110 protein-coding genes, 3 tRNA genes and 2 pseudogenes (2 of these 115 only partly in view) are annotated in these 115,343 nt (G+C 39.5%); 74 read left to right on the plus strand and 41 right to left on the minus strand.

Translation table 11 applies throughout. The features are described from left to right. Together asnB and IPK31_08725 are read right to left on the minus strand one after the other, a co-directional pair. On the minus strand, nt 1–1,169 hold the 5' portion of the coding sequence (asnB, locus tag IPK31_08720) for an asparagine synthase (glutamine-hydrolyzing) (GenBank protein ID MBK8088009.1). Its footprint begins 709 nt before the window's first position; 1,169 of the gene's 1,878 nt are visible here — the first part of the coding sequence; it begins with the start codon at nt 1,167–1,169; its stop codon lies off the left edge, out of view. A gap of 186 nt (nt 1,170–1,355) precedes the next feature. Continuing rightward, entirely contained in the window at nt 1,356–1,928 is a 573-nt protein-coding gene (locus tag IPK31_08725) for a DUF2911 domain-containing protein (protein ID MBK8088010.1), read from the minus strand. Between the two features lie 128 nt (nt 1,929–2,056). On the opposite strand from IPK31_08725, the gene IPK31_08730 reads away from it, so the two are divergent. Next, nucleotides 2,057–3,367: an acetyl-CoA hydrolase/transferase family protein gene (locus tag IPK31_08730; protein MBK8088011.1), complete on the plus strand. Its 1,311-nt coding sequence runs from the start codon at nt 2,057–2,059 to the stop codon at nt 3,365–3,367. A 139-nt stretch (nt 3,368–3,506) separates the two neighbouring features. On the opposite strand, the gene IPK31_08735 is transcribed toward IPK31_08730, so the two are convergent. After that, nucleotides 3,507–4,100 (minus strand): DUF479 domain-containing protein, encoded by a 594-nt coding sequence (locus tag IPK31_08735; protein MBK8088012.1) that lies wholly within the window; start codon nt 4,098–4,100, stop codon nt 3,507–3,509. Nucleotides 4,101–4,175: 75 nt separating this feature from the next. Between IPK31_08735 and IPK31_08740 the strand changes: the two genes are divergently transcribed. The 11 genes from IPK31_08740 to IPK31_08790 all read left to right on the plus strand — a co-directional run bounded on the left by IPK31_08740 (nt 4,176) and on the right by IPK31_08790 (nt 18,020). After that, nucleotides 4,176–4,550, plus strand: coding sequence for a hypothetical protein (locus tag IPK31_08740; protein MBK8088013.1), 375 nt, complete (start codon nt 4,176–4,178; stop codon nt 4,548–4,550). Between the two features lie 153 nt (nt 4,551–4,703). Next, nucleotides 4,704–4,955, plus strand: coding sequence for a hypothetical protein (locus tag IPK31_08745; protein MBK8088014.1), 252 nt, complete (start codon nt 4,704–4,706; stop codon nt 4,953–4,955). Nucleotides 4,956–5,131: 176 nt separating this feature from the next. Next, nucleotides 5,132–5,470, plus strand: a complete 339-nt coding sequence (locus tag IPK31_08750) for a hypothetical protein (GenBank protein ID MBK8088015.1) — start codon at nt 5,132–5,134, stop codon at nt 5,468–5,470. Continuing rightward, a complete protein-coding gene (locus IPK31_08755) occupies nt 5,448–6,014 on the plus strand; it encodes a hypothetical protein (protein ID MBK8088016.1) in 567 nt (188 codons plus the stop codon). The genes IPK31_08750 and IPK31_08755 overlap by 23 nt, the downstream gene beginning before the upstream one ends. A gap of 396 nt (nt 6,015–6,410) precedes the next feature. After that, the gene (gene uvrB, locus IPK31_08760; protein MBK8088017.1) at nt 6,411–8,450 is read left to right on the plus strand and encodes an excinuclease ABC subunit UvrB; all 2,040 of its coding nucleotides are present in this window, start codon (nt 6,411–6,413) and stop codon (nt 8,448–8,450) included. Nucleotides 8,451–8,503: 53 nt separating this feature from the next. Further along, complete coding sequence (locus IPK31_08765) at nt 8,504–12,001, plus strand: caspase family protein (protein MBK8088018.1); 3,498 nt, start codon at nt 8,504–8,506, stop codon at nt 11,999–12,001. A 51-nt stretch (nt 12,002–12,052) separates the two neighbouring features. After that, nucleotides 12,053–12,793, plus strand: a complete 741-nt coding sequence (locus IPK31_08770; protein ID MBK8088019.1) for a ParA family protein — start codon at nt 12,053–12,055, stop codon at nt 12,791–12,793. A gap of 138 nt (nt 12,794–12,931) precedes the next feature. After that, entirely contained in the window at nt 12,932–13,150 is a 219-nt protein-coding gene (locus IPK31_08775; protein MBK8088020.1) for a hypothetical protein, read from the plus strand. Between the two features lie 189 nt (nt 13,151–13,339). Further along, nucleotides 13,340–16,258 (plus strand): DNA polymerase I, encoded by a 2,919-nt coding sequence (polA, locus tag IPK31_08780; GenBank protein ID MBK8088021.1) that lies wholly within the window; start codon nt 13,340–13,342, stop codon nt 16,256–16,258. Nucleotides 16,259–16,424: 166 nt separating this feature from the next. After that, nucleotides 16,425–17,087, plus strand: a complete 663-nt coding sequence (locus IPK31_08785; protein MBK8088022.1) for a DsbA family protein — start codon at nt 16,425–16,427, stop codon at nt 17,085–17,087. A gap of 12 nt (nt 17,088–17,099) precedes the next feature. After that, on the plus strand, nt 17,100–18,020 hold the full coding sequence (locus IPK31_08790; protein ID MBK8088023.1) for a 1-phosphofructokinase family hexose kinase: 921 nt from the start codon (nt 17,100–17,102) through the stop codon (nt 18,018–18,020). A 66-nt stretch (nt 18,021–18,086) separates the two neighbouring features. Here the strand turns inward: IPK31_08790 and IPK31_08795 are convergent. The 12 genes and pseudogenes from IPK31_08795 to IPK31_08850 all read right to left on the minus strand — a co-directional run bounded on the left by IPK31_08795 (nt 18,087) and on the right by IPK31_08850 (nt 28,069). Beyond that, nucleotides 18,087–21,352, minus strand: a pseudogene (locus tag IPK31_08795) (glycosyl hydrolase). 96 nt (nt 21,353–21,448) lie between these two features. Continuing rightward, nucleotides 21,449–22,384: a hypothetical protein gene (locus IPK31_08800; protein ID MBK8088024.1), complete on the minus strand. Its 936-nt coding sequence runs from the start codon at nt 22,382–22,384 to the stop codon at nt 21,449–21,451. A 3-nt stretch (nt 22,385–22,387) separates the two neighbouring features. Further along, complete coding sequence (locus tag IPK31_08805; protein MBK8088025.1) at nt 22,388–23,158, minus strand: ankyrin repeat domain-containing protein; 771 nt, start codon at nt 23,156–23,158, stop codon at nt 22,388–22,390. After that, nucleotides 23,142–23,696, minus strand: coding sequence for a DUF4287 domain-containing protein (locus tag IPK31_08810; GenBank protein ID MBK8088026.1), 555 nt, complete (start codon nt 23,694–23,696; stop codon nt 23,142–23,144). Before IPK31_08810 ends, IPK31_08805 begins: the two co-directional genes overlap by 17 nt. 54 nt (nt 23,697–23,750) lie before the next feature. Then, on the minus strand, nt 23,751–24,206 hold the full coding sequence (locus tag IPK31_08815; GenBank protein ID MBK8088027.1) for a DUF1801 domain-containing protein: 456 nt from the start codon (nt 24,204–24,206) through the stop codon (nt 23,751–23,753). Nucleotides 24,207–24,229: 23 nt separating this feature from the next. Then, nucleotides 24,230–24,574 (minus strand): TfoX/Sxy family protein, encoded by a 345-nt coding sequence (locus IPK31_08820; protein MBK8088028.1) that lies wholly within the window; start codon nt 24,572–24,574, stop codon nt 24,230–24,232. Nucleotides 24,575–24,583: 9 nt separating this feature from the next. Further along, nucleotides 24,584–25,084 carry an SRPBCC domain-containing protein gene (locus IPK31_08825; GenBank protein ID MBK8088029.1) on the minus strand — a complete coding sequence of 167 codons (501 nt, stop codon included), beginning with the start codon at nt 25,082–25,084 and terminating at the stop codon, nt 24,584–24,586. 3 nt (nt 25,085–25,087) lie between these two features. After that, nucleotides 25,088–25,576 carry a hypothetical protein gene (locus IPK31_08830; protein MBK8088030.1) on the minus strand — a complete coding sequence of 163 codons (489 nt, stop codon included), beginning with the start codon at nt 25,574–25,576 and terminating at the stop codon, nt 25,088–25,090. Next, nucleotides 25,573–25,968 (minus strand): VOC family protein, encoded by a 396-nt coding sequence (locus tag IPK31_08835; GenBank protein MBK8088031.1) that lies wholly within the window; start codon nt 25,966–25,968, stop codon nt 25,573–25,575. Before IPK31_08835 ends, IPK31_08830 begins: the two co-directional genes overlap by 4 nt. A 98-nt stretch (nt 25,969–26,066) precedes the next feature. Continuing rightward, nucleotides 26,067–26,960: a PD40 domain-containing protein gene (locus IPK31_08840; protein ID MBK8088032.1), complete on the minus strand. Its 894-nt coding sequence runs from the start codon at nt 26,958–26,960 to the stop codon at nt 26,067–26,069. A gap of 14 nt (nt 26,961–26,974) precedes the next feature. Further along, nucleotides 26,975–27,376 carry an ankyrin repeat domain-containing protein gene (locus IPK31_08845; protein ID MBK8088033.1) on the minus strand — a complete coding sequence of 134 codons (402 nt, stop codon included), beginning with the start codon at nt 27,374–27,376 and terminating at the stop codon, nt 26,975–26,977. Between the two features lie 168 nt (nt 27,377–27,544). Next, on the minus strand, nt 27,545–28,069 hold the full coding sequence (locus IPK31_08850) for a hypothetical protein (protein ID MBK8088034.1): 525 nt from the start codon (nt 28,067–28,069) through the stop codon (nt 27,545–27,547). 137 nt (nt 28,070–28,206) lie between these two features. On the opposite strand from IPK31_08850, the gene IPK31_08855 reads away from it, so the two are divergent. From IPK31_08855 to IPK31_08875, 5 genes and pseudogenes are all read left to right on the plus strand, one after another. Next, entirely contained in the window at nt 28,207–28,560 is a 354-nt protein-coding gene (locus IPK31_08855; protein MBK8088035.1) for a hypothetical protein, read from the plus strand. 74 nt (nt 28,561–28,634) lie between these two features. Continuing rightward, nucleotides 28,635–29,240, plus strand: a complete 606-nt coding sequence (locus IPK31_08860; GenBank protein MBK8088036.1) for a DinB family protein — start codon at nt 28,635–28,637, stop codon at nt 29,238–29,240. A 137-nt stretch (nt 29,241–29,377) separates the two neighbouring features. Continuing rightward, nucleotides 29,378–30,646, plus strand: a complete 1,269-nt coding sequence (locus IPK31_08865; protein MBK8088037.1) for a sigma-70 family RNA polymerase sigma factor — start codon at nt 29,378–29,380, stop codon at nt 30,644–30,646. A gap of 50 nt (nt 30,647–30,696) precedes the next feature. After that, nucleotides 30,697–30,924, plus strand: a complete 228-nt coding sequence (locus IPK31_08870) for a hypothetical protein (protein MBK8088038.1) — start codon at nt 30,697–30,699, stop codon at nt 30,922–30,924. Between the two features lie 68 nt (nt 30,925–30,992). Then, a pseudogene (locus tag IPK31_08875) lies at nt 30,993–33,423 on the plus strand (zinc-dependent metalloprotease). 219 nt (nt 33,424–33,642) lie between these two features. On the opposite strand, the gene meaB reads toward IPK31_08875, so the two are convergent. Then, nucleotides 33,643–34,542 (minus strand): methylmalonyl Co-A mutase-associated GTPase MeaB, encoded by a 900-nt coding sequence (gene meaB / locus IPK31_08880; GenBank protein MBK8088039.1) that lies wholly within the window; start codon nt 34,540–34,542, stop codon nt 33,643–33,645. A 54-nt stretch (nt 34,543–34,596) separates the two neighbouring features. Between meaB and IPK31_08885 the strand changes: the two genes are divergently transcribed. From IPK31_08885 to IPK31_08895, 3 genes are all read left to right on the plus strand, one after another. Then, nucleotides 34,597–35,829 carry a hypothetical protein gene (locus IPK31_08885; protein ID MBK8088040.1) on the plus strand — a complete coding sequence of 411 codons (1,233 nt, stop codon included), beginning with the start codon at nt 34,597–34,599 and terminating at the stop codon, nt 35,827–35,829. 1 nt (nt 35,830) lies between these two features. Further along, a complete protein-coding gene (locus IPK31_08890; protein ID MBK8088041.1) occupies nt 35,831–36,595 on the plus strand; it encodes a glycosyltransferase family 2 protein in 765 nt (254 codons plus the stop codon). Nucleotides 36,596–36,736: 141 nt separating this feature from the next. Next, a complete protein-coding gene (locus IPK31_08895; protein ID MBK8088042.1) occupies nt 36,737–37,378 on the plus strand; it encodes an LON peptidase substrate-binding domain-containing protein in 642 nt (213 codons plus the stop codon). A 10-nt stretch (nt 37,379–37,388) separates the two neighbouring features. On the opposite strand, the gene IPK31_08900 is transcribed toward IPK31_08895, so the two are convergent. After that, the gene (locus tag IPK31_08900; GenBank protein ID MBK8088043.1) at nt 37,389–37,913 is read right to left on the minus strand and encodes a hypothetical protein; all 525 of its coding nucleotides are present in this window, start codon (nt 37,911–37,913) and stop codon (nt 37,389–37,391) included. A gap of 149 nt (nt 37,914–38,062) precedes the next feature. On the opposite strand from IPK31_08900, the gene IPK31_08905 reads away from it, so the two are divergent. The 6 genes from IPK31_08905 to IPK31_08930 all read left to right on the plus strand — a co-directional run bounded on the left by IPK31_08905 (nt 38,063) and on the right by IPK31_08930 (nt 43,211). After that, nucleotides 38,063–38,788, plus strand: a complete 726-nt coding sequence (locus tag IPK31_08905) for a type III pantothenate kinase (protein MBK8088044.1) — start codon at nt 38,063–38,065, stop codon at nt 38,786–38,788. Then, complete coding sequence (locus IPK31_08910) at nt 38,763–40,121, plus strand: hypothetical protein (protein MBK8088045.1); 1,359 nt, start codon at nt 38,763–38,765, stop codon at nt 40,119–40,121. Before IPK31_08905 ends, IPK31_08910 begins: the two co-directional genes overlap by 26 nt. After that, nucleotides 40,114–40,689, plus strand: a complete 576-nt coding sequence (gene lptC / locus IPK31_08915; protein ID MBK8088046.1) for an LPS export ABC transporter periplasmic protein LptC — start codon at nt 40,114–40,116, stop codon at nt 40,687–40,689. The genes IPK31_08910 and lptC overlap by 8 nt, the downstream gene beginning before the upstream one ends. A gap of 85 nt (nt 40,690–40,774) precedes the next feature. After that, nucleotides 40,775–41,230: a MarR family transcriptional regulator gene (locus tag IPK31_08920; protein ID MBK8088047.1), complete on the plus strand. Its 456-nt coding sequence runs from the start codon at nt 40,775–40,777 to the stop codon at nt 41,228–41,230. Continuing rightward, complete coding sequence (locus IPK31_08925) at nt 41,208–42,440, plus strand: family 10 glycosylhydrolase (GenBank protein ID MBK8088048.1); 1,233 nt, start codon at nt 41,208–41,210, stop codon at nt 42,438–42,440. Before IPK31_08920 ends, IPK31_08925 begins: the two co-directional genes overlap by 23 nt. 33 nt (nt 42,441–42,473) lie before the next feature. Next, the gene (locus IPK31_08930; protein ID MBK8088049.1) at nt 42,474–43,211 is read left to right on the plus strand and encodes a TIGR00730 family Rossman fold protein; all 738 of its coding nucleotides are present in this window, start codon (nt 42,474–42,476) and stop codon (nt 43,209–43,211) included. Here IPK31_08930 and IPK31_08935 read toward each other — a convergent pair. Together IPK31_08935 and IPK31_08940 are read right to left on the minus strand one after the other, a co-directional pair. Continuing rightward, nucleotides 43,208–44,008, minus strand: coding sequence for a hypothetical protein (locus IPK31_08935; protein ID MBK8088050.1), 801 nt, complete (start codon nt 44,006–44,008; stop codon nt 43,208–43,210). The two genes, IPK31_08930 and IPK31_08935, sit on opposite strands and share 4 nt — an antisense overlap. Next, nucleotides 43,989–44,240, minus strand: a complete 252-nt coding sequence (locus tag IPK31_08940; GenBank protein ID MBK8088051.1) for a hypothetical protein — start codon at nt 44,238–44,240, stop codon at nt 43,989–43,991. Before IPK31_08940 ends, IPK31_08935 begins: the two co-directional genes overlap by 20 nt. 203 nt (nt 44,241–44,443) lie before the next feature. Between IPK31_08940 and IPK31_08945 the strand changes: the two genes are divergently transcribed. Both IPK31_08945 and IPK31_08950 read left to right on the plus strand, forming a co-directional pair. Further along, on the plus strand, nt 44,444–44,599 hold the full coding sequence (locus IPK31_08945) for a hypothetical protein (GenBank protein ID MBK8088052.1): 156 nt from the start codon (nt 44,444–44,446) through the stop codon (nt 44,597–44,599). 76 nt (nt 44,600–44,675) lie between these two features. Beyond that, nucleotides 44,676–44,927, plus strand: a complete 252-nt coding sequence (locus tag IPK31_08950; GenBank protein MBK8088053.1) for a hypothetical protein — start codon at nt 44,676–44,678, stop codon at nt 44,925–44,927. Nucleotides 44,928–45,054: 127 nt separating this feature from the next. Here IPK31_08950 and IPK31_08955 read toward each other — a convergent pair whose 3' ends face one another. Together IPK31_08955 and IPK31_08960 are read right to left on the minus strand one after the other, a co-directional pair. Continuing rightward, a complete protein-coding gene (locus IPK31_08955; GenBank protein ID MBK8088054.1) occupies nt 45,055–46,137 on the minus strand; it encodes a mannose-1-phosphate guanylyltransferase in 1,083 nt (360 codons plus the stop codon). A 26-nt stretch (nt 46,138–46,163) separates the two neighbouring features. After that, nucleotides 46,164–47,135 (minus strand): KpsF/GutQ family sugar-phosphate isomerase, encoded by a 972-nt coding sequence (locus IPK31_08960; GenBank protein ID MBK8088055.1) that lies wholly within the window; start codon nt 47,133–47,135, stop codon nt 46,164–46,166. Nucleotides 47,136–47,395: 260 nt separating this feature from the next. Between IPK31_08960 and recQ the strand changes: the two genes are divergently transcribed. The 13 genes from recQ to IPK31_09025 all read left to right on the plus strand — a co-directional run bounded on the left by recQ (nt 47,396) and on the right by IPK31_09025 (nt 66,525). Then, nucleotides 47,396–49,699 carry a DNA helicase RecQ gene (gene recQ, locus IPK31_08965; GenBank protein MBK8088056.1) on the plus strand — a complete coding sequence of 768 codons (2,304 nt, stop codon included), beginning with the start codon at nt 47,396–47,398 and terminating at the stop codon, nt 49,697–49,699. A gap of 171 nt (nt 49,700–49,870) precedes the next feature. Further along, a tRNA-Phe gene (locus IPK31_08970) sits at nt 49,871–49,943 on the plus strand. 416 nt (nt 49,944–50,359) lie between these two features. Then, a complete protein-coding gene (locus IPK31_08975; GenBank protein ID MBK8088057.1) occupies nt 50,360–50,998 on the plus strand; it encodes an RNA polymerase sigma-70 factor in 639 nt (212 codons plus the stop codon). A 147-nt stretch (nt 50,999–51,145) separates the two neighbouring features. Then, complete coding sequence (locus tag IPK31_08980; GenBank protein ID MBK8088058.1) at nt 51,146–52,039, plus strand: hypothetical protein; 894 nt, start codon at nt 51,146–51,148, stop codon at nt 52,037–52,039. Nucleotides 52,040–52,489: 450 nt separating this feature from the next. Beyond that, complete coding sequence (locus tag IPK31_08985; protein MBK8088059.1) at nt 52,490–53,014, plus strand: hypothetical protein; 525 nt, start codon at nt 52,490–52,492, stop codon at nt 53,012–53,014. A 181-nt stretch (nt 53,015–53,195) separates the two neighbouring features. After that, complete coding sequence (locus IPK31_08990) at nt 53,196–53,453, plus strand: hypothetical protein (protein MBK8088060.1); 258 nt, start codon at nt 53,196–53,198, stop codon at nt 53,451–53,453. Nucleotides 53,454–53,854: 401 nt separating this feature from the next. Continuing rightward, nucleotides 53,855–55,042, plus strand: a complete 1,188-nt coding sequence (locus tag IPK31_08995; GenBank protein MBK8088061.1) for a FecR domain-containing protein — start codon at nt 53,855–53,857, stop codon at nt 55,040–55,042. Between the two features lie 185 nt (nt 55,043–55,227). Then, nucleotides 55,228–58,788, plus strand: a complete 3,561-nt coding sequence (locus tag IPK31_09000; GenBank protein MBK8088062.1) for a SusC/RagA family TonB-linked outer membrane protein — start codon at nt 55,228–55,230, stop codon at nt 58,786–58,788. Between the two features lie 18 nt (nt 58,789–58,806). Beyond that, nucleotides 58,807–60,393: a RagB/SusD family nutrient uptake outer membrane protein gene (locus IPK31_09005; GenBank protein ID MBK8088063.1), complete on the plus strand. Its 1,587-nt coding sequence runs from the start codon at nt 58,807–58,809 to the stop codon at nt 60,391–60,393. Between the two features lie 24 nt (nt 60,394–60,417). Then, complete coding sequence (locus tag IPK31_09010; GenBank protein ID MBK8088064.1) at nt 60,418–61,335, plus strand: hypothetical protein; 918 nt, start codon at nt 60,418–60,420, stop codon at nt 61,333–61,335. 113 nt (nt 61,336–61,448) lie between these two features. Continuing rightward, nucleotides 61,449–61,976: a hypothetical protein gene (locus IPK31_09015; protein ID MBK8088065.1), complete on the plus strand. Its 528-nt coding sequence runs from the start codon at nt 61,449–61,451 to the stop codon at nt 61,974–61,976. A gap of 83 nt (nt 61,977–62,059) precedes the next feature. Continuing rightward, nucleotides 62,060–64,525 carry a zinc-dependent metalloprotease gene (locus IPK31_09020; protein ID MBK8088066.1) on the plus strand — a complete coding sequence of 822 codons (2,466 nt, stop codon included), beginning with the start codon at nt 62,060–62,062 and terminating at the stop codon, nt 64,523–64,525. Between the two features lie 476 nt (nt 64,526–65,001). Beyond that, the gene (locus IPK31_09025) at nt 65,002–66,525 is read left to right on the plus strand and encodes a serine hydrolase (protein MBK8088067.1); all 1,524 of its coding nucleotides are present in this window, start codon (nt 65,002–65,004) and stop codon (nt 66,523–66,525) included. A gap of 9 nt (nt 66,526–66,534) precedes the next feature. On the opposite strand, the gene IPK31_09030 is transcribed toward IPK31_09025, so the two are convergent. After that, complete coding sequence (locus tag IPK31_09030) at nt 66,535–67,578, minus strand: Gfo/Idh/MocA family oxidoreductase (GenBank protein MBK8088068.1); 1,044 nt, start codon at nt 67,576–67,578, stop codon at nt 66,535–66,537. 24 nt (nt 67,579–67,602) lie between these two features. After that, nucleotides 67,603–67,980 carry a hypothetical protein gene (locus tag IPK31_09035; GenBank protein MBK8088069.1) on the minus strand — a complete coding sequence of 126 codons (378 nt, stop codon included), beginning with the start codon at nt 67,978–67,980 and terminating at the stop codon, nt 67,603–67,605. 191 nt (nt 67,981–68,171) lie between these two features. On the opposite strand from IPK31_09035, the gene IPK31_09040 reads away from it, so the two are divergent. From IPK31_09040 to IPK31_09055, 4 genes are all read left to right on the plus strand, one after another. Next, nucleotides 68,172–68,516 (plus strand): single-stranded DNA-binding protein, encoded by a 345-nt coding sequence (locus tag IPK31_09040; protein ID MBK8088070.1) that lies wholly within the window; start codon nt 68,172–68,174, stop codon nt 68,514–68,516. 99 nt (nt 68,517–68,615) lie between these two features. Continuing rightward, nucleotides 68,616–68,993 carry a GxxExxY protein gene (locus tag IPK31_09045; GenBank protein MBK8088071.1) on the plus strand — a complete coding sequence of 126 codons (378 nt, stop codon included), beginning with the start codon at nt 68,616–68,618 and terminating at the stop codon, nt 68,991–68,993. Between the two features lie 10 nt (nt 68,994–69,003). Next, the gene (locus IPK31_09050; protein ID MBK8088072.1) at nt 69,004–71,526 is read left to right on the plus strand and encodes an AAA family ATPase; all 2,523 of its coding nucleotides are present in this window, start codon (nt 69,004–69,006) and stop codon (nt 71,524–71,526) included. Between the two features lie 105 nt (nt 71,527–71,631). Then, nucleotides 71,632–72,024, plus strand: coding sequence for a hypothetical protein (locus IPK31_09055; protein MBK8088073.1), 393 nt, complete (start codon nt 71,632–71,634; stop codon nt 72,022–72,024). Nucleotides 72,025–72,072: 48 nt separating this feature from the next. On the opposite strand, the gene IPK31_09060 is transcribed toward IPK31_09055, so the two are convergent. Beyond that, nucleotides 72,073–72,276: a hypothetical protein gene (locus tag IPK31_09060; GenBank protein ID MBK8088074.1), complete on the minus strand. Its 204-nt coding sequence runs from the start codon at nt 72,274–72,276 to the stop codon at nt 72,073–72,075. Nucleotides 72,277–72,462: 186 nt separating this feature from the next. Here IPK31_09060 and rpoN point away from each other — a divergent pair, with 186 nt between their 5' ends. Together rpoN and IPK31_09070 are read left to right on the plus strand one after the other, a co-directional pair. Beyond that, entirely contained in the window at nt 72,463–73,959 is a 1,497-nt protein-coding gene (gene rpoN, locus IPK31_09065) for an RNA polymerase factor sigma-54 (GenBank protein ID MBK8088075.1), read from the plus strand. A 3-nt stretch (nt 73,960–73,962) separates the two neighbouring features. After that, the gene (locus IPK31_09070; protein ID MBK8088076.1) at nt 73,963–74,634 is read left to right on the plus strand and encodes a hypothetical protein; all 672 of its coding nucleotides are present in this window, start codon (nt 73,963–73,965) and stop codon (nt 74,632–74,634) included. Between the two features lie 177 nt (nt 74,635–74,811). Here the strand turns inward: IPK31_09070 and IPK31_09075 are convergent, their stop codons facing one another. Further along, complete coding sequence (locus IPK31_09075) at nt 74,812–75,573, minus strand: murein L,D-transpeptidase catalytic domain family protein (protein ID MBK8088077.1); 762 nt, start codon at nt 75,571–75,573, stop codon at nt 74,812–74,814. A gap of 647 nt (nt 75,574–76,220) precedes the next feature. Here IPK31_09075 and IPK31_09080 point away from each other — a divergent pair. Continuing rightward, nucleotides 76,221–76,976, plus strand: a complete 756-nt coding sequence (locus IPK31_09080) for a hypothetical protein (GenBank protein MBK8088078.1) — start codon at nt 76,221–76,223, stop codon at nt 76,974–76,976. Between the two features lie 315 nt (nt 76,977–77,291). Continuing rightward, entirely contained in the window at nt 77,292–77,507 is a 216-nt protein-coding gene (locus IPK31_09085; GenBank protein ID MBK8088079.1) for a hypothetical protein, read from the plus strand. Between the two features lie 22 nt (nt 77,508–77,529). On the opposite strand, the gene IPK31_09090 is transcribed toward IPK31_09085, so the two are convergent. The 3 genes from IPK31_09090 to IPK31_09100 all read right to left on the minus strand — a co-directional run bounded on the left by IPK31_09090 (nt 77,530) and on the right by IPK31_09100 (nt 78,993). Next, complete coding sequence (locus IPK31_09090; protein ID MBK8088080.1) at nt 77,530–77,754, minus strand: hypothetical protein; 225 nt, start codon at nt 77,752–77,754, stop codon at nt 77,530–77,532. Between the two features lie 208 nt (nt 77,755–77,962). Continuing rightward, nucleotides 77,963–78,178 (minus strand): hypothetical protein, encoded by a 216-nt coding sequence (locus tag IPK31_09095; GenBank protein MBK8088081.1) that lies wholly within the window; start codon nt 78,176–78,178, stop codon nt 77,963–77,965. A gap of 248 nt (nt 78,179–78,426) precedes the next feature. Continuing rightward, nucleotides 78,427–78,993 (minus strand): Crp/Fnr family transcriptional regulator, encoded by a 567-nt coding sequence (locus IPK31_09100; GenBank protein MBK8088082.1) that lies wholly within the window; start codon nt 78,991–78,993, stop codon nt 78,427–78,429. 272 nt (nt 78,994–79,265) lie between these two features. On the opposite strand from IPK31_09100, the gene IPK31_09105 reads away from it, so the two are divergent. The 4 genes from IPK31_09105 to IPK31_09120 are packed head-to-tail and all read left to right on the plus strand — an operon-like array spanning nt 79,266 to nt 81,978. Next, nucleotides 79,266–79,733 (plus strand): hypothetical protein, encoded by a 468-nt coding sequence (locus IPK31_09105; protein MBK8088083.1) that lies wholly within the window; start codon nt 79,266–79,268, stop codon nt 79,731–79,733. Then, nucleotides 79,730–80,452, plus strand: a complete 723-nt coding sequence (locus IPK31_09110) for a helix-turn-helix transcriptional regulator (GenBank protein MBK8088084.1) — start codon at nt 79,730–79,732, stop codon at nt 80,450–80,452. The genes IPK31_09105 and IPK31_09110 overlap by 4 nt, the downstream gene beginning before the upstream one ends. Nucleotides 80,453–80,488: 36 nt before the next feature. Then, nucleotides 80,489–81,001, plus strand: a complete 513-nt coding sequence (locus IPK31_09115) for an ImmA/IrrE family metallo-endopeptidase (protein ID MBK8088085.1) — start codon at nt 80,489–80,491, stop codon at nt 80,999–81,001. A gap of 11 nt (nt 81,002–81,012) precedes the next feature. Continuing rightward, complete coding sequence (locus IPK31_09120) at nt 81,013–81,978, plus strand: beta family protein (GenBank protein ID MBK8088086.1); 966 nt, start codon at nt 81,013–81,015, stop codon at nt 81,976–81,978. 71 nt (nt 81,979–82,049) lie between these two features. On the opposite strand, the gene IPK31_09125 is transcribed toward IPK31_09120, so the two are convergent. Next, on the minus strand, nt 82,050–82,634 hold the full coding sequence (locus IPK31_09125; GenBank protein MBK8088087.1) for a sce7726 family protein: 585 nt from the start codon (nt 82,632–82,634) through the stop codon (nt 82,050–82,052). A gap of 275 nt (nt 82,635–82,909) precedes the next feature. Between IPK31_09125 and IPK31_09130 the strand changes: the two genes are divergently transcribed. Next, nucleotides 82,910–83,893 (plus strand): hypothetical protein, encoded by a 984-nt coding sequence (locus IPK31_09130; protein MBK8088088.1) that lies wholly within the window; start codon nt 82,910–82,912, stop codon nt 83,891–83,893. Here the strand turns inward: IPK31_09130 and IPK31_09135 are convergent. From IPK31_09135 to IPK31_09150, 4 genes are all read right to left on the minus strand, one after another. Continuing rightward, entirely contained in the window at nt 83,890–84,273 is a 384-nt protein-coding gene (locus tag IPK31_09135) for a hypothetical protein (protein ID MBK8088089.1), read from the minus strand. The two genes, IPK31_09130 and IPK31_09135, sit on opposite strands and share 4 nt — an antisense overlap. A 68-nt stretch (nt 84,274–84,341) precedes the next feature. Continuing rightward, nucleotides 84,342–85,172, minus strand: a complete 831-nt coding sequence (locus tag IPK31_09140; GenBank protein MBK8088090.1) for a hypothetical protein — start codon at nt 85,170–85,172, stop codon at nt 84,342–84,344. Between the two features lie 127 nt (nt 85,173–85,299). Beyond that, a complete protein-coding gene (locus tag IPK31_09145) occupies nt 85,300–86,259 on the minus strand; it encodes an Abi family protein (GenBank protein MBK8088091.1) in 960 nt (319 codons plus the stop codon). Between the two features lie 269 nt (nt 86,260–86,528). After that, the gene (locus tag IPK31_09150) at nt 86,529–86,771 is read right to left on the minus strand and encodes a helix-turn-helix transcriptional regulator (protein MBK8088092.1); all 243 of its coding nucleotides are present in this window, start codon (nt 86,769–86,771) and stop codon (nt 86,529–86,531) included. A gap of 340 nt (nt 86,772–87,111) precedes the next feature. Here IPK31_09150 and IPK31_09155 point away from each other — a divergent pair, with 340 nt between their 5' ends. The 6 genes from IPK31_09155 (at nt 87,112) to IPK31_09180 (ending at nt 95,471) form a co-directional block, all read left to right on the plus strand. Continuing rightward, on the plus strand, nt 87,112–87,699 hold the full coding sequence (locus tag IPK31_09155) for an RNA polymerase sigma-70 factor (GenBank protein ID MBK8088093.1): 588 nt from the start codon (nt 87,112–87,114) through the stop codon (nt 87,697–87,699). A 368-nt stretch (nt 87,700–88,067) separates the two neighbouring features. Then, entirely contained in the window at nt 88,068–88,799 is a 732-nt protein-coding gene (locus IPK31_09160) for a FecR domain-containing protein (GenBank protein ID MBK8088094.1), read from the plus strand. A 44-nt stretch (nt 88,800–88,843) separates the two neighbouring features. Beyond that, nucleotides 88,844–89,353 (plus strand): DUF4974 domain-containing protein, encoded by a 510-nt coding sequence (locus IPK31_09165; GenBank protein ID MBK8088095.1) that lies wholly within the window; start codon nt 88,844–88,846, stop codon nt 89,351–89,353. 209 nt (nt 89,354–89,562) lie between these two features. Then, complete coding sequence (locus tag IPK31_09170) at nt 89,563–92,766, plus strand: SusC/RagA family TonB-linked outer membrane protein (GenBank protein ID MBK8088096.1); 3,204 nt, start codon at nt 89,563–89,565, stop codon at nt 92,764–92,766. Between the two features lie 9 nt (nt 92,767–92,775). Beyond that, nucleotides 92,776–94,128: a RagB/SusD family nutrient uptake outer membrane protein gene (locus IPK31_09175; protein MBK8088097.1), complete on the plus strand. Its 1,353-nt coding sequence runs from the start codon at nt 92,776–92,778 to the stop codon at nt 94,126–94,128. A gap of 38 nt (nt 94,129–94,166) precedes the next feature. Then, nucleotides 94,167–95,471: a redoxin domain-containing protein gene (locus IPK31_09180; protein MBK8088098.1), complete on the plus strand. Its 1,305-nt coding sequence runs from the start codon at nt 94,167–94,169 to the stop codon at nt 95,469–95,471. 46 nt (nt 95,472–95,517) lie between these two features. Here the strand turns inward: IPK31_09180 and IPK31_09185 are convergent, their stop codons facing one another. Both IPK31_09185 and IPK31_09190 read right to left on the minus strand, forming a co-directional pair. Next, the gene (locus tag IPK31_09185) at nt 95,518–95,805 is read right to left on the minus strand and encodes a hypothetical protein (protein MBK8088099.1); all 288 of its coding nucleotides are present in this window, start codon (nt 95,803–95,805) and stop codon (nt 95,518–95,520) included. A gap of 183 nt (nt 95,806–95,988) precedes the next feature. Beyond that, nucleotides 95,989–96,954 carry a helix-turn-helix transcriptional regulator gene (locus IPK31_09190; protein ID MBK8088100.1) on the minus strand — a complete coding sequence of 322 codons (966 nt, stop codon included), beginning with the start codon at nt 96,952–96,954 and terminating at the stop codon, nt 95,989–95,991. A 185-nt stretch (nt 96,955–97,139) separates the two neighbouring features. Between IPK31_09190 and IPK31_09195 the strand changes: the two genes are divergently transcribed. The 13 genes from IPK31_09195 to IPK31_09255 all read left to right on the plus strand — a co-directional run bounded on the left by IPK31_09195 (nt 97,140) and on the right by IPK31_09255 (nt 111,202). Further along, entirely contained in the window at nt 97,140–97,694 is a 555-nt protein-coding gene (locus IPK31_09195; GenBank protein MBK8088101.1) for a helix-turn-helix transcriptional regulator, read from the plus strand. 69 nt (nt 97,695–97,763) lie between these two features. Next, nucleotides 97,764–98,510 carry a cation transporter gene (locus IPK31_09200; GenBank protein MBK8088102.1) on the plus strand — a complete coding sequence of 249 codons (747 nt, stop codon included), beginning with the start codon at nt 97,764–97,766 and terminating at the stop codon, nt 98,508–98,510. 163 nt (nt 98,511–98,673) lie between these two features. Beyond that, nucleotides 98,674–98,994: a hypothetical protein gene (locus IPK31_09205; GenBank protein ID MBK8088103.1), complete on the plus strand. Its 321-nt coding sequence runs from the start codon at nt 98,674–98,676 to the stop codon at nt 98,992–98,994. Nucleotides 98,995–99,262: 268 nt separating this feature from the next. Continuing rightward, nucleotides 99,263–99,622 (plus strand): hypothetical protein, encoded by a 360-nt coding sequence (locus IPK31_09210; GenBank protein ID MBK8088104.1) that lies wholly within the window; start codon nt 99,263–99,265, stop codon nt 99,620–99,622. 7 nt (nt 99,623–99,629) lie between these two features. After that, nucleotides 99,630–100,262 (plus strand): DUF3347 domain-containing protein, encoded by a 633-nt coding sequence (locus IPK31_09215; GenBank protein ID MBK8088105.1) that lies wholly within the window; start codon nt 99,630–99,632, stop codon nt 100,260–100,262. Nucleotides 100,263–100,341: 79 nt separating this feature from the next. Next, entirely contained in the window at nt 100,342–101,646 is a 1,305-nt protein-coding gene (locus IPK31_09220) for an efflux RND transporter permease subunit (protein ID MBK8088106.1), read from the plus strand. Nucleotides 101,647–101,667: 21 nt separating this feature from the next. Continuing rightward, nucleotides 101,668–103,590, plus strand: a complete 1,923-nt coding sequence (locus IPK31_09225; protein MBK8088107.1) for an efflux RND transporter permease subunit — start codon at nt 101,668–101,670, stop codon at nt 103,588–103,590. A 229-nt stretch (nt 103,591–103,819) separates the two neighbouring features. Then, complete coding sequence (locus IPK31_09230; protein ID MBK8088108.1) at nt 103,820–105,082, plus strand: TolC family protein; 1,263 nt, start codon at nt 103,820–103,822, stop codon at nt 105,080–105,082. 283 nt (nt 105,083–105,365) lie between these two features. Continuing rightward, complete coding sequence (locus IPK31_09235) at nt 105,366–106,490, plus strand: efflux RND transporter periplasmic adaptor subunit (GenBank protein ID MBK8088109.1); 1,125 nt, start codon at nt 105,366–105,368, stop codon at nt 106,488–106,490. Nucleotides 106,491–106,492: 2 nt separating this feature from the next. Next, on the plus strand, nt 106,493–107,689 hold the full coding sequence (locus tag IPK31_09240; GenBank protein MBK8088110.1) for an efflux RND transporter periplasmic adaptor subunit: 1,197 nt from the start codon (nt 106,493–106,495) through the stop codon (nt 107,687–107,689). Between the two features lie 20 nt (nt 107,690–107,709). Then, nucleotides 107,710–108,279, plus strand: coding sequence for a DUF2911 domain-containing protein (locus tag IPK31_09245; GenBank protein ID MBK8088111.1), 570 nt, complete (start codon nt 107,710–107,712; stop codon nt 108,277–108,279). A gap of 42 nt (nt 108,280–108,321) precedes the next feature. Next, nucleotides 108,322–110,400 (plus strand): copper-translocating P-type ATPase, encoded by a 2,079-nt coding sequence (locus tag IPK31_09250; GenBank protein ID MBK8088112.1) that lies wholly within the window; start codon nt 108,322–108,324, stop codon nt 110,398–110,400. Between the two features lie 28 nt (nt 110,401–110,428). After that, nucleotides 110,429–111,202, plus strand: coding sequence for a hypothetical protein (locus tag IPK31_09255; protein MBK8088113.1), 774 nt, complete (start codon nt 110,429–110,431; stop codon nt 111,200–111,202). Between the two features lie 452 nt (nt 111,203–111,654). On the opposite strand, the gene IPK31_09260 is transcribed toward IPK31_09255, so the two are convergent. From IPK31_09260 to IPK31_09280, 5 genes are all read right to left on the minus strand, one after another. After that, nucleotides 111,655–111,728, minus strand: a tRNA-Asn gene (locus tag IPK31_09260). A 57-nt stretch (nt 111,729–111,785) separates the two neighbouring features. Continuing rightward, nucleotides 111,786–112,148: a Rieske 2Fe-2S domain-containing protein gene (locus IPK31_09265; protein MBK8088114.1), complete on the minus strand. Its 363-nt coding sequence runs from the start codon at nt 112,146–112,148 to the stop codon at nt 111,786–111,788. After that, nucleotides 112,148–113,338, minus strand: a complete 1,191-nt coding sequence (gene hflX, locus IPK31_09270) for a GTPase HflX (GenBank protein MBK8088115.1) — start codon at nt 113,336–113,338, stop codon at nt 112,148–112,150. Before hflX ends, IPK31_09265 begins: the two co-directional genes overlap by 1 nt. Before the next feature lie 105 nt (nt 113,339–113,443). Continuing rightward, a complete protein-coding gene (locus IPK31_09275; GenBank protein MBK8088116.1) occupies nt 113,444–114,187 on the minus strand; it encodes an outer membrane beta-barrel protein in 744 nt (247 codons plus the stop codon). 189 nt (nt 114,188–114,376) lie between these two features. Beyond that, nucleotides 114,377–114,450 (minus strand) — tRNA-Ile (locus IPK31_09280). A 159-nt stretch (nt 114,451–114,609) separates the two neighbouring features. On the opposite strand from IPK31_09280, the gene IPK31_09285 reads away from it, so the two are divergent. Next, the gene (locus IPK31_09285; protein MBK8088117.1) at nt 114,610–115,221 is read left to right on the plus strand and encodes an HAD family phosphatase; all 612 of its coding nucleotides are present in this window, start codon (nt 114,610–114,612) and stop codon (nt 115,219–115,221) included. A 6-nt stretch (nt 115,222–115,227) separates the two neighbouring features. Here the strand turns inward: IPK31_09285 and IPK31_09290 are convergent, their stop codons facing one another. Next, nucleotides 115,228–115,343 carry the end of a hypothetical protein gene (locus tag IPK31_09290; GenBank protein ID MBK8088118.1) on the minus strand. 124 nt of this gene lie beyond the right edge of the window, so 116 of the gene's 240 nt are visible here — the last part of the coding sequence; the start codon falls outside the window, past its right edge — the gene reads right to left on this strand; its stop codon occupies nt 115,228–115,230.

Here is a 115,343-nt window from a genome sequence, read left to right on the forward strand (position 1 = left end):
CCCGCCAGTATTTCATCAGCACCCTGTCCATCAAGAATCACTTTTACTCCATGCTGTTTTGCCAGTTCATATACTTTGTATTGTGCATAGATGCTGCTCGATTGAAAAGGTTCTTCCTGGTGATAGATCAATTTCTGAATATCGTTCAACAAAGTTTCTGCAGTGGGTGTAACTGTGAACTGCTGTAACTGAAACTGATCAGCTACCTGTTTGGCATAAGCCGTTTCATCTTTTTCAAAACCGGGAAAGGAAGCGGTGAATACCTGGAATTTGGAATTTGGATTTTGGGTTTTGATGTTTGCAGCAATGGATGCACTGTCTAAGCCACCACTCAAACTTGTACCCACTTCAACATCACTTCTTAATCTTCTTTTAATGGATGTGCTGAATAAAGATTGAAACTGTTCAATGGCTTCTGCTTCGCTGATGGTTGAAACGGTTTCTTTATCAAGGTCCCAGTATTGAGTGATTTCATTCTTACCATCCTTCAAACTTAATTTCAAATAATGCGACTGTGATAAGCAGATAATATTTTTATAAAATGTCTGCGACAGATCAACCGGATTTTTCACCCAGCCCAAACCAATATAATTCAGCAGCATGGAATGATTGATCTCTTTTTTTATTCCTCCTGCCCACAATGCTTTCATTTCACTGGCAAAGACAAACTGCTCGCCATCAAAAAAATAATAGAAAGGCTTTTCGCCAAATCGGTCCCTTGCTGAAAAAACCGTCTGCTCCTGTTCATCCCAGATCGCAAAAGCAAACATTCCATCAAACTGCTGCAGGCATTCTTCTTTCCAGCAATCATAAGCTGCAAGAATAACTTCTGTATCGGATTGTGTACGGAACTGATATCCTTTCTTCAGCAGTTCTTCTTTGAGTTCAATGTAATTGTAGATCTCACCATTGTAGGTAATTGTGTAGCGGGGTTTTCTCCCCTCTCCCGTTGGAGAGGGGTTGGGGGTGAGGTGCATTGGCTGTGCAGCCGCATCACTCAAATCAATAATCGCCAAACGCCTGTGACCAAACCCAGCTGTTTTGTTTTCACTGATCCAGAAACCTTCCCCATCAGGTCCACGATGAGCAATGGCATCTGTCATTGCTTTCAACCTTTCTGTTGAAACAAACTGCTGATTCACTGATATAATTCCTGCAATACCACACATGCTGTAAATATTCAAAATTCAAAACACAATAACCAAAAATGCTGCAATAAAAAAACTCCGCAGGTTTATTTGCGGAGTTCTGATTATTTATCAAACTGCGTAAAGTTTAGTTCACTTCTTACATCCCAACTACGCTAAAGCTTCGTCGGGCAAGCGTACCTCGTACATCTAACACCGTACACATCCTCACCAGCTAATCGGCATCCTCACCAGCACATCATCCCAGTTCATCACCAGGTTGATGCTTTTATCAGTAATCTTTTCAAAGGTCATGGTAAATGATTCAACCATATCTGCTGTTCGAGTAACGGCACATTCTTTACGAACCACATCTTTTGCTGCATCGTATTTAAACGCTCCCCAGATATCCGTTTCTTTATTGATGATGAGTGTCCATTTAACTGGGTTTTCAAGTGCATACATCGTATAACGTCCCTTCTTCACAGTTTTGCCGCCAATTTTTACATCACGGAAAAATTCAATCTCAGTTGCTTCATTGGCTCCAAGCCGCCACACTTTTCCATCTTCCACCAGTTCACCAAACACTTTACGTCCGCTTTTCGAAGGGCGGCTGTACACCACTCTGGCAATCAGCTGTTCTGTTACTTTATTGGGTTGAATGCGGAGAATGGGATAATTTACCGGGTAATAAGCCATGTCCATGGGCGATTTGTCAAGAGGAGGCAACTTAGAACCGTTCTGTGCAGTAACCGTAAATCCAAGAGCTAAAAATAACAGGGAAGAGAGGAGAAATTTCATTAGTCGATTTGTTTGTTTTTCTAAACGCAAATTTAGCTGAAACATTGCTGCCGGAAATCACCACTTATCCTGCTTATGGGCATGATTATCACAACTAACAAGTGTTAATATTGCTTAATTTTAAAGCTATGTACCAGGAACTTACTTACCAATCTGCTGAAGAAGCACTGTCCGTCATTCAAAGTGGCGACCGTGTTTTTGTACAGGGCAGTGCACAGACGCCTTTGTATTTACTGCGTGAACTGGCCAAACAGTCGCATCGTTTGCATAACGTAGAAATGGTTTTTATTACCGTGGCCGGTGATATCACCATCGACAAACCGGAGTACGTCGACAACTTTCATATCAACTGCATGTTTGTAAGCGAAAGTGTGCGCAGGGCAGTGAATGAAGGCCGTGCCGATTTTATTCCTGTGTTCCTCAGCGACATCCCTGACCTTTTCAAAAAAGGCTACCTGCCCATTGATGTGGCACTTGTACAGGTTTCTCCTCCTGATAAACATGGTTACTGTTCTTTGGGTGTAAGTGTTGATATTGCCCGCAGTGCCGTAAACACTGCCAAACATATTATTGCACAAATCAACCCCAATGTACCACGTACTCATGGCGACAGTTTGATCCATACCGACCGTTTTACTTCCGTTGTATATGAAAAAGAAGCTTTACCTGAAGTGGATTATGGTTGTAAAGTGGGGGATGATGAATTGAAAATCGGCCGTTACATTGCTGAAATGATTGATGATGGAAGCACATTGCAAATGGGGATCGGCACCATTCCCGATGCAGTTTTGAAATCACTTCACAATCATAAAAACCTCGGCGTACATACAGAAATGTGCAGCGATGGAATTATTGACCTGGTTGAAAACGACATCATCAACAACACCAAGAAAAACATTCATCCCAATAAATCAGTTACCGGGTTTGCTGTGGGCACAAGAAGATTATATGATTATGTGGATGATAACCCGGCCTTTGCTTTTCTCGATATTGATTATGTCAATAATCCGCATGTCATCCGCCGTAACCCGAAAGTAATTGCCATTAACAGTGCCATTGAAGTGGATATTACCGGGCAGGTTTGTGCCGACAGTATTGGTACAACTCAGTACAGCGGTATTGGCGGGCAAATGGTTTTTATGCGTGGTGCTGCGTTGAGCGAAGGTGGTAAACCCATCATTGCCCTAACCTCACGAACTGCAAAAGGAATGAACAGGATCGTTCCGTTTTTAAAACAGGGAGCCGGCGTTGTTACCACCCGTGGACATATTCATTATGTGGTTACCGAATATGGCGTTGCACATTTGTATGGAAAAAATCTGCGGCAAAGGGCCAAGCTCTTAATTGATATTGCACATCCCGATGACAGGGAAATGCTGGAGCGTGCCTGTGTGGAACGGTTCAAACATTTCCTGGTGTATGATTCTTATATTCACTAATTGGTCTGATATCTGTTCACCCAACGGGTGACCCGATAGCTATCGGGTGTACATCAATTTATCATAAGGTCTGAATAGGTATGCCATACCTGTGATCTCTCTGATTTATTTTAAGTAGTGTTCTTAGGTATGGCATACCTCAACCATTATATTCCTTCAACTTGTTTTGTACAAACGCTAACAGTAAAGGGAAAAATTCATCATAACATTCCTGCAGCTCATCAAAGTTTTCTTCAAACAAACGGAAGGCAGTGGCACTTTCTGTTAAGTAGGTGGAACGACGTACCACTCCATGTAAACTTTTTTCGATTCCCCATCGCTCATGGTAATTGTATAACCAGTTCTGCGTTTTCATGTAAGGAAACATCATGGCAAAACGTTCAGGAAAGAGTCCGTTAAACGGTTCAAGTGTTTGGTAGGTTTCTGTTGCAAATTGATGAAGTGCTGCTGTATTGCTGAAAATGGTTTCATCCGTTGCCAGGTAATGATCATACACCACATCTACAAAAGCGCCTGCATATAAACGATAATGCGGACGGAAAATCTCTTTTGCCCTTTTGGTTATTGCATGATCATCGGTAAACGTATCAATGGCCCGGTGAATCTCCATTCCCTTTTGAATGCCGGCCGGATAATCAAACTTCTTTTTACCCTTTACATAATCACTGATCATATTCCCCACCAGTATTTCGGGATCATGAAAAGAGAGATAGGCGTGGGCGAGGTAGTTCATACAGTTTTTTTACAGGCGGCGTAAGCTTTTTGCAGAACCGCCGTCTAATCCAGTTCAAATCAAATATTATTAGACATGAAAGTACTTCAATTTTTATTGCTTTTTATCTGCGTTGGTGCAATGGCACAGGCACAAACACCTGCAGATACTTCTAAAGGCAGAATGAACCGCCGTGATCTTTACCAGGAACTGAACCTTACCAAGGATCAGCAGGAAAAAGTTAAAGTGATTCAGGACAAACAGCGGGAAGAAGCACAGGCTGTACGTAACAACACTGCACTTACACCCGAGGCGCAAAGAGAACAAATGGGAACCATCCGTAAGAAATACAATGAACAGATCGATTTATTGCTTACTCCCGAACAGAAAGAAAAACTCGCCAAACTGCGCAAAGAGCAGGAGGGGGAAATGCAGAAGAGGCGAAACGGACAGGGTGGAGGAAACAATTAAATTTCAACCGGCTTTGGCCGGTTTTTTTATGGGGTTGAAAAACCGTTACGCCGTTGTTTGTCTGCGCCATTGGAGGTCAGCCCGGGGTCTGGCCTCCGACCCCGGGAGTCAGAATGATTTCATTTGTACTTTCGGGGAACGTAAGAAAGAATTATGAAAAAAGAAGAAATTAAAAAGGTAATTGAGAAGTTTAAAAATTATAGTCTGAATGAGTTTGAACTGATAAGATCTTTTGAATCTATTCGAAATGATATTACTGAAAGTCACTTATATGATTATCGTGAACTGATGTCAAATGTAATTTGCGATTTGGAAATACTATATTTTACAACCGAAGATGACGCAAAACGAAGTTTCTTTTTAGCAAGGATTAAAGAGTTAGAAAGTCAATTGAAGTTATCTTGATGGTCAGCCCGGGGTCTGGCCTCCGACCCCGGGAATCAGAACCCTGCAGATGTTTTAGTACATTTATCTATGCCTGTCCGCTCACAACATGAACAGCAATCGAACAGCATTTACTTTATAACCTTCACCTGTTATAACTGGCTTCCGCTTTTCAACTCACGGATGCATATGATACCGTGTACAAGTGGTTTGATTACTTGTACACACAAAACATACGCACAACAGGCTATGTTATCATGCCTAATCATATACATGCATTGCTGTACTTTCCGCAAATGCCAACATCATTAAATACCATCATCGGAAACGGAAAACGGTTTATGGCATATGAAATAATCAAACGGCTTATTGCTGCTAATGATGAAGCCATGCTCGTCCAATTAGCTGCAGGTGTAAAAGAGAGTGAACGTAAAAAAGGACAATTGGTCAGCCCGGGGTCTGGCCTCCGACCCCGGGAATCAGAACCCTGCAGATGTTTTAGTACATTTATCTATGCCTGTCCGCTCACAACATGAACAGCAATCGAACAGCATTTACTTTATAACCTTCACCTGTTATAACTGGCTTCCGCTTTTTCAACTCACGGATGCATATGATACCGTGTACAAGTGGTTTGATTACTTGTACACACAAAACATACGCACAACAGGCTATGTTATCATGCCTAATCATATACATGCATTGCTGTACTTTCCGCAAATGCCAACATCATTAAATACCATCATCGGAAACGGAAAACGGTTTATGGCATATGAAATAATCAAACGGCTTATTGCTGCTAATGATGAAGCCATGCTCGTCCAATTAGCTGCAGGTGTAAAAGAGAGTGAACGTAAAAAAGGACAATTGCATAAAGTATTTGAAGACAGCTTTGATGCTAAAGAATGTGTATCAACAGAATTTATTTATCAGAAGCTGGATTATATTCATCATAATCCAACAAGTGGTAAATGGATGCTGGCAGCAGATTTCTTACGCTATGAAGATTCAAGCGCAGCATTTTATGAAGATGGTAAAAGCGGATACAGTAAATTGCTGAGGGTTGAAGAGGTGATGTAACTGTTGAAATCCCGGGGTCGGCATGGGCGGCTTCCCGGGTATTGAGATTTTGCAAGCCAGACCCCGGGGCGACGGGAGAATTTTTTGGAATACTAGTCAAACTATTTTTAAGCTTAGGGGCTGTCATTTTAGTACTGTATTTTCTTTACACAACTATTTTTAGATAGTTTTTTATAAAACAAATCTTATTTTATTTCTTTCAGATTCTGTTCACGGAGATGTCTCGTTCCTCGACATGACGGATAATACAGCATGAGTAATAACAGTCATTATAAATTTTCGGAGTGCCGTCATTTCGACGAAGGAGAAATCTCTGCATACGTAAACTGTTTATAATTATTTTAAGTTTAAAAAAAGGAAGCTGTTCAGGATGCAATCTGTTCCTAACTTTACCCCATGCCGTTCAAACTTCATTCACCATACGCACCCGCAGGCGATCAGCCACAGGCCATTCAGCAACTTACCGAAGGAATTCTGAATGGAGAAAAATACCAGACCCTGCTCGGTGTTACCGGCAGCGGTAAAACATTTACCATGGCCAATGTCATTCAGAATGTGCAGAAACCAACACTGGTGCTGACACATAACAAAACACTGGTGGCACAATTGTATGGTGAGTTCAAACAGTTTTTTCCTGATAATGCAGTCGGCTATTTTGTAAGCTATTACGATTACTATCAGCCAGAAGCATATATGCCCGTGAGCGGCACTTACATTGAAAAAGATCTCAGCATTAATGAAGAACTCGATAAACTCAGACTGCAGGCAACAAGTGAGTTGTTAAGCGGTCGAAGAGATATTATAGTAGTAGCCAGCGTAAGTTGCATCTATGGTATGGGTAACCCCATTGATTTTGAAAACGGAATTATCCGCATCGAGAAAAAACAAACACTTTCAAGACAGGGATTTTTACATTCACTGGTTAACAGTTTGTACAACCGTTCGCAGGGTGATTTTACAAGAGGAACATTCAGAGTGAAAGGCGATACGGTTGATATCAATTTGCCGTATGTTGATTTCGGTTACCGCATTACCTTCTTTGGCGATGATATTGAAGAAATTGAAACCATTGATGTAAAGTTGGGCAAGCGCATTTCAAAAGTGGAGAACGCTGCCATCTTTCCTGCCAACTTATACATTGCACCCAAAGACAGGATGCAGGAAATCATTTATGAAATTCAGGATGAAGCAGCGGCACAGGTTGAATATTTTAAGAGCACCGGAAAATATATTGAAGCACAGCGTTTGAAAGAACGCACCGATTATGATTTAGAAATGATCCGTGAGCTGGGTTACTGCAATGGCATTGAAAACTATTCAAGGTTTTTTGATCGCAGATATCCCGGCACCAGACCTTATTGTCTGCTCGATTATTTTCCGAAAGATTATTTGATGATGGTTGATGAAAGTCATCAAACCATTCCGCAGGTGAGTGGTATGTATGGCGGCGACAGAAGCAGGAAACTGATTTTGGTTGATTATGGGTTCCGTTTGCCGAGTGCATTGGATAACCGTCCGCAAAACTTTCATGAGTTTGAAAGCCTCATTAACCAGGTGGTATTTGTAAGTGCCACACCTGATGATTATGAAATGGAAAAGACAGGAGGTGTACTGGTTGAACAGGTTGTACGGCCAACAGGATTATTAGATCCGCCGATTGAAATCCGTCCAAGTGTCAATCAGATTGATGACTTATTGGATGAAATTGATAAACGCATTAAGAAGGGCGATCGTGTACTGGTAACCACACTTACCAAACGGATGGCAGAGGAAATGGATAAATACCTGGCACGCATCAACATCAAATCAAAATACATTCACAGCGAAGTGGATACACTGGAGCGAATTGAAATTCTTCGTCAGCTTCGTTTAGGAACAATTGATGTGCTGGTAGGTGTAAACTTATTACGTGAAGGATTGGATCTGCCTGAAGTTTCATTGGTTGCAATATTGGATGCAGACAAAGAAGGTTTCCTGCGCAATGAAAAAAGCTTAACGCAAACTGCAGGCCGTGCTGCAAGAAATGTGGATGGTCTCGTTATTTTCTATGCCGATAAGATGACGGAAAGCATGCGCCGCACCATTGAAGAAACCAACAGAAGAAGAGAAAAGCAAATTGAGTTTAATATCAAACATGGCATTACACCCAAAACAATCATCAAAAGTGTTGAGCAGGTGATGCAGCAAACTTCTGTGCTTGATATCAAAGGATACGATACATCCAAGCCATACGCTATGGCTCCTGATGGTGAGTTAGTGAGTGCAGCTGCTGAAGAACAGGAACTGTACCAAAGCATTCCGCAGGTGGAGAAAGCCATTGCCCAAACCAAAAAGCAAATGGAGAAGGCAGCCCGTGATCTTGATTTTATGGAAGCAGCAAGGCTGAGAGATGAGATGTTCAGGATGCAGAAAGAGCTTGAAGAGATGAAGAAATAAATTACCTCTTAGTTTGTATTCATTGATGTTGGGAGTAAGCTTATCTTAACGGCATGAAAACTGTTATACTATCCCTGTTATTTATTTGCAAACTCGCAGCAGGATTTACACAGCAACCCGAACTGGTTTTGCCTGTTGGTCATACTGGTAGTTTGACGGGCACTTTAATTACCCCTGATCAAAAATTTATTGTTACAGCATCAGAAGATGGAACAGCCAAAATCTGGAACAATCGAACCGGCAAACTCCGGTTCAACCTTGTACTTCATTCCGGGTCTGTTACAGATATAGCAATGAGTAAAGATGGGAGTTTTATTATACTCGGATCCGGAGATGGCACTTATTCTAAATGGGAGATTGCCACCGGGAAACTTTTGTATCATTCCCTTAAAGCTGCACCCATTGAACAGCTTTTTCTCTTGTCGGGCGATAGTGTTTTGATTTTGCAAAAACCATTAACCCTGGTTCGTTCTTATATGAAAGAAGGTATAGAAGACGAAATTTTTGCGGGCGACAATTCTCAATTCATCAAATTATTTACAGTTAGTCCCGATAAAAAAACAGTTGCTCTTTACAGAGAGTTTGATGGGCTTTGTTTTTATGAAACAGAAAATTTCGAAATGCTTGCTTCTACCGATCGGGTTACTGCGGATAGTGGTTACTATGAGATGTCACTTGTGGTTCCCCGAACCATTTTTTTTCTGAATAATCAAACCGTTGCTTTACTCTGTGAAAAAAAAGTTACTGCCTTTTTTAACGCAGGAAATGCACGTCAACTATATCTCAATGAGCGTGGAATGACAGATGTTGAAAAAACTCCAGATGGCAAATATGCGGTTCTGCTTCATGCAAGAAAGGATTCTGTTACTGTGATTGATTTAATGAAGCAGCAACCGGTAATAGCTGTCCCGCTTTCAAAAGTAGCATGGGTGGTTTATAAGTTTACTGCAACAGATTCTTCATTTATCATTGAAACAGATAAAACACAGGAAGAATATTCTCGAACAGGTGAAGTCGTCGCCACCAGAAACCTAAAAGAAAACCCGGCAGAAGAATCTAATGACATGTTTAAAGGAAAAGTAGAAGCTCTGAAAAAAACATTCATGAGCCAAGACGGGAACTATATTTTTGAGTTGAGGACATCTCAAATTAATTATTGGAAAGTGAAGGTGGGCCGTAGTATACGTTTCCCTACGCAGGAAGGATATAATTCGCTTCAGGATATTTATCTCACCGCCGACCCCGGCAAGGTAATTTTGAGATATTACAGCTCGTTCGGATTATATGATTTGGAAAAAGAACAAATGCTTTATCATCAGGAGTTAGATAAAATTCACGATCTTATTTTAAATCAGGCAAAGACGGAACTTGTTGGATCAGTTAATGAGCGATGGATTGTTAAATGGAATATTTCAACTGGTATGTTGCTGAATCAACTGCAGTTGCCTGTGAAATTAAATACCATTGCTGTTTCAGCCGATGGACAATTGCTGGCTGGTATAAAGGAAGAGCGAAACAATGACAGTATTCAGGTATGGAATTTTGTGAGCGGTGAGCTTGTTACTGCTTTTGAACGGCCTGGTCAGTATATAGAAGGCGGCTGGGTTGTTGTTTATACACCAAACTATAAACCTATCATTGAATTTTCAGAGAATGCAAATTATCTCTTTTACAGTAAGGGGGATCGGGGAGAATTGGGTGCAGTAAAGTTGCCTTTTTGGGAAAAGTACGGAACTGAAGATTCGGCTTACAATCCAGATCCAACGGAACAGTATGTGCCGGATAGCTATTACTCTTCACGCCTAAATATTATTCAACAACCCAACACTCCCGTCATTTTTGTATCCCGTTTTTTGCCTGAATCTCCCGATCAGAAAATAGTTGTTTACGATTATGTTGAGGGAAAAAATAAGTTTGAGCTTGTCTATCCGGATTTTCATCGTGTTCTTACTTACAGCTTATCAAAAAATAGTTTATATACTGCTACGTCAAAAGAATTGCTTGTATGGAATATAAGTTCGGGTAAACTTGTACGCAAATATGCTTTGCCACCCGGATTTGACGCAGTAATGTATTATGAAGAAAGTAATAAGCTGATCATAAAATCCAATGATCGGATTGGTGTAATGGAACCGGGCAGTACAAAGCCTGCGTACTATCTGTCAACACTTACCTCCGGTGATTTTATTGTTTACCGCAGCGACCGTTATTACCTGGTTACTCCTTCAGCTGTTCGTTTGCTGGCCTGGAAATCAGAAAATCAGTTTTATGATTTTGATCAATGGGATATTCAGTATAATCGCCCCGATAAAGTAATTGAATCATTAGACAATCCGAAATCTTTACTGGCAGCAGCTTATTATAAAGCCTATTTAAAGAGACTAAAGAAAACGGGTATCAATGAAAGTATATTTCGTCCGGGGTTAAAAGTTCCGGTAACAACCATTCTTGAACCCGTTGAAGACGGACAGGTTGTGAATACCAGCAGAATTGTTTTAAAAGTAAATTGTAAAGACCTGGAAGCGTCATCAACCATTGTGTCTGTATATGTAACAATTAATGATGTCCCATTGTATGGTAACGGAGGTTTAAAGCCGGCAAAGCCGGCTCCGGAATGGGAACTTTCTGTTCCTGTTTTATTGACCGGCGGTAATAATAAAATTTCAATTTCCTGTTTTAATAATAAAGGAGTTGAATCAATGCATGAGCAGGTATCAGTAATTTATCAACCAAAAGAAACTATTTCAGGCACGGTTCACTTTATCGGCATTGGTATTAATCAATTTAAAGACAGTAAACATAACCTGCAATGGTGTGTAAAAGATATCAGAGATCTGGCATTGAAGTTTAAAGAAAAGTACGGCAGCAGTATCATCATTGATACACTGTTTGATCAAAACGTTACACTCGCCAATGTGCAGTCTCTCAAAGAAAAACTGCTGCAAACAAATATCAACGATAAGGTAATCATTGCCTATTCTGGTCATGGGTTGTTATCAAAACAGTACGATTACTATTTATCCTCCTTTGATGTAAACTTCAGCAAACCGGAAGAAAACGGTATTGCCTATGAAGAAATTGAAAACCTGCTGGACAGTATTCCTGCCAGGAAAAAGTTATTACTGCTCGACGCCTGCCACAGCGGTGAAGTGGATAAGGAAGAAATGCTGGTAATGCAAACAGCAAAAACAAAAGCAGGCAATAAAGGATTAATCATGAACCGTGGCTCGGAAGAGGAAACAACAGAAACAAAAACAGTTGGACTGCAAAACAGCTTTGAGCTGATGCAATCCCTGTTTGTAAATGTTGGTAAAGGAACTGGAACCACTATTATTTCAGCTGCCGGCGGGGTTCAGTTTGCCCAGGAACGCAATGAACTGCGCAATGGAGTTTTCACCTACAGTTTGCTCGAAGCCCTGAGCAAAAACAAAACTATCCGGATATCAGAATTGAAAAAATATGTGGGACTTCGGGTGGAACAGCTCACTGATGGAATGCAAAAACCCACCACCCGTAACGAGTTGAAGGATTTTGACTGGAATGTTTGGTAATAAATCAAGCTCTATTTCATAACTTCAAGACCACTATCAAAACAATCAGCCATGTTCACATTTGCATTATTTAATCTCAAAGGTGGTGTTGGTAAAACAGCCAGCTGTGTAAACTTTGCTTATCTCGCTGCCAAAGACGGATATAAAACATTGTTATGGGATATTGATCCGCAGGGAGCAACATCGTTTTACTACAAAGTAAAACCAAAGCAAAAAGTAGCGATGCTTGACCTGGTGGGGAAAGATGCAACCCTTATTGAAAATATCATGAGTACAGAATATGAGAATCTTGATATTATCCCGGCTGATGTAACTGCAAAAGCACATGATGTAATGATTGGTGAAATGCAGGGATCCAAAAAACGTTTGGCAACCATCATCAAACAACTGAAAAATGAATATGATTTCATCTTCATTGATTGCCCTCCGGGGTTAAGTTCACTGGCAGAAAATATTTTCAACGCATCTGATATTGTGTTGATGCCGATTATTCCAACAACACTTTCTGTACGCACTTATCATATGGTAAAAGATTTCTTTAAAGAAAAAAGTATCGACATCAAAAAGATGACCTGCTTTTTTACCATGACTGATCTGCGCCGCAATATGCACAATGAAGTAATGGAAGAATTGTACAAAGACAAACGCTTCTTCAGCAGTTATATTCCTTACCTGAGTGATGTCGAAAAGATGGGCGTTCATAAGGCACCGTTAGAAGAGTTTGCACGCAGCAGTTATGCCGCTCAATGCTACCGGGATCTGTGGGAAGAGATCAAAGAAGGTGTGCTGTAACCCTTTACAGCACTGCATTTCAGCCTACCGTAAAATTACCAAAGGGCCATTAAGTACTAACCCCCAATTTTGTCAGAAACAACTGTAAACTGTTGTTTAAGTCAATTTCTGTATCTACATTTGAATTGTCCAATTCTTTTGAAAAAACTAAATCCAATAGTCATGAAAAAACCATTGCGTTTCTTCTCGTTCGTATTTTTCCTTTTTGCAATTTATTTAAACGTGTTCTACAAAGAAGATTCTTTCCTTGCAAGAGTTGTTGCAGGTAAGTCTGAAATGTCTAAGCAACAAACAGCACAACAGCCAAAAGAAGCCAAACCACTTGAAAGTGAAATGGCTGAGAACACAGGCAAATAACATTATCAATTTTTTTGTCAAGCAGGTCAATAATCGGCAATCCGTACCCTACCTTTTTTTAGCTGCCGGTGTTGAATTTTCTCATAATGTAAGTTTTGCGGAGGTGGTTTCTACCACCTCCTGTTTTTGTTTATAAATTTTTACCACTTCTTAGTTGTACAGGCTATCTATGCAACTTATCTTAGCGGAATGGCTAATGATAAAAAAGTGTTCCTGCTCGATGCGCTTGCACTCATCTTCCGTGCATATTATGCACTTATACGCAGCCCGAGGATTACATCCAAAGGACGAAATACAAATGCACAGTTTGGTTTTACCAACGCATTGATTGAACTCATCAATAAACAGAAGCCGTCGCATATGGCTGTTTGTTTTGATACACAGGCTCCTACTGAACGTCACACTGATTTTGCGGATTATAAAGCGAACCGCCAGGATGCTCCCGAAGATTTACTAGAAGCGTTGCCCGATATTAAGCGGATCATCAAAGGATTCAACATACCGGTCATTGAAAAAGACGGGTTTGAGGCCGATGATATTATCGGAACACTCAGCAGGAAGGCAGAAGCTGCCGGTTATGAAGTGTTCATGGTTACGCCCGATAAAGATTATGGACAGTTGGTAACTGAAAAAGTAAAAATTTATAAGCCTGCTTACCAGGGTGGTGATGTAGAAATTATGGGTCCGGCTGAAGTGTGTGCCAAATGGAATATCAAAGATGTGAGCCAGGTCATAGATATTTTAGGAATGATGGGTGATGCAGTGGATAATATTCCCGGCATTCCCGGTGTGGGTGAAAAAACGGCGGCTAAATTATTAGCCGAATATGGCACACTGGAAAATGTACTGGAGAATGCAGATAAGATTAAAGGTGCAATGGGTGAAAAAGTGAAGAATGGAAAAGACCTGGCGATCATGAGTAAAAAACTCGCAACAATTATTATGGATGTTCCGGTTGAATTTCATGAGGAAGATTTCAGATTGAAAGACTGGAATAAAGAAGTGCTGAAAGAAGTGTTTACTGAGCTTGAATTTAAAACCATAGGTAAGAGGATTTTGGGCGATGACTTTAATACATTCAATACAGCACCTGTTGGCGTTCAAAAAGATCTGTTCGGGAATGTGGTTGATACAGCTATGGGTGAGGTAAGAAAAGATAAGAAAGCTACTGCCAAAACAAAGAAAACGGAACAGGAAATTGATTTCAGCAGCAACCCTGCTGATGAAACGGGTGAAGCTGCCGAAGAAACTGCTGTTGCAGAAGAACATTATGGCGGCGCATCAAAAAACATCAGCAACACTCCGCATGAATATATTGCTGTAACAACAGAAGCAGATATTAAAAAGCTGGTTGAGGAGTTATCCAAACAAAAAGAAATTTGTTTCGACAGTGAAACAACTGGATTGGATGCAAATGATTGTGAACTGGTAGGATTGAGTTTTTCTTACAAAGCCGGTAAAGCCTGGTATATTCCCTGTCCTGCCGATCAAACAGAAACAAAGAAAATATTGAATCTCTTCAAACCATTATTTGATGATGAATCAAAAATATGGATCGGACAAAATACCAAGTATGATCTGCTGGTGCTGAAGTGGTATAATGTAGAGTTGAAAGGAAATTTATTTGATACCATGCTTGCTCATTATGTGGTAGAACCGGATGGCAAACGCAGCATGGATATTTTAAGTGAACAGTTTCTCAGTTATGAACCGGTGCATATTGAAGAACTGATTGGGAAGAAAGGGAAAGGGCAGGTTCAGGGAACAATGCGTGATGTGGAACTGGAGAAGATCACAGAATATGCAGCTGAAGATGCAGATATTACTTTGCAGCTGAAGGAAGCGCTCTTCCCGATGCTGAAAGAAAAAGAAGTGGAGAGGGTTTTTTATGAAGTGGAGAATCCGTTGGTGAAAGTGTTGATGAATATGGAGTATGAAGGAATCAGGGTTGATGTTGACTTCCTGAATGTATATTCCAAACAACTGGAGAAGGATGCTAAAGAAGCAGAAGAAAAAGTATACAGTTCGTCAGGTTTAAAGTTCAATCTTGCTTCACCAAAACAGTTAGGAGAAGTATTATTCGATCATTTGAAGCTTGATCCCAAAGCAAAGAAAACAAAAACAGGACAGTATGCAACAGGTGAAGATGTGTTGCTGAAGCTGGCACATACAAGCCCGATTGTAGAAGATATCTTAACCTTCCGTGAACTTACAAAATTGAAATCAACTTATGTTGATTCATTGCCGTTGCTGATTAACCGTAAAACAGGAAGGGTACATACAACTTACGGACAAGCCGTTGCTGTAACAGGACGTTTGGCAAGTAACAATCCCAACCTCCAAAACATTCCTGTACGCACTGAGCGTGGAAGAGAAATTCGCAAAGCATTTATTCCGAGAGATGAAAAGCATGTGCTGGTAAGTGCGGATTATTCACAAATTGAATTGCGTATTGTTGCTGCCATCAGTGGTGATCCTGCCATGTGTGAAGCATTCATCCAGGGAAAAGACATTCATACAGCAACAGCAGCGAAAGTGTATAAGATTGATGAGAAAGATGTAACCAAAGAAATGCGTTACAAAGCAAAGAGTGTAAACTTTGGAATTATATATGGGCAAGGTGCATTTGGTTTGGCGGATAATTTAGGCATCAGCAGAACAGAAGCAAAAGAAATCATTGATAATTATAAACGTGAATTCTCCGGCATCCAGAAATACATGGATGATACCATCAACTTTGCCAGAGAGAATGGGTATGTGGAAACACTGATGGGTCGTAAGCGCTGGTTAAGAGATATCAACTCATCCAATTTTACGGTTCGTGGTTTTGCTGAACGAAATGCAATCAACTCACCCATACAGGGAACGGCAGCTGATATGATTAAACTGGCGATGATTAAAACACATGCCGCATTGCAAAACAGTAAATTCAAAAGTAAAATGATATTGCAGGTGCATGATGAATTAGTATTTGATGTACTGAAAGATGAGGTTGATGATATTAAACAACTGCTTCTTGAGTGTATGCAAACGGCAATGCCATTAAAACATGGAGTGCCGGTCATTGCTGAAGCGGGAACAGGTACCAACTGGTTAGAAGCACATTAATAAGTAATAAGGCTTCTGTTAATGAATTGCAGTTACCAAAACCTAATGGCTGTAAGTATTTCTGCATAAATAAAATTAATTACTGATTTCGATTCCGCTGCTTTATGATACCGGTCATTTAGCAGCTGTTCATTCATTTTCATTTATCATCCTACCTTTGCCGCCTATGCAACCCACACTTATTTATTGTTATGATGCTTATTGCGGTTGGTGTTATGGGTTTAGTCCCGTGATTAAAAAAATAGCGGACGTATACAAAGAAAAACTGCATGCAGAAGTATTAAGTGGCGGCATGGTACTGCCTGAACACCCTGTTCACATCAGTGCAACTGCCGGGTATATTAAAGAAGCCTATCACACAGTAGAGGAATATTCGGGAATAAAATTCGGTGAAGATTATTTGTGGCATATCAACAATCCTGATAAGAGTGACTGGTTCCCCTCATCAGAAAAACCAGCTATTGCATTAAGCATTTTTAAAGAAATCTACCCCGAACGACAGATGGAGTTTACTGCTGATTTGCAATACAGCCTGCATTATGAAGGAAGGGATTTAACAGATGATGAAGCGTACCGTCATTTGCTGAAGAAATATGAAATCAATGCAGATGATTTTTACAGCAAACTGAAATCAGAAGAATACAAAGAGAAGGCGTATTACGAATTCCAGTTGTGCAAGCAATTACAGGTAACAGGTTTTCCACAGGTACTGATACAGATAACAGAAACAAAATTCCATTTGCTTGCAAGAGGATATACTGATTACGACACACTGGCAAAACGGATAGAACTGGTATTAACAGAAGTAGAAAATAATTTATTCAATTAATTCAATATTCAAATGATTCTTACAATTACTCTTAACCCATGTATCGATAAAAGTTCTACAGTAGAAAAAATAAAACCCGAAAGCAAGCTGCGTTGCAGTGAAATAGTAGATGAACCGGGCGGTGGCGGTATTAATGTAAGTAAAGCGTTAAAGAAATTAGACACGACATCTGTTGCTTTATTTCCGTCAGGGGGAAATAATGGAAATATGCTTTGTTCTTTGCTGGATGAAGAAAATATTGTTTTCCATGCAGTTGATTCAAAAGTTGAAACAAGAGAAAACTGGATTGTACTGGAAGAGTCAACTGTTAATCAATACAGGTTTACTTTTCCCGGTCGGCAGGTACAGGAAGCAACCATCATAACTCTCATTGATCAGATCAGAAGCTTTTCTCCATCTTTTGTTATTGCCAGTGGCAGTTTGCCCCCGGGCTTACCAGATTATTTTTACGGACTGGTTGTAAAGAATGCAAAATCAGTTGGAGCAAAATGTATTGTTGATACAAGTGGCCCTGCATTGCAGGCATTGCAGGGAAAAGGAGCATATCTCATCAAACCGAATATTGGTGAGTTATGTAAAATGCTGAATGTAGATTGGCTTGATAAAGATGAAGTGGCTGATGCAGCGCACCAGGCGATTATGGATGGTTATGCAGAAATGATTGCAGTAAGTATGGGGCCTGAAGGTGCATGGATTGTAAGTGAGGAAGAACGTTATTTTGCAACTGCACCAAAAGTTGAGAAGAGAAGTACAGTAGGCGCAGGTGACAGTATGGTGGCAGGTATGACTTTTATGCTGGAACAAAACCGTTCATTAAAAGAAGTGATCTCATTTGGTGTTGCCTGCGGAAGTGCAGCTACTATGAATGAAGGAACACAGTTATTTAACAAAGAGGATGCTGAAAGATTATACAGCATTATTTCACAACAATAATACATTCAAAAGAAGCAGTATATTGTAATAAAAGAAGGCCGGAAATTTTTCCGGCCTTCTTATTATTTAAAATCCTCCTTTCCACTCAGGCAATCGGCCCGGTGTATAAGGAGCTCCATTTCTTTCAAGCATGTCTTCAAGTTTTTTTACTTCTTCAGCAATTGCTTTCAATTCATTGTAAACAGGGGTGAATTGCTTAGCAGCAACCTGGTAAGAATTCAGTTGAGTTTGTGTTGGTGCTGCTGTTGTGTTCCATAAAGAACCAATTACATAACCTATGCGTCCACCAATAGATGGAGTAGTTTCAAACTCTCTTCTTGCCAATGTTCCATCGCCATTCAACTGACGGTTAACAGCGTTTAATCTTTTTTCAACCTGCAAAATTGCTTTTGAAATATCAAGTGATTGCTTTGGCGTTTCAATCACTGCCTGTTTCATAAAGCGGAGTTTGTTCACCAGTTCGCCACGGTATTGATCCGCTGCTGCAGTAACACGGCTCAGCTCTGCAATTTTTTTACAGAAATCATCGAGCGCTTTTTTATCTGTTGCAGGAAGCGTAGCTGTATTTAATGCAACGGCTTTGAATGGTTGTGGTGCAATAATTTCTGTATATGCTCCGTCTTCAAATTTGCTGAGCGATACTTGATATGTTCCGGGCAAGGCAAAATATCCCTGGTCGGGAGAACTGAATGCAAATGATTCATCAAACGGAGTAAGATCAATTGGACCAAAAGGAGAAGTACGGAAATCCCACACAATCCTGTTCACACCTTTTTTAACCGGTGCTTTTATGCGGCGGACAACAGTTCCACTTTCATCTGTAACGGTAAACAATAAATGGGGTGCAGGCTGTTCATCTTCCAGTCTTAATGAATCAACAGATTTTTTCTGCTTATGCAGCACGGCGTTTTTCTTTAATGGTCTTAATATCATTCTTCAGATAATACGTAAACACGGCGCCCACTTTTGGATTAGGTGTTGTAAAGAAGCTTTCACCCTGAAAACCTTTTCCTCTTACACCCAATGGCTGCGATTGTATAAACATCCATGCATCTTTAACAGGAAAGATGATGGCTGCTTTATCAAGATCCTCTCTTTTTAAATTTCGTAACGGAGTATAATCATCCAGTATATAAAAACCACGGCCAAATGTTGCAAGAATTAAATCATTTTCTCTTTTCTGAATTTCTAAATCTTTCACAGCAATGGTTGGTAAACCTGATTTTAACTGTACCCATTTATCACCGCCATCAATGCTAACAAACAAACCAAACTCAGTACCAACAAACAGGAGGTCTTTGCTTACATGATCTTCGGCAATGGTATAGGAAGTTCCTCTTTCCGGTAAATTATTAGTAATGGCTTTCCAAGTTTTACCCCCATCACTTGTTTTGTAAACGTAGGGGTGTAAATCGCCATAGCGGTGATGATTGAATGTTACATAAGCAACATTTTTATCATGCTGCGATGTAATGATATGATTCACATAAGTTCTTTCAGGTACACCGGGAAGATTATCAACCTTTGTCCATGTGGCACCAGCATCATTTGTAATTTGAATTAATCCATCATCTGTACCAATATAAACGGTGTTCTCTTCAAACTTTGATTCTGCAATGGTTGTGATGTTACCATAAATATCTGTTGAACCATTTTTTGCAACAGCATCCATGCTCCATACTTTCCCCATTACAGGTAATTTATTCCGATCGATCTGTCTTGTTAAATCGGGGCTGATTACTTTCCATGTGCTGCCACGGTCTTCAGTGCGGAATAATTTATTAGCTCCGTGGTAGAGACGTTTGTTATCATATTTTGAAATCACCAATGGTGCATCCCAGTTCCAGCGGTAGGCTTCACCTTCCGGTTCCTGCGGCTGTATAAATAAAAACTCACCACTTTTTTTATCATACCTCGTTAATGCACCATACTGTGCCTGTGAGTAAACGATATCAGGATTGGTCTGATCAATCTGTGATTCATACCCATCACCAAGACTTGTAAAATACCAGTCAGAATTCATGATGCCGTTGGCACTTAATGTACGTGATGGCCCACCCATACTGAAATTATCCTGCGTACCTCCATGTATATGATAAAACGGAAATGCATTATCAGTTGCTACTTTATAAAACTGTGTTACGGGAAGATTGGCTTTGAAGTTCCAGTTTTCACCGGCATCAAAACTTTCATATACACCACCATCACAACCAACTAAGTATTGGTCTGTGTTTTTGGGATTGATCCAGAGTGAATGGTTATCGATATGTTTGCTTTTTTCACCAAGATTAGAAAATGTTTTTCCTCCATCTTTACTGATAACCATATAAGCGTTGATCACAAAAACTTTGTTGACATCTTTCGGATCGCAGAATATTTTTGATAATAGTTGCCGGAAGAAGTATAACCGCCCTGTTTTTCCCAGCTTGCACCACGATCGGTACTTTTAAATACACCGCCTTTTCCTTCTGTTGCTTCAACAACTGCATACAGTATATCTGGGTTTGCAGGAGAATAATTCAAACCAATTCTTCCAAGGTCACCACCGGGTAATCCACTCATCATCTTATTCCAGGTAGCACCGCCATCAGTACTTTTATACAATGCCGATTCAGGACCACCACCAATATAGGTAAACACTTTCCGCTGGCGCTGATGTGCAGCAGCATAAACAATGTTTGGATGACGTGGATCAAGCATTACTTCATTAAAGCCGGTATGCTCACTTACATTCAACACTTTGTTCCATGTTTTTCCGCCGTCTGTAGTTTTATAAATACCACGATCACCACCTGAATTCCACACAGGTCCGTATGCCGCAACATACACAATGTCGCTGTTGGTTGGATCAATCGCAATACGGCCAATATGTTCTGAATTTTTAAGGCCAACATTTTTCCAGCTCTTACCTGCATCTTCTGATTTGTACAAGCCATCACCATACCCCACAACACGCTGATTATTATTTTCACCACTGCCAACCCAAACAACGTTTGTATTGGTTGGATCAATTGCTAAACATCCAATGGAAAAAGAACCTTCGCCATCAAATACCGGAGAATAGGTAATACCGGCGTTTGTTGTTTTCCAAACACCTCCTGCAGCAGCGGCCACATAATACTCACTGTAATTTTTGGATTTACAGCAATATCAGCAATACGGCCGGAAGTAATTGCCGGTCCTACACTGCGGAACTGCAGGCCATTGAACAGCGATGAGGTTAATACATCTTTTGGTTCTTCCTTTACAGGAACCGTTGTTTTCTTTTGTGCAAATAAAGACGTTGAGCAGATAAAAAGCAGCAGGCTGCTGATAAGTTTGATTGATCTCATAACAGAAGTTTTACCGTAGAAAGGTAATGAATCAGCCGGGAAAATAGCGAATGAATCCATCGACGGTAATGCTAGAAAAACCTGTTATGATTGCTTTTATTTAGTTTTTACAAATACCGGCGCCTGTTCTGTTTTTATATCGTTGGTAAGCCGGGTAATTTTTCCTGTTGCATACTGCATGAGGTAAATGTCAAAATCCTTTCCATCGTTTGTAGACCGATCCATTACCAGCCATTCACCGTCAGGGCTCCAGGCATGATATCCACTGCTTAATTCATCTTTGGTGATCTGCCATTGTTTGCTGCAGTTCAATGTAAATGCATAAATCTGTGTTTGTTTGTTTTGACGGGAGAGATAACTGATGAACTGATATTTGCTGTTCCATTGCGGTGGTCCGGCATGATAATCAAACCAGGCTGTTGTAGTATCAGCAGCTGGAAAAAAAGTAAGCTGGCGAATGGGTTTGCCGTAAATATCAACCATCCATAATTCATCAAATACAGGTTGGCGCAGCTTACGGTCGGGGCGGTAACGCAATACAATTTCATTACCGCTCGGTAAAAAGAGAGGATCGTTTTTGTAAGAAACCGTATCGTAGCTGAGTTGTTTATAACTGCCTGTGCCCAGATTGAGGAGAAATAGTTGGGGTCTTAATTTTTCAATACGTCCTGTCACAATCATTTCGGTTCCTTTTTTTCTGCTGCTCATCGAGCTGTCTTCCAGTTGCAGGTTACTGATCTTACGTACATTATTTCCTTCGGCATCCATTTCGTATAAAAAATAACAACGGTGGCAGGTATCTCTGTCGCTGATGAAATAGACTTTATTTTCATATGCATAGTACACCCATTCCACACCGGGAGTATTACTGATATTTTTTCTGCCGGTACCATCCATGTTCATACTGTAGATATCGTAATTATCTTTTTCCCGGTCTTCCAGTACATTGAATACAACTTTGTAACTGGATTGCTGTGAAAAAGTACCGGTACATAATGCTGCAAGGTTACAGAGAAAGAAAAGTTTCTTCATGATTCAGGAATTGAGATACATGTTTGGAATATTAGATGCTGTATAGTTGATGTTATAAGCATGTTTTAATAAAGTTGAAACTACTTCATTAATTGTGCGTTCATCCCGATGCATTTGCGGAAGCAGACCCATCATTGCATAACTCAATGGATTTACTGCAGGAATAAATGTTTCCCATTGATATCCTTTTCCCCAAATGATCCCTTTTACAGTATAATCAAGCTGAGCTCCATGTTGTAAAAGGAACTGCATCATACCGGCAGATTGATGATTGTTTTGATTCACCGTATGAAAGATTGGAGTTTGTGCACCAAACCCAAACTCATCAGTACCGGCTGCAGCATTTACATCAGCTCCGTGTTTTACTAATAGTTCAGCACAGGATACATGATTAAACTCGGCACATACATGAAGCAATGTTGCATCCTGCAAAGGCGTATAGGCGCAGCGAAGTGAAATTTTTCTGGATACAACAGATGGGTCATTAATGATTTGCTTTTCCAGCATTTCTGCATCATTCAGTAATACCGCCAGTAATGACTTATCTGAAAATTCAAGGCCATAATCAACAAAAGTTTTTACACAGACTTTAAATGCAGGCGACCTGCTGTACTCACTGGTTAATTCATAAAGTAGAGGTTCGTTATTGTAGAACTCATTTGGACTGACCCCGTTTTCAAAACAATTCTTTATACCGGCAACGTTATGTAATTCAATTTGTGTTACCAGTTCCTGCAAGCTATCCGGAGACGAGTTGTTATCCTGCCTGATCATAGGCCTGTTTTATCCAGTTCATTAAATCTTTGTTGATTGTTGTTTGATCTTCCACCCTGATGCGGTGGGTACACATGGCATTCCATTTATTTCCTTCTTCCACATTTCCTGTGGCTGCAACTCCTTTAATATTCAGCCCAACATCGAGCCTGTCTTTTGTTGATGGCTGCAGAATGGCAAACTGTTTTTTTCTGCGCAGGCTAACATAGGCTTTCTTTGGAGATACTTCAATATCATTCCCAAAACCGTTGATCTCTTTCATTATCTGATCATACCATTGTTTTAATTCCTCTTTCCCTTTGTACTGTTCTGCAATCCAGTCGGTATCATTTCCTTCGGCCCCGGCATGTGATTGTTTGGCAAAATGAACCAGCGTATTTGCATTTCCATGTGTGAAGCCATGCTGTTCTTTTAAGAAACTAACCAGCTCACCGTGTTTACTGAATCCTGATTTATTAATAATGGCAATCCATTCAGCAAGTTTTTTGCCGGTTGCTTTTTCAATGTTGGCAATTTGTGTTTGAGTTGCCTTCTCAATTGCTTCGCTGCTCATATAAATTTGGTTTAGTTATTTGCCATAAAATTATCATTATTACCGGTTTAAATTTTTTTCATAAATCTTAATCCATTCATCAACAGTAATTTTTTTTGCCAGTTCGCCAAACAGCTGAAACGGAATTTTTTCCGGGTTCTTAAAACGGATACATGATTTTCCCATATCCAGTTTCCCGATTTTCGCTTTTTCATATTCTGTTGTAAACCATTTCAACAGTTTTGGGCTTCCGTAAAGACACATATGGTACACTGCAACAAAATTCTTCTGTGAAGCAATATTCAAAAAGGGCAGTGGAAGATGAGGTGTAACATGATAACCGGGGGGGTAAAGACTGTGCGGCACAACATAACCAATCATTCCATAACTCATTTCTTCTTTAAACCCTTTTGGAAGATTTTTTTTAATTTCTTTTCTCAACCTGTTGATTGCTTCTTTTCTTTTTGCAGGAAGTTCGCTGATATATTCTGCAACTGTGGTTGCTTTCGATTGCATGTGTTTTGGTTTTGAAGAGTAATCTATTTTTTCTTTTTTGAAGCCTTGGCAATTTTATTATACTCCAATGCCAGCTTCACCCAGTACTCCAGTTTCTTTTTAGTGGTTACTGCATCTGCACTTACAAATACATAACCTTTCATCACCTTCCCTGTAAAATCCATTGCTGTGCAACCTTCTTTTTCCATTACCTCGTCATATACTGCGGGATCAAGCCGTACCATCAGCCGTTCTTTTTCTACACCAATACACATCTTATCATTCACCATAAAGCACAACCCGCCAAACATTTTTTTCTCTTCTACATGTTTGTGCGTAAGAGCAATGAGCTCTCTTGCATGGTTGGCTAATTTTTCGTTATAGGCCATAAATGATGATTATGAATTTACAACGTTCTTTACCTGTACATTCCTGTTACGCAGATCGATTCCTCCTTCGCAAAGGCTTTTTAAATTCGCTAAATAAAAAGTCCATCCTGTTTTACATCCGAGGTGCCAGTAGTGCATACCCTGTTCATCAGTTGGAATATGATCCTGAACAAGCTCAACAATTGTTTCACCTTCTTCCTGTTTAATTGTAATGCTGCAGTTCCCTGCTTTTCCAAAACTGAACTGAATGAAATCTTTTCCATTACAGTCAAGAATGGTTCCATGTTCAACAGTATCATCATCCCAGCCATGCCAGAGCCAGCGGTAACTGTCGCCTGGCTGTACAGGTTCATGATCCGTTCGTAAACTTCCATCCTGTTTTTTGTATTCACTTAACCGTAAGAACCAATATTCCATTCCCTCTCTTGTAGCCCAGCAACTGTACAGTTTTTCAACTGTTGTGTGAATATTAATCCTGGTAACAAAACGGCTCCAATCATATGCACTCATGGCTTATTGTTTTTGACGGGAGTAATAAAAGTTTGATTTTTTTTGCGGCATTGCAGGGCCTGCATCTACAACAGCATGAATAGAATCTTTGGTAATAAGGTTGTAGATGATTCTTTTTGGAAAATCATGTTCAGGATTTTCTGCAACAAAACCGTTTTCGTTGTGAGATGTAAGTTTAAACTCAACAGGCTGATTGTTGTTTTGTCCTTCTGCAACAGGGATGTAGTAGTATGCATTATTCCTGTATACCAGTTGAATCTTTTCAAGAAAAACAGTATCACCGCTTGTGTTTTTTACCAGCATGCTTTTGCCAGAAAGTGTGCTGTCGTTTGAAGACTTCCATTTTTCGTAGATAACTCCTTTCTTTGTTTCCATCTTCCATCTTCCAATCAGCCAGTCGAAGGAATGCATATTTGCAGCATGCGAACTCTCTTTGTTTGAGAATGCGGCAGAAATAAGAATGATGCTGGAAAAAATGACAAGCCGTTTCATTTGAGGTATTTTTCAGGAACTGAATGTAAAGCAATGCGGTTGCCTTCTGTATCAAAGAACACAGCCATATAACCATACTCCGGACTGATTTCCGTTTTAGGCATCATAATTTTTCCACCTGCTGCTTCCACCCTGCTCAGTACAATCTGCACATCTGGATTTCCATTCAAATAAATCAATGGGCCATCGGTAGCAGAAGGTTTATGAAAGCCACCACTGTCAACTAATGTACCGCCAACGCCCTTCATCGGGTCATCCAGCGGAAACATCCGCATTTTCATTTGCGGCATATCCAGCGCATTCATCTTAATCAGAAAAATGCTTTCATAAAATTTTTGTGCTCTGTCAATGTCGGTTGCCGGTATTTCAAACCAGCTGATTGCGTTATCCATAATCTGTAATTTTTGTTTAATGAATTATTTTAATAGTTGATCGGTACTAATCCAGTAAATATTATCCCAGCCGTTTAAAGGCTGCTGTGTCATTTCTTTCAGGTGCCGGATTGTTTGCGGTTGATCAAATGGAATCTGGATGCTGCTGTTGCGGCTGCTGGTAAAGAAAAATATTTTTTATCAGGACTTACATAGGGACAATAGGTAAGTCCTGTTGCATTGATGCTGTTTCCAAGATTGTTTGATTCGCCCCATTCGCCCTGTTCATTTTTCTTACTGATATATAGATCGCCAATGCCATAAGCACCTTTTCTTTTATAGCCGCTGTAAATAATATACCGTTCATCTGCATCAACAAATGCATTGAATTCATCACCTGCAGTATTGATTACACCGGGCAGGCTTACGGCTTCTTCATATTGTCCATTTACCCATTTGCAAAGCACAATATCTTCTCCTTTGTCTTTCATGGCTCTTGTAAAATAGAGGTTGCCTGTTTTTGTAAGCGATGGATAAAATTCATCAGCTGATGTATTCACTGCACTTTGCAAAGGAGTTGGATCAATCCATTTTCCACTTTGTTTTGATACATACCAGATATTATAATCTTTACCATTGCTTCCCGGTATTGGGCGGTTTGATGCGAAGTAAAGTTTATTCCCATCGGGTGAATAGGCAGGTTCAAGATCATTATATTGTCCGCAAAAGTTTGCAACTTCAGGCTTACTCCACTTGCCATTTATTTTTTGCACCTGCATGATAACACTGAACTGACCGCCCCGATATTGGATTGTATAAAAAAATTCAGATGCATCAGGAGCTATGGCCATATCCCTGTTTCCTAATTCATCTGATACAATACCGGGCGCAAATACAACCGCTGTTGTACCCGGCACAGGTTGATTAAAGAATAAATGATGATCGCTGCTTTGTGCAAACAGCTGAAGTGATGTAAACAGCAGAAGACTTATATGGATCAGTTTGTATCTCATCAGTAATCACCGAATTAAAGTTTTGTTCTTGTTTCTTTCAATCCTTTGCTTTGTAAATAGTCAAACAGTTCTTTTGCATCTTCACCACCTCTCTGTGCATGATGCAATAGTGTATAACCATGCGGACCTCTTGCATACAAGTAAGCAGGATAGGTTTCAATATAGGCTTTTACAATTTGCGTTTTACCCAGCATCGTCAGTACAAATAAATTTGTTCTTGCTCCTTTTTCAATGAGGTAATTGGCAATTTCTTTAGTGCCAACATGTCCTGCGCCTTCCAGCCCTGTTTCAAAATCGCCTCCGCCCCAATCCCATGTTGCATACAGCAATGTAGGAAATTCAAGCAGGAGCTGTTTTACTTTATCAAGATTATTATGACCGGCTCCAACAAAGTCTTTTACCTTTTCTGGTGGCAATGGATCTCCTTTGGGTTGTTTAGTTGGCGGAGCAGTTTGTGAAAGAAGAAAGGAGGGAACAGCAAGAAAACTGCTGCCAATTGCTGCCTGCTGTAAAAAAGATTTACGATTCATGGTTATTGCTTTCTTTAAAGTTCCGAAATAGAGTGAATGAATTTATTCCGCTCATCATTTCTTACGATGGTACTCCAGGTCATATTCTGTTAACCATGTTGCGCTGTTGTCTTTACTTATTTCACCCAACTGGCGAACTTTATCTGCACCTATATTAAAAAAGGTAAGCCGCCTTATTGCCATGCTGTCCTGTGTAAACAGAAACGGCCTGGTAATGAAAATAATTTTTCTGTCTTCAAACTTACCCTCCAGGTATTCGGTACTGCCTGCCGCATTATCAACCCAGGTTTGCTGCCACTGTTTGGTAGTTGCATTATAGGTATTGAAACTTTTGCCTGCATAACGTAAACCCTGCGTAACAGCAGCGCTTGTCCATTCTTCTAAAATAATACAACTGTCGAGGATGACACTGATCTTACTGTCACCAGCCTTTTTACCATTTGGTGAATAGGCTTCCCATTCGCCAAGCCAGAAATCGAACTGCCGGTAAACAGGATTGCTGCATGGTTTATTATTTTGTTGAGAGAAAGAAGAATAAGAACTGACTACAGTAATCAGGAAGAAAGCATACTTTACCATAAGCGTTATTTGTTGGGGATTCTTAAATTTAACTGATCATTTTTAATTTTTTTCCCTCTTTTTATGAATGGTATGTCCGGAAATTATAACTCTGGACGTCATTACAAAAATCATTTCAAAACAATAAAACAACTATTATGGAAAAGTTTATGTTAATCTTTCAGGGTGAAATGCCTTCTGACTCTAATCCTTCTCCACAGCAAATGCAGGAAAGTATGGGCAAGTGGTTTGCATGGATTGATAAGCTGGCAAAGGCCGGTAAGTATGTTTCCGGCGAACCGTTATTACCCGGTGGAAAAGTGATCAAAGGGAATCATAAATCCGTAACTGATGGACCTTTTACCGAGGGCAAGGAAATTATTGGCGGCTATTTTATTATTAATGCAGCTGATTATGATGAAGCCATTGCTCTTTGCGCTGATTTTCCCGATTATGAAACAGGTGGTGCTGTTATTGTACGCCAGGTACAGAAAATGGACATGCCTTCTTAACAATAAGATGTTGCAGGCAGACAAAAATTGAAGTATTTTACCAGTCAGCATTTTTCACCTCAAAACATTCAGACATGAAACAGCTATTAGGTTTAATTGGGTTGCTGATCTTATCCGGCTTTACCGGCATTGACAACAGTATTACAAAGGAGGAAAGAAAATCGGCCATCAGTTATTTTAAACAAACGCAGCAGGACTTTATAAAAGAGATTAAAGGACTGAGCGAAGCACAACTTAACTGGAAACCGGCAGACAGCGTTTGGAGTGTTGCCAATTGTGCTGAACACATTACTATTTCTGAAAAGAACCTGTTTGACTGGGGAATGGGCACTTTGAAAGCGCCTGCTGACCCCACAAAAAGGAAGGAACTGAAACATGATGATGAAGCTATTAAGAATATGATCGGCAGCCGTACGGTGAAAGTTAAAACAAGAGAAGACTTTTATCCAACCGGGCAATTTGGGAATACGGCACAAACTTTAGTTGTATTTAAAGAACGCCGTGCTGACCTGATTAAGTACATGAAATCAACAGAAGATGACTTACGCAATCATTTTGCTGAAACACCTGTTGGGTTGATAGACACTTATCAACTGCTGATTTTTTTAAGTGCACATACAAAACGGCACACCCTGCAGATTGCTGAATTAAAAGCACATCCGGATTTTCCAAAGCAGTAATTTTTTCAAAAAGCCCAATAGCCGGAAAGGCGGGAAGAATAATTGTAAATCACACTTATCAACTTCCCGCCTTTCCGGCAAATAAACTAGACAGCCTGTTTATTTTAAAAGATCGAGTAAATTGCAGAAAAGATTGTTTGAAAACCTCCTCTCATATTGATGAAACTGTTGATCATCTCTTCCGGCATGAGTGGGGAAAGCTTGTATCTGTGCTAACTAAACTGTTTGGTACGCAGAACTTAGAGTTAGCAGAGGATGTGGTGCAGGATACATTAGTAACAGCACTCGGTAACTGGAAAATCAACGGACTTCCGCAAAATCCTTCGGCCTGGTTATTTACTGCTGCAAGAAATAAAGCTGTTGATGTATTACGTCAGCAAAAACGAAAAGACGAATTCTCCAAAAGCATTACTCCGCTTCTCCAGTCAGAATATACACTGGCACCAACTGTAAAAGAAATGGTGAACACAAATACCATTGATGATGATCAGCTGCGGATGATGTTTGTTTGCTGTCATCCTTCTTTATCAACAGAAGCACAGGTATCGTTGATTTTAAAAACACTTTGCGGTTTCAGTGTTACAGAAATTGCCAAAGCATTTGTTACCGGATACGATACCATTGAAAAAAGATTGTACCGTGCAAGACAAACATTTCGTGAAAACAATGTTCAGTTTGAATTGCCTGCAGCGGCAGATCTTGATAACCGGGTGGAAGCTGTATTGATGGCCATCTATCTTTTATTCAATGAAGGATATAACTCCACTAATCATGAAGACCTGATCCGCAACGACCTGATGAATGAAGCCATGCGGATGTGTGAACTTATCTGCCGCAACGAAAAAGTGAACCATGCCAATACCCATGCACTGATGGCGTTGATGTGTTTTACCGCATCAAGAAATGATGCAAGACTCGATAAAGAGGGAAACATCCTGTTATTAAAACAACAGGACCGCAATAAGTGGAACAGGGCATTGATTGAAACAGGTGTGTTTCATCTCGAAGAATCAGCAGCAGGAGAAACCATCAGCAAATATCATATTGAAGCGGGGATTGCCTACGAGCATGCTCAGGCAAGAGATTATCATCATACCAACTGGAACAATATTCTTCATTGTTATAATTTACTCTATCAATTGTATCCTACACCCATCATTGCTTTAAACAGGGCCATTGTGATCAGTGAACTAAATGGAGCAGAAGCAGCCATCAGTGCGATTGAAAATATTCAGCAGCTTTCTTCCTTAAAAAATTATTACCTGCTTCCGGCAACACTGGGCGAACTGCACTGGCAGCTGAAACAGTACGACAAAGCCAGAACTTATTTTGAAGAAGCCATTACCCTAACCCAATCAGCCATTGAAAAAAAGTTACTGCAGCAAAAGATCAGTCAGCAGGTTTAAATCATTTCTTTTTTCTGCTTTGCCTTAACTTTGCTGTAAATACTTCTGAAATGAATAAGTGGGGATTGATACTGGTTTTCATTATTGTTGCTGTTGTTGTTGTTTCAGCAGATGCTGCAGCGCAATGTTCTATCTGTACAAAAACCGCTTCACAGCTGGGTGAAAAACCGGCCAAAGCTTTGAATGGTGCTATTATCTATTTGATGGCTGCTCCTTTTGCCATAGTTGGTTTTATTGGCTGGCGCTGGTGGAAAAGCCAGAAAGAAGAAGAAGTATAAGCCACTGATCACTTTCTCTTTTTGCAATCGCCCTCTTCCCGTAACTTGTATGCATTAACCAACTGTATATGAGAAAATATTTCTTTTTGCTGTTGCTGCTTCCTTTATCAATTGCAGCACAGAACCTGCCTGCCGGCAGGCAAGGACTCCCAACTATTGAAGAAAAAACAAACGGACTGAAAAAGTATGAAGGCTACTTCAACTTTTACTGGGATGAAAATACCGGTAAAGTTTGGCTGGAAGTAGACAAACTTGAAACCGAATTATTATATGTTATTTCCTTGCCTGCAGGTTTAGGTTCAAATGATATTGGACTTGATCGTGGATTGCTGGGCGATGACCGTGTGGTAAAGTTTAGTAAAGTGGGCAGAAAGGTTTTACTCGTTCAACCCAACTATGGATACAGAGCTTTATCAAACGACCATGCTGAGAAAAGAGCAGTGGAACAATCCTTTGCACAATCAACCATTTGGGGTTTTATGGTTGAAGCAGAAAGCAATGGAAAATTTTTAGTTGATGCAACAGATTTTTTAATGCGTGATGCCATGAAAGTGAGCAATGCCATCCGCAGAATGCGCCAGGGAAATTATCAGCTTGATAAAACAAGAAGTGCCATGTACCTGGCACGCACCAAAAAACTTTCCACTCAATTCTGAACTGGAAGTAACCGTTACTTATACCAATGCCGATGGTGAAGTGGGGAATTTTGTACAGCCTGTTGCTCCATCAACCGAAGCCATTACCTTGCGCATTCATCATTCACTGGTACAACTGCCCGATAATAATTATCAGCCAAGAGTATTTGATCCACGCAGCAGTTTTATCCCGGTTTCTTTTTATGATTATGCATCACCGGTTAGCTCACCCATTGAAAAATATTATATCATCCGTCACCGCTTGAAGAAAAAAGATCCAACAGCTGCCATCAGTGAGCCGGTAAAACCAATCATTTATTATTTAGATAACGGTACACCAGAACCGATCCGTTCTGCTTTGCTCGATGGTGCCGGCTGGTGGAGCCAGGCATTTGAAGCTGCCGGATATAAAAATGCATTCCAGATAAGAGTATTGCCCGACAGTGCTGACCCGATGGACATCCGTTACAACATGATCAACTGGGTACACCGTTCTACACGTGGCTGGAGTTATGGCGCTTCGGTTGTTGATCCCCGTACAGGAGAAATTATTAAAGGACAGGTATCGCTTGGTTCACTCCGTGTACGTCAGGATTATCTCATCTTCTCCGGTTTATTATCACCATATGAAACAGGAATTCCTGCCAATGATCAAATGTTGAAAGCGGCATTGGCAAGATTGCGCCAGTTATCAGCACATGAAGTGGGACATACCATCGGCCTCATGCACAATTATGCCAGCAGTGTAAGCAACCGTGCAAGTGTAATGGATTATCCGCATCCACTGATTCAGCTGAATGCAAAAGGTGAAATGGATTTTTCAGAAGTATATGACGAAAAAATTGGAGACTGGGATAAGGTAGCAGTTACATGGGGCTACCAGGATTTTCCTTCAACAGTGAACGAAAAAACCTCATTAAATATAATTATGTCTGAAGCAATCAAAAGAGGATTGCAATTCATCAGCGACCGTGATGCAAGATCCCCTGGTGGGTTACATCCTGATGCACATTTGTGGGACAACGGAACAAACGTGGTTGATGGATTGAAAGAAGTGATGAAAGTTCGTACCAAAGCATTGCAGCAGTTTGGTGAAAAAAATATTGTACCCGGTATGCCGATGGCGATGCTGGAAGATGCACTGGTGCCAGTTTATTTTTATCACCGTTATCAGATTGAAGCAGTAACAAAACTTGTTGGCGGCATGTATTACTCTTATGCAGTAAGAGGCGATGGACAGGTGATTACAAAAATGCTGAGTAAAGCTGAACAGCAAAATGCATTGAATGCAGTGATTGATTGTATTGATCCGAAAGTTTTGCAGATCCCTGATCGTATTGCTGCTTTAATTCCGCCACGGCCATCGGGTTATATTGGTTCAAGAGAATTGTTCAGGAAAAGAACAGGTTTGTCGTTTGATCAGTTATCACCTGCTGAAACGGCTGCTGATCTTCCGTTCTCTTTTTTATTCAACAGCGAACGCTTAAGCCGAATGGTTCAATTTGAAACAAATGGCGGATTAGGTTTAAATGAAATGATACAGACCCTCGTTGATAAAACATGGAAAGCCACAAGAAGAAGCGGCATGGAAGGATTGATTCAGCAGCAAACAGAACAGGTGCTGTTAACTTACCTCTTAGCTTCGTCCGTTGATGAAAACAATTCTTTTGCTGTAAGAAGTGTGCTGCAAAAAGCATTGACTGATCTGAAGAAATATATCGATCTGCAACTGAAGACAGCAACTTCAACATACAATGGTCATCTGCAACTCGCTTTTGAACGGATGAAAAATCCAAAAGACGCCAAACCAACTTTACATAAAGAAGCACCGCCGGGAGCACCGATTGGTTGCGATGCGGAATGAGTGAGCTAAGAGTTCAAAGGAGGGAAAAGAGAAAAGGAGATCAATTCTATCTCCTTTTCTCTTTTTATTTCAGTATGCTGTTTGTAAATATTAATGAGTGTTTTTTGTATTCCTCTTTACATCTCTTTCTCTCTTTTGATCTCTTAGCCAACTCTTTGCCTTTGTTTTGCCTCGTTGCCTTGTTCATTCCTCTTTCAACTCTTTTTCGTCTTTGAACTCTTAGCTATACTGCTTTATAAATTGATATAAATTAAACTCCCCTTTGTCTAATACAGTATCAATCTTCAGTTTCAATTCTTTTTTCTGTACATCATTCATCCGTTTCTGCTGAATTAAATAATAGGCTTTCTCTGCCAGTAACCAGCTTCTGCGTTCATTGGTATAATGATGTTTCAGTAACTCATCAATCTTCATCCACAATTCATTTGCTCCCTGTTTTTCCGTAGCGATTGTTTTAATAACAGGGATCTCCTGTTGCGTAGTTGCAAAAGCAGGAGCCAGCATCATTTTTAAATTCCTTACAAACAATTCCGCATCCGGACGGTCAGCTTTGTTTACTGCAAATATGTCGGCAATTTCCATCAACCCTGCTTTCATGGTTTGCACTTCATCACCGGCTTCCGGTACGAGTACAACAACAGTTACATCAGCAAGACCTGCAATCTCAATTTCACTCTGTCCCACACCAACTGTTTCAACTATTACATAATCATAATCAGCTATTTTACATACCTCAGCGATCTCTAAAATTTTCGGATGCAATCCACCCAGCGAACCACGGGTAGCCAGCGAACGGATAAATACATTGGGATGATTGTACCAGTTGCTCATGCGGATACGATCTCCAAGTAATGCACCTAAATTAAATGGCGAAGATGGATCAACACAAAGCACCGCTATTTTTTTTCCTTCTTCAACCAGTAAACCAATCAATGAATCAACCATGGTACTTTTCCCTGCACCGGGCGGGCCGGTAATACCAATAACAGGAGTAGTGGAAGCAGGTATGGTTTGCAGAAACTCTTCATAACCCGGCACTTCATTTTCAATCAGTGAAATGCAGCGGGCCAGACTTTTCTGGTTACCTTCCCTGATTTCCTGTTGTAATGATTGCCACATTTCACAAACCTAAACGAAAAGATTTAAATATTGTTTATTTGCAACATTGAACCCATGCAATCAACAAGAGCTACCATACATCTGACTGTTTTTTTTACCGGCATCCTGCTCGTGATGACGGGGTTTCTATTCAGCCGTGCATTGCTTAGTATCGGAACCTTTACACTTATTGCCAACGGATTTCTGCAAAGCGATTTAAAGGAACGATGGAATGTTTTTCTGCAGCAAAAAGTTTTGATCGGCATTTCCTGTTTGTTTCTGTTTCCGCTGCTTTCGGGTTTTTGGAGTGAGGATAAAACAGAATGGTTGAATGTACTGCTCACTAAACTTCCATTATTAATGTTGCCTTTTGCTTTAGTGATGCAAAAAGGATTTGAACGAAAACAGTTTGTGTTGTTTTCTTTGTTATGGACAGCATTGCTGTTTGGCGGAACAGTATGGAGTATGGTACAGTACCTGCAGCAAAAGGATGAATATGATCTGTTGTATCGTTTTTCCAAAACAATTCCAACACTTGCTGACAATGATCATATCCGTTTCAGTATGGCCGTCATTATTGCAATGCTGTTATGGCTGAAGCTGGAAGAATGGAAAGCAATTACATCATCAACTCTTTTATGGAGCATGCGTGCAGTAATGATCTGGTTTATTTTATTCCTGCATATACTTGGTGCAAAAACAGGATTACTTGGTTTGTACTTCATCATAGTTCCTGTAACTCTCTGGCAGATGTACACATCAGAAAAAAAACAATTGGCAGTTGTCAGTTTATTTCTTGCACTGTTACTTCCGGTATTAGCTTACCAGTTATTGCCAACGTTTAAGATGAGGGTACATTATGCATTGTATGACCGTGAAAATCGGATAGCAGGAAATGTAAGCGGTGATTTCAGTGATGGTAACCGTATGTTGTCCATACGCAGTGGCTGGTATGTGTTTCAGCAAAACTGGTTAACAGGTGTTGGTTATGGTGACATTAAAAAAGAAACCAATAAGTGGTATAATGAATACGCTCCTGCTGTTCCTTTATCACAACGGTTTCTTCCGTTGAATCAATGGATGACCAGTGGCAGTGGTGCAGGCATTGCAGCCATGCTTTTATTCAGCATAGTTATTGTATTACCATTCTTTTCAGCTCAGTGGAGACGGAATAAACAGGCCATTGCATTTGTATTGTTCATGAATATTGTTTTTTTATACGAATGCACTATTGACGACCAGTTTGGTGTGTATTTGTATAGTTTCTTTATATTGTACTGGCATTTGTCGAATCGAATTAAATCCTGATATGCAAGCTGTTTCAGTTGTTATTATTACGAGGAATGAGGCTCACCTGCTTGCACAAACATTGCAGTCGGTTAAACTATTGTCGGATGATATAGTAGTTTGCGATACCGGCAGCAGCGATGCCACGATTCCTATTGCATTAAAAAACGGGGCTGTTGTTATTGAAGAAGACTGGGTGGGCTATGGCCAAACGAAAAATATGGCCAATGAACGTGCAGTGTACGACTGGATATTGCAACTGGATGCCGATGAAGCAATTGATAATGAATTACTGCAGTCCATTCTTGCACTTGACCTGAAAGATGAGAAGCAGGTATTTACTGTACACCGCAAGAATTTTTTCAAAGAAAAACATATCCGCTTTGGCGAATGGTGGAAGGATGAACCTTTCCGTTTATTTAACCGCAACCAGGCTGCCTGGAATGGTGACCCCGTTCACGAAAAACTGATTTTTGAAAAGGACTGCGTGGTGAAAAAACTGAATGGCTCCATTCTGCATAAAACACTTCAGTCAACTGAACAGTACAAAGCAAAGATTCAAACCTATGCCATTGCAAGCGGTGAAAAATATTACAGGCAGGGTAAAAAGGGAGCATGGTACAGGAAATACCTGTCGCCGCCTGTTTCATTTATCCGCAACTATATTATAAAGCTTGGTTTTTTAGATGGAGTGGAAGGTTTTCTGCTGGCTTCCATGCGTGCCGGTTATACCCGTATAAAATATAATACACTTTACCGCTTACAGCATCCACAAAAGAAAAAATAAATTCGGTTTCTTCGTAATTTACGGGCAATAGAATCGCAGATGACGCCGATCACTACTGATTGAACACGGATATATCAGTGCAAATCTGTACAATCCGTTTCATCTGTGTTTCTATCAATCTTTGCTAAAAGAAAAACCTGTATGACCAACTTCATCCCCATCTTTCCCCTCAGTATTATTGTTTTCCCCGGCGAAAACCTGAACCTGCATATTTTTGAACCACGGTACAAACAACTCATCACTGAATGTTTTGAACAAAAAAAACCATTTGGTATTCCGGCGGTGGTAAACAAAGAATTAAAGGACCTGGGTACACTGGTGGAAATAAAAGAAATTAAGAAAGTGTATGAGGATGGTAAGATGGATATTACCAGCAGCGGTGTAAAAGTATTCCGCATGCTGGAACTGATTAAAGAAGTACCCGACAAATTATACAGCGGCGCCATTGTTACCTATCCTGATGATGCAGACGACGGTAACCGTTTGCTGATGCAGAAAGTAGTGCAGGGAATTAAAGCACTGCATAAACTCATACAGGTAAGCAAAGATTTTAAAAAACCCGAAGAAGAACTGAAAGCCTTTGATGTGGCCCACCACATGGGATTAAATGTGGAAGAAGAATATGAACTGCTCGGTTTGTTCCGTGAAGCACAACGGGAAGAATATCTGAAACGGCACCTCAATAAAGTGTTACCGCTGCTGGCCGAAATGGATAACTTAAAAGAAAAAGTAAAACTTAACGGGCACTTCAGGAATTTAGAAGGGTTTAGTTTTGATCTGTAAGAGGATTGGTTTAGTATTTCATATCAAATCTTCCCTGTGTAATACGTACTGTTTCACATCCTGCTTTGGTTAAAGCAAACTCAAATGTGCCGGAAATGATGCCTTTTTGCAAGTCAAACTTTGTAATGTTTAAAAATGCGTTATGATTTGGTATTGTATCATCCCAGTTTCGAAAACAATAATTTGTTGAATTTGAAAACTTGCCAACTGCATCCGGGCTAACGTTTAATTTATAATATCCGGCACCTGAAATATTATAACTGGCAACAACAAAGCTTGTATTATTTCCGGGTTCGTACTTGCTTCCATTAATTTGAAATGTACCGCCATTAAACGTAGGGTCATAATATGAGCTTAACTCATCTAAGCTGCCTCTTTCGGGTGTCCATACTTCTCCATTCACCAAAAAACCGCAGGTGTTTTTTCCTTCCTGTGTTGCAGCCGGTAAATTTTCACCAAACAAACTTTTCTTACAATTGGAGCTGCTGGTAACGATAAGCAGAAATAGTAAAGGGAGAATATATGTGCGTTTCATACAGCAAAAAATGAATGCTAAAGATGAGAAAGCATTCTTTATTATGCAATGATCCGCATCATGGTCATTCGTTAAATAAGGCTTTTTTGTCCTTTGAGTCGCTTATCGTGATTTTTGAGCCCTTCCCTTTTCATCTGTAACTTCGCCCCATGGCAATAACCATCTGTTTCGATTTTGGTAATACCCGTTTAAAAGCGGCCGTGTTTGAACAGGATCAACTCAAAGAAATTTTGATCCTGAATGATGACAGCAGGGAAAGTATGGAAGAGATTATTGCTCAGTTCAAGCCATCCTTTTCCATCTTATCATCGGTGATCAATCATCAGCCGGTGGTGGAAGAAGTGCTGGCCAAGCATACCAGTTTTCATAAATTGTCATATCAAACAAAACTGCCTTTCACTACTCCTGTTGGTAAACCTGAAACCATTGGCGCCGACCGTTTGGCCCTTTGTGCAGCATCGGTTCACCTGTTTCCCGGAAAAAATAATTTAGCCATTGGTATCGGCACCTGCATTACCTACAATTTCATCAATAATCAGAACCAGTTTTTGGGTGGCAGTATCTCACCCGGACTTGAAATGCGGTTCAAAAGTATGAACCAGTTAACAGCCCTGCTGCCATTGGTAAAAATGGAATGGAACTTCCCTCTCATTGGTTATGATACCAAGACCAATCTGCTCAGTGGAGTGGCCTGGGGAATGGCCAAAGAAATCGACGGAATCATTGATGCTTATGCTGAAAAGTACGGGAACTTTAACGTGCTGTTAACCGGGGGTGATACGGTTCATTTTGCTCCTCTGCTCAAAAACATGATATTTGCAGACCCTCAACTAATCTTTAAAGGTCTGTATGCAATCAGTGAGTTCAATCGGTAAGCGTGTTTTAGTGTTATTTGTGCTGAGTTCAGCCATTGTGATCCCCGCCCTTTCGCAGGATAATTCGCCCTGGAGCCGTTACGGTTTAGGCGATATTGTACCATCGGGCAATGTTGCCAACAGGGGCATGGGTCATTTATCTGCTGCCTACAGCGATTTTCAAACGATCAATTTTGTAAACCCTGCTTCTTACAGCAAGTTCGGAGCGCAACGGGCCATTCTTGATCTGGGGCTGGATATCAACAGCCGTAAGCTGAGTAATAATAACGGCAGCACTTATACTTCCAACAACGTTTATATTCCCTACCTCGCCAGCGGATTTCAGATCAAGCCACAAAAAGCAAAGTATGATTTGGGGATGGCATTTGGATTACGTCCGCTCACGAAAGTGAGTTATAATATCCAGAGCGGAGGAAGACTTGCTTCCGGCGACAGCGTTCAGAATGTTTATGAAGGCAGCGGCGGAACCTACCAGGCATTTGTTGGTTCGGCTTTTGGATATAAAGGTTTCAGCATTGGGTTTAATACAGGTTACCGTTTTGGTTCAAAAGATTACACTACAAGAGTTGGTATTTTTAATGATACAGTACCCGACCGTTACAGGCAGGGAAAAAAACAGGTGAGAAATAATTTTGGTGCTCCCTTCCTTGAGCTGGGTGTACAGTACGAAATAAAATTATCGGGCGATACGGCCAAAAGAAGATACAGTTCATTACACCTGGGTGCATATACCAGTACGCAGAGCAAAATGCGTACAACCCGTGATGAAATTTTTGAAACATACTTTGTAACTGATGAAGCCGGTAATGAAAGCAGGGTTGATTCTGTTTCAGAAACAAAAAATATTAAAGGCGATATCATTTATCCTTCTTCGTATGGATTTGGTGTAATGTATGATGTTGTTGGAAAAGGCAACCTTCGCCTTGGTGCCGATGTTGAAATATCCAACTGGGGAAGCTACCGTTATTACGGAAGTGAAGACGGTTTGCAGAACAGCTGGCGGGCAAAGGTTGGTGGTCAGTTTATTCCTGATATTTCAGGCAGGGCAAAAACATACTGGGGACAGGTGATTTACCGTGCAGGATTTCATTTTGGTACAGAACCTTATACCGTGAATGGTGATTTGAAAAGTTATGGTCTTACTGCAGGAATCGGTTTGCCCATTAAACGTTATTCCTTTGCTGAGTTCAACCGTAATAATATTGTGAATGCAGCTTTTGAAATAGGACAGAGAGGAAACCGCAGCACTTCATTACTCCGTGAAAATTATATTCGCTTTACACTTGGGTTCTCATTAAGCGATATCTGGTTTATTAAACGTAAGTATGATTAACTGGTTTGATCATAAAAATATATTTATAAAAGCAGCAGCTTGCATAGCAGGCTGCTTTTTCTTTGCCTGTGAAAATGACATCAAGGTTATACAGGCAATGCAGTCGAAAAAACTCACTGTTGATGAAGTGAAGGTTGTAACCAGTTATCTCAGTACAGGGGGCAGGTTAAAAGCAAAACTTTCTGCACCGTTTATGCTTCGTTATTACGACAGTGTACCAAGGGTTGAATTTCCCAATACTTTGCATGTTGATTTTTATAACGACAGTATGCAGATCGAAAGTTATCTCGATGCAAAAAAAGCATACTACTACGAACAGCAGAGCCGTGTTATTCTCACAGATAGTGTAGTGGTGATCAGGATCAATGGCGACACACTCAAAACAGAAGAACTTTTCTGGGAGCAGAACCTGCATAAGCTCTTTACAAATAAAGATGTTGAAATAAGGCAGAAAACAAAAACCATTTTTGGAAAGGGATTTGAAAGTGATGAAACCCTGAAAAATTTCAGAATTGATTCCATTACCGGGGTATTGCTGGTGGGCGCATCCAAATTTGCAGGAAATTAATTCTTACCTTCCGCTCCTGTTTCAATAACAGATCAGTTACAACATCAATTGCCAGACTATTGATAAATGCCCAAACAATCTGCGTATGAGTATTGAAAAGGATATCTCCCAGCTAAGGAAATTTAACAGCGAACATCACAAGGTCATTGTAAACCTCATCTTCACCAACAGCTGGGTTACCGAAAAATTAAAACAGCATTTCGAGTCGAAGGATCTTACGTTACAGCAGTTTAATATTCTCCGTATTCTGCGTGGCAGCAACGGACCCATATCTACTTTACAGATCAGGGACAGGATGCTGGATAAGATGAGTGATACCAGTCGTATTGTTGACAGGCTGGTGTTGAAAAATCTTGCCAGGAAAGTTGTGAGTAAAAAAGATAAGCGGCTGGTGGATGTTACAATAACCGCAAAAGGAAAAAACCTGCTTGCGAATCTGGATAAAACTCAAACAATGATTGACGAAATCGTTCATAACCTGAACAGCGAGGAAGCGAAACAATTAAACAGCTTACTCGATAAAATCAGGGGATCAGTTTAACTTACAGTATGATTCGTTTTTTCCTGCTCAGCTTTTTTATTTTTCCTGCTCACTTTCTTTTGCGCAGGCCAAACCTGAATTCAGAGCTGTATGGATTGCAACAGTTGATAATATTGATTGGCCTTCCCGAAAAGGGATTGCAGTTGATTCACAAAAAACAGAATTTATCCGCATACTCGATCTGCACAAAAGAAACGGGATGAATGCAGTGATCATGCAGGTGCGTCCGGCAACAGATGCATTTTATCCATCTGCCTACGAACCATGGAGCGAATGGTTAAGCGGTGTGCAGGGAAAACCACCATCGCCTTACTACGATCCTTTGCAGTTTATGATTTTAGAAACACATAAACGTGGAATGGAATTTCATGCGTGGTGCAATCCTTACCGTGCCGATTTTAAATTGGGGAAAGCATCCATCGCCCCATCACATATTACACGTTTGCACCCGGGTTGGTTTTTGGATTATGGAGATAAAAAATATTTTGACCCCGGTAATAAAGAAGCACAGGCTTTTGTTGTAGAAGTGATTCGTGATATGACGGAACGTTATGATGTGGATGCTGTTCATTTCGATGATTATTTTTATCCGTATCGTATTGCCGGCAAAGAATTTCCTGATTCTGCTACCTGGCAGCAGTATGGAAATGGATTAACAAAAGATGACTGGAGAAGAAGTAATGTTGATTCTGTTATTGTTGGGCTGAGCCGTATGATTAAGGAAACAAAATCATGGGTGAAATTTGGGATCAGCCCTTTTGGTGTGTGGCGCAACAGTGATAAAGATTCCCGTGGCAGTAATACCAAAGCCGGACAAACAAACTATGATGATCTGTATGCTGATATTTTATTGTGGCTTGAAAAAGGATGGATTGATTATGTGGCACCGCAACTCTACTGGGAGTTTGGTCATAAAGCAGCGCCGTATGAAATATTGATCGACTGGTGGGGAAAACATACTTACGGTAAGCATTGTTATATCGGCCTGGGTATTTACCGTGCAGGCAGCAGTGATGCATGGAAAGATAGTACGCTGATTCCACGACAGATTGAATTACTTCGTAACACACCCAATGTGCAGGGCATGATTTTCTTCAGCAGCAAATCATTTAACCGAAACCCGAATGGGTGGAATGATAGTCTGCGGCTGCACTATTTTAAAGATCCTGCCGTTATTCCTGAAATGAACTGGATGCAGAAGAAAAAATAACCCATCTTTTGCATCAGTACTAAAATTGATTGTATGAAATCCGTTAATGAAATTAAATTTTTAGAAGGTCCGCAAAGCAGGTGGAAAGAACTCTGGTTTGCATTGAAGGTGTTTGGGGAATTCATGAGAGGGTACCGTGGTCTTGCTTTTATCGGACCCTGTGTAACCATCTTTGGTTCGGCACGATATAATGAAGGACATGAATACTATGATCTTACAAGAAAAGTTGGAGCCGAAGTGGCAAAGATGGGCTTCACGGTTTTAACAGGCGGTGGCCCCGGATTAATGGAAGCTGCCAACCGTGGTGCGAAAGATGTTGGAGGAAGAAGCGTTGGATGTAATATTGTTTTACCGCATGAACAGGAACCAAATCCTTATTTAGATAAATGGGTCAACATCCGTTACTTCTTTGTACGTAAAACACTGCTTATAAAATATTCTTATGCATTCATCTGTATGCCCGGTGGTTTTGGAACACTGGATGAATTGTTTGAAGCCATTACACTTATCCAGACAAAAAAGATCCGCAACTTTCCGGTGATTGTAATAGGTAAAGAGTTTCATAAAGAAATGATGGAACATGTTCTGCTGATGAAAGAAAGAGGAACTATTTCACCCGACGATGATCAGTTGCTGTTTGTTACAGATTCAATTGAAGAAGCTATGCAGACGTTGAAAGAAAAAAGCATCCAGCGTTTTCATCTCCGTCCTGAAAAGCAACATCCATTTGCCTGGCTGTTTGAGCACAATGGCAAAAGGCAGAAAGATTAATTGCGCAATCTTTCTTTCAGTAATTCATCGATTCGTTTTTTATAAACTTCAAAATCTGCTTCTGCAAAAGGATGCTGATAAGGAAATGAATCGGCCACTTTAATGGCAGATAAAAGATCAAATCCTTTCTGTTGATGAAAAGGAAAATACGATTGCCCCTGCATGTATTGGGCAAGGTATTCCTGTTCGGGCTGACCGGGAGTTGGAATGAGGAATGCTTTTTTCCCAAGCTTCATTAAATCCATGAGAGTAGTATAACCGCTTCTGCATATAACCAGTTTCGAAGAACTCAGTTTGTGTTGTAATTCCGCAGCAGCCAAATGATCATGAACAGTAATGTGCGGATATGATCGAAGTGCTGAATGATTCTGCTGTGGTAATCCTCTCACAAATAAAACTTTTCCAGAATAAGATGGTAACTGCTGGAAAATTTTTTCTTCAAGAATTGTTCGTTGCGGCTCTGGTCCTGACAATAGAATTGTAAGATCATATTCCTGTTCAGCAACTTCCTTTTTTTCTAATCTTGATAACAAGCCCAGGTAGGCAGGTTGAATGATTGGTTGTGAAGGATGAGACAATTCGCCGGCAAGATTTTTATTTGCCTCTAAATCGGGCACCCACACTTCCGTAAACTTTTTCATATACCGTGCATGCAGTTTCTGCAATTGACGGTTCAGCCAGTTGCCTTTACCTGAATGAATCAATAACTGATGGGTGATATAGATGTTGTGTGTTTTTTTATTCCAAAAGCCCGAGCGGTTATCACTGATTACAATATCAAACTGTTCTTTTTCCAATACATCTTTCAGCCAGAGATGTTCCTTCCTGAATGCTGCTGAAAATGCGGGGTAATTGCAAAGCCATACTTCCAAATAAAGAAGAACCACTGTTATAACGGATGTCGTATCCCTTCAATGTTCTGATACTGATGCCGGGAAATTCTGAAGCCAGTAAGCTTGCCGCAGCACCATCGGCTGCAAGTACAACCTCGCATTCTTTTGCTGTAAATACCTGATGAGGGGAATGCAACGGGTGGCATGGCCCAACCCCCAATCAAGAGGTGCCAGCAGAATCCGTGTATTTTTTGAGGTAGTCATTCAGAAAAAGATTCATTTTCAGGGAGAAAAGCCTGCAAACTGCCGGTCATCTTCCCAAAGTGCCAAAATAAACTTTAAACAATATAAATCGCAAAAAATAGTTATTTTGTAAGTCACCTTTTAACCGAATATCCAATGATTCCGAAACAATTTGTGAGTTTATTTATGCAGCGTTCAACCCGGTTTGGTTTTCTATTGATATTAGTGAGTGTTCTTTTATTGTCAGGATGCAGTGCATCAAAAAAGAATGGTTGCGGATGTCCCAATAAAAAAGGGATGGTGGGATATTAAAAATGAGTTGAAACAGTAATTTTTATCCGCAGAAAAACGGATAATAAAGAAGGCTGTAAAGCCAGAAGTTGAATAAATGAAACAGAACCAACGCAGAGACTTACTTGTTATGCTTAATAACGAGCATCGCAGCCAACAGGCCATTGACCACGAAGTGGAATGGCTGCATGATGTGCTGTTTCGCATTGAAGAGTTGGATAATTTCTGCAAAGCACATGAAGTGCTTGACCTCAACAGGCATAAAGTAATTAATAACATTACTAAAGTGAGAAAGGCTGTTGTTCGAAAAGCATTGAAAGCGTTTGAATTTGTAAGTAATAAAAACTGAGCGAAGAGTTCAAAAAAGTAAAAAGAGATAAAAGAGAAGAGGTTACACAATTGTTACCTCTTCTCTTTTTATTATACTCTTGTATTTATGCTTCTTTGTTCTCCTTTCCCTCCTTTGAACTCTTAGCCTATAAAAACTTATCGCCAATATTCCGTTTCACTTCTGCCACATATTCCTTGATCTCCTGTTCTTTTTCTTTTTTGCAGATGAGTAATACATCTTTGGTATCAACAATGATGAAATCATCAAGGCCCTGCAGCAATACTAATTTTTTATCATCCACATGTACCACATTTTTTGTGGCATCAATTACCATCACTGTTTTTCCTGCAACAGCATTTCCAAAATAATCCTTCTCCATGTTTTCATATGCACTGTTCCATGTTCCGAGGTCGCTCCAGCCAAAGGAAGAAGGCATTACATACACATTATCGGCTTTTTCCATAATGCCATAGTCAATGGAAATATTGGTGCATTGCGGATAGATGCGGTCGATGGCTTCCTGTTCATTGGCTGTATTGAACTGTTCCTGCTCAGCAACAAACAGTTCATTCATTTCAGGCAGAAATTTTTCAAATGCTTTGATGATGTTTTTTACTTTCCACACAAAAATGCCTGCGTTCCATAAAAAATCACCACTGGCTAAAAATGTTTTGGCCAGTTCCAGGTTGGGCTTTTCGGTAAAGGTTTTCACCTTGTACATGCTGTCGGCCACAGGCAATGGTTCGTGCTGAATATAACCATAGCCGGTATTGGGATAAGTAGGTTTGATGCCTAATGTAACCAGTGCGTTGATGTTATTTACAAAGCTGAATGCATCCATGCAAACCTTTTTAAAGGCAGGGGCATCTAAAATTAAATGATCGGCAGGAGCACAAATCAGTAGTCCATCATTACTCAGCTGCTGCAACTTATAAGCAATATAAGCAACACAGGGTGCAGTGTTTTTTCGTGAGGGTTCGCACAAAATATTTTCAACAGACAGATCGGGTAACTGTGCGGCTACAATTTCTTTGTAATCAAAGGATGTAACAATGTAAATGTTTTCGTTTGGTATAAATTGAAGATAGCGGTCATACGTAGCCTGTATCAGGGTACGGCCGGTATGCAGAATATCCAGGAATTGTTTGGGAAAACCGGTGCGGCTCATTGGCCAGAAACGGCTGCCGATTCCTCCGGCCATAATAGCTACATAGTGATTCTTGTTCATAGTGATTATATTAATCAGCCAACCGGCTAAATAAGTCCTTCTTTAATTAAATCGTGCAAATGTATAACACCTGCGTATCGCTTTTCATTTGTTACCAGTAATTGACTGATATTATTTTTTCGCATCAGTTCCATTGCATCAATTGCCAATGCATCTGCTTCAATTGTTTTTGGATTGAAATTCATGATTTGTGTGGCAATAACATCATTGATAGAACTGTTCTTTTCCAGCATCCTTCTCAAATCACCATCTGTAATTACACCCAGCAATTCATTTTTTTCATTGACCACAGCTGTGGCACCCAAACGTTTCTTTGATATTTCCACAATCACTTCTTTCAGAGTTGCTGTTTCTTTCACATGTGGTTTTTCGTTATGAATATACAGATCAGCTACACGGAGATATAATTTCTTACCCAACGAACCTCCCGGATGAAACTTTGCAAAATCATCACTGTTAAATCCACGCATTTCCATCAGGGCAACAGCCAATGCATCGCCCATTACCATTTGTGCAGTTGTGCTGCTGGTTGGAGCAAGATTATTAGGGCATGCCTCCTGGCTAACCGTAGTGTTTAACACATAATTGCTTTGTTTGGCTAAATAAGAGTCTGTGTGACCCACCATTCCCACCACCGGGTTACCAAAATTTCTTACCAGTTGTGCCAGTACTTTTATTTCGGGGCTTTCACCGCTTTTGCTGATGATCATGATCACATCTTCATTCTGGATCATGCCGAGATCTCCATGAATGGCATCGGCTGCATGAAGAAATGCTGAAGGAGTTCCGGTTGAATTAAGGGTGGCAACAATTTTCTGGGCAATGGCTGCACTTTTGCCGATTCCACTCACAATCAGGCGTCCTTTTGCCTCCAGAATTACGTCGCATATTTTTGCAAAGTCTTCAGTAAGTAAGTCAGCAAGACCTTCCACTGCACCTGCCTCCAATGCAATAGTGCGTTTGGCAACTTCTATGGGGTTAATATTCTTTTGATTCATTGGCGGGGCAAACCTACTTTAAATAAGCAGAATATAAAAGAATGGAATTGTGCAAATTTTCCTGTTGGCAATCAGCGAAATTGAGCTATCTTATCATAATGAACTTTTTTAGCATGTTTTTGACGATTGGGAAAAGGTGGAAAGGCTCAATTTCAGTAACTTCGTCCCCCTTATTCAAAAGCACGGTCTGTGCAGATCAAGTTAACTACCTGCTAAGTAAGTCCAGTTTGTAAAAACCAAAGAGAGAAGGAAAAAAAGTGATGAGTACAGTTAAGAAAAAAACAGCAGCCAAAACTACAACTACAGTAAAAGAGACTGCAAAAAAAGCAACCAAAAAGTCAAACGGAAAACCCGCTGCCGGTAAAGTTCATACTGTTGATCTTTATGCAGCACTGAATGAGCAATTCGGCTTTGATGCATTTAAAGGCACACAGGAAGCCGTTATCCATAATGTACTGAACGGGAAAGATACGTTTGTGATTATGCCAACAGGTGGCGGTAAAAGTTTATGTTACCAGTTGCCGGCATTGGTGAGCGAGGGTGTGGCCATTATTGTAAGTCCATTGATTGCTTTAATGAAAAACCAGGTTGATCTTGTACGCAGCTACAGCAGTAAAGATGATGTGGCGCATTTTCTCAATTCAACCCTTACCAAAAAAGAAACAAAAGAAGTGCATGATGATTTGCTTGGCGGCAAAACAAAGATGCTGTATGTGGCTCCTGAAACATTAACCAAGCAGGAAAACCTTGAGTTTTTCAGCGATTTAAATATTTCTTTTTTTGCTGTTGATGAAGCCCATTGTATCAGCGAATGGGGACATGATTTCCGCCCTGAATACAGGCGGTTGAAAGAGATGATGGACCAGATCAATCCCAACATTCCTATTATCGCTTTAACAGCTACTGCCACCCCAAAAGTGCAGAGTGATATTGTAAATAACCTCGGACTCCGCAATCCTGATATTTTTATTTCTTCTTTTAACCGTGCCAATCTTTACTATGAAATTCAGCCAAAAATCAATAAGGACCAGGCTGTAAAAAGTATTGTGAAGTTTATTTCCCAAAACAAAGGAAAGAGCGGCATCATTTACACACTGAACCGTAAAACAACAGAAGAGCTGGCTGATATTTTAATGGCCAATGGCATTAAAGCCGTTGCGTATCATGCAGGGTTTGACGGTAAGGTGAGAGCAGGTAAACAGGATCAGTTCCTCAATGAGGATGTGCAGGTAATTGTTGCCACCATTGCATTCGGTATGGGCATTGATAAACCGGATATCCGTTTTGTAATTCACTATAATATTCCCAAGAGTATAGAAAATTATTACCAGGAAACCGGCCGTGCAGGAAGAGATGGTATGGAAGGAAAATGTTTACTTTATTATTCGCATAAGGATGTGAGTAAGCTTGAACACCTGATGCGTGACAAGCCATTGAGTGAACGTGAAGTAACGGCACAAATGATCCAGGAAACTGTTGCATTTGCTGAAAGTTCTGTTTGCAGAAGGAAGATCTTACTTCATTATTTTGGAGAAGAATACAAACAGGAAAACTGCGGAAACTGTGATAACTGTTTACATCCAAAAGAAAAGATTGAAGCGAAGGATGAATCCGTGATGGTATTGAAAGTAGTGAAAGCATTAGACGGACGCTTTGCTGCAGAATATGTGATACCGGTGATCATTGGCCGATTAACACCTCAGAACCAAATGTACCGTCATGATCAGATTGCAGAGTTTGGATTGGGTAAAGAAAAAGATGTTCACTTCTGGAATTCACTGATCAGGCAGATGCTTTTGAATGGATTGATTCAGAAAGATATTGTAGAATACGGCTTGCTGAAGATGACAAAAGAAGGTGAAGCATTTCTGAAGAAACCGAAATCGTTCAAAATTGTTCTCAATAATTTATACGAAGAGGCCAATGCAGATGATGATGAAGGAACTGAAACTGGCAATACTGGTGCAGCAACAGATGAGAAATTGTTTGAGATGCTCAAAGAGCTGCGGCATAAAGAGGCGAAGAAAAAAGCATTACCTCCTTTTGTTATTTTCTTAGAGAATTCTTTACAGGATATGGCCACGCTTTATCCAACCACACTGGAGGAACTGGAAAAGTGCCAGGGAGTGAGCAAAGGAAAAGCTATCCGTTATGGCAAACCATTTGTAGAGCTTATTGCAAAATATGTGGATGAAAATGAGGTGGAAAAGCCGGATGATTTTGTGATGAAGAGCGTGGTAAACAAGAGCGGTAATAAAGTATTCCTGATACAGAATGTAGATAAAAGGATCCCGTTAGAAACCATTGCCAAAAACAAAGGCTGGAAAATGGACGAAATGCTGGAAGAAATGGAAACCATTGCTGCCAGCGGCACCAAGCTGCGGCTTGATTATGCAATTGACGAATGGCTGGATGAATATGAGCAGGAAGAAATCATTGATTATTTTAAGACCTGCAGTACCAGCGACCTCAAGATTGCCCAGCAGGAGCTTGAAGACGGGGGCTACAGCTGGGAGCAGCTGAAGATCATGCGAATTAAGTTTCTGAGTGAATTTGGGATGTAGTGGAGGAAAGTTGTAAGCTTTTAACTAATAGACGTTAGAAAACACAAAGAACTTCAGGCAGATAATAATTGAGAATGATTTCAGATTTTAGCCTGATACCTTTATATTTGCAACCCCGAAGCACAAAAATGAAGGTAGCTTCCACTTACCAGAGTGATGTGTTTCAGGAATGGTGCGGTAGCTCAGTCGGTAGAGCAAAGGACTGAAAATCCTTGTGTCGCCGGTTCGATCCCGGCCCACACCACAAGAGCCCTGGCGTTTGCCGGGGCTTTTTTGTTTATCCAGGATGCTTGACTATGGTACACAAAGTATACAATACAGTACTTACCCATACTTTATTTATGTGCTATGCTTTAAAGTAATATTAAACGGACTTTCCGGTATTACTTTCCATTGTTGACATAATATGACCAGTCGATTAAGAATCCTTTTTACTGTATTGTAATATTGTTATGAAATGTATTGGAATGGTTATTCAGCATCCTGAAACAAAGAGGTTAGTTGTTTCGAAAAGTAATCTATCATTCCATTGCGGATAACTTTCAATAAGAAGGAATTACAATTATCTTAAACAAATCTTTGAATTACCTGAGTATATAGACAGATAAGGCGTTACAGCAGAAACGTTACCTTTGAAACGAAACAATCTACTGTGTCAATTTGGAACAAACTGCTATTGATAGTGAGCGTCGTTTATTAATGAAAGTTTCGGAAGGCAATGAACAGGCCTTTCGTGAACTTTTTAATTACTGGCAACCTCTGTTCAGTAATTATATCCTAAGCATTACCAAATCAAAAGAACTTACCGCTGAAATTGTACAGGATGTTTTCCTGAAAATCTGGCTGAAGAGAGAGAAGCTTTCGCAAGTTGAACATTTTAAAGCTTACCTCTTCAAGATCAGCCGCAATGAAGCCATTAATGCGTTGCGTAAGGCCATGCGGGAACAACAACTGGTTAATGAATGGAATAAAAGTCATCATGATACAGAAGATGTACAGCCAGAAAGCAATCCATTACATGAGCAATTAGAATTGGCCGATGAAGCCATTGCTAAACTTACAGAACGCCAGCGGCAGGTGTACAAACTTCACCGGCATGAGCATCTTACTTACCAGCAAATTGCAGACAAACTGGGTATCGGCAAGGAATCTGTAAAAACACACCTCGAATTGGCTGTAAAAGCCATCCGCAAATACTTGCAAGACCGCACCACTGTTCTTCTTCTTCTTATAGAAATGTTTTCAAAAAACTGTAGTAAGTGGCTTCCCCGTTTTAATGGTTTTGTTGTCTTAGTATAAAAGCTTTTCGCTTTTTATAAAAATAACAATTATGAATAACATTATCTCCACTCCCTATTTAAAGCTATTTTCTGTAACTGCCCTTTTTGTAACTGCTTTACCAGTTGTAAAAAGGAACTTGAAAATAGTAGCACAAACCCACAACCAGTGGTAAAAATTGAAACCACCGACACAGGCAGGGTTACATTTTCCCGAAAAGAAATTGGCGAAGAAATACGAAAAAGAATGAAGGCTGACCCAACAGGCTTCCGGCTAAAGGATGCCAGGCTGCTTGTAAAGCAAATGGAGCAACAATTGCCACCAGCAGGCACAGCAACTTACAATACGGAAGATGACCAATCTTATATAACGGAATTAGAGAGTGGAGAATTTGGGCAATCATACTTTCTTAATCTGGCTCCAAACATGGTAGTCTATCCTTTAAATTCTCAATATGAACTTAACAATTTTCTTAAAACCACTGACCCCGGTTATATTGTTGATTACCCGGAAGACTTTATTTATGGATGCAATGAATGGTACTATATTCCTTTTGGTGTAACAGCTATTTATTATACACCATCTGTTCCGGGGCAAAGGAGTTTAGGTTTGTTTATTACCATACCGTTGAAGTATGTGGTATTAAAAAATAATTCTGGAAACTACGCAGCAACGGAGTACCGCTTTACATATGATGCAACTACACATCCCGCCACTATTGATTTAACAGGGATACGATTAGGAGTGGTACAGGAAAAGAATTTCCATTTTGAATACGATAAAGATTCGCATTGGGGTAACTATACTGGGCATGTAAAAGAAGAAAGAACACTTATACGGTCTTTTAATGGTGACTTTAAAGCTGAACCTACCATTAATTACCAACAATACACCTTGGGCATGAGTTTGGGCAACGGATTTACAGTTCAAACTTCAAGCCTTACACCAACAAATATTGATATTAACGGATCTGTTGTTATTCCTACTATGGGTGTAAACAATACTCCGGTTTACAGTTTTAATCATGATATTCATATTATTGGTTATGATAAGAATTATTAAGCTATAAATAATAACTACAATGAAACATCCATATTCAGAAGCATACAAACCGTGAATAAATTTTGGCGGAAAGTTTTTAAATTCGGGAAACTCTTTTTTTACCGAGCGGTATTTAAAAGATACACCTTGAAAATGAAACTGAGATAAAAACAAGTGAGTACAAACCGTCATTACAAAGCTGTCCCGACAAGGTCGTGTAAGTACAAAATTGAAAAATGCAATTTCTCTTAACTGTTTTATGTTATTAAATCGAAATCTCATATTTTCTGATTTTCCCTTAAGCTATCTTCAATGTGGATAGGGGTGTTTTATCCCTCTATATTCGAAACGGCTCAGAATTCATAACAAAAGGACTAAGTCTCTACAAATTATATACAGATGAAATACGGTATTCAACTTTTCTTTCTTTTGTTTTTTTTATCATTCGCCTGCTCATGTTTATTTATAACTATGGCTGATAAGAATTCAAACTTTATCATCACCGGCAATAAACATGGGTTTGGTTTGTCAAAAGATATTTACAGGGATGGGAAAAATGCCGATAGCCTTCTGGCGATAGAAACATGGCCTCTTACAGGAAAAGACAGTTTTTTGTACGATGCGGAAAGTAAAGTAATTCAGATCAGATATTTTGACACTAAAAATATTCGTACGTATAAAAAAGTGAATCAGATTCCTGCTATTGATTCTCCAGCCATAGTACAGGAATTAGACGATTATAGGTTACTGGGTGTTTTTGAAGCAAATGATTTGCCCGGGTTTTATAGTTGCATTTATCTAAGTCCACGTAAAGATGTATTGGAGATTGTTCATAATGGTAATATCGGTTCCCCTGTGATGCCCTTTTTCTGGTTAAAAAACAGTGATAACCCTGTGGCAGGCAAACCCGAAATGCTTAAAACTATGTTTAAGCAATGGACACCTGTATATGATAAAAGCAAGCCCGGTATTCGTATTTCGGGCGGTAAACAGTAAGCAAATGTTTGAACACAGCTGCCGGTAAAGTGGGAAGACCAAAAGCAAGGAAATAACGCTGTATTTTTCTTTTCGTCTTACTTTCTTCCCGGCAATTTTTAATAAAAAACAATTCGTTATCAGATTTAAGAATTGGTGCATTATTTACATGCGTTGTTTTTTACTGTGAACTCAGTCAATAATGAAATACATCAGTCAAATTTTTATACTCTTATTCTTTACAGTTTGCTCATGCTCTCATTTATTTACACCTAAAGCTTATAAGAATTCAAACTTTATCATCACCGGCAATAAACATGGGTTTGGTTTGTCAAAAGATATTTACAGGAATGGACAAAATGCCGATAGCCTTCTGGCCATAGAAACATGGCCTCTTACAGGAAAAGACAGTTTTTTGTACGATGCGGAAAGTAAAGTAATTCAGATGTACAGGAATTAGACGATTATAGGTTACTGGTGTTTTTGAAGCAAATGATTTGCCCGGGTTTTATAGTTGCATTTATCTAAGTCCACGTGAAGATGTATTGGAGATTATTCATAATGGTAATATCGGTTCCCCTGTGATGCCCTTTTTCTGGTTAAAAACAGTGACAACCCTGTGGCAGGCAAACCCGAAATGTTGAAAGCTATGTTTAAGTTTTGGCGGCGGTAATTTTTTATTCCTAAACCTATAAGCCTTTTATTACAGTTCACTTTATACCCAAATTTAGTGAGTGGTGCGGTTGACAAATGCTCCTGCTTTTCCCCAATGTAAAAAAAATATTAACTTCTCTTCCCCCTTTTGCAATTTGCAGGTGTCTTTATAATTACAGGGGGAATGTATGCCCTAAAAATGAATATATGAGGAAAGAAGAAAGGATAAACATCCTGTTATTACTTTATTTAAACGGAACAATTACAACATGCGAAACCGTTGAGTTGGATTCTTTAACAAAAGAAGTTGATGAAAATGTGTTACAAGAGGCATTGGAGCAAGCATGGTTACTTACCGAAGAGAGGAAGGCATTGTTCACAGAGGAGGAAGCGGCTACTATGCTGCAAGGTATTTTACAGGTTCAAACGAAAAAGAACCTGGTTGTTTCTTTATTCAGCAAAAAATGGTGGTATGCCGCCAGTGCAGCAGCCGTGTTATTAGCTGGCTTTTTTGTCATCTATAAATTTGCAGGTACAGAGGCTAAGCCTTCGGTTGCACAACAACCTAACTCAACCTTGCAACAGGATGTGAAGCCGGGAGGTAACAGGGCGGTTCTGATGCTGGCAGACGGCAGTGAAATAGTACTTGACAGTGCCAGTAATGGATTGCTGGCAGAGCAGGGAAACGGAAAGGTGATGAAAACAAAAGAAGGACTGCGTTACCAGGCAGGTACTTCGGACGAAGAGTTGTACAACACAATTCAAACACCCCATGGCGGAGAATATCATGTCGTACTTTCTGATGGCACTCAAGTATGGTTAAACGCTTCTTCTTCTTTTCGTTTCCCAATTCGGTTTACCGGTAAAGAGCGAAGCGTTGAACTGGAAGGGGAAGGATATTTTGAAGTTGCGAAAAATACGTCTCAACCATTTAAAGTTTCTGTAGCAGGCAAAGGAGAAGTAGAGGTGCTGGGTACGCATTTTAATGTGAATGCTTATGAAGATGAAGATCGCATAAAAACCACGTTGCTGGAAGGGAGTGTGAAGTTCAGTGTGTTAAAGGGACAGGAAACATCTGTAACAATGATGCCGGGCCAGCAATCACAGTTAAGCAGTGATGGAAAATTACAACTGGTGAATGATGTGAATATGGAAGAAGCAGTGGCTTGGAAAAACGGCCAGTTTTATTTTGAAAGCGCCGACCTTAAAACCATTTTGCGGCAGTTTAAACGATGGTATGATGTAGAAGTGGTTTACGAAGCCACAGTCAGCAACCGGAAATACTTTGCTATTATCAGCAAGAAGAGTACACTTTTGGAAGTACTGAAAGCATTACAGGCAAATGATATTAAATACAGGATTGAGGGAAAAAAATTAATTGTACTGGCGGGCTGATGAAGAAAAAGTATTTATAACAGAAAGCCCCTGTTTGCGGCAGGGGCCTGAAGTTCAGGCATAAATAAAAAAGGGATTGACTCTTATTTCTAAAACCTAAACATTGCAAAACTATGCAATCAACTGCTATTACCCGAACTTTTGAGAAGGGCCCGGGGAATCAATTACCAAAACTTATCAGGGTTATGAAACTAACCACTCTTTTTCTCACTTTTTTCTGGTTACATGTAACCGCACGAACCGATGCTCAAACGGTTACACTGTCGGTTAAAAATGCACCGGTAAAGCAGGTACTATTACAGGTTCAAAAACAAACTGGCTTCAATATTATGGTGGAGGAGCAACTGCTGGATAAGGCAGGAAAGGTTACATTGAAAGTGAAAGATGCCTCCGTAGAAGCAGTACTCCGTTTGTGTTTTAAACAGGAGCAGTTTTTGTACAGCCTGGAAGACCGTACCATTGTTGTGCGTAAATCGACGCCGGCGGAAACCGTGGAAGAATTGGCTGCAGAAATAACAGGTAAGATTACTGATGAAGAAGGTAACCCCCTGGCAAAAGTATCTGTGTACAATATAACCACGAAGAAAGGGGTGATAAGTAACGATGAAGGAACATTCCGTATACAGGCATCTCAGGGCGATGTGATTCAGTTTTCTTATGTAGGTTTCATAACAAAGCAGGTGAAAATAACAGAAGGCACTACAACACTCACTATGAAACTGGAGCGTCGTGCGAGTGCAGCCGACGAGGTCATCATCACCGGTTATCAAAACGTACAGAAATCAAAAATGACCGGTTCTGTCTCCAAGGTGAAAGCTGAGGATTTACTGCTTAACGGAGCTACCACTATTGAACAGGCTTTACAGGGAAAAATGCCGGGTGTGGAGATCGTAAATAATTCCGGACAAATAGGAACCCGCCAAACAGTAAGAGTACGTGGTGTCTCCACACTGCTCGGAAATCAGGAGCCTGTTTGGGTGGTGGACGGTATCATACAGGAAGATCCGCTTCCGTTCCAGGCTAAGGAACTGAACAGGTTTAATCAGGAACCATCCGGTTCAGAATTGCTGAAAAATTTTATTGGCAGCGCTATTGCCTGGCTCAATCCGTATGATATTGAAGAGGTAACAGTTTTAAAAGATGCAGCTTCCACTGCCATCTATGGAGTTAAGGCAGCTAACGGTGTTATTCTCATTACAACCAAGAGAGGTAAAGCCGGCCGTGCCCCTGTTGTTTCTTATAATGCCAGCATATCTACTCAGTCCATGCTCACCTATGATAAGCTCAATCTCATGAATTCGAAAGAACGCATTGATGTGTCAAGAGAAATCTGGGAAAAAGGATTGACATCTACTACGGCACTGGATAATGTGGGGTACTCCGGATTGCTGAAACAGTATCTGGAGCAAAAACTCAGTTACGATGAATTTAATGCAGGGGTAAAGCAACTGGAAGTGAATAATACTAACTGGTTTGATGTATTGTATCAACGCCCGGTAAACCAGTCGCACAGCCTGAGCGTAAGCGGTGGAAGTGGAAACAGTTCCTATTATGGTTCATTTGGCGCCAACATGCAAAAGGGGCAGGCAAAAGGCAACGGGCAAACGGGTTACCAGGGAAGTGTAAGTTTTACCACCAATATCACTTCCCGGCTTGCAGCTTCAGTAAAAATTGCTGGCGGCTATGCAAAAACAGATGGCTTTTATAATACCGATCCATACAAATATGCCACAACCACCAGCAGGGTAATTCCGGCGTATAATGAGGATGGCACACTTTCGTATTACAATTACTGGAATTCAGGTTTACGGTTCAATGTGTTGAATGAACTATCGCAATCAGGAAACAGCAATACCAGAACCAACTTAAATACCGGAATCAGTATTCGGTACCGTTTCTCCGGTGGCTTCATGTTTGAATCATTGTTTGGTGCCAACTACTCCAATGTTAGCAGCGAAGCCTATGCAACAGAACGTTCCTATGCAATGACCAGAGACAGAGGGTATGAGTATGGTACTTACGGCCCCAATGACCAGCAGTTTAAAATGTCGAGGTTGCCCTTCGGCGGCATTCTTGTTACCGGCAATAACAGCAATTACAACTACACATGGAGGAATGGGCTGAATTATGGCCGCACGTTCAATAAAGTACATGTCGTAACCGGACTGCTGGGTATGGAGTTAAGAAGCAATATCTACAAAGCAACCAATGCAACGGTCTACGGCTATATGCCCGACCGTGGTAAGGTGGTCATTATGCCTCCGGGAATCATTCAGAACTCTATAGGGTCACCCGTTGAGAATTTGCTGTATTCGGCAGATCTTATTAATACAACTATTACAGACAGAACTGCTAATTATGTTTCTTATTACAGTAGCGGTAGCTATACATACGATAACAGGTATGTGATGAGCGTGTCTTTGAGAGGAGATGCATCTAACCGCTTTGGGCAGGATACACGGGCAAGGTTTAAACCCATTTGGGCTGTTGGTGGGAGATGGAATGTAGCCAATGAAAAATTCTTTCGGAAAACCAGCTGGTTGAATGATCTCAGCGTTCGTGCCTCTTATGGATTTCAGGGGAACGTGGCAGAAAATTTCGGTCCAGACCTGATTATAAAAATTCCTGCCGGAACAAATGCTATCAGTAATCTTACTGGAGAACCCATCTACCGTATCAGTAACATGCCTTATTCTAATCTGCGCTGGGAAAAAACACAAACAGTCAACCTGGGACTTGATTTTAATTTTCTTGGCGGAAGAATAGGTGCTTCACTGGATTATTATAACAAGCGCAGCAGAGACCTTATTGTTATGAAGGATGTTCCTTTCGAAAACGGAGTTACACAAATGCCCGTGAAGAGTGGTACGCTTAATAATTCAGGTATTGACCTGTCGTTGAATTTTATACCCGTACGCACAAAGGATTTTACCTGGACAGTTGGCATAAACAGTGCCCGGAACTTTAATAAAGTTACCAGCCGTCAGGTGCAAAATCCAACCTGGAATACAGCCAAATCGGGCACCTATTATGTGGAAGGATATGCAGTATCTTCTTTCTGGGTATTTGATTTTGCCGGCCTTGATTCAGCCACCGGTATTCCGTTGATCAATCTTCCTACAACGGCGCAGAATCCCAATGTGAAGTTTGATGCAGCTGCCTTTATGAAGTACGCCGGTAAATTCAATGCTGATTTTACCGGTGGATTCAATACCAGCTTCCGCTATAAAACACTTACTGTCAGCAGCAGTATGTATCTGTCAACGGGAGCACATAAATTACTGGCTCAGTTGTATTCTGTTGATATGATCAGAAGCACTCCTTATGAGTACAACAACCTTCCCCAGTTGCTCGTAAACAGGTGGAGGAAACCGGGCGATCATTTAACAACCGATATCCCTTCATTACCGCAGGCAACTGTAGGGTTCCTCACCATTCCATCGGGCGCCCAAACGTTTGGGAACCAAAGCCAGGGATCAAGTGAAACACCTTATACGTTGTATAATTTCAGTACAGCAAGAGTGGTGAATGCTTCATTTCTGCGTGTTAATAATATAAGTGTCAGTTATAGTCTGCCCGCAAAAATTGCAAAACGAATCTTTAGCAAAACAGCCATGATTGGTTACAGTATTAGCAATGTGTACACATTTGTAAGCAGGGATTATAAGGGATTAGATCCGGAAGTGGCAGCGGGCTCACAGCCTTTACCACGTATTCATGCATTCAATCTGGCCATTACATTTTAAATCAACTGAATTGTATTTATGAAACGACTAATATTTCTTTCTGTATCGCTGGCCGCTCTTTTTGTGCTGGCTGGATGTAAAAAATTTCTGACAGAGACAAGTCAGGATGAAATAAGACCTTCTACTATTAGCGATTTGGTAGCCCTGATGGCGGGAGATGGCTATCCTTATCAAACCAATCTGAGCCCCATTCTTGATCTGATTTCAGACAATGTTCAATGTAATGGAGGCCAGGGCAATGTAGCTCTCTCAGAGGTGGTTCGCAAAGGGAGAGCTCCTTTTACCTGGATGAAAAATTTGTATCAGGAAGCACTTTTGCCTGGAGGATTAGCCACGGCATACCTGAATTCCTGGCAGACTATGTATGGTAAAATTGCCGGATGTAACACTGTTATTGCTTATATAGACAGGGTGTCTGGCACCGAAACCGAAAAGAACAACCTGCGTGGTCAGGCATTAACCATGAGGGCTTACTACTACTTTATGTTGGTGAATATGTATGGGAAACCCTATAACGCTGAAGGGGTAAATCCGGAAACCAGCTCAGGCGTGCCTTTGAAGTTACGGATGGAGGTTACAGATTCCCTTTATCCACGAAACACTGTTGCAGAAGTATATGCGCAGATAGAAGCAGATTTAAAAGCGGGTTTGAAGTATATGAAGGATTACCCGCAGAACAATAATACTTATAAAATGAATCCGCTGGCGGCATATGCCATGCTATCCCGCCTGTATCTATATCAAGAGAAGTGGGAGCAAGCAATTGCTTATGCTGATTCTGTAATCGCAGTTCGGCCAAATCTTACACAACTTAGTACATACAAGGGACGACCCATAGGGGGATATTATCTGTTTAATAACGGAACCACATTTGAATATTCCAATCGTATTTACGACCCCATCCTGAGTAAAGAAATTATCTGGCAATTCTCGGCCATAGGAACCGGTACCGGCAGCAGTGAGGATGAAGTGTTTCGCTCTTCTGTATTTTCGGCAGCTTATAGCAACACAATTGAGCCCCCCTATAGTGTGTCCAACAGCCTGCTTTCGCTTTACGAAACCCGGCCATTATCTGATACGGCTGTGTACCTGGGAGATTTGCGCTTACGTACCTATTTCTTGACCTCCTTGTATTTCGTTACTACCAGTCCCGTCGTATATGGGTTTAAATTTTATGGAGGAAGCAAGGGTGTGGGCGGTGATGGTTTACGTGTTTCAGAAATGTACCTCAACCGTGCTGAAGCTAAAATTCAGATGGCCATCAAGAATGCGAATGTCTCTCTTTTACAGACAGCGTTGAATGATCTCAACACTTTACGGAGTGCCCGCTATGATGCCAGAAGGCCTTATTCGCCGGTTGTTATTACTGACGCTCAGCAATTGCTTACATTTTGCAAAGAAGAAAGACGCAGAGAGTTTCCGTTAGAAGGCGGCCACCGCTGGTTCGACTTACGCCGTTGGGGGATGCCTTCTATTTCCCATTTCTATGAAGAAGATCCCGGAACGGGGCAAACTTATACCCTGGAAAAGGGTGATAGCCGGTATATACTGCCCATTCCTAATGCCGTATTGGAAAGAAATGCCATGATCTCTCAAAACCCCTGATTATTCACTGGTAAAAAAATCACAATGAAACAACTACAAAATATATTCATGACTCTCCTGGCAGTGTTGTTACTGGCTGCCTGTGTGAAAAAAGAATCAAAACTCACTCCTTCCAGTATCAATGAGTTTGGATACAAACTGTTACAAGGAAATAATAGTTATGATCAGCGGATTATGGACTATTATAACCGTTACGGCGTCTATATGCTTTATAAGTTCACTCCGAAAGATTCCTACTGGGCTGTTACCAAATGGGATTCGGCCTACAGGATGGTTCCGGCCGATTCTGATTATGTGGATCGGCAGCTGGATCTGATTGATACAACTTTTTTCCGGTACTATCAGGATTCCACACTGCGTAAATATCTACCTGTTAAATTCCTGCTCTGCAGTTCTATCCGCTTTAATGGTGCTGGTGCCCAGCTGGATGGATATCTTACAACCACCAGTACAACCGGTTGGATTTATGAAACATTCATTTCCAACTGGGGCAGTAGCCGCATTCTGAATATCCGTGGGGTGAGAGATTCAGCAGTATTGTTCAGAAGCAATATGAACTATGGCTTTCTGCGGTTGATGGATTTAAAAAGTAAAATGAGTCGTTCTGATGTGTTTATTGGTTCGTCTGACTATTCAACAGCGATTATCAATACCACTCAGGCTCAAAGATACAAACGGGGCTTCCTCTCCACTTCAGTAAGTACCACTCCACCCAGTTCACAGACTGACTGGTTAAATTATATACAGGCAATTGTACAGAATCCTTATACTTATCTCACAAGTACCAGTGGTATTAATTCCAATACCACAACTTACCAGGGTATTCTTACACCTGTTAAGGACTCCAGCGGTTTAATCAGAAAAAAGTATGAAGAGATTACTAATTACTACAAAACCAATTACAATATTGATCTGCAGCGAATAGGCGACGGGAGGCTTTAAAGCAACGTTCTGATAATACTGTAAGATCCCTGGCTTTTTCAGGCTCCAGACAGAGTATGGACTGCTTACTATTATTTTATTTATTTATTCAACAATAATTCAAAATCTAAACAATGAAGCGAATTAATCATGTACAAGTGTTTGCAGCAACTGTGTTGTTTGCTGTTATACTTATGGCCAGTTGTGCACAGGCTCCATCCAGAAAAAAAATGCCCGGTTACCTGAATGCAGAGGACTTTGAGGCGGCTTATCCGTTTAAAACAAAAGCAGGCCGCACAGCAGAGTTTTCACTTACTGCATCCGATGAAAACCTGTTGTTTGAGGGAAGCGTTCAGAAATTTGTTACAGTGCCTTTGCCCGATCCATCGTTCGACTTGCTGGTGGCTGATCTGATTGAACAGTATAAACCTTACGCCGCTACTATGATTGCTGCCTGGGTAAAACAGGGCAACCAGGGTGTAATTTTTGATTTGCGCAATTCTTCTGACGAAGGAACCAGTGCCACCTGCAGAGTGGAAAAACCAGGCGAGTTTTCATTGCCAGTCATCTTTCGCTGGGATGCCGGTAGTGCTTCACGGGCCAATGTTTTTATGACATTGTTGATGAATACGCCCGGATTTAATACGAAACGCATCAATTAGATTTCTCTTTTTTAAACTTCCGGAAAAAAATCATCACATGAAAATCTTGCCGGATCACTTCAATTATTTATTAAAACTACAAAATGAAGCATACACGTTTTTTGAAAGAGTTTCTGCTCAGTTTAGCAGGGCTGCTCTTAGTTATCTTTGTTGCAGAAGCACAACTAAAGATTGGAACTTCATCGGGCTCACAGGAACCGGCAAAGGAAGATACAACCAAGCCGGCACCAAGGGTTGCCACCAAACCTTATGCAAGTGTTGTTAACAAAAACTTCACCAGCAAGTGGGGATTATTTGCGGTACACCAGTTCCGTGATAAAATTTATTTTGAAATTCCTGATTCAATTCTCAAACAGGATATCATGATCATTAATCGTCTTGTAAGAGTGCCTGCCGGTCATGGAATGTATGCCGGCGAAGCTTTGGATGAAAGAACGATATGGTTTGAAAAAGGACCCGATTCAACAATTCAGATCCGATACGATCTGTTAATTAATGAAGCTGATTCTTCCAGCGCTATTTATAAAGCTGTAATAAAATCCAGTGAAAACCCGATTGTGGCCAGTTTTCCAGTAATGGCTTACGGCAAAGGAAGTGCCGTGATTGATGTTTCAAAATTTCTGAAGGAGAAAAATTTCATCAACGGTATTCATGCATCTACAGCCCTGGCACAAAATGCCAATGTGGGCGGCATGAAGGATTTTTATATCGAATCAATCCGTGTCTATCCTGTGAATGTAGAAATCTCCATCAGCAAGACCATGCCATCATCGTCCAAATTGCTGCCGCCCGGTACGCCCGCTACAATCGAAACAAACACTTCTTTTATTGCACTCCCCAAAGTGCCCATGCAGCGTCGTTATTTTGATCCAAGGGTAGGTTATTTTGCAGATTTCTTTTACGAGTTTGGCGATGCACAACAGAAAACAAAACTGCGGCAATTTATTATGCGCTGGCGAATGGAACCCAAACCAGAAGATAGGGATAAATGGAAGCGGGGTGAACTGGTGGAACCGCAAAAACCCATCGTAATTTATATTGATCCGGCTACACCTAAGCAGTGGAGATCTTATTTGATTGCAGGTGTAAATGACTGGCAGGTTGCATTTGGGCAGGCAGGATTTAAAAATGCAATTATAGGAAAAGAATGGCCGGAAGGCGATACCAGTATGAATATGGAAGATGCCCGTTATTCATTTGTACGGTACCTGCCCTCCGAAATTCCCAATGCCTATGGTCCTAACGTGCATGATCCAAGGAGTGGAGAAATAATTCAAACTCATATTGGCTGGTATCACAACGTAATGGAATTACTGAGTAATTGGTATATGACGCAGGCTTCAGCGGTTGATCCACAGGCACGCACCCCCATATTGAATGAAAAATTGATGGGGGAGTTGATTCGCTTTGTATCGAGTCATGAAGTTGGTCACACACTGGGGTTGCGCCACAACTTCGGCAGCAGCAGCCGCACTCCGGTAGATAGTTTGCGCAGCAAAACCTATCTGGATAAATTCGGGCACACGGCCAGCATCATGGATTATGCACGTTTTAATTATGTGGCACAACCCGAGGATGGGTTAACACAGCAGCAACTGTTTCCCCGTATTGGCGATTATGATAAATGGGCCATTGAATGGGGTTACAAATATGTAGCTGCACCCGATGCGGATGCAGATAACAAGATCGTTCGTACATGGATCAAGGAACGCCTGAAAAATCCGAGACTCTGGTTTGGCGACGGCGAAACCAAAAGATTTGATCCTCAATGTCAAACAGAAGATCTGGGAGATGATGCCATAATAGCAAGCCGCTATGGTATCAAAAACCTGCAACGGATTCTTCCCAACCTGCCGCAATGGACATTTGAAGAAGGAGGTTTGAATGAAAACCTGGCCAATATGTACAAACAGGTGCAAAACCAGTTTACACGTTATATGTTGCATGTACTGAAAAATATCAGTGGTGTCAATCATGTTTTCCGTAGTGAAGAAGAAGGTGGCCCCTTGTATGAGGTTGTGCCCAAAGGAAAACAAAAATCAGCTCTCACTTTCTTTGATGAGCAGGTGTTTACTACACCTATGTGGCTTCTGGATAAGAATGTCGTAAGTCGGGTAACTCTTCCTGCGGGTCAGAATTATGTGGAAGAGATACAGGTGCGTATGCTCAACACCTTGCTTGACATAGGGATGGTGACAAAGCTACAGGCAAATGTGCAGCAGTTCGGGAATAATGCGTTCCCTGTGGAAGAATACATTGCTACCATTCATAAGAGTATCTGGAAAGAAATACTTGGTACAGGACCTGTGAAAATGGATGCATACCGCCGCAATCTGCAAAAAACTTACTTCGGTGCAATGACTGAAATCATTATGTCAAAAGATCCTGTTTATACAGAAACGGAAGCTTCCTCGATTATCAGAGCCGATATGTTTCTGTTAAAAACAGAAATAGATAAGGCCATTCTGCGCTCAACAGAGCCATTAACACTCTATCATCTGAAAGATATCCAGGAACGGTTTAAAACAGCCTTCAATTCGAAACTGTAATTTTTTCTCATGCTGATTGATTTTTAAATTCAGCGGGCAGGTGTTTCCACACCTGCCTTTTTTTTAAAAGAAGATCTCTATCAGTTGGATAAAAACTGTTACAATGTAACTGCCCGAATGTAACCTTCCGTAATTCTGTGAAGAAGGTTGTGTCATCTTGTTTTGGTAATGGAAGAGTATCGTTATTCTGTTCAGTGTATAGTCAACTGATATTGATTCTTCCTGAGTTAGCAAAGAAAGGGTTTTGATCATTTGCCTGAATTTTCAAGTATAACTGACGTAACAGCTAAAACACTGCTTTCCATACAAGGAAGGGAAATTTGATATAGTCGATGAGCTATCAGCTGTAAAAGATGTATCATGGAGATAATACTTGATCTGCAAACACAACGTACCAGTTGTGAGATATGTTTAATTGCCTGTTTCAAAAGAACTGTATTTCAGAATTGATTATTTTAGAATATTCAAACCGTTTTATGAAAAAACTAAGTTCTGTTTTACTGCTTCTGCTGTATGTTATTTCTGCATTCACCCAATCATTGCCAAGAAGCATTCCTGAAGCGGAGGGTGTTTCTTCAGCCGCCATTATACGGTTCATTGATGCTTATCAAACAAAGAAACATGAATTACATTCTGTAATGATCATCAGGCATGGAAAAGTAATTGCCGAAGGATGGTGGTCGCCTTACAGGGCTGATTTAAAACATTCGATGTATTCAGTAAGTAAAAGCTGGACTTCCACTGCTATTGGTTTTGCTGTTGATGAAAAGAAGCTTTCCGTCGATGATAAAGTAATTTCTTTTTTTCCTGAATATGCAAGCCTGTCATCGAAACCATATCTGGCCGACCTAAAAGTGAAGGATCTGTTGACTATGTCTGTGGGTCATGCGAAGGAAATGTTTGAACGGGTGTTTATGCAGGCAGACTGGGCCAAAGGATTTCTTGAAATACCTATTGTCAATGTTCCCGGAACAAAATTTTTATACAATACGTTAGCTACTTATATGCTGTCGGCAATTGTACAAAAAGTAACGGGGCAAACAGTAATGGATTACCTGCAACCAAGATTATTTACTCCGCTTGGTATTTCAGGAATTGACTGGGAAATGAACTACAAAGGAATCAATACCGGAGGCTGGGGCATTCGTGTAAAAACAGAAGATATGGCTAAGCTGGGTTTGCTTTACCTGAATCAGGGAAAGTTTAATGGCAAACAAATTCTTTCAGCCGATTGGGTAAAAGAAGCAACAGGCAAACAGATTGAACAGAACCCAAGTGCTACACAGGAGAAAAAAGATTCTTCTGATTGGTTACAAGGATATGGATACCAGTTTTGGCGCTGCCGTAACAATGCGTTCCGTGCCGATGGTGCATTCGGACAATATATTGTGATGATGCCTGAACTGGATGCCGTTGTTGTAATTACATCAGAATCGCTCGATTTACAGGATGATTTAAATATGATCTGGAAATATTTACTGCCTGCATTCAATACAACTGCATTGAATCCAGATCCAAAAAGCTTACGTCAGTTAAAGAAAAAAACAAACCGGTTAAAACTCGATCCGCCTGTTTCGCATTTGCGAAAAGGCGATGAGCATTTACTCAACACAACATTTGCATTAACTGCAAATGCATTTGATTTCAGGAACCTCACGATTCAGAAAAAGAAAAAAAATTGGTCGTTGCAGATTGAAACAAAGGATAAGAAAACACATCTTATTCCACTTGGCTTTGAAACATGGAGTTTTGGAGAAACCAAACTGGTTGGTCCTTATCTCTTACGTCCAGCCCCCGTGAATTTTGGGTTATTATATCCTTTCAAAGTTGCCGGCAGTTGCAGATGGCTTGATGGGCAGACGCTGGAAGTAACAGTAAGATATATTGAAAGTCCGCATCACTGGACAATGACCATGAAACTTGAAGAAGGCCAATTAAAATTAAAAATGATCAACTCGTATAACCCCGAAACCGTTATTGAAATAACCGGGAAACAATAAGAAAGAAATTTATAAATCAATTACTCTTCTTTCTTTACTGCTCTGAAAGGCTGCCTCAATAATTTTAATCACTTTCATTCCATCTTCAGCAGTTACAGGAGGTGGCTGATTGTTGCGGATGGCTTGATAAACGCCTTCGTAATAATCGGTATAGTTTCCTTTCAGCGAAGGAATATATTCTTTAATGATCTTTCCATTGATTTCTGAATGCAGTAGGCCTTTTTCTGATTCAGGTTCTATTCCATAACCATCTTCAGTTGGTAACATGCCCGATTGCAGTTGTTCCTCCTGCATATCTGTTTTTGGTTTAATAAATGAGCCCTTGCTTCCATGTATAATATAACCTGGCAATGCTTCACGAACCTGGTAACTTGCTTTAACACGAACACGATGTACAGGATAGTAGAGCAGCAGTTCAAAATAATCATCCACCTTCGATACAGGGCGCATGACGGCAATATCAGCAAACACAGCTTGGGGCATTCCGAATAATTGCAGAGCCTGGTCAATTAAATGTGAGCCGAGATCATATAAACATCCTGTTCCGGGTATGGGTGTTTCTTTGTGCTGCTTTGGACTCAGTTCTTCTTTATACCGATCGAAATGAAATTCGGCTTCAACGATATCGCCCAATAATTTTTCCTCAAGCACTTTTTTGATTGTTCTGTAATCACTGTCGTAACGGCGGTTTTGAAAAACAGATAATTGCTTGTTTTGCTTTGCTGCGTTCTGAATTAATTCTTCGGCCTCTGCAACTGTAGCAGTAAATGGTTTTTCACAAATCACATGTTTGTCTGCAAGTAATGCCTGTTTGGCAAAATCATAATGAGTAGTGTTAGGCGTATTCACCACCACTAATTCAACCAACTCATCAGCCACTAATTCTTCCAGTGTACGGTACACTTTTACTTCAGGATATTTTTCCTGAGCCAGGTTTTTGCTTCTTACCCAAACGGCATAAAAACGAAAACCGGGATGTGTGCTGATGAAGGGAGCATGAAACACCCATCCACTCATTCCAAAAGAACAGATTGCTGTATTGATTGGCTGCATAATTTTTTATTGAGTTGCCCGAAGTTAATCTTCTTTCTTTTTCACAACCAGGAACCAATCATTTTCTAAGGGCAGGTATCCATAATCATAACAATAGAAATAAGTCTTCCCTGTTTTTGTTGTGTAAAGATGTGTGAGGTATTTGAAGTGAAAACCCAGTCGTTGCAGCTTGTCTTTATTGGCTTTGGCTGTTTCTTCACCATCAGGTAAAATACTTTCCAAGATCTTCCTGTTTTTTAAAAGAGTGTTGTTGATATTTCTCACATAACTGCTGTGAACTCCCTTAGCTTTTTGCAGGTTGTTGTAACTGTTACGGCAGTAATCATCGCAAAATTTCTTATCGACTCTTCCTTTTAGTGTTTTGCCACAGGCCAGGCAGGTTTTGCTGTCAGATGCAGTCATAGCAAGTGTTTTGAAGGATCAATATACAATTATTTATCCGTGTGCAAACGTTTTTACACGTTTAGCTTCGGGAGTAAACGGATAAAAACCGGATAAGGCTTTTGTGCCGGACCATCTTTGTGTTGTCAATCGGCAATAACATCAACGGTTGACTGAGATAACAAAATTCAAAACAATTAAATTTCAAAGTCATGTACGCACTTAAGAACAAAGTTCAACTGATTGGTAACCTAGGCAACGCACCGGAAGTAAGAACATTAGATGGTGGTAAAAAAATGGCAAAGTTCAGTATTGCAACAAACGAAACCTACCGTAACGCAAAAGGAGAGAAAGTAACCGAAACACAGTGGCATAATATGATTGCCTGGGGGAAGGTAGCCGAGATTGCCGAAAAGTATTTAACCAAAGGAAAAGAAGTAGTGGTTGAAGGAAAGCTGGTAAACAGAAATTACACAGACAAAGAAGGGAATAAAAAATACAGTACTGAAGTGCAGGTGAATGAGTTGCTGTTGCTGGGAGAAAAAGGGAAGGCTTAAATTACTGCCACGAATTGCACGAATCTTCACGAATAAAACAATTCTTTCGTGTTGATTTGTGTGATTCGTGGCCTTTACCAAAAAAACCAAACCTGATTTATGGAGCAAATTCTTTATAGATCTGAAGTTTACCAGATTGTTGGCGCATGTATGGAAGTCTACAATAATCTTGGTTATGGTGTTCTGGAAGTAGTGTATAAAGATGCAATGGAGGTTGAGTTTCTTCAACGGAGCATGAACTATGTTAGGGAAGAGAAACATGCAATCGAGTATAAAGGAGTAACCCTGCAACATAAGTTCTTTGCAGACTATACGTTGTTTAGCAATATAATAGTGGAAGTAAAAGTAAATAAGGATGGTATTACCGATGATGCTGTTGCTCAAACATTAAACTACCTCAAAGCTTCCGGACTAAGATTAGGTTTGATCATTAACTTTGGCAAATCAGCACTTGATTATAAGCGGCTGATTTTTTAATTTTCTATCTATGCAATCTGTGGAGCGCAACGAAATATTTGATCTGGCTTTCCGTTTTGTAACCGAAACACAGGAAAGTATTTTTCTTACGGGCAAAGCCGGAACAGGTAAGACAACTTTTCTGAAATATCTTAAAGAACATTGTTCCAAAAATATTATTGTAGCTGCACCAACTGGTGTTGCTGCCATCAATGCAGGCGGTGTAACATTACACAGCCTGTTTCAATTACCCTTTCATCCTTTTCTTCCAACAAACTCAGCAAAGAGTGAATTACTTTCCAAGATCAGGTATAACAAGCAACGTCTACACCTCTTGCGTAAAATGGAATTACTGGTGATTGATGAAATCAGTATGGTTCGTTGTGATGTGATGGATGCCATTGATACGATTTTGCGAAGTGTTCGTTATCAGCATCATGTTCCATTTGGCGGAGTACAGTTGCTTTTTATCGGCGATCTGTTTCAGCTTCCTCCCGTTGCACAAAATCAGGAATGGAGTATTCTGCAGGAATACTATTCGTCCTCTTTCTTTTTTGACAGTCAGGTAATCAAAGAGCAAATGCCCTTGCTGATTGAGTTGAATAAAATCTACCGGCAGAAGGAACAAAGCTTTGTTGAACTGTTGAACAAAGTACGAAACAACCAGATTGAACGGGAAGATTTCGATCAGCTGAATCAACGTTATATCCCCGGTTTTCAACCATTGGCTGAAGAAAAATATATTACACTTACCTCACACAACAACCAGGCAGAACTGATCAATCGTCAGCAATTACAAAAACTTACTTCATCTGCATTTACCTACAAAGCAGATATTGAAGGAGAGTTTTCGGAGAACACTTATCCTGCTGATGCGGAGTTAATATTGAAAGAAGGCGCACAGGTTATGTTTTTGAAAAACGATACAGTTGCAAAGAGATACTTTAACGGAAAGATTGGTATTGTGAAATCACTGGATGATGCAGAGATTATTGTTACAAGTGATGGTGAAGACATTCATGTGCTGAAAGAAATTTGGGAGAACTCCCGATATACATTGAACAGAAGTGATGGCAAACTTGAACAGGAAGTGATGGGAACTTTTGAACAGTACCCATTGCGTTTGGCATGGGCCATCACCATTCATAAAAGCCAGGGGTTGACTTTTGATAAGGTTATGATTGACGCAGGAGCTTCTTTCAGCAGTGGTCAGGTATATGTTGCGTTGAGCCGTTGCACCAGTATTGATGGAATTGTGCTGCTGTCGAAAATTAATCCTTCTGTAATTTTTAATAACCAGCATGTACTCAACGGACAAAATTCATTAACAACAAAGGGTTCTTTAGCTGAACGGTTTGCACAGGCCAGAAAATTATTTACACAGCTTTTACTGGAAGATCTGTTTTCATTCGGGCAAACGGAAATTGCCATTAAACAATTGCAGCAAAACATTATCAAGCATAAACATGAGTTGAATGAAGAAGCTGAAGCTTGGGTAGAAGAATTGTTGCAGCAATTTGATGCAGAGAAAACCGTTGCTCAAAAATTTATCATCCGTATTCATGAATTATTAAAAGAAGAAGGAGTTGTTGAGCAGAACCCGGCTTTACAAAAACGAATACAGGACGCAGCGACTTATTTTCTTCCACGTATTACTGCATTACAGCAAACAGTCAATCAGCATCCGTTGATTACAGAACTTAAAACAGCTGCTGATGAAGTGAATGAACACCTGCAATCGCTCTGTATTGCACTTCATACCTCTGCATATTTATTGCAGTACGGGAAAGAAGTTTTTTCTGTTACGGTTTTTTTGAAACACAAACTTAATCTTGCTATACCCAATTTCCGGGTAACCAGTTATGCAGGTAATAAAAAGCAAACGGTTTCCAATATTAATCATGCAGAACTGTATTTTCAATTGAAAGAATGGAGAGATCGGGTTTGTGAAGAAAATAATCTGCCGATTTATATGCTGGCCAACAGTAACAGCCTGACTGAAATCTGCACGTATCTGCCTCTTGCTAAAAATCATTTAATGATGTTGAGCGGTTTTGGAAAAGCAAAGGTTGAGAAGTATGGTGATGAGATACTTGAAATGGTAGAGAGGTATTGCAGTGAACATCATATCGAAACAAATATTGAAGCAAAGGAAGCAAACCCAAAAAGACAACGGAAAGAACCTTCCACTCCAAAGGCTGAGAAGGTAAGTTCGTTTTCTATTTCATTGCAATATTATAAAGAGGGGAAAACAATTGATGAAATAGCAAAGCTTCGCAATTTTGCCAACAGCACCATTGAAGGGCATTTGGCTGAGGCGGTTAAACATGGTGAAATATCTGTGTTTAAACTGGTCTCAGATAATAAGGTTGAGGTCATTAAAGAAGCCATTGTCAGTAACCCCGAAATGAAATCTGGTGAGTTGAAGGGGTTGCTTGGTGATGAATATACGTTTGCAGAAATCAGGGCAGTAGTCAATCATCTGTCAAGGCTTGATGCTAATCAGGATGTTAAACCTAGCAGTCAGAATGGGAACACAGAAGATGTGTTCTGAAATTTTATAAATGGCTCTTGCAAAATCTTTTTCTAAGAAGTAATTTAACTTTCGGTTTGTTTCCCTGTCATAAAGCAACTGAATATTCACTTCAAAAGTTATTACATGAAAAAGATCTGTTTTGTTTTACTGGCTATGCTTGCATTCACAACCTTCAATTCGTTTACTTCTGTTCAAAAAGACTGGCATTTTATAGGCGATAAATGGGCCGCATTTGGTCCTGATCGTGATGTGCTGCGTGTTGGCGGAAATGATGCCTACCGTCAAATCAAAATCAGGGTAACAGATGGCCCTCTGAGGATTGTAGATGTTGATATTTATTTTGAGAATGGCGAAAAAATGAATGTGCCTTTAAAGAATGTATTCAGGGCCGGGCAGGAAAGCAGGGTTATTGATTTACCGGGCGGTGTTAGAAAATTAGATCGTATTGATTTTTTGTATACTACAATCGGTAAAGCTAAGGGCAAAGCTAGGGTTGCAGTTTGGGGGAAACGATAATACTTATCTTAACTCATCCATAGAGCAGCAGAATTTTCTGCTGCTTTTTTATTTCTTCCCTTCCAGTTTGTTTACATATTCTAAAGATCCCAACCTGAAGCGAAAGGGGATGCCAGTCTTCTTTTCCAGTTTATATTCTCCTACACACATAATTCCCCAATGGCTGAACGGGCTTCCCCAACTAACCTTTACAGTATTGGTTTTTGTTAAAAAAAATGAAGGCTGAGGAGCTAATGTTTGAAAAACTGGCATAACAACAGGGTGAATTCTGGCTTGTTTTGCTGCTGTATCAATAGTTTGGGCATTGATTTTCAAAGAGAATGTTAAGAAAAGGGCCGCCAAAGCACAAAAATTGTTCCAATTTTTAAACATGACCTGATTTTTTAATAATTTAGCCGCTGAAAGAATTACATTGTAAAGATAAACTGTATCCGGAAAATGGCACTCAGTCAGGGACTTCAACAAAAATTACTGCAAAAGCTCTCTCCTCAGCAAATTCAGCTGATGAAACTGCTTCAGGTACCTACGGCTAATCTGGAAGAACGGATTAAAGAGGAACTGGAAGAAAATCCCGCCCTTGAACAATCAGACGAAGACAGCGATGAACAGAATAACGAAGAAATAAAAGATGAGTTTGACAGCAGCGAGGAAGATGAGTATGATTTAGAAGGAAGTGAAGATGAATATGGAAGCATTGACATTAACGAATATGTAAATGACGGGGATGATGAAATTGCGGATTACAGAACAAGAGAGGATAACTATGCTGACCAGGAGGAACGGAAATCATCACCTGTAAGGCTGGAAGCCAGTTTTTATGATCTGCTTCTTCAGCAGTTAGGAATGCTGAAACTGGATGATAAAAAACAGGCAATAGCTGAGCAGATTGTAGGCAGTATTGATGATGATGGTTACCTGCGCAGGGAAAACAGTGCTATTGTGAATGACATGGCTTTCCGCCAGAATGTTGAAACATCTGAAAAAGAGATTGAAGAGTTAATTCTGCTGATTCAGCAATTTGAACCACCCGGTATCTGTGCCCGTGATTTGCAGGAATGCTTACTTATTCAACTGCGGCATAAATTCAAAACAAATCCATCAAAAGATATCCAGGCAGCCATCCTTATCCTGGAAAAATATTTCGATGAGTTTACCAAGAAACATTACGAAAAAATACAACGAAGTCTTTCTCTGGATGATGAACAATTAAAAGCAATCATCCGTCAAATAGTAAAGCTTAACCCCAAACCCGGGGGTAATGTTGGTGAAGTAAATAAGGCAGAGGCTTATGTTGTTCCCGATTTTTTTATTCTCAATAATAACGGCAAACTGGAGCTAACACTCAACTCCCGCAATGCACCTGATCTCCGTATCAGCGAAGGTTACAGGGATATGCTGAAAGAATATGACAGGGGAAGTAAACGGGATAAGCGTCAGAAGGAAGCAGTGATGTTCATCAAGCAAAAAATTGATGCTGCCCGCTGGTTTATTGATGCCATCAAACAACGGCAGAATACGCTTTTACATACGATGAGTTCGATCATGGAACACCAGGAAGAGTTTTTTCTTACTGGTGATGAAACAGAACTCAAGCCGATGATCTTAAAAGATATTGCAGAAAAAACAGGGCTTGATATTTCAACTGTAAGCCGTGTGGCCAACAGCAAGTTTGTACAAACAGAGTTTGGTACTTACCGGTTGAAGTTTTTCTTCAGTGAGTCATTAAGTACCGACAGTGGCGAAGAAGTATCAACAAGAGAAGTAAAGAAAATTCTGTTAGATCTGGCAGAGGCAGAAGATAAGCGCAAACCATTAAGCGATGAGCGCTTAACAGAATTACTTCAGGAAAAAGGGTATAATATTGCACGAAGAACCGTGGCCAAATACAGGGAACAATTGAATATTCCTGTTGCAAGGCTGCGTAAACAGCTATAAGTTATGGATCAAATGATGGTAAATGAGAAAGGCGGTCTGAATACAAATCTGCACCCGAAAGTGTTGAGATTTTTTGCTTCTTTTTTCTCTTACCTGTTTCATCCCCTGTTCATTATTGCATGGGTAACCTTATACCTGCTGTTCAGAAACAGTATTGTGTTTATTGGTGAAACGTCATTTGAAAAAATGGTTGTTTTTCTCCGTGTTTTCAGTACTTCTATTTTTTTACCTATAGCTACTGTATTGCTGCTGAAAGGGCTTGGTTTTATTGATTCTATTCAATTACATACACAAAAAGACCGCATCATACCTTATGTGGCCTGCATTACTTTTTTCTTCTGGAGCTTTTATGTTTCCAAAAGATTAGGTGACCCATCAGAACTTACGGCTTTTTTACTCAGCGTTTTTATTGCATCATCGGCCTCACTGATCATTAACAATTATATGAAAGTGAGTATGCATGCAATGGGTGTTGGAGGATTAACTGCTTTCTTCTCCCTGTTACTTTTTGCCAACAGACTGGATGATGTGTTTTCCCTGTTACTTGTATTTCTTATAGCAGGCATAACCACAACCAGCCGGTTTATTGTAAGTGATCACAAGCCGGCTGAAATTACAGTTGGTTTTATAACTGGGGTTTTGATACAGGTGATTACCTGGTTTATCATTCGATAAGTTAGAAATGAGTTGGTGCCTGACGGATTACTTTTTGATTCCTTCTTTTATCCATGCTTTGAGTGGGCTTTTTACGCCTTTGATATGAAGAATGTAATAATTAGCATCAAATAAAAACCCCGCAGATGCGGGGCTTTTCATCAGGAATTGGTGAAATCAACTGGTTTACAAAAAGTATCAGCTGTTTAATATGGTTGATTTTGCCTGGTACTGTTTATTGGGATGATAGATAAACATGACAGTTCCATTTTTAATGGTATTAATGATGCCCGCAGTTTGTTTGGCGGGAACGGCCGGGCAGCCAAAGCTGCGCCCAAGATATCCGTTCATGCTTGCAAACTTTTCTGTTGCATAATTTGAGCCATGCATTACAATTGCCCTGTCGTAAGCTTTGTCATTGATTCCTTTTTCAAGGCCTTTTAATTTTAATGAATATCCATTGTCGCCAAAATAGGGCTGAAGAGTAAGATAAAAACCTAAACTGCTTTTGTTTGATTCGGGTTTGTTAGAGAAATCAGTGGCATAATCCAAACCGCTGTTGCGGCCATGTGCTACTAACGTTTGATAAAGGATTTTGCCTTCAACCATGTCAATAATATAAAGCCTGTTTTGACAGGATGATTTGGAGAAATCTGCAACGGTTAAAATTTCAGACCTGTTTACCATTCCTTCTTCCAGTAATTTATAATATCCTTTGTAGGCGAGTTCAAATGCCTCTTCTTTTAAGCCTGCCTGTAATAGCTGAAGATTATTGTAAATACTGTCGGCTCTTTCAACAATTACTTCCTCTGCAGTTTTTACAATTGCGGTGGTATTGGTGAAGAAGCTGTTAGAGATTTTCCTGTCTTTAGGACTGCTCCCGGCAATGAGGATGGGAACCTGTAAGAAAATGACAGCTGAAATGGCCAAATAGACCAGATTGGTACGGAATAGTTTCATAGTACGGTTTTTTACGGAATCGAGGATTGATAAAAATAGTAAAACATTCTTATTCTCCAAATACATATACTGCAACGTTTTTAATTTTAAAATAGTATCTCAGGAAGCAGAATCAGTTTTGGAGCTAATGGTGGTTAAAGAACCGGGAGCAAATTTAACCCTATAAGCGTAGGGGAGGTGTTAAAGCGGCCTGTTGAATATGGCCATAATCTGCCTTGAAAGGACAAGAGGGCTTCAATTGACTGGTAATCAGTTACAGGAGTGCAGGGTTTAACATTGGTTGGAGTAAAATAAAAAGGCTCCGGGCAATTTAACCAGAGCTTAAACTCCCCGATTTAAGCATGTTTTGCAATTTTTCATTTAATGCGTTCATCAGCGCAGTGCCCATACTTAACCCATGCTCTATCCACGCTCTATCTATGCTCTATGCCCTAAACGGCATAAAGCGGCTTTTCCGGCATAAATATCCATTGTTGGCATAAACGGCATAAATGGCCGGTTGATTTTCATTCCCTTTTTGTGCAGTGTAATCTTGTTGTGCAATTGCAGGTTTTCAATTCTGTTTTGCTGAAGCTGAGTAAAACAGTGGCCTGAACAGAATGTGCCGCATAAACATTCTGCATTTTTTGAATTAAAATTTTAAGACGATGGCACAACAAAAAGGGATCATTCCATTGAAAGGAACGATCGGTAACATTAATTTCTACAAAAGCCGTGACGGATACTTAGCAAGAGAAAAAACCAGCATTGATGCTGCCCGTATTGCGAATGATCCGGCATTTGCCCGTACCCGTGAAAACGGTGCTGAATTTGGCAGGGCAGGAACGGCAGGTAAAGTTTTGAGAACTGCACTCCGTTCACTTTTACTGAACACATCTGACAGCAGGATGCTTTCCCGTTTGACTGGTGAGATGATGAAAGTGATCAAAGCTGATGCAACGAGTGAAAGAGGACAACGGAATGTGATTGATGGCGAGGCCTCATTACTGGAAGGTTTTGAGTTTAATGCGAACAGTAAACTTGGTACTACCCTGTTTGCCGGGTACACCGTTACTGTGAACAGGGCAACTGGTTTGCTGGTGATCAACTTTCCTTCTTTCATCCCTGCGAATTTGATTGCAGCCCCGAGTGGTGCAACTCATTTCAAAATTGTTTCTGCGGGTGCAGAGATTGATTTTGAAGAACAGGTTTATGTAGTTGAAACAGGAACAAGCGGAGAGTTGCCATGGAATGCAACAGCTACTGCTGTATTAAACCTGCAGCACCAGGTTACAGCGAACAGTAACAAACCACTGTTTCTTGTACTGGGTATTGAGTTTTCACAGGAGGTGAATGGAACGATGTATTCACTGAAGAACGGTGCATTTAATGCACTGGCACTGGTGAAAGTGGATTTGGATTAATGACAAACCTCCATTTGCTGAAAATTAATTAGCAAAGGCAGAGGGGCCACGAATTACACAAATTGACACGAAGTTCAAAACGTGTTAAAGGCAATGAAACCGGGGCTGCATCAATTAAGTATTTGTGAACAATAAAGCCATCTCCTGTAAGGAGCAATATGTGTTCAGAAATGAACATCATTCAAACAGAAGCTTTGAATTGTGAATCAGATTTTGTTGATGCGGTATGAAGGCATGCATTCAACCGGTTTCATTTTTAAAAAGTGAACAAACAGTAAGTGTAACAAATTTCTTTTTACGATTCAATTTTATAAGATGGAAACAATCATCAAACGAATGAAACGGCCAACACCCTTGTTTTTCAAAAAAGTAAGGAATACAGGGTTTGTTATTGCCGGAATTGGACTTTCTATTTTACTGGCACCATTCAGTTTGTCTGCTGCTGTACTTCATATGGGCGGGTATCTTTTCCTTGCCGGTGTATTGACAGCAATCATCAGTCAAACTGCGGTGAAATATGAACGGAAATAATATCCTTTATGCATTCACCTTCTTATTTGAAAACAGGAACTGCCAGCGGAACAATTCTCATTGTACTTGCTAATATACATTCTGCTGATTTGCTGAAGACAGCGGTGTTGGCGGCGGTGGGAGCAATAGTAAGTTTTTTGATTTCGTATTTGCTCAAACGGATTTTTGAGAAGAAGAAACCCGATGCTGAGTAAGCCTGGTAATATGGAAGCCCCGTTTTATAACGGGGCTTTTTTTTTTTGCGCAAGCGCAAAGATTTTTCTCTATCTTTTTGCTTCTCCAATACTTCGACAGTTGCTCAGTAGAAACAAAAAAGGAGCCCGCCATCGGACACCCCACGATGGCGGAAAGTTCCCTGATTTAGCAATTGCACTACTGTAGTGAATTACAGTGGAATGTTTATTGAACATCCTTAGGACATAGAGTTTGAGAATTTGCAGGTGGGTTGATTTTTGTCAGGTTTGAAGAAAGTCTTTAACGAGGTCTTCGTCGATGCCGGTGAAAAAGCAGAATTCATGAATGGTAATGAACTCGTCTTTCGATTTGCCAAGAGCATCACGGATTTTTTGGAGAAGCTTTCTTGCTGTACGGCCACTGCGACCTGTAATGTTTTCAATGTCTTTGGGGTAGAGTACAACTCTTGCGGGTAAACGGTTGGGTATTGTTTTCATAGATAAGGTTTGTGGTGTGGTGAGTATTCCGGGTTAAGAAATAAAGCCAAACATTACTTATCAGCAAGTACTAAAATAAGAGAAGTTGTAAAAGGAAAATTGATAAAGGTCAATTAATACTATTTCCAGAGCAGCCTTCAATACCATTTGTTAGCCACGAACCTGCCTGCCGGCCGGCAGGTGGCACTAATTTTCACGAATGGAATTCTGGTAAACTGGCAGACCGCTGAGGCGGACCGACCGGAAGATTAATACTTTCTGCTACGGATGCGGCTGAGAGTTTCTTCGGAAACACAGAGGTAGGAAGCAATGTATTTTGCAGGTACACGGAGAATGAGTTCCGGGTGATGCTGTAACATATAACTGTAGCGAAGTGTTGCCTGTTTCATGCGGATGAGCTGTGAACGCTGCTCGTTTAAGAGATATGATTTGGTTGTAAGAATATTGGCTATGCGGTTGAACTCTGGGAAGTTATTATAAGCATACTGCAATTCATCATAACAGATGTACCATACTACTGAATCTTCAATTGCCTGGATATATTCATTGCTCTGCTGCTGCAAAAAGAAACTGGCTGCTGAAACCAGTATATCTCCTTCTTTCATGAATTTGAAACTTATCTCCTGTTCACTATCCAGATAGTAGCAACGTAATAAACCCTTTTTAATGAAATAGATGTGACGGCTGATGTTGCCTGATAAAAGCAGGAACTCTTTTTTGAAGACGGGTTTGCTTTTCAGTTTATCGGTGAGATACTGGTTTAACTCAGGGGATAAGGGATAAATGGAGTTTAGTAATGAAAGGAGTTCTTTCATTCAACAAAGTTGAATAATGTAGGGCTGGGTGGAACTTAAATTAACATGGAAATCGGGAATAATTATATGGAAAACAGGAGCATATACGGGCAGGTGTGTTATCCTTGAGAACACAGAAATTGTTACATGTGTAGCTATTTATATGAAAATCAATGGATTAGAAAAATACTTGCAGGTTTGGGAATAAAGATGAAAAAAGAGATTTAAAAAGAACATTTAAATAGTAATAATATTTTATGTATATTTGAAGTACACAACAATTTAATTGTGTTATGATACCTGAATTTATAAATGTAAAAGGAAGCCCCTGGCAATTACTCCCTCCAGGGGTATATGATTCAACTATAGATGAGGTATATGAACGGTATGCGATTAATGCAAGACGAATTTTCTTATTTGAGGGACTTTATAAAGGGGTAGTGAATTTATTCACAGGGGGATGCCCGCAGGTCTTTATAGATGGAAGTTTTGTTACTGCAAAACCAATACCGAACGATTATGAGATATGTTGGGATATGGCATTTGTTGATCCGGACTTAATAGATCCTGTTTTCTTTGATTTTAGCAATCATCGTTTTAATCAAATGCAAAAGTATGCAGGGGAATATTTCCCTGCAGCAATTATTGAAGGAGGTACAGGAAAACCATTTCTGGAATTTTTCCAAACGGATAAATATACAGGACAGCCTAAAGGGATTGTGAGATTAATAAACCATCTAAACAAAGGAGGGTTGATATGATTACTAATGACAGACAATATAAAATAGCTAATACACAGGTTGAGAATTTTCAACATTCATTAGAAATGCTTGCAATTGAGCAAGCATCAGCAAAGAATATACATCCTAAACTTCTTCAAATACAAAGAAATGCAATTGAATCACAATTAAATGACCTGCTTGCAGAAGTTAGAGAATACGAAGATTTAAAAGAAGGCAAAATTGCAATTACAGAAGTTAATAATTTAAGAGACCTGCCAATTGCTTTAATCAAAGCAAGAATCGCAAATGGCTTAACGCAGGCGGAATTAGCTGAGCAGATTGGTGTTAAGATGCAGCAGATACAGAGATATGAAGCTGAACGATACGATACGGCAAGTATAAAAACATTAATTAGAATAGCAGAGCAGCTTAATATTTCAATTAATGCAGATGTACAAATACGAACTGTGGAAGCACCGGATTTTCTTGATGTTAAGAACTACCCATTTAAACAAATGTTTCAACGTAAATGGTTTGGAAATTTTTCCGGTACTTATAATGAGGCTGTAATTGATTCAAAAAATCTGATTGAAAAGTTTTTTGATATGGCTGGTGTCAGCAATTTACAATATAGCTTAACAAAGAAATCAATTCGTACAGGATCAACATTAAATGAATTTGCATTAAATGCATGGTATACTCAGGTATTAGTAAAGGCAAAAGATCAAAAAGTTAGCGGCAGGTTTGATAAAAGTTGATAAACGAGGATTGGTTAAGAAAACTTGCTGAGTTAAGTGCTTCAGAAGAAGGACCACAGAAAGCAGGAGAATTTTTTAAAAGGAAGTGGAATAAGGTTTATCATCGAACCTCAATTAGAGGGCACTTTTCTTGACGGAGCAGCATTATTAATGGAAGATAATTCGCCAATAGTAGCCCTGACACTGCGCTATGACAGACTTGATAATTTTTGGTTTGTGTTATTTCATGAATTAGCACATATTCATTTGCATTTGTCAGAATCACTGAATGCTATTTTCGATGATTTAGATGCAAAAATTGATGGAATTGAAACAGAAGCAGATCTCTTTGCCCTAAACGCAATGATACCGGATATTATCTGGAAGAAGTCTTTGGTTCGCTTCAGTCCATCAGCTCAAACTATAATTAATCAAGCAAAGATGCTTAAGGTTCATCCAGCATTAATTGCAGGACGTATCAGAAAGGAAACAGGAAAGTATTATCAATTTTCTGATTTAATTGGGCAAGGCCTGGTAAGACCATGTTTTATTCAAGAATTAAAAAATTAAAATAGTATATTATGAAAACAAAATTCTATTTGCCCGTTTTGAAATCAAAACAAGGTGAGTTTGATGCCCTATCGAAACTAAAGGATGAAATTAAGAGACATGTTGTGCCTTTATTTGATATAACACCCATGGAATGGGATTTTGCAACTAAAGCCAAGCCAAGGACTATTGAGGTGCATTTGCAAAATTTTTGCAAAAAATATTTAAAAAAATGGCCAAGCAGTAATGCATTTATTGATACTTTTTTGATTCATGATAAGAAAGCAGGAGATATGCCCTGTATTGAATATGTTTTTGAACTGCTAATTGAAAAAGGGGTTAAGCCGGTACCTGTTATGCGAACTAACTCAACAACCGATCATATTAATGGAATTACTGTCATCTCTTTAATGCATGGTTTACCTGCGGTTGGATTAAGAATAACAATTAACGACCTTATTACACCAACGTTAGAAGATAGTATAAGTGATTTATTCAGCAAAACGGGTTTCAAAGCTGAGAGCTGTCATTTAATATTGGATTTGAATGATGCTGATTTTGCCAATATAGAAGATTTTACAGATGGAATTGTTGAATCATTAAAGGATTTTCCTGATTTTAAAAAGTGGAAATCGTTTACTATTTGCGGGGGGTCATTTCCTGCTACCGGGCTAATTAAAGTGGGTGTAAATCAAATTCCCCGAAGCGAGTGGAAATTTTACAATATGCTGGTTGAAAAGCTGATGGTGGCTAATAGTTACAGAGCAATAAATTATGGAGATTACAGTATTGTAGCACCAGGTTATTTTGAATATGATCCAACTAAAATGTCAAGAAGTGCTAATATTCGTTATTCTCATAATGACTTTTGGTATGTAATAAAAGGGAAAGCGCTAAAAAAATCGGAAGATTACAAACAGTATATAGAACAGGCAAACCAAATTTTAAAATCGAAATACTATTTGGGGAAATCTTTTCTGAAGGAGACTTACATATAAAAAATGTACAAAAGGTCAAACAACTCCAGGCAGCCCTGCAGTTTGGACCTGGGTAGGGCACAACCATCATTTTACAAAAGTTGTATCCGATCTTTACGCCAGTGCTCTCTCTGTTTGAGATAGTGAATAACTATTTTACTAAGTTTCTTTGAAGAACAGGTGCCGGATATTATATCGTAAACTTCATGTTTCGAAGTTGTTGGTTTTATATTATGATGTAAAAGTTTATTGGCAACTTCTAAAGCTTCTGCCTTCCAAAGTAATTGTGAAAGAGAAAATGATTTTATCTGTCGGTTAATTTTAGCATTTCGAACACAGCTAAAAAAGTATTGAGAATCACTATTTACTTTTATCATATAAATGCCCCACCATTCAGGAATGGTTTCAAGAGCTTTTTCTAAATGATTTTTACTAATAATAATATATGCCTTATCAAAAACTTCATTGTATGCCGTTACCTGGGCAGGAAGCCTTGTCAAGGTGTCATTTTCAGTTTTTATTTCATAGCCAACGAGTTTTCCATTTAAAACAGCGATATCTGCCCTGATCTCGCCATTTTTGAGACCTAATTCATCAACAACAAATGTAGCAGCATCTTCATGGGCTGGTTTTAAAACAGACTTATGAAAGGCTTGTCTAATTACAAAATCACGCATTATAAGAAAGGGAAAAAATTGGTTTTGAAATAGGCAACATTAATTCAAAAATAATCAGAGTAATCTAATTTGATTTAGTTTCTTTATTAACGGTAATTAAGATGTAAAGAGTATATCAAAATTTGATTTTTTATAATTAAAATTTTAACAGTGAGAAATACAATAATACGATTCTTAATAAATTGATCCTTAGAAGATTGTAAAGGCAGGTCAATAAAATACAGTAATTTATAATAAGCACTGGATTATCGGATTTTCAATAGAATTGGGATATTATGGGGAAGTATATACCACATAAGGAAATTATATATCTTGATCAGTTTGCCCTTAGCAGACTTGTTGATTCTGAACCAGGTTCTATTTGGGAGAAATTAAACGACTTATTACAGGAAGGTGTAGAAATGGGGAGGATTGTTGTTCCTTATGCAAACGATCACTTAATTGAATCATCTACTTCTGATATAGGAAAAGCAGTAAAAGAAGATGCTTTTTTGTTTGAGTTAAGTAAGGGTGTAATGCTGGAGATTGAACCAGAAATAGCTGCCCGCCTATTAATATACAAAGTAAGAAATCAACGATTTGGTTTAGGAGCATTCACTACCAGTGCAACACACAACGGGTTTAATAGTAAAGAAGAGATTGCCCGTTATGCCGGATTAAGGCAACAGTTTGACAAAATGGTAGATGAGGGTACGGGGATGTTAAATATGCTTAGGGATGCAACAAGAGTAAGTAAAGGGCAAGGTAAAAAAGGCGAAAAGACCTCACTTGAGATTATCGTTGCTATGTATGAAAAGCATCTGAGAACAAGATTGAAAATAATCAGCAGGTATGGTTTCTATGATAAAGAGGGTATAAAATTCAGCTTTATTCAAATTCCCTTTTGGGCTGATACAATCATGGATCTGCTGATTGAAAAATACAGAATTACAAAAGATGAGGCAAGAAAAGCTGAAAATTTACTTGGCAAGGAAGGACTCATAAATACTATGCCAACACATTATGTAAGAGCAGTATTAGAGACGATGATGATGATAAAACATCAGAAAGAAAAGGTTAATGACCACATTGATATTATACGGCTGAGTACTGCAATCCCATTTTGCGATATTGTTTTAACAGATAAAATAAGACAATACGATGCAAAGAATTTTAAATTGCATAGTTATTTTAAAACAGAGATTTATTCCGGTACTGCAGAACAATTAAACATGTTTGCAAACAGATTAAGTGAGATAATACACACAAGCGGGCATTAAAAAATCCTATTAGGAAATTCCTGTATGAACTGGTTTAACTCAGTAAAAGTTCCCTTACTTTCTTTTTGATGGCTAAAATTACTAAAGCTTGCATTCGGTAAAGACTCTTTTAGCTCCTGCTCAATACTACTGTCATTCTTTGTGACATAAATTATCTCAATTTTTTTTGAGCCAATATTTTTTGCTAATAAGCTCTTGAACTTTTCTTCTGAACCTTTCCATCCAATAATGATTATTTTTTCTACCGTTTTCATAAAATGCTGCATTGCAGTAAAATGAAGCTCTGGCATAATAAATGAATCCTTTTTTTTATAAGGAATTAACAGCATAGGGTAATAAAATCCCTGGTTTGTACGAAGGTCTTTATTAATAATAGCCATTCCTTCGTCTAGGTGCTCATTGATTTTTGAAAGGGAAATTCCTTTTTGGATTAATGTTTGTCGTAATTCTAAAGATTTTTCTCGACGTAATTGAAATTGATGGAGTCCAAGAATTTCTCAGAAATATACCTTACCCAATTCCATGACCCATGCGGTTTAAATAACAAAAACCTGCTGTTTTTATAATTTATATAATCTCCAAAATCAGTGAATGTATAATCAAGTGAATGAGATAAGGCATTTTCTATAAGTGTGTCATAGTTAAATGAAACAATCATTGCTTTTTCATCCCAGCCTTTTGTGATTAAGTAATTTTCTAAAGACTGAAAGAAACTTGAATAATTGTTTTTTCTATTATTCCTGCATGTAGTTGACAGGTGTCTGAATAGATAGTGGAGATAATATTGAGTATCGATCAGTTTATTCAGGAGTTTTGGGTTATGTGTATTTTTTATATTATTCCATTGCTCCTGAAAAAAGATTTCAATATTTTTTGACTGTAAAATTTGAGATGATAAACTTTCTACACCTTTGAATTGACTAATTAAGTTTGAGAAAGTATCGGAGAAAAGATCGTTACCAAGCGGAGGTCTGACTGAATCTTCCTGATCAAATGTGTAATCCAAAGATGCACCAGCTCCAAAAATCACCATGATTTTTGTTTTAGGAGAACCCTCTATTACATAGCTTGGAGGATTTGGTGTAACTCGTTGCTTATTTCGGGGATAAATTGGCTCAATTTTATCAATCTGTTCAGGTAAAATTAAATGACCTATGCTGCCTGCTGTACTCTCTTTATTTGACTGGTTTCTATTAACTATATACCATTTATTGTTTTCCTGCTCGGGGTAACCAATCAGTAACCCGCCGTGATACAAAATGAAAGGTATACTTATCATTTGGGCTGAGTTGTATTAGTTCAATTTCTGTCATTGCTTTAATTATAGAGGGATAAAGAAAACTCTAAAATGAAAGTAGTTAAAGTTTAAATTTCAGAGAAATTAAGAGTATAAATTAACTGAAAAACTAACTCCAAAGAGATTCATTACGCCAATCGGGTGTAAAACCCAATTTCGTGTAGTCAACTGACGGGAATTCTTTCGTGAGTTTAACGATGTTTTCTTTAAAAGTTGAACTGTTATTACATATACCTAAAAGAAATTGCACACAACTTAATACGGCATATAATGAATCGTTTTGAACAAGATCTGCTTCAGCTAAGAATTGACGGCTTCTTTTTAGCGGAAGTGATGGAGCAATTGTAATTCTTGAATATACCAGCCGTGAATGATGTGCACATTTATTCCGAATGAAACTAAAACAATGGAGCCATGAAATCATGTGTTTTTTTGTGAGATTAAAGGCTTCGAAAATTTGTGTTTTTTCAGGGGAGGGTTTTAAGTTTTCAAACATCAGTGAAAGTGTACCAAATGTTATCATTTCCATCATCATCCAGGAAGGAGGATGCAAAGGTTCGTAGGTTTTTTTATAATGTTTTAAAAAGAATTCTTCCGGAGCTTCAAGTTCTTTTTCAATCGTTGACAGAAAATCTGAATGATTAAAGAGTTTAGGAATATCTGTTCCAACTATTGTATCTCTGATTATTGTTTTTCTTTCTGCCTCTGAAATAAAATGAGAAGAATCTGTATACCAATGGGGCCCATGGGCTAGTGACATTATATTTGACAACTGGGTTTTTACAGAAATTTCTATATTTTCAAGTGCTTCGAATAAAATCATTTTTAACTTTCTGTCGAACAGATAAGTATCACGGATCATTTCAAAAGTTGTATCAGGAATATATTTGCCATCACCAGCTTTAAAGGTTATTGAATAATTCCTGAAACGAAAATAACTGATATGCGAGAGCCATTGCACAGCCATTTCTTCGTCCTGAATAAGAAGCCCTTTTTGCTGAAGTGAAATGATTTGTTCCTGTATACTTAATGGAGCAGCAGTATATGGTATTTTTGAAGAAGGCAGCATAGGTTATAAATAAAAAAAAACCCGCCAGAGTTGCGCTTTATTCTTTTGGAACAAGAGGCTTGACGAGTGTTGTTAACACAAAAATACACAGAATTAACAACAATTGCAATATAATGCAACTTGGTTTTTAAAACACTGACTTACAGTTTTTTATAATCAATCCTTTGCAGAAAATAATGGCTGCGGACTATAAAATGGGGGATGTAGTGGTGATTTTTATGGGAAGGCATATGCTAAAATATGCCATGTTCTATTTCTTTTGAAAATTTTTACAGAGCCTTCTCTGGCATGAAATCTTTCGGGGAGCATTTGAATAGCTTGGCTAATTCATTGAGATGACCAGTGTTGTATTTAGCAATAAAGTTGGGACTTTCAATATGACCGATATAGCCTTTTGAAAGGTTTAAGTGAATTGCAATATCGTCCTGAGATAAATCATTATCTGTTCTCATTTGCCTTACTTGACAAATGATATACCAATCAATCTTATTTTTAAGATTTTTCCTGCCCATTGATAGGCGCAAGAACGATAAACTAAATACTTTGTATGCCTATATTAATATAGGCAAATTTGTATATTTACATATCCAAAGGAAAATAAGTTGATTCCTATTGGGTAGAATTTATTTTTGCGAATTCTTCAATGAATTTGAAGCTTTCGCTTTGAGTCTTGTCTTGGAAACCTCGCAATTTTTCATTTGACACAAGACGATAAGCAAGAGCTCACGTTAAGGCGTGGGCTCCCTTATTGTGTCAAAGGGCTCTGCGAGGGCCTCCAAGCCGGTAAGTGGAGTTCTACGCTTTTTTCTTCTCTTACAAGGACTCTTTTTACTCACCGCTAAATCCATAGCTATGCTAAAAGGAGTGAGGGCAGAAGAGGGGTCTGTTATACAGGCATTCCAGAACGGAGATGAAAAGGGATTTACTTATTTCTTCCGGCAGGTTTATCCAGAGCTTTGTGTGTTTGCCCAACGTTATGTTCCTGATATTGCTATTGCAGAAGATGTGGTGAGTGAAAGCTTTTTAAAAGTGTGGGAGAAGCATGAGGGATTTACGAATGCGACAGCACTGAGAAGTTATTTGTACAGAACGGTGTATCATGGTTGTTTGCGTTGGTTAGAGAAGGAGAAGAGGAGGGAGAAGGTTGAGGTAAAGGATGAGGATGAGGTTGAGGAGAAGGCAGAGGAAGAGAATTATTTAGTGAACATTATACGTACTGAAACCATCCGGGAATTGTATGCGGCGGTGAATACGTTACCGAAGGAATGTAAAAAGGTTTTTGATTTACTGTATGTGGAATGGAAGAGTGTGAGGGAGGCGGCTGAGGAACTTGCGGTTTCTATCAGTACGGTGAAGGCGCAGAAGGCAAGGGGTTTGCAGTTACTGAGATTGAAGATTCATTTATTATTTGTAGCTGGATATGTGTTCATGCAAGCATGAACCAGGTTTCTTTTTCTTTTGTTCCGACGCTTCGGTCGGTATGTAAACACTTCTCCAATACTTCGGCTATCGCTCAGTAGAAACAAAAAGAGCCCGCCATCGGACACCCCACGATGGCGGATCGTTCCCTGATTAAGCAGTAATGCTACTGTGGTTAACAGCAGAGGAATTTCTTATCATCATCTCAGACTTGGGCAGTATGATTTTCTTCAATCGGTTTGTTTATTCGATTATTTATTTTGTGAGGCAGTGAAAAGTTGACTTATGTCAAGTTCAATCAAAATTTATTTTCTTATTCTTTAGTCCTTTTAAAGGGTTTGTGGATTTTTACTGTATACAGGGGCCGGAAAATATTTTATCTTAATAGCATGAAAGACATTGAAGGCAATAACAGGGAAGAGGAGGCGCAACGGATCGCTTATTTAACGGCCGGTTTTATTAAGCGTACACTTAATGATGCAGAGCATGATGAGCTGGATGCATGGATCACTGCAAGTGATGCAAATCAGCGATTGTTTGAAGAACTGATCAGTCCGGAAGGAATTGCAAAAGGTATGCAGGAAAGAAATGCGATTGATACGGAAGCAGCCCTGCAAAAAATCAAAGAACAAATTCGTTTTCAACCACAGGAAGAAAAGAAAGGAAAAGTATTTCAACTGTTTTACCGTGCAGCTGCGGCTGTTGTGCTGATTGCAGGGGCTTACCTGATTTATACAATGATGAACCGAAAACCAAACCCTGAGCGGGTAACTGTACAGACCAATGCCATACAGCCAGGCGGGAACTACGCCCTGTTCACTTTGGGAACCGGAAAAAAAATCAGGCTTGCGGATATGAAGAATGGTTTGATTGATTCAACAGACGGCAGCGAGGTATTGAAAGTTGCTGATGGACAATTAAGCTATGTAGATAATGAACAAACCAATGAAGAACAGCATTTGCTTACAACTCCTATTGGAGGACAATACAATGTTTTATTACCAGACGGAAGCAGGGTGTGGTTAAATGCAGCATCGAGTTTGAAATATCCTGTAAGTTTTCACGGAAAGGAAAGAGTGGTTGAATTAACAGGAGAGGGATATTTTGAAGTAAAACCCTAGCCTCCCGCATGAGCGGGACAGGCTCTAAAGGGGGACAAGAAAAAATGCAATTTATTGTAAAGGTGAATGGTATTGAAGTTGAGGTAGTGGGAACGCATTTTAATATCAATGCGTATAAGGATGATGCGGTTGTGAAGACTACGTTGTTAGAAGGGAAGGTGAAGGTGAGAAGAAAGCCGGGAGGCGATGGTCGTGAGTCGGCAGTCGGGAGACGTGAGGAAGAAGGCGTGAGTGGTGAAGTGATTTTACAACCGGGGGAACAGGCTGTAGCAGGAATGAACGGAGTGATTACATTGAATAAGGGAATCAATACAGAAGAGATTATTGCCTGGAAAAACGGATGGTTTTATTTTAAAGATGCTTCGATAGAAACTGTAATGCAACAGGCGGCAAGATGGTATAATATAGAAGTTGTTTACCAAATAAAAATCAAGCAGCATTTTAATGCAGAAGTATTACGCAGTGAATCAATTGAAAAACTGCTGAAGCTTCTTGAACTTACGGATGCTGTTCATTTCAAGATTGAAAACAAAACGATTTATGTATTACCCTGACGGATAGAAAGCAGGGTTAGTACCAAACAAAACGGGAAGTGGTGGAACACTTCCCGAACTGCCGAAGCGGTGTTTGGGTTAACCCAATACAATTGATTGTGACATGAACTGCGATTAAGTAACCCAAACCAAACAAAAGTATGGAATTGTATGCTTTTCCATTCCTGTATTACAGGTACCGGAAACAGAACCGACAAACTGTTATAACCATGAAACTGCTATGCCTGCTGCTCATAGCCACCTTCTTTAAAACACATGCAGGAGGTTTTGCACAAACGATTGATTTGTCTGTCGATCAGGTTTCCTTAGAAACTGTCTTTAAAGAAATCAAAAAACAAACAGGGTACCGATTTATTTATATGAAAGAACAACTGCGTGCCACAAAGCCGGTAAGTATTCATGTACAGAAGGCAGGGCTAAAGCAGGTACTTGATTTGTGTTTTTATCAACAGCCTTTCCGTTATGTTATTGAAGACAGATATATCATTGTGCAACCATTAAAAGAAGAGAAGATTGAAACAGACAAAAAACAACTGATTGATATCAGAGGAAGAGTTGTTGATGAAAGAGGAGATGCAGTGAGCGGCGTTACTGTAAAAATAAAAGATACTAATACTGCAACTGCTACTGATGCTGATGGTATGTTTCAATTCAAAGGGATTGAAGATGGGTCTGTGCTGTTATTCAGCGGAACAAATGTTGAAGATTATACTTTCCGGATTACAGACAACAAGGATTTAATTATACGATTGAAAACAAAAATCGGGAAGCTGGATGAGGTACAGGTGATTGCTTATGGAAGTACCACACAACGAATGAATACAGGTAATGTGAGCAAGATCAGCAGCTCTGTTATTGAACGGCAACCTGTAGCGAATCCAGTAGCCGCCTTACAGGGAAGGGCAGCCGGTGTGTTTGTAACAACACAGAACGGAATGCCGGGAGGCAATGTAAGTGTTCAGATAAGAGGGAAGGGTTCCATTAATGCAGGAACAGATCCATTGTATGTAATAGATGGTGTACCATTTGGCAGTACTCCTTTGAGCAATGGATTTAATGTGCTCAGTACAGGTATCAATGGAGCCATCAGCCCATTGAACAGTATTAATCCTTCTGATATTGAAAGCATTGAAATTTTAAAAGATGCAGATGCCACTGCGATCTATGGTTCAAGAGCTGCGAATGGTGTTGTACTGATTACCACCAAGAAAGGAAAAGCTGGAAAAACAAGATTTGATGTTTCTGTTTATACGGGGTTCAATGAAGTTTCTGCTTTCCCTGCCATGCTTGGACTAAGTGATTATTTACGATTACGCAGAGAAGGTTTTACAAATGACAATGTACTGCCCACTACAAGCAATGCATACGATTTATTAGTATGGGACACAACTAAAGGAACTGACTGGGCCGATTATATTTTAGGAGGAAGGGCTTCTGTTACCAATGTTCAGTTATCTGTTTCGGGAGGGAATGAACAAACGAATTTCAGGATTGGAGGAAATTACCGGAAAGAAGGAACAGTATTGCCCGGGCATGAGGTATATCAGCGTGGTGGCGCACATTTTGTGCTGCAGCATCAAACCAGTGATCATAAATTTCAAGTGACCCTTAAAAGCAGTTACAGTACAGATGATAACAACCTGCTTGCTTCTTCTGTGTTCAGCATCTTAACATTACCTCCCAATCTGCCCATGTATGACCAGGCAGGAAATTATAACTGGACAGGGATTAATGATGTAAATCCTGCTGCTGTTTTAAAACAGACTTCAAACAGTAAAGCAAAAAATTTACTGACCAATCTTTTACTTCAATATGATTTTGGAAAAGGGGTTCGTTTTAAAACCAGTATCGGTTATCAAACGATTGATCTTGACCAGGTGATGTTATTCCCGAAGGCTACTATTAATCCGCTTATTGGTTCTGAGAGTACTGCTCATTATGGTGATAACAGGAATTCTGTTTTTTCGATTGAGCCTCAATTAGAATATACTCATTCGTTTCAGTATTCAACATTCAGTGTGTTAACAGGAGCTGCATTTCAGAATAACGTGCGTGAAGGAAGCCTGGTAACAGGAAAGAATTACAGTAATGAAAATTTACTTGCATTTGCCGGGGCGGCGGGAACTATATCAGCAACGAACAGTTACAGTCAGTATAAATATGCATCCCTATTTAGCAGGGTGCATTATGATTATAAAGAAAAGTATTTGCTGAATGTAAACTTCAGAAGGGATGGATCTTCCCGTTTCGGACCGGGTAAGCGGTTTGGCAATTTTGGTTCGGTTGGTGCGGCATGGGTGTTTAACAGGGAGGTATTTTTCAAAGACATTTCTTTTGTGAGTTATGGTAAGTTAAGAGCCAGTTTTGGGCTTACAGGAAATGATCTGATACCGGGTTATCAATACCTGAGTACGTATGGTACAAACGGAACAAACTACCAGGGAGTAACGGGGCTTGCGCCAACGAGAACTGCGAATGCAAATTTTGGATGGGAGAGTAATCGAAAGTTTGAAGCAGCCCTGGAAGCCGGGTTTCTTAAAAACAGGATACTGTTTAATCTTGTGTATTATCAGCATAGAAGCGGTAACCAATTAATTGATTATCCATTGCCTTATACAAGCGGTCCGTTTGGAAGTTATCTTGCCAACCTGCCAGCTTTGATTGAGAACAGGGGATGGGAGTTTGATTTTACCACTACTGTTATACGTAATGAGAAAATCAGTTTATCCGTTACAGGAAATATCAGTTTACCGAAGAACGAACTGCTGAAATATCCCGGCCTTGCTTCTTCCAGTTTTGCCTATACTTATGTGATTGGAGAAGACCTTTCCATCCGCAAGACACTTCATTTTACAGGTATCAATACTCAAACAGGTTTGCCGGAATATGAAGATGTAAATAAAGATGGAGTTGTCAGTTTGCCAGGAGATTATGTAATTGCGGGAAAAACATCTCCTGATTATTATGGTGGTTTTGGAACTGAGTTCCGCTATAAGCAATTTGAACTATCACTGTTTTTTCAATACAGTAAGCAATTTGCAACAGGCAGTTCAACTATTGCAGGAACAAGGAGTAATAAGTTTGCGATTGCAATGAGCAGGTGGCAAAAGCCAGGTGATATTACAACTATTGGAAAAGCCGCTGTTACTGTAACAAGTGCTTATACGAATCTTGCACAATCGGATGCTGTATTTTATAATGCCTCTTATTTACGATTTAAAAATATATCTGCTGCCTACCAACTGCCGACAAGAATCATTTCCAGGCTTAAACTGCAGCAAATCCGTTTTTATCTTGAAGCACAGAATTTATTTACATGGCGCAGGCAGGGAAATTTATATGACCCTGAAACAGCTAATACGGGGATTGCTCCCATGAAGACTATTGCCGCAGGTATTCAACTCAACTTTTAATTTACTGTTATGAAAAAATATTTGACAGGGTTCTATGGGTTTATTATTCTGACCAGTTTTATTTCCTGTTCTAAACTGGTTGAAACAGGCGTACCTAAAACGCAGCTAACAACTGCAAATGTTTTTAACGATGACCAGTCTGCAACAGCTGTTGTTTCTTCCATCTATGCACAGTTTAATACAGGAATTTCAGGGAATGTGAGCACTCATTTTGGATTGTATACAGATGAATTGAATACAACCAGCTCTAATGCATCCACTCTTGAATATTACAACGGATCGGTTTCCGCTATCAACAGTACAAACCTTATGGTATGGCGGGGTTTTTATTCGGTGATATATCAATGCAATGCTTTACTGGAACGTATTGATGATGTACCGGCAATTACAAATGCTGTGAGAAAACAATTAAAGGGAGAATGTTTATTTCTAAGGGCACTCTGTTTGTTTTATTCAGTGAATATATACGGCGATATTCCACTTTTGGTTACAACTGATTTAGGTGTAACCTCTGTTGCACCCAGAAGTACTGTTACCGAAATCTACCAGCAAATTGAAAAAGATTTACAGGATGCAAAAATGCTGTTACCTGAAACCTATGTAAATGCGGAAAAAGTAAGAGCAAATAAATGGGCAGTTGCCGCTTTGCAATCAAGAGTTTATCTTTTTCAGAAAAAATGGGTGCAGGCTGAAGCAGCTGCAACAGAAGTAATTGCCTCCGGTATTTATGATTCTTCTATTCCATTGAACAGCATTTTTTTAAAGAACAGTAAGGAAACCATTCTCCAGTTCTGGACGCAAAACGGGTTTACACAAACAGGGAATTTATTTATACCAAGCGGAAGCTCAACTCCGGGTTATTTTTTACCTGATGGACTACTGAACAGTTTTGAAATTGGGGATCAACGCAAAACAGCCTGGCTGAAAACAGCAGTAATTGGAGTGCAATCTTATACTTATCCCTATAAATATAAAAACAGAAGTACAACTACAGGGATCAATGCTGAATATGTTATGTTGCTACGATTAAGTGAACAATACCTGAACCGTGCAGAAGCAAGGGCTGAACAGGATAACCTGACAGGTGCCAAAGCTGATCTTGATGTGATCAGAATAAGGGCGGGATTGCCAAACAGTATTGCAGTTACAAAGAATGCATTGCTGCTTTTAATAGAACAGGAACGGAAGGTTGAATTTTTTGGAGAGTGGGGGCAACGTTTTTTTGATTTGAAACGAACTGAACGTTTAACAATTATTAACCAGGCGATAAAGCCAAACTGGAAAGCAGGTTCAGTACTGCTTCCAATACCACAGTACGAGGTTTTGAATAATCCCAATCTGCAGCAGAACCCCGGGTATTAAGACAATTTATTTATCAGATCATTTAATTCATTCAAACAATGAAAAGGTTATTCTTTGCACTCTGCTTTTGCAGTGTATGTTTTTATGCCCATACACAAAACAATAAAGTACTTCGTATAGGTGATACATTACCTGCCATTACTGTTACTGTTTTAAGCGGTGACGGAGTATTAAACATTCCACTTGCCAGTTTCTATAAGGACAAACCGGTGATCCTCGATTTCTGGGCGACCTGGTGCGGCTCCTGTGTAAAGACAATGGCAGAGGCAGATTCACTTATAAAAAAATCAGGTAATGGATTTGGATTAGTACCAATCAGTTATGAAGACCGGAAAACAGTGGGGGCATTTGTCAAAAAAAATAAAGTGATGCAAAAATTACCCTTCTCTTATGTAGCAGAGGATACAATATTGATGGGAAGAATGATCAGCTTCAAACAACTGCCGCATGAGGTTTGGGTGGGGAAGGATGGAGTGATTAAGGCAATTACTTATGCAGAGGAGTTGACGACAGAGAATACAGATGCGTTTGTTAAGAATGAAGTATTGTATTTACCTGTAAAAAATGATCTTGTTGATTTTGATCTGTCCAAACCTTTGCCAGTTGAGTCAAAAGAAATACTGTACCGTTCAGTATTGACAGCTTATAAGCCTGGTATTTCAGCATCGATTGGAAGCTTTAGTCCAGCTTACACACAACATATTTTAGTAAGCAGGTTTTCTGCCTTTAACAGCAGTATTCTGCAAATGTTTTATGCAGCCTTTTCACAAAGCAGAGGGTTAATAAAAAAAGAGCGAGTAGAACTGCACATTAAAGATTCAACAGGATTAGATCCATATGAATATTTACAACATGGAACAAGGAGGCAAAGAATTCCTTATCTATATTGTTATGAACGGATACTTCCACAAAAAGTAACCGAAGATGTTTTTTATAAGGGATTGTTGAACGATCTGAATCAACTCTTTCCCTTTAATGCAAATATTGAGAAAAGAAAAATGATGTGCTGGGTGCTGGTTAACCGGCAACCCAAAATGAATCCAGGAACTAAAGGGTTTGCACCAAAAACAAAATGGCTACAGGGAAACATAACAAATTTTACCAACCAAACAATGGCAGTGCTTGTTGATTACCTGAATTGGAATATGAACATGGCTGTTATAGATGAGAGTGGTTTTTTAAAATCATTTGATATGGATTTGGATATCGATGCAATTATTCAGAATAACCGTGTTGTACTAAATACAGAAAAAGTACAACTCAATTTACGGAGGTATGGGTTTGAGCTTGTACAGGAAGAAAGAATGACGGATGTACTTGTTATCAGAGAAAAGAACTTATAGCCGAAATTTAAAAACGCCTGCTGTTTCAAACAGCAGGCGTTCGCTTTTAAGGGTTCGCTTTCAAAATGTAAAGACTTTGAGGAGTACCCTCATCGTCGTAAGCTCTTGCACAAATTATATCATCATCTTCCGGACAACCGAATTCAATTCTTGCCTGCGCTTCTGTACCGGTAAATGTAACCGCCGGAACCAATTCAGCACTGCCATCATTCATGTACTTATGCCAGGTGAATGACAGGGCAGCCTTGTTTTCTTTTTTGCTGTTCATGTGGTGAAAAGCACTGAGGCTAATCACAAACATAAGAGCGAATAAACCCAATAATAAACGTTTCATGTGATTTTAATTTTGAATGATTACTGTACCTACTCTTTTCTACAGGTTTTCGGTTAGCCCTGTTTATTGCAATAAAAAATTTGTTCAGATTTTCAATCCACTAAGTTTCTAAAATGTTTTGCCAGCAACCAAATTGATTGCAATGGAAAACGGAAATGAATACATGGGAATCGGAATTAAACATTATTTCTTTTTCACAGAGCTGGGCTTAAATCCATAGTGTTTGATAAATGCTGCAGTAAAATCGGATGGACGATAACCTGTAAGAGCCGCTGTTTCTTTTACTGATTTTCCTTCCTGTAACCAGATAACTGCTTTCTTCATCCGCAGGAGTATGAGATATTCATAGGGCCCCATTCCATATACTTTTTTGAAGGCAAGTTTAAACGTGGTTTCATTGAGAGCAATTTTCTTTGCCAGTTCGGGAATGCGAATATGAGCAGTGATGTCTTTCGTAATAATCTGTTCTGCCAATGTAACTGCTTCGATTTCTTTTTGAGATAACTGTTTTTCAAAGTTGTTCGTGTTGCTTACTTGCAGCATCAGGTAGAACAGAATATCTTTTATCCTGGTATCATAGAAATATTGTCTCAGTTGCGTTTCATAGGTGCAGTTTATAATTGATTGTACAGCATCGAGGATTTCAATGCCAGACCAAAAGGCTGGTGAGACCGAATAATGAATCTGCTTTTCAGACAGATACTGTTCATGTAACTGCGGAAAAAAAGGAAGCAGTTCTTCCAATAATGATGTAGAGAAAAGAATGGTTATTGATGTATAGATACCCGGCTTGTTGAAAGTTGTTATTATTTCAGGAGAGACAGATTTCAAAACAATGCATTGATTTTTGAATAATGTCCATTGAAGACCGGAAGATGAGTATGCAGTTTGGTTTCCCTTTAACAGAATGTGCTGATACCAACCGGAGAAATCTGTTTTTGTTTTATATGCGAAAGGTTCGTGCAGTTCAGCTACAGCATACAAAAGTGAAAAGCCAGGAGCATTGTATTCCTGAATTGTTAGTGCACCAAATTTATCCTGTACAGACAATAGTGTGCTGCCCGGAAGACGGATGCCTGAAAATGAATCAGGCAGAAGTTCGTTCCAAACAAGTTCCTTATTAGTCAGTGTTTCATGGCGGCTGGTCATGGTGTAATTAAGGCCAATGCTGAAAGTAAGATAAAAAAAAACGGGGAAACAAGAATTACACTGAATTTTGAAATTATTTGATATATAGCAAGTACAGAATAAAAGGGTTGGCAGGACAACCCAGAGAAAGTTTCCATTCTTTCTTTAATTTTAAACTTATGACTTACAGATTATTTATAAAAAATATGGTTTGTAGCCGTTGTATACTGGTAGTTAAACAGGAACTTGATAAACTGAAGTTGGCAACAACCCGGGTAAGTATGGGCGAAGTAGAGTTTGCTAAAACCCCAACAGAGAAACAGTTAAGTATTTTGAATGAAAGATTAAAAGAAACCGGATTTGAGATATTAGATAACCAGAAACAAAAGCAAATTGAAACCATCAAAAACAAACTGATCAAAAAAATACAGTCAGGAGAAGTGGAGGAACATTTCAGTATCAGTGATTTCCTGAGCAAGGCCATACAAAAAGACTACAGTTATATTTCCCGCCTATTTTCTGAGGTAGAAGGCATTACTGTTGAACAGTATTTTATTCTGCAGAAAACAGAAAAGGTAAAAGAGTGGCTTGTGTACGGAGAGCTGAACCTCAGTGAAATTTCATTCCGTTTAGGATACAGCAGTGTAGCTCACTTATCGGCACAATTTAAAAAAGTTACCGGGTTAACGGCAAGCCATTTTAAAAAACTTGGCAGTTCAAACCGGCATGCACTGGATAAAGTACATTACAAACAGGTATAAATTTTTTCCATAATTCTGTAACAATGTACCGTGATGCAGAGCAGAACTTTGTGTTCTAATATTTTAATTATGACACATACTTATTCTGTAAGCGGAATGACCTGCAGCAGTTGCCAGTCAAAAGTGCAGGATTTATTATCAAAGGTTACCGGGGTTCAACATGTATCTATTGATTTAGCAAAGGCAGAGGCTGTTATTGAAATGGACAAACATATTGCCACAAGTGAATTTAAGCAAGCACTAAAAAATTATCCAAAGTACCAGTTAAATGAAATACTTCAACCGCAAAGAGTTGAACTTTCATTTCCAGAAGCAGATGTGTCAAAGACATGGTTTGAAACCTACAAGCCTATTGTATTAATCTTTGCCTACATAACAGGAACCAGTTTGCTGGCTGAATGGATGAACGGAGCATTTACCCCCATGCGGTGGATGAATCATTTCATGACGGGCTTTTTCTTAGTCTTTTCATTTTTTAAATTACTTAATCTCAGGGGCTTTGCAGAGAGCTACAGCATGTATGATATCATTGCAAAGAAATGGAACGGCTGGGGCTATATCTATGCTTTTACTGAACTTGCTTTGGGGATTGCTTTTCTTACAGGGTTTAACCCCCTGCTTACCAACAGCATTACATTTGTTATTATGACTGTGAGCATCATCGGGGTATTGCAAAGTGTATTGAATAAACGTACAATTAAATGTGCCTGTTTAGGGGATGTGTTTAACCTGCCGATGAGTACGGTTACTATCATTGAAGATGCCTTAATGATTGTTATGAGTGTGGCAATGCTGCTGGCAATCTTTATGGAATGATAAAAACACAAGCAGCAGGGTAAAGTTTTGCGAATCTTTGATACCCATTTTTGTTAAAGTAAGGATTGTTATAAGAAGGTAGAAATCATTAAACTATAAAAGATTCACAGAATTTTGTAACAATATTGATTAATTTAATTATACTTTTGTATTTTAATTCATGATGAAAAAGTTCGTTGTAACCATATTAGCCCTTATATATCTTGGCACTTCAACCGGCGCTACGATTCATATGCATTACTGTATGGGTAAGCTGGCCAGCTGGGGTTTGGGACATAATGAATCCAAGACCTGCGGCGAATGCGGCATGGAGAAAACTGATAAGAAAGATAATGGATGCTGCAAGGATGAACATCAATTTTTTAAGAATACTACGGATCAAAAGACGGTTGAAGCCAGTTTGCAGCTGATGCAGATTGTGGCAACATCATTACCTGTTTCTTTTATTGAAATTCCAGCTATAGGATTTACTTCTGTAACATAAGAGAACCCTTTAACTAATGCACCTCCCCGAAGTTATACTGTAGCGGTTTATATCCGTAACTGCGTTTTCCTTATTTAAATTTTACTCTTCTTTTATTGCCGGACAAAGTGTTTGTCGGGCTTTAGGCATTTCTGTATGAATTGCCCTGTAATTATTCCTTTCATTTAAAAACAAACAAAATGAAAACAATTAAAATGCTGATGATGGCAGCTTTTTCCATCATGACTATTACTGTTTTTCACAGAGTAAACTCGGAAAAACAGACACAATGAAAAATACTGTATTATATAGCTGCACAATGCACCCGGATGTGAACAGCAGCAAAGAAGGTAAGTGCCCTACCTGCGGTATGAAACTGGAGCTTTCAAAAAAGGAGCAAATGAAAAGGGGAGTAACCAACAACTATACCTGCCCTGTACATGCGGCTGTATTAACTAAAAATCCCGGCAAATGTCCAGAATGCGGAATGGATTTGAAACTCTCACCAAAAGAAAAAATGAATGTGAATATGCGGAATAATTTTACCTGCCCGATGCATGCTGATGTGGTTAGAGATAAGGATGGTAAGTGTCCCAAATGCGGAATGAATTTAACAAAGGTGAAAACAAAGTCTAAATCATCAAATTAATTAAAACATGAAAAAACTATTCTTCAGTTTAATCGCTGTCAGCACGATCGTCTTCACGGCGTGTAATAACAGTTCCACTAAAACTGAAACTGAAAAGCATGATATGGGTACTATGAGTAAAGACAACATGCAAGAGGCAACAGCCCCGGTTGATAAAGAGGTAAAAACAGTTGCTGTAACTTACACCAATGTTGATGTAAAGATTGCTGCTTCTATTAAAGAAATTGTTGATCATTACCTGCACATCAAAAATGCACTGGTCAATGATAATGGAAGTGAGGCTGCCGGTGGTGCAAAGGCAATGGAAGCTGTTATCAGCAAGCTCGATAAATCATTCTTTACTGCAGATCAGAAGCAAGTGTATGATGAAATGGAGGCAGACCTGAAAGAACATGCAGAGCATATCGGAAAGAATGGAGATAAGATCAAACATCAGCGTTCGCATTTTGCATCGTTAAGTGAAGATGTGTATGAACTGGTGAAAGCATTTGGCGGAGGCAGGGCTTTGTATCATGATCATTGCCCGATGTATAATGATAACAAAGGAGCCATGTGGATCAGTGAACTGAAGGAAGTGAAGAATCCTTATTACGGAGCGGAAATGCTTACATGCGGAACAGTTGAAGAAGCCATTCAATAACTAACAGGCAATTGATAATTGGCAATAAGTAAAACCGGAAGCCTGCCAATTATCAATTGCTGATTGCAATCTAAAACATATGGTTCAGAAATTAATTGAACTGGCTTTACGCAACAGGCTAATTGTTCTGCTGATAGCAGGCGGCCTGTTTGCGTATGGCATTTACTCAATCAAACGAAATCCTATTGATGCCATCCCTGATTTAAGTGAAAACCAGGTAATCGTATTTACAGAATGGATGGGACGCAGTCCGCAGGTAATAGAAGACCAGGTGACCTATCCGCTGGTAAGCAATCTTCAGGGCATTCCAAAGATTAAGAATATCAGAGGTTCTTCTATGTTCGGGATGAGTTTTGTATATGTGATTTTTGAAGATAATGTTGACATCTACTGGGCAAGAACAAGAGTGCTGGAACGGCTGAACTATGCACAGCGTTTGTTACCGCAGGGTATTACACCAACACTGGGCCCTGATGGAACAGGGGTTGGACATATTTACTGGTACCATCTGGATGCTCCTAAAATGGATTTAGGTGAGCAGAGAGCATTGCAGGACTGGTACATCAAGTTTGCATTGCAAACAGTACCGGGTGTTGCTGAAGTTGCTTCTTTTGGTGGATTTGAAAAACAATATCAGCTGATAGTTGACCCGGTGAAACTTCAGTTTTACAATATTTCCCTGATGGATGTGATGAGCACAGTGAAAGCCAATAACAATGATGTGGGCGGCCGGAAATTTGAAATGGCCGATATGGCTTATATCATCCGTGGACTGGGTTATATCAAAAACAAAGAGGATGTTGAAAATATTGCGTTAAGTAATTATAATGGCATTCCTGTAAGAGTAAAAGATATTGGCAGTGTACAGATGGGAGGCGATTTACGTTTGGGCATTTTTGATATGGATGGAAAAGGAGAAGTAGTAGGCGGCATTGTGGTGATGCGGTACAATGAAAATGCCAACAATGTTATTGCAGCCATCAAAGAAAAAATGAAAGAAGTGGAAAAGGGTTTGCCGGAAGGTGTAACCTTTAAAACCTCTTACGACAGAAGTACTTTAATACAGGAAGCAATTGAATCGGTAAAAGGAACATTGATTGAGGAAATCATTGCCGTATCGATTGTTGTACTCCTTTTTCTTTTTCACTGGCGCAGTGCTGTCATCATTTTAATTCAATTGCCGATCTCTGTTGCAGCAGGTTTCATCTTCCTGCAAATCTTTGGTATTTCTTCCAACATTATGTCATTAACAGGTATTGCACTGGCCATTGGTGTGGTGGTGGATGACGGAATTGTGATGGTGGAAAATGCATACAGGCATATCAGTGAGGCACAGTCTGCAAAAAGCAATGGACAACAGGCAATACAGGACAAATCAGTTTGATCTAATTAAAAAATAATTACAGTGAACTTATTTAAACGAAATAAAGATCCATTAACTCCTGAAGAAAGGAATGCCATCATTGAAAAATCATCTAAGCAGGTGGGGCCGGGAGTATTTTATTCAACGATCATTGTTGTTACTTCTTTTCTTCCTGTATTTCTGTTAACCGGTATGGAAGGAAAACTTTTTCATCCATTAGCATGGACAAAAACATTTATCCTGTTAATAGATGCTTTCCTGGCTATTACATTAACCCCTGTATTAATCTCTTTTTTATTAAAAGGAAGACTGAAGCCTGAAAGTGCAAACCCCATTACACGAACATTGGAAAAAATTTATACTCCTATTTTGAAATTTTGTTTGCGGTGGAGAAAAACAACCATCGGAATTAATTTGATTGCTTTAGCTGTGGGCATTCTTATGATGACAAAGCTGGGTTCTGAATTTATGCCTCCGCTTGATGAAGGATCGCTTTTATTTATGCCTGTTACATTGCCTGATGTATCTAATTCGGAAGCAAAACGTTTATTGCAGGTACAGGATAAATTAATCCGGTCAGTACCTGAAGTGTCGCATGTGCTGGGTAAGGCGGGAAGGGCAAATACAGCAACGGATAATTCACCCATCAGCATGATTGAAACCATCATATTGCTGAAACCTAAACATGAATGGCGCAAAGGAATGACCAAGGATGCCATCATCAATGAGCTCAATGCAAAACTTCAGATTCCCGGAATTACTAACGGCTGGACACAGCCGATCATCAATCGTATCAATATGCTGTCAACAGGAATACGAACCGATGTTGGATTGAAAGTGTATGGACAAAACCTGGATACGATTTATGCATTTGCACAAACCATCAAAAAACAACTGGAAGGAATTGAAGGCGTAAAAGATTTGTATGTGGAACCGATTACCGGCGGTAAATACATTGACATCACGATTAAAAGAGATGAGATTGGCAGGTATGGTTTAAGTGTGGATGATGTAAATGCTGTTATTGAGATTGCACTCGGAGGAATGAAACTGACAACTACAGTTGAAGGCCGTCAGCGTTTTTCAGTAAATGCAAGGTATGGCCAGGATTTCAGGAATAATCTGCAGGCGCTGAAACGACTGCAGGTGCAGACAATGAGCTTTGGTCCGGTGCCATTGGAAGCTGTTGCTGATATTCAATTAAGTGATGGCCCTCCGATGATCAACTCTGAAAATGCGATGCTTAGAGGAACCGTTTTATTTAATGTGCGGGAAAGAGACTTGGGAAGTACGGTAGAAGAAGCGCAGAAAAAATTAAATCAAATGATTACGAAATTACCCAAAGGTTATTTTTTAGAATGGAGCGGCCAATGGGAAAACCAGATCAGGGCCAATAAAACGCTGACGATGATTATGCCCATTGTTCTCGTCATCATATTTATGGTTTTGTATTTCACCTATCATTCCTTCAAAGAATCGTTTGTAACAATGATTACCGTTCCTTTTGCATTGATCGGTGGTGTATTCATGGTTTATTTCTATGGTGTAAATTTATCGGTTGCGGTGGCAGTAGGATTTATTGCATTATTCGGAATGGCTATTGAAACAGCCATGCTCATGACGATTTACCTGAATGAAGCCATGGAGAATATGGTTGCGAAACATGGCAACTCAAAAGAAACCTTAACACCTGCTATCATCCGGGAATTTGTAATTGAAGGATCTGCAAAACGGTTACGTCCAAAACTGATGACTGTGTCCGTTGGTCTGTTTGGTTTGATTCCGATTCTGTGGGCAACAGGTGTTGGAAGTGATATTATGCGGCCCATTACCATTCCTTTGATTGGAGGTACGATTTCATCAACCATTTATGTTTTGCTGATTACTCCGGTGATATTTGAAATGATAAAAGAACGGGAGTTAAAACGCAAGGGCAGGGTTGAACTGATAGATGTGAAAGAATAAATAAAAAAATGGAAATACTACTTACTTCAATCATTACATGTCCTCATTGCGGACATCAGAAGCTGGAAGAAATGCCAACAGATGCCTGCCAGTATTTTTATACCTGCAAAAAATGTAACACGATATTAAAACCAAAGCAGGGCGACTGCTGTGTGTTTTGTTCTTATGGTTCAGTTCCATGTCCACCCATTCAAAACGGTAAAAACTGTTGTTCTTAAATAGTAAAATTATGAAGCGACTCATTTTTATATTGACTGTTTTTCTTTCGGGAAAATACTTATCAGCACAAACATTAAATCTTGATGCGATTATTGACAGTATCAGCACTTTACATCCAGTTGTGAAAATGTATAACAATGAAATCCGTTCGATGGATGAAGCAGCGAATGGTGCAAAAAGCTGGATGCCACCTGAGTTCAGTACCGGTTTGTGGATGACTCCTTACAATCCATCTCTCTGGAAAAAAATGGATGATGGGATGGGTGGCTTCACAGATGGAATGGGGCAGTATATGATCGGAGGTCAGCAGATGTTTCCGAATAAAAAGAAACAGAATGCAGATGCAAATTATATGCAAACCATGTCATCAGTTGAAAAAGAAAAGAAGAATGCCACACTGAACGAACTGATCAATGATGCCAAACAGTATTACTATGAATGGATCATTCTGAAAAAGAAACTGACCATCCTTGAACAGAATGAAAAGCTGCTCGATTTCATGATTAAGAATGCAGAGATCCGTTATAAAAACGGGTTAGAAAAAATCAGTGCCTATTATAAAGCAAAAGCAGCATTAGGAAGAGTAAAAAATATGCAGTTGATGTTTGAAAATGATATCAACGAAAAGCGTATCCGTATCAATGCATTAATGGGAAGAAATGCAATGGTTCAGTTTGACATTGATACTGTATACCGTTTTAATGATTACACATCCGTTGTTTTCGACAGCACACTTTTTTACAGTAACCGCAGTGATTTAAAGGCTATTGACAAAGACATCAATTTAACTTGGCTGAAACAGGAAACAGAAAGGCAAAGTCTGAGACCACAGTTTGGTATCCGCTATGAGCATATGTTTGGATTTGGTGGTTTGCCCATGCAATTTTCATTGATGGGCATGATGAAGCTGCCGCTTACCAAATGGTCGTCAAAAATGAATAAGGCAAATATTGAAAGTCTGAAATGGAAAGCGAATGCATTGCAGTCGCAAAAAGAAATGATGACCAATGAATACAGCGGCATGGCCTATGGAATGCGCAATGAACTGGAGTTGAAAAAGAAACAGGTAAAGCTGTACGACGAAAATATTATTCCGGCTTTGAAAAATAATTACAAAACGATGCAGCTGGGGTATGAGCAGAATACAGAAGAACTATTTATGCTGTATGATGCATGGGAAACACTTTATATGACACAACTGGAGTATACAGAGTTACTGAACCAGGCATTGCGGTTACAGGTAACCTTAGAAAGATTAATGGAAAAGAAATAATTATATGGCAACACAACATTCATTTAAGCGAAGGACAAAGAGCAATTTCTTTTTGTTTCTTCTTTCTTCCTGTTTACTGCTTCTGCTGACGATGGGATGTAACAACAGTACAGATCGCTCAACTGAACTCAAATCTGTTGAAACAAAGATCATGTATACCTGTCCTATGCCGCAGGATTCGATTTTCAGCGACAAACCAGGGACATGCCCAAAATGTGGAATGCAATTAGTGAAAATGGAAACTGCTGAACATGATCATGCGGCGGCAGAATACACTTGCCCAATGCATCCCCAGATACTGAAAGATCAGCCGGGTAAATGTTCCATCTGCGGAATGGATTTAGTAAAAAAAGAAACAGGAGGAAAGAAAACGGCTGATGTAACGCTGGAAGCGCTGCTGAAACCTACCAATGAATTTGTTATTTCCTCCATCCCTGTTACAACCATTCAAAAAAAAGAAGAACAAATAGAAATTGAAGCATTAGGTACAATTGGATATGATACAAGGCAGACAGGCAGTATTTCATCCAGGGTATCAGGCAGAATTGAAAAACTCTATGTACGTTACCGCTATCAGAAAATAAATAAGGGACAGCATATCCTTGATATCTACAGTCCGGAGTTGCTTACAGCACAACAGAACCTGTTGTTCCTTTTAAAGAACGATGCAGATAACACAGGCTTTATACAATCGGCCAAAGAAAAATTACTGTTACTGGGTATGAGTAATCAGCAATTGCAGCAGGTGTTACAATCAGGTAAACCATCCTTAACGATTGCTGTGTACAGTAATTACAGCGGTCATATTCATGAGTCAGTCAGTGCGGCCAATATGAATACTTCAACAGGAGGAATGAAAGATATTGCATTGCTTACAGAAGAGCTTTCGCTAAAAGAAGGAATGTATTTGCAGAAGGGGCAATCCATTTTTACTGTATTTAATCCAGACAGGGCATGGGCAGTTATTAATATCTATGGAGAAAACCAGGAATTGGTAAAAAAAGGGAACACCGTCAGGGTTGTTCCTGAAACATCACCTGATAAGAATTTCAGAGCAATGATTGATTTTATTGAACCATTTTACCGAAAAGACAGTAAAACATTAACGGCAAGGGTGTATTTTAATAACAGTGGTTTAAAAATTCCGATTGGCAGCCAGGTAAGGGCCACTGTTTTTGGAAATACCAGGAATGCCTACTGGTTACCCAAAGAAGCTGTTGTATCATTGGGACTTGACAAAATAGTATTTCAAAAAACAGATGGAGGATTTAAGGCTCATAAAATAAATACCGGCATTACAAATAGCAATCATATCCAGGTATTAAGTGGAATCAACGAAACAGATTCTGTTGCAGTGAATGCACAGTATTTAATGGACAGTGAAAGTTTTATTAAAATAAACAACTGATTATGCGATACATCATCATAACAGCTATTACATTCTTGTTTTTTACATCCTGTAAAAACAAGAATGTTGCAGTGAAAGATCCAGACACTTATTATACCTGTTCAATGGACCCGCAGGTAGTAGAATACAAACCGGGAAAATGCCCTATTTGTAAAATGGAGCTGACAGCAGTGAAGAAAAAGAACGGAGAAAAGAAAGATGAACTGCAGTTGAGTGAACAGCAAATACAGCTGGGAAATATTTTTGCCGATACAATCCGCAATGGTTCAATTGGCGACCAACTGGTATTAACTGCTACTTTGAATTTCGACCAGATGAAAACATCATCAGTAAGTTCAAGGGTGATGGGAAGAATTGAAAAATTATATTTTAAGAACCTGGGCGACTATGTAAAAAAAGGATCTCCCCTGTACGATTTGTACAGCGAGGACCTGAATAATACCAAACAGGAATATCTGCTGGTCTTAGAAAAGAAAAAAGTATTTTCTGACGAAACCATCATTGACTTTGACCAGTTATTACAAAGCGCTAAAAACAAATTACTCCTGTGGGGAATGACTGAAGGCAAGGTACAGGAATTGGCAAGAACAAAGAAACCTTCCCCAACTACAACCTTTTACAGTACTGCTGCCGGGTTTATTACAGCATTGGATATCCGGGAAGGAGATTATGTTATGGAAGGCGGCACAATTGTGAAGCTGGCTGATTTATCCAGTCTCTGGGCTGAAGCACAGGTTTATACTTCACAGTTAGCAACCATTGACAGAAACAGTATGGCCACTGTACAGCTTCCTGATTTTGACGGCAAACAAATAAAAGGAAGAATTGAATTTGTAAATCCTGAAATCAATCCTGATACAAGAATCAACCTGATCCGTGTATCAATACCTAATCCCGGCAACCTGTTAAAACCGGGTATGCCTGCTTATGTTCTGCTTAAAAGCCCGGAACGTAAAACATTAACGCTTCCAATAGATGCTGTAATCAGGGACGGAAAAGGAGCAACTGTATGGATCAAAACAGGAGTTAATACATTTAAAAGTTTGATGGTGCGTACAGGATTGGAAAGTGATGACAGAATAGAAATATTGTCAGGTCTGCAAGCAGGTGATGTTGTAGTTATCAGCGGTGCTTATCTGTTGCACAGCGAATATGTTTTTAAAAAAGGAGCTGACCCAATGGCAGCACATAATCACTAATCATTTCTTAAATCAACCATATGTATCGTTTCTTAAAATCATTTTTATCATCAGTTGTTTTATTTATTTCTCTAAGTGCATCTGCGCAGAAAGCAGAAGAAATTTGCTATAACCCGAATCTTGTAAAAGATACTTCTAAGAAAAGTATCAACTCAATGGCAGTTGCAGTAATTAAGGGCGACAGTATAAAAATCAGTTATCATTCACCCGGTGTACGTAAGAGAATTATCTGGGGCGGACTTGTTCCTTTTGATGAAGTATGGGTTACAGGTGCACATGATGCCACAACAATTGAACTGAAGAAAACTTTTATTATTGGAGAAAAAGAAATTCCTGCCGGTAAGTATGCATTCTTTACCATCCCCGGTAAAAAAGAATGGATTGTTATTATCAATAAAAACTGGAAGCAGCATCTGGCAACGGAATACGATGAAAAAGAAGATATCGTAAGAATAAAAGTGAGACCTCTAAAAAATCCATTTACTGAGCGACTCCAATATTTTGTAGAAAGCTCTGCTGGTAAGAATGGAAAGATTACAGTGGCCTGGGAGAAGATAAGAATTGAATTTCCTTTTATACTTAAAAACTAAGGTATGGAACATCAACACCAGGCACAAAAATACACATGTCCCATGCACCTGCAGATCGTGCAGGATAAGCCGGGCAATTGCCCCATTTGCGGAATGACATTAGTGTTGGCTAAAACTGAAAATAAAACTGATGTTCATTCTGAACACAAGCACGGAAGTAATCCACCGATGGGTCATGAAGGGCATAACCATAATAGTATGATCGCTGATTTCCGAAAGCGGTTTTATGTGGTGCTTGTATTGACGGTTCCTATCATGCTTTTATCAGAAATGATACAGCATTTTATGGGTGTTGACTGGCAATTTACAGGATCAAAATATATTTTATTTACTTTATCAACCATCGTATTTGTTTACGGTGGTTTTCCATTTTTGAAAGGGTTGGTGGATGAAGTGAAAGCAAAGAATCCGGGCATGATGTTTTTAATTGGCTTTGCTATTACAGTTGCTTTTATTTACAGCGTTGCAATCGTATTTGGATTAGAAGGAATGGATTTTTTCTGGGAACTCACAACCCTGATTCTTATCATGCTGCTGGGTCACTGGATTGAAATGAAATCAATTGCTGGCGCATCGAAAGAATTGGAATTACTGGTGCAGTTAATGCCGGATGATGCACATATGGTAATGCCGGATATGGTTCATGATGTAAAGACCGATACTCTGAAAGAGAATGATATCATTCTTATAAAGCCGGGAGAGAAGGTTGCAGCCGATGGAATTATACTGGAAGGTGAAAGTTATTTGAATGAATCAATGCTTACCGGAGAATCAAAACCGGTGCAAAAAGGAAAAGGCGATAAGGTAATAGCCGGTGCAATCAATGGGAACGGTTCGATTAAAGTTACTGTATCGCATACAGCAAAAGATTCGTACCTGGCTCAGGTGATAAAACTGGTGGATGATGCACAGAAATCCAAATCAAAAACACAACTGCTGGCTGACAGGGCAGCAAAATGGTTAACGATTATTGCATTGGTTGCAGGGACATCAACTTTTTTAGTTTGGTACTTAACCGGGCAATCTTTAGCTTTTGCTATGGAAAGAATGGTAACAGTCATCGTCATTTGCTGTCCTCATGCTTTAGGATTGGCCGTTCCCTTAGTTGTAGCAAAATCAACTGCTTTATCTGCTAAGAATGGGTTACTGATTAAGAACAGAACTGCTTTTGAAAATGCAAGAAAAATTACCACTATTGTATTTGATAAAACGGGCACACTTACTGTGGGCAAATTTGAAGTATCAAAAATTGTATCAGTAAAAAGTGGGATTGCCGAAAATGAAATCCTTCGTCTTGCGTCTGCACTGGAACAGCAATCAGAACATCCTATTGCAACAGGTATTCTGCAAAAAGTAAAAGAACTTTCAATCGCTATTCCGGCAACTGAAAATTTTAATGCCATCACCGGTAAAGGAGTAGAAGCTACTGTTGAAGGCAAAAAGGTATTGGTAGTTAGCCCGGGTTATTTAAAAGAAAATAATATGCCTCTTCCTGATGGCTTTTCTGCCAATGATACGGAAACGGTTGTGTTTGTAATCATCAATCAAGAGTTGGCAGGATATATTGCACTGTCGGATGAAATAAGACCTGAATCAGCAGAAGCAATCAAAACACTAAAGGAAAATAATATCAAATCAATATTACTTACAGGCGACAACAATAAAGTTGCAAAAAGTGTAAGTGAAACTTTAGTGATGGATAGTTATATTGCTGAAGTATTACCTCATCAAAAATCAGAGAAGATAAAAGAACTTCAAAGCAAAGGCGAGTTTGTAGCTATGACAGGTGATGGTGTAAATGATGCACCTGCTTTAGCCGTTGCTGATGTTGGCATTGCTGTTGGAAGTGGAAGTGATATTGCTGCAGAAACAGCAGGTATCGTTTTGGTCAACAGCAATCCGAAAGATATAGTGAGTTTGGTTTTATTTGGAAAAGCCACGTACCGGAAGATGATTCAAAATTTGATCTGGGCAACAGGATATAATGTTATTGCCCTGCCGTTAGCGGCAGGTGTTTTATACAAACAGGGTGTTTTGTTAAGTCCGGCTGCCGGTGCTGTATTAATGACATTGAGTACGGTGATTGTTGCCATCAATGCAAGCCTGTTAAAAGTAAAATAAACCAAACCAAATAATCAATTAACTGTTTATGGCAAAAAGTAAACACTACTACATCCGTAAAACACACCGATGGCTCGGTGTTATACTTGGAATTCAATTTATGTTTTGGACGATCGGTGGTCTGTATTTCAGCTGGAGTAATATGGACGAGGTTCATGGAGATTTTGAGAAAAGGAATACTCCATTATTATCTTCAGGTATTTCATTGGTTTCTCCTTCAGCGGTATTAGATACGATTAAGAAGGTTCACCGCATTGATTCCGTTGTTTCTATTCAGTTGATTGAACTGATGGGAAAACCATTTTACCAGATCAGGTGCATCAGCGCTATTCATAACGAAGCAAATCATGAGCATGATATGCATACAATGAATCATTTGGCTAATGCTGAAACAGGTGAGCTTCGTGAAGCATTAAGCAGAGAGGAAGCTATTGAACTTGCTAAATCCCGATTCAATGATAAACCTGAGCTGAAATCAGTAGAATATTTAACCAGTGCAGATGGACATCATGAATACAGGGAAAACCCTCTGCCGGCTTATGCTGTAACTTTTGAACATCCTTCCCGAACAACTGTATATGTAGCAAGTGAATTAGGTACGGTTGAAAAATTCAGGAATAATAAATGGAGAATATTTGATTTTCTCTGGATGATGCACACAATGGATTATAAAGGGAGGGATAATTTTGGCAATATTCTTCTTCGTTTCTTTTCCATTTTTGGTTTGGTGACTGTATTCAGTGGGTTTTTATTGTTTTTTGTGAGTGCCAAATGGAGCAGAAAGAAAAATGCTTTTTTATAATAATATAGAAGATATGTGATTAACAATGGTTCTGTTTTCTCCTCAGGAAAACCGAAAACCAAAGTTCTGAGTGAGCATTATTGTTTTACTGCTTCAGCTGCTTGTTATTTTCGGATTCACCCAATTCTTTTCGTCACTCCGGGGCCAGCTTCTCAAATCTCTAACCCGGCATGTCATAAATGCTGACTCCTGATCAACGATTTGTACTGTCGTTTGATTTGAAAACTCAATCTGAGCATAAGGGGCGCATCTTCATCACTGTTGATTTTTGATTTGTAGAGCCAGAAAAGCACGTTGATTGTGTTTACCATTTCGTTTTATTTTGAAGTGTTGAAATGGGCGGGAAAATGGAAGGAGGTATGCAGTGGGTAGTTTTGCTACCTTTTCTGGCGGTTTCTGAATGAAAAAAGCCCCGCAAATCAACGATTTACAAGGCTTATCTCTGTTTTAAGCTCCCCCCGCTGGACTTGAACCAGCGACCCTCTGATTAACAGTCAGATGCTCTAACCAACTGAGCTAGGGAGGAATGGGCGGCAAAAATAGGGGATTTTCGTTTTTTCGGTCCTATTTAAATGCAATTTTTTTATTTAAATAAACTAAAAAATCCAGTTTCTTCTATACCTATATAAATTCCATCATCTCTTTTCTGTAACGGATATGTTTTTAAATAGTATCCTTCTCCACTTGTATTGTGACCGTTTTGTAAACTGAATTTATACCTGTGTAATGGACAAACGATATTGGCTGCTGCATCTATAAAACCATCGGATAGATGTCCTCCTGCATGCGGGCATTTATGTGTACAGGCAAATACTTCATTGCTTTTTTTGCCTATGCAGATTGTTTTGCCTTTCACTTCTATTTCGCAGAGATCGTTTTCTTTCCAACTAAAGTCAGCAACCGTTTCAGCTATTTTATACCAGCTGTATTTTTTTTCAGCAGACATTAATAGAGATACTCTGTTTTATAGGGATAGCGAATCTGGTAAATTTGTTTTACACTTTCTAATATTCTTGCACGCAGTTCGGGAATATTTCTTTTCTCTGTTGCAGAAATAAACACACAGTTTCCCCTTGTTTCATTTTCCCAGCGTTCTTTCATTTCCTGTAAAATGGTTGCTTTTACATCATCTTCCAGCCATTCATCAAAATGCAGTGTTTCATACAAATCCATTTTATTGAAGATGGTGATAACAGGCTTATCATGACACTTTAAATCCTGCAGTGTTTTGTTTACTACATTGATTTGTTCTTCGTACTGCGGATGTGAAATGTCAACTACATGAAGCAAGACATCACTTTCCCTTACTTCATCTAAAGTACTTTTAAAGCTTTCAACGAGGTGATGAGGAAGTTTACGGATGAACCCAACTGTATCGCTTAACAGAAAAGGTGTGTTTTCATACACAACCTTACTGGTTGTTGTGTCAAGGGTTGCAAATAATTTGTTTTCGGCAAATACTTCACGTTTGCTGAGAATATTCATCAGTGTGCTTTTGCCAACATTTGTATAACCAACCAGTGCAACACGAATAAATTCGCCCCTGTCTTTACGTTGTGTGAACGCCTGCTTATCAATTTCGGCCAATCGCTTACGTAAAACAGAAATCTTATCTTTTACAATACGTCGATCTGTTTCAATCTCCGTTTCACCCGGTCCTCTTGTACCAACACCGCCTCCCTGCCGTTCAAGGTGTTTCCACATACCTTTCAGCCTTGGTAAGATGTATTGATATTGTGCAAGCTCAACCTGTGTTTTTGCCTGTGCTGTTTTTGCACGACGGGCGAAGATGTCGAGAATAAGATCACTTCTGTCAATGGTATAAATGCCCAGTTCCTTTTCAATGTTCATGATTTGGGCACCAGTGAGTTCATCATCAAATATGATCAGTGAAATGTCTTTTTCCGCAACGTATTTTTTTATTTCCTGCAGCTTTCCTTTTCCAACAAAGGTTTTACTGTCGGGATGCGACAATCTTTGAATAAACCGTTTTATTGTTACGGCACCGGCTGTTTCTGCGAGAAAGGATAATTCTTCGAGGTATTCCTGCACCTGCAATTCTGTTTGTCCTTTTTGCACCACGCCAACGATGATGGCCCTTTCTTCCTGTTGTATTACCTGTTTACGTTCAATCACTGTATAAAAAATTCAACTGCAAATGTAGAATAAGTTCGCTGGCTATATAAAAAAGAAAAGCGGATGGTTCAATAACCATCCGCTGCAAATTTTTTCTATTGAATATTATAACCCGGTTAAGGTCAGTCCAAAAGTAAACGGTCTTATCTGGTTGGGTCCACGACCTTCCTTAATAAAATCGTTAAGCTGGTATTGACCAAAGATGGCAAAGTTTCCAAAACCAATTCTGGCCGTTCCTGCAAGCCGGAGGTTATTAAAATGTACACGGGATTTTTCTTTCAGAACGTAAGCACCATTGCCATTACCATCGGAAGTGAACTTTGTTTTGTCAGTTGCACTGATGATTGTACCAACCTTTACTCCCAGTGCAAATTTTAAGCTCTTGTTTGGATGCTCGGGATCAACCATGAAACGCAATTCTACCGGAGCTTCGAGGTAGGTGGTAGCAAGTTTCATCGATTTGTATTTATTAGCTGTATCCTTTCCGGTTTCTTTCGCAAAAGAGAATGCAGAACCGTTAATGATGTTCAGGTTTCTGTCTGCTCCCTTATCAAAGAACATATTATCTGCACCAACACCTGCACCCAGACCAACACTGAATCGTGGATCTACTTTAAACGGAAAGTCAAATGAGAAATAGACATTCACCGATCTGGCAAAGCCTTTGGTGGCAATCGTATCAGGTTTGTTTAACCATTGCAGATACCCAACCTGAAGCATTAAATGATCTTTTGGTCTGCCGGCTAAATTTACTTTTGACCAGTCTTTCTTTTTCTTCTTTTCAGTTTCCTGCGCAAATAAGGAGATGCCTGTTGTTGCGAGAAATAAAAACAGTATTGCTTTTTTCATGTGTGCATTTTAATTGTGGTTCAGCCACATAGTATATTCATAAATGTGTTCTTTACCAGTTAGTTCAGCTTTGCTACTTATTTATGAATATTTCATAATAATTATGGGACAAATGTATTTGCTTATCGGTTAAGCAAAGGTTAAAGCCTTTTAGAAAATACCCCGACGCTAAAGGACGGGGCTGATTTGTGGATCCTGTAGGATTTGAACCTACGACCCTCTGATTATGAGTCAGATGCTCTAACCATCTGAGCTAAGGATCCAAAGCCTTTTGGGCGGGGGCAAAGATAGAAAAATACGTGTTTCCGTTTCATTTAATTTCAAGTGTTTATTTTCTGCTGCTTTTTGAAGCTGTTTATTGCTTTGATTAAATATTCAGTTCAGGGCATACAAGTTTTCATTCCACGTTGTTTCTTTGCAGCATGAAAAATATTCGGAATGTCATTTTTGATCTTGGAGGAGTGCTGTTCAATATTAATTTCAGCCTGACTGAAAAAGCATTTACTGAACTCGGTGTAAAGGACTTTTCTTCTTTCTTTACTCAATTTCACAGCAATGATTTGTTTGTAAAACTGGAAACAGGAGTAGATGAGGATCTTTTTTACGAAGATTTCAGAACAGCTACGGGTTTGCAGCTTAGTAACGACCAGATCAGAGATGCATGGAACGCTTTACTCCTCGATTTCAGAATGGAAAGTATTGCCGCATTGCCCGAACTGAAAAGCAGGTATAATCTTTACCTGCTCAGTAATACCAATGAAATTCATATGCAGGAATTTCACCGGATATACAGAACTCTGTTTGCAGAATCATCTTTCGACGATTTATTTCATGCAGCTTATTATTCCCATCGCATTGGTCATAGAAAACCCAATGCAGGTGCTTTTGAATTTGTGTTGAAAAAACATGCACTTATTGCAGAAGAAACCCTGTTTATTGATGACAGTATCAATAATATTGAAGCCGCTCAAAAACTGGGCATTCAAACTGTTCATTTACTGCCGGGCATGAAAATAGAAGAACTTGGGTTATAGACCCAATTATTTTACTTCTTCAAACTCAATATAATCGCCCCCTTTTGGCTGTGGAGTGTTTTGTTTAGCAGGCTCAGGACGTTGCTGTTGCTGAGGGCCAAAACCCTGTTGCTGCTGCATTT

This window comes from Chitinophagaceae bacterium, from assembly GCA_016713085.1.
Lineage (GTDB): Bacteria > Bacteroidota > Bacteroidia > Chitinophagales > Chitinophagaceae > Lacibacter.

What these genes read in the sequence shown, in the direction of transcription:
- IPK31_08725 (MBK8088010.1), bottom strand. Translation starts at nt 1,928, where the DNA reads ATGAAATTTCTCCTCTCTTCCCTGTTATTTTTAGCTCTTGGATTTACG.
- IPK31_08730 (MBK8088011.1), top strand. Translation starts at nt 2,057, where the DNA reads ATGTACCAGGAACTTACTTACCAATCTGCTGAAGAAGCACTGTCCGTC.
- IPK31_08735 (MBK8088012.1), bottom strand. Translation starts at nt 4,100, where the DNA reads ATGAACTACCTCGCCCACGCCTATCTCTCTTTTCATGATCCCGAAATA.
- IPK31_08740 (MBK8088013.1), top strand. Translation starts at nt 4,176, where the DNA reads ATGAAAGTACTTCAATTTTTATTGCTTTTTATCTGCGTTGGTGCAATG.
- IPK31_08745 (MBK8088014.1), top strand. Translation starts at nt 4,704, where the DNA reads ATGAAAAAAGAAGAAATTAAAAAGGTAATTGAGAAGTTTAAAAATTAT.
- IPK31_08755 (MBK8088016.1), top strand. Translation starts at nt 5,448, where the DNA reads ATGCCTGTCCGCTCACAACATGAACAGCAATCGAACAGCATTTACTTT.
- uvrB (MBK8088017.1), top strand. Translation starts at nt 6,411, where the DNA reads ATGCCGTTCAAACTTCATTCACCATACGCACCCGCAGGCGATCAGCCA.
- IPK31_08765 (MBK8088018.1), top strand. Translation starts at nt 8,504, where the DNA reads ATGAAAACTGTTATACTATCCCTGTTATTTATTTGCAAACTCGCAGCA.
- IPK31_08770 (MBK8088019.1), top strand. Translation starts at nt 12,053, where the DNA reads ATGTTCACATTTGCATTATTTAATCTCAAAGGTGGTGTTGGTAAAACA.
- polA (MBK8088021.1), top strand. Translation starts at nt 13,340, where the DNA reads ATGGCTAATGATAAAAAAGTGTTCCTGCTCGATGCGCTTGCACTCATC.
- IPK31_08785 (MBK8088022.1), top strand. Translation starts at nt 16,425, where the DNA reads ATGCAACCCACACTTATTTATTGTTATGATGCTTATTGCGGTTGGTGT.
- IPK31_08790 (MBK8088023.1), top strand. Translation starts at nt 17,100, where the DNA reads ATGATTCTTACAATTACTCTTAACCCATGTATCGATAAAAGTTCTACA.
- IPK31_08800 (MBK8088024.1), bottom strand. Translation starts at nt 22,384, where the DNA reads ATGAAGAAACTTTTCTTTCTCTGTAACCTTGCAGCATTATGTACCGGT.
- IPK31_08805 (MBK8088025.1), bottom strand. Translation starts at nt 23,158, where the DNA reads ATGATCAGGCAGGATAACAACTCGTCTCCGGATAGCTTGCAGGAACTG.
- IPK31_08815 (MBK8088027.1), bottom strand. Translation starts at nt 24,206, where the DNA reads ATGCAATCGAAAGCAACCACAGTTGCAGAATATATCAGCGAACTTCCT.
- IPK31_08820 (MBK8088028.1), bottom strand. Translation starts at nt 24,574, where the DNA reads ATGGCCTATAACGAAAAATTAGCCAACCATGCAAGAGAGCTCATTGCT.
- IPK31_08825 (MBK8088029.1), bottom strand. Translation starts at nt 25,084, where the DNA reads ATGAGTGCATATGATTGGAGCCGTTTTGTTACCAGGATTAATATTCAC.
- IPK31_08830 (MBK8088030.1), bottom strand. Translation starts at nt 25,576, where the DNA reads ATGAAACGGCTTGTCATTTTTTCCAGCATCATTCTTATTTCTGCCGCA.
- IPK31_08835 (MBK8088031.1), bottom strand. Translation starts at nt 25,968, where the DNA reads ATGGATAACGCAATCAGCTGGTTTGAAATACCGGCAACCGACATTGAC.
- IPK31_08840 (MBK8088032.1), bottom strand. Translation starts at nt 26,960, where the DNA reads ATGAGATACAAACTGATCCATATAAGTCTTCTGCTGTTTACATCACTT.
- IPK31_08850 (MBK8088034.1), bottom strand. Translation starts at nt 28,069, where the DNA reads ATGGTAAAGTATGCTTTCTTCCTGATTACTGTAGTCAGTTCTTATTCT.
- IPK31_08855 (MBK8088035.1), top strand. Translation starts at nt 28,207, where the DNA reads ATGGAAAAGTTTATGTTAATCTTTCAGGGTGAAATGCCTTCTGACTCT.
- IPK31_08860 (MBK8088036.1), top strand. Translation starts at nt 28,635, where the DNA reads ATGAAACAGCTATTAGGTTTAATTGGGTTGCTGATCTTATCCGGCTTT.
- IPK31_08870 (MBK8088038.1), top strand. Translation starts at nt 30,697, where the DNA reads ATGAATAAGTGGGGATTGATACTGGTTTTCATTATTGTTGCTGTTGTT.
- meaB (MBK8088039.1), bottom strand. Translation starts at nt 34,542, where the DNA reads ATGTGGCAATCATTACAACAGGAAATCAGGGAAGGTAACCAGAAAAGT.
- IPK31_08885 (MBK8088040.1), top strand. Translation starts at nt 34,597, where the DNA reads ATGCAATCAACAAGAGCTACCATACATCTGACTGTTTTTTTTACCGGC.
- IPK31_08890 (MBK8088041.1), top strand. Translation starts at nt 35,831, where the DNA reads ATGCAAGCTGTTTCAGTTGTTATTATTACGAGGAATGAGGCTCACCTG.
- IPK31_08895 (MBK8088042.1), top strand. Translation starts at nt 36,737, where the DNA reads ATGACCAACTTCATCCCCATCTTTCCCCTCAGTATTATTGTTTTCCCC.
- IPK31_08900 (MBK8088043.1), bottom strand. Translation starts at nt 37,913, where the DNA reads ATGAAACGCACATATATTCTCCCTTTACTATTTCTGCTTATCGTTACC.
- IPK31_08905 (MBK8088044.1), top strand. Translation starts at nt 38,063, where the DNA reads ATGGCAATAACCATCTGTTTCGATTTTGGTAATACCCGTTTAAAAGCG.
- IPK31_08910 (MBK8088045.1), top strand. Translation starts at nt 38,763, where the DNA reads ATGCAATCAGTGAGTTCAATCGGTAAGCGTGTTTTAGTGTTATTTGTG.
- lptC (MBK8088046.1), top strand. Translation starts at nt 40,114, where the DNA reads ATGATTAACTGGTTTGATCATAAAAATATATTTATAAAAGCAGCAGCT.
- IPK31_08920 (MBK8088047.1), top strand. Translation starts at nt 40,775, where the DNA reads ATGAGTATTGAAAAGGATATCTCCCAGCTAAGGAAATTTAACAGCGAA.
- IPK31_08930 (MBK8088049.1), top strand. Translation starts at nt 42,474, where the DNA reads ATGAAATCCGTTAATGAAATTAAATTTTTAGAAGGTCCGCAAAGCAGG.
- IPK31_08945 (MBK8088052.1), top strand. Translation starts at nt 44,444, where the DNA reads ATGATTCCGAAACAATTTGTGAGTTTATTTATGCAGCGTTCAACCCGG.
- IPK31_08950 (MBK8088053.1), top strand. Translation starts at nt 44,676, where the DNA reads ATGAAACAGAACCAACGCAGAGACTTACTTGTTATGCTTAATAACGAG.
- IPK31_08955 (MBK8088054.1), bottom strand. Translation starts at nt 46,137, where the DNA reads ATGAACAAGAATCACTATGTAGCTATTATGGCCGGAGGAATCGGCAGC.
- IPK31_08960 (MBK8088055.1), bottom strand. Translation starts at nt 47,135, where the DNA reads ATGAATCAAAAGAATATTAACCCCATAGAAGTTGCCAAACGCACTATT.
- recQ (MBK8088056.1), top strand. Translation starts at nt 47,396, where the DNA reads ATGAGTACAGTTAAGAAAAAAACAGCAGCCAAAACTACAACTACAGTA.
- IPK31_08985 (MBK8088059.1), top strand. Translation starts at nt 52,490, where the DNA reads ATGGCTGATAAGAATTCAAACTTTATCATCACCGGCAATAAACATGGG.
- IPK31_08990 (MBK8088060.1), top strand. Translation starts at nt 53,196, where the DNA reads ATGAAATACATCAGTCAAATTTTTATACTCTTATTCTTTACAGTTTGC.
- IPK31_08995 (MBK8088061.1), top strand. Translation starts at nt 53,855, where the DNA reads ATGAGGAAAGAAGAAAGGATAAACATCCTGTTATTACTTTATTTAAAC.
- IPK31_09000 (MBK8088062.1), top strand. Translation starts at nt 55,228, where the DNA reads ATGAAACTAACCACTCTTTTTCTCACTTTTTTCTGGTTACATGTAACC.
- IPK31_09005 (MBK8088063.1), top strand. Translation starts at nt 58,807, where the DNA reads ATGAAACGACTAATATTTCTTTCTGTATCGCTGGCCGCTCTTTTTGTG.
- IPK31_09010 (MBK8088064.1), top strand. Translation starts at nt 60,418, where the DNA reads ATGAAACAACTACAAAATATATTCATGACTCTCCTGGCAGTGTTGTTA.
- IPK31_09015 (MBK8088065.1), top strand. Translation starts at nt 61,449, where the DNA reads ATGAAGCGAATTAATCATGTACAAGTGTTTGCAGCAACTGTGTTGTTT.
- IPK31_09020 (MBK8088066.1), top strand. Translation starts at nt 62,060, where the DNA reads ATGAAGCATACACGTTTTTTGAAAGAGTTTCTGCTCAGTTTAGCAGGG.
- IPK31_09025 (MBK8088067.1), top strand. Translation starts at nt 65,002, where the DNA reads ATGAAAAAACTAAGTTCTGTTTTACTGCTTCTGCTGTATGTTATTTCT.
- IPK31_09030 (MBK8088068.1), bottom strand. Translation starts at nt 67,578, where the DNA reads ATGCAGCCAATCAATACAGCAATCTGTTCTTTTGGAATGAGTGGATGG.
- IPK31_09035 (MBK8088069.1), bottom strand. Translation starts at nt 67,980, where the DNA reads ATGACTGCATCTGACAGCAAAACCTGCCTGGCCTGTGGCAAAACACTA.
- IPK31_09040 (MBK8088070.1), top strand. Translation starts at nt 68,172, where the DNA reads ATGTACGCACTTAAGAACAAAGTTCAACTGATTGGTAACCTAGGCAAC.
- IPK31_09045 (MBK8088071.1), top strand. Translation starts at nt 68,616, where the DNA reads ATGGAGCAAATTCTTTATAGATCTGAAGTTTACCAGATTGTTGGCGCA.
- IPK31_09050 (MBK8088072.1), top strand. Translation starts at nt 69,004, where the DNA reads ATGCAATCTGTGGAGCGCAACGAAATATTTGATCTGGCTTTCCGTTTT.
- IPK31_09055 (MBK8088073.1), top strand. Translation starts at nt 71,632, where the DNA reads ATGAAAAAGATCTGTTTTGTTTTACTGGCTATGCTTGCATTCACAACC.
- IPK31_09060 (MBK8088074.1), bottom strand. Translation starts at nt 72,276, where the DNA reads ATGCCAGTTTTTCAAACATTAGCTCCTCAGCCTTCATTTTTTTTAACA.
- rpoN (MBK8088075.1), top strand. Translation starts at nt 72,463, where the DNA reads ATGGCACTCAGTCAGGGACTTCAACAAAAATTACTGCAAAAGCTCTCT.
- IPK31_09070 (MBK8088076.1), top strand. Translation starts at nt 73,963, where the DNA reads ATGGATCAAATGATGGTAAATGAGAAAGGCGGTCTGAATACAAATCTG.
- IPK31_09075 (MBK8088077.1), bottom strand. Translation starts at nt 75,573, where the DNA reads ATGAAACTATTCCGTACCAATCTGGTCTATTTGGCCATTTCAGCTGTC.
- IPK31_09080 (MBK8088078.1), top strand. Translation starts at nt 76,221, where the DNA reads ATGGCACAACAAAAAGGGATCATTCCATTGAAAGGAACGATCGGTAAC.
- IPK31_09085 (MBK8088079.1), top strand. Translation starts at nt 77,292, where the DNA reads ATGGAAACAATCATCAAACGAATGAAACGGCCAACACCCTTGTTTTTC.
- IPK31_09095 (MBK8088081.1), bottom strand. Translation starts at nt 78,178, where the DNA reads ATGAAAACAATACCCAACCGTTTACCCGCAAGAGTTGTACTCTACCCC.
- IPK31_09100 (MBK8088082.1), bottom strand. Translation starts at nt 78,993, where the DNA reads ATGAAAGAACTCCTTTCATTACTAAACTCCATTTATCCCTTATCCCCT.
- IPK31_09105 (MBK8088083.1), top strand. Translation starts at nt 79,266, where the DNA reads ATGATACCTGAATTTATAAATGTAAAAGGAAGCCCCTGGCAATTACTC.
- IPK31_09110 (MBK8088084.1), top strand. Translation starts at nt 79,730, where the DNA reads ATGATTACTAATGACAGACAATATAAAATAGCTAATACACAGGTTGAG.
- IPK31_09120 (MBK8088086.1), top strand. Translation starts at nt 81,013, where the DNA reads ATGAAAACAAAATTCTATTTGCCCGTTTTGAAATCAAAACAAGGTGAG.
- IPK31_09125 (MBK8088087.1), bottom strand. Translation starts at nt 82,634, where the DNA reads ATGCGTGATTTTGTAATTAGACAAGCCTTTCATAAGTCTGTTTTAAAA.
- IPK31_09130 (MBK8088088.1), top strand. Translation starts at nt 82,910, where the DNA reads ATGGGGAAGTATATACCACATAAGGAAATTATATATCTTGATCAGTTT.
- IPK31_09135 (MBK8088089.1), bottom strand. Translation starts at nt 84,273, where the DNA reads ATGGCTATTATTAATAAAGACCTTCGTACAAACCAGGGATTTTATTAC.
- IPK31_09140 (MBK8088090.1), bottom strand. Translation starts at nt 85,172, where the DNA reads ATGATAAGTATACCTTTCATTTTGTATCACGGCGGGTTACTGATTGGT.
- IPK31_09145 (MBK8088091.1), bottom strand. Translation starts at nt 86,259, where the DNA reads ATGCTGCCTTCTTCAAAAATACCATATACTGCTGCTCCATTAAGTATA.
- IPK31_09150 (MBK8088092.1), bottom strand. Translation starts at nt 86,771, where the DNA reads ATGGGCAGGAAAAATCTTAAAAATAAGATTGATTGGTATATCATTTGT.
- IPK31_09155 (MBK8088093.1), top strand. Translation starts at nt 87,112, where the DNA reads ATGCTAAAAGGAGTGAGGGCAGAAGAGGGGTCTGTTATACAGGCATTC.
- IPK31_09160 (MBK8088094.1), top strand. Translation starts at nt 88,068, where the DNA reads ATGAAAGACATTGAAGGCAATAACAGGGAAGAGGAGGCGCAACGGATC.
- IPK31_09165 (MBK8088095.1), top strand. Translation starts at nt 88,844, where the DNA reads ATGCAATTTATTGTAAAGGTGAATGGTATTGAAGTTGAGGTAGTGGGA.
- IPK31_09170 (MBK8088096.1), top strand. Translation starts at nt 89,563, where the DNA reads ATGAAACTGCTATGCCTGCTGCTCATAGCCACCTTCTTTAAAACACAT.
- IPK31_09175 (MBK8088097.1), top strand. Translation starts at nt 92,776, where the DNA reads ATGAAAAAATATTTGACAGGGTTCTATGGGTTTATTATTCTGACCAGT.
- IPK31_09180 (MBK8088098.1), top strand. Translation starts at nt 94,167, where the DNA reads ATGAAAAGGTTATTCTTTGCACTCTGCTTTTGCAGTGTATGTTTTTAT.
- IPK31_09185 (MBK8088099.1), bottom strand. Translation starts at nt 95,805, where the DNA reads ATGAAACGTTTATTATTGGGTTTATTCGCTCTTATGTTTGTGATTAGC.
- IPK31_09190 (MBK8088100.1), bottom strand. Translation starts at nt 96,954, where the DNA reads ATGACCAGCCGCCATGAAACACTGACTAATAAGGAACTTGTTTGGAAC.
- IPK31_09195 (MBK8088101.1), top strand. Translation starts at nt 97,140, where the DNA reads ATGGTTTGTAGCCGTTGTATACTGGTAGTTAAACAGGAACTTGATAAA.
- IPK31_09200 (MBK8088102.1), top strand. Translation starts at nt 97,764, where the DNA reads ATGACACATACTTATTCTGTAAGCGGAATGACCTGCAGCAGTTGCCAG.
- IPK31_09205 (MBK8088103.1), top strand. Translation starts at nt 98,674, where the DNA reads ATGAAAAAGTTCGTTGTAACCATATTAGCCCTTATATATCTTGGCACT.
- IPK31_09210 (MBK8088104.1), top strand. Translation starts at nt 99,263, where the DNA reads ATGAAAAATACTGTATTATATAGCTGCACAATGCACCCGGATGTGAAC.
- IPK31_09215 (MBK8088105.1), top strand. Translation starts at nt 99,630, where the DNA reads ATGAAAAAACTATTCTTCAGTTTAATCGCTGTCAGCACGATCGTCTTC.
- IPK31_09220 (MBK8088106.1), top strand. Translation starts at nt 100,342, where the DNA reads ATGGTTCAGAAATTAATTGAACTGGCTTTACGCAACAGGCTAATTGTT.
- IPK31_09230 (MBK8088108.1), top strand. Translation starts at nt 103,820, where the DNA reads ATGAAGCGACTCATTTTTATATTGACTGTTTTTCTTTCGGGAAAATAC.
- IPK31_09235 (MBK8088109.1), top strand. Translation starts at nt 105,366, where the DNA reads ATGCATCCCCAGATACTGAAAGATCAGCCGGGTAAATGTTCCATCTGC.
- IPK31_09240 (MBK8088110.1), top strand. Translation starts at nt 106,493, where the DNA reads ATGCGATACATCATCATAACAGCTATTACATTCTTGTTTTTTACATCC.
- IPK31_09245 (MBK8088111.1), top strand. Translation starts at nt 107,710, where the DNA reads ATGTATCGTTTCTTAAAATCATTTTTATCATCAGTTGTTTTATTTATT.
- IPK31_09250 (MBK8088112.1), top strand. Translation starts at nt 108,322, where the DNA reads ATGCACCTGCAGATCGTGCAGGATAAGCCGGGCAATTGCCCCATTTGC.
- IPK31_09255 (MBK8088113.1), top strand. Translation starts at nt 110,429, where the DNA reads ATGGCAAAAAGTAAACACTACTACATCCGTAAAACACACCGATGGCTC.
- IPK31_09265 (MBK8088114.1), bottom strand. Translation starts at nt 112,148, where the DNA reads ATGTCTGCTGAAAAAAAATACAGCTGGTATAAAATAGCTGAAACGGTT.
- IPK31_09275 (MBK8088116.1), bottom strand. Translation starts at nt 114,187, where the DNA reads ATGAAAAAAGCAATACTGTTTTTATTTCTCGCAACAACAGGCATCTCC.
- IPK31_09285 (MBK8088117.1), top strand. Translation starts at nt 114,610, where the DNA reads ATGAAAAATATTCGGAATGTCATTTTTGATCTTGGAGGAGTGCTGTTC.